This window comes from Gammaproteobacteria bacterium (assembly GCA_013817245.1).
Taxonomy (GTDB): domain Bacteria; phylum Pseudomonadota; class Gammaproteobacteria; order HTCC5015; family HTCC5015; genus JACDDA01.
The window spans coordinates 57,672-150,199 of sequence record JACDDA010000006.1 but is presented as its reverse complement, the minus strand read 5'-3'; the positions used below and the strand labels follow the sequence as shown (position 1 = coordinate 150,199).

The 92,528-nt window shown below is 44.3% G+C and carries 84 protein-coding genes (1 of these 84 only partly in view); 55 read left to right on the top strand and 29 right to left on the bottom strand.

The window, feature by feature from the left end; translation table 11 throughout:
- The 4 genes from H0W44_08945 to H0W44_08930 all read left to right on the top strand — a co-directional run.
- A partial coding sequence (locus tag H0W44_08945; GenBank protein ID MBA3582561.1) for a hypothetical protein occupies positions 1–1,451 on the top strand: 1,451 nt, incomplete at its 5' end.
- A gap of 215 nt (positions 1,452–1,666) precedes the next feature.
- Positions 1,667–4,087 (top strand): hypothetical protein, encoded by a 2,421-nt coding sequence (locus H0W44_08940; GenBank protein ID MBA3582560.1) that lies wholly within the window; start codon positions 1,667–1,669, stop codon positions 4,085–4,087.
- Between the two features lie 167 nt (positions 4,088–4,254).
- Positions 4,255–5,532, top strand: coding sequence for an NAD(P)-binding domain-containing protein (locus H0W44_08935; protein MBA3582559.1), 1,278 nt, complete (start codon positions 4,255–4,257; stop codon positions 5,530–5,532).
- Entirely contained in the window at positions 5,532–7,532 is a 2,001-nt protein-coding gene (locus H0W44_08930) for an ankyrin repeat domain-containing protein (GenBank protein ID MBA3582558.1), read from the top strand. Before H0W44_08935 ends, H0W44_08930 begins: the two co-directional genes overlap by 1 nt.
- 147 nt (positions 7,533–7,679) lie before the next feature.
- Here H0W44_08930 and H0W44_08925 read toward each other — a convergent pair whose 3' ends face one another.
- Positions 7,680–8,180, bottom strand: a complete 501-nt coding sequence (locus tag H0W44_08925) for a hypothetical protein (GenBank protein ID MBA3582557.1) — start codon at positions 8,178–8,180, stop codon at positions 7,680–7,682.
- A gap of 353 nt (positions 8,181–8,533) precedes the next feature.
- On the opposite strand from H0W44_08925, the gene H0W44_08920 reads away from it, so the two are divergent.
- The gene (locus tag H0W44_08920; GenBank protein ID MBA3582556.1) at positions 8,534–8,944 is read left to right on the top strand and encodes an acyl-CoA thioesterase; all 411 of its coding nucleotides are present in this window, start codon (positions 8,534–8,536) and stop codon (positions 8,942–8,944) included.
- Between the two features lie 9 nt (positions 8,945–8,953).
- Entirely contained in the window at positions 8,954–9,478 is a 525-nt protein-coding gene (locus H0W44_08915) for an alpha/beta fold hydrolase (GenBank protein MBA3582555.1), read from the top strand.
- A gap of 8 nt (positions 9,479–9,486) precedes the next feature.
- Here the strand turns inward: H0W44_08915 and H0W44_08910 are convergent, their stop codons facing one another.
- Entirely contained in the window at positions 9,487–10,623 is a 1,137-nt protein-coding gene (locus H0W44_08910; protein ID MBA3582554.1) for a trypsin-like peptidase domain-containing protein, read from the bottom strand.
- Positions 10,624–10,631: 8 nt separating this feature from the next.
- Here H0W44_08910 and H0W44_08905 point away from each other — a divergent pair, with 8 nt between their 5' ends.
- The 6 genes from H0W44_08905 to H0W44_08880 all read left to right on the top strand — a co-directional run bounded on the left by H0W44_08905 (position 10,632) and on the right by H0W44_08880 (position 15,242).
- Positions 10,632–11,390, top strand: a complete 759-nt coding sequence (locus tag H0W44_08905; protein ID MBA3582553.1) for a Nif3-like dinuclear metal center hexameric protein — start codon at positions 10,632–10,634, stop codon at positions 11,388–11,390.
- 159 nt (positions 11,391–11,549) lie between these two features.
- On the top strand, positions 11,550–12,152 hold the full coding sequence (petA, locus tag H0W44_08900; GenBank protein MBA3582552.1) for a ubiquinol-cytochrome c reductase iron-sulfur subunit: 603 nt from the start codon (positions 11,550–11,552) through the stop codon (positions 12,150–12,152).
- Positions 12,152–13,378, top strand: a complete 1,227-nt coding sequence (locus H0W44_08895) for a cytochrome b N-terminal domain-containing protein (protein MBA3582551.1) — start codon at positions 12,152–12,154, stop codon at positions 13,376–13,378. The genes petA and H0W44_08895 overlap by 1 nt, the downstream gene beginning before the upstream one ends.
- Positions 13,375–14,127: a cytochrome c1 gene (locus H0W44_08890; protein ID MBA3582550.1), complete on the top strand. Its 753-nt coding sequence runs from the start codon at positions 13,375–13,377 to the stop codon at positions 14,125–14,127. Before H0W44_08895 ends, H0W44_08890 begins: the two co-directional genes overlap by 4 nt.
- Before the next feature lie 31 nt (positions 14,128–14,158).
- Complete coding sequence (locus H0W44_08885; GenBank protein ID MBA3582549.1) at positions 14,159–14,788, top strand: glutathione S-transferase N-terminal domain-containing protein; 630 nt, start codon at positions 14,159–14,161, stop codon at positions 14,786–14,788.
- Between the two features lie 40 nt (positions 14,789–14,828).
- Positions 14,829–15,242, top strand: coding sequence for a ClpXP protease specificity-enhancing factor (locus H0W44_08880; protein MBA3582548.1), 414 nt, complete (start codon positions 14,829–14,831; stop codon positions 15,240–15,242).
- Here H0W44_08880 and H0W44_08875 read toward each other — a convergent pair.
- Both H0W44_08875 and H0W44_08870 read right to left on the bottom strand, forming a co-directional pair.
- Entirely contained in the window at positions 15,235–15,636 is a 402-nt protein-coding gene (locus tag H0W44_08875) for a YraN family protein (GenBank protein MBA3582547.1), read from the bottom strand. The two genes, H0W44_08880 and H0W44_08875, sit on opposite strands and share 8 nt — an antisense overlap.
- Complete coding sequence (locus tag H0W44_08870) at positions 15,605–17,410, bottom strand: penicillin-binding protein activator (protein ID MBA3582546.1); 1,806 nt, start codon at positions 17,408–17,410, stop codon at positions 15,605–15,607. The genes H0W44_08875 and H0W44_08870 overlap by 32 nt, the downstream gene beginning before the upstream one ends.
- A 322-nt stretch (positions 17,411–17,732) precedes the next feature.
- On the opposite strand from H0W44_08870, the gene rsmI reads away from it, so the two are divergent.
- Entirely contained in the window at positions 17,733–18,602 is an 870-nt protein-coding gene (gene rsmI, locus H0W44_08865; GenBank protein MBA3582545.1) for a 16S rRNA (cytidine(1402)-2'-O)-methyltransferase, read from the top strand.
- Positions 18,603–18,708: 106 nt separating this feature from the next.
- On the opposite strand, the gene H0W44_08860 is transcribed toward rsmI, so the two are convergent.
- Positions 18,709–20,640, bottom strand: coding sequence for a hypothetical protein (locus tag H0W44_08860; GenBank protein ID MBA3582544.1), 1,932 nt, complete (start codon positions 20,638–20,640; stop codon positions 18,709–18,711).
- Between the two features lie 237 nt (positions 20,641–20,877).
- On the opposite strand from H0W44_08860, the gene H0W44_08855 reads away from it, so the two are divergent.
- On the top strand, positions 20,878–22,446 hold the full coding sequence (locus tag H0W44_08855) for a protein kinase (GenBank protein MBA3582543.1): 1,569 nt from the start codon (positions 20,878–20,880) through the stop codon (positions 22,444–22,446).
- A 12-nt stretch (positions 22,447–22,458) separates the two neighbouring features.
- A complete protein-coding gene (locus H0W44_08850; protein ID MBA3582542.1) occupies positions 22,459–23,697 on the top strand; it encodes a protein kinase in 1,239 nt (412 codons plus the stop codon).
- Here H0W44_08850 and H0W44_08845 read toward each other — a convergent pair.
- On the bottom strand, positions 23,651–24,073 hold the full coding sequence (locus H0W44_08845; protein MBA3582541.1) for a hypothetical protein: 423 nt from the start codon (positions 24,071–24,073) through the stop codon (positions 23,651–23,653). The two genes, H0W44_08850 and H0W44_08845, sit on opposite strands and share 47 nt — an antisense overlap.
- 242 nt (positions 24,074–24,315) lie before the next feature.
- On the opposite strand from H0W44_08845, the gene carA reads away from it, so the two are divergent.
- The 18 genes from carA (at position 24,316) to H0W44_08755 (ending at position 46,677) form a co-directional block, all read left to right on the top strand.
- Positions 24,316–25,482, top strand: a complete 1,167-nt coding sequence (carA, locus tag H0W44_08840) for a glutamine-hydrolyzing carbamoyl-phosphate synthase small subunit (protein ID MBA3582540.1) — start codon at positions 24,316–24,318, stop codon at positions 25,480–25,482.
- Between the two features lie 2 nt (positions 25,483–25,484).
- On the top strand, positions 25,485–28,739 hold the full coding sequence (gene carB, locus H0W44_08835) for a carbamoyl-phosphate synthase large subunit (protein MBA3582539.1): 3,255 nt from the start codon (positions 25,485–25,487) through the stop codon (positions 28,737–28,739).
- A gap of 3 nt (positions 28,740–28,742) precedes the next feature.
- Complete coding sequence (gene greA / locus H0W44_08830) at positions 28,743–29,219, top strand: transcription elongation factor GreA (GenBank protein ID MBA3582538.1); 477 nt, start codon at positions 28,743–28,745, stop codon at positions 29,217–29,219.
- A gap of 160 nt (positions 29,220–29,379) precedes the next feature.
- Complete coding sequence (locus H0W44_08825; protein MBA3582537.1) at positions 29,380–30,516, top strand: DNA polymerase III subunit delta; 1,137 nt, start codon at positions 29,380–29,382, stop codon at positions 30,514–30,516.
- A 31-nt stretch (positions 30,517–30,547) separates the two neighbouring features.
- Positions 30,548–31,837 carry a glutamate-5-semialdehyde dehydrogenase gene (locus H0W44_08820; GenBank protein MBA3582536.1) on the top strand — a complete coding sequence of 430 codons (1,290 nt, stop codon included), beginning with the start codon at positions 30,548–30,550 and terminating at the stop codon, positions 31,835–31,837.
- 16 nt (positions 31,838–31,853) lie between these two features.
- Positions 31,854–32,528 (top strand): nicotinate-nucleotide adenylyltransferase, encoded by a 675-nt coding sequence (gene nadD / locus H0W44_08815; protein MBA3582535.1) that lies wholly within the window; start codon positions 31,854–31,856, stop codon positions 32,526–32,528.
- 20 nt (positions 32,529–32,548) lie between these two features.
- On the top strand, positions 32,549–32,935 hold the full coding sequence (gene rsfS, locus H0W44_08810; protein MBA3582534.1) for a ribosome silencing factor: 387 nt from the start codon (positions 32,549–32,551) through the stop codon (positions 32,933–32,935).
- A 36-nt stretch (positions 32,936–32,971) separates the two neighbouring features.
- Positions 32,972–33,445 (top strand): 23S rRNA (pseudouridine(1915)-N(3))-methyltransferase RlmH, encoded by a 474-nt coding sequence (rlmH, locus tag H0W44_08805; protein MBA3582533.1) that lies wholly within the window; start codon positions 32,972–32,974, stop codon positions 33,443–33,445.
- Positions 33,446–33,454: 9 nt separating this feature from the next.
- Positions 33,455–34,033, top strand: coding sequence for a septum formation inhibitor Maf (gene maf, locus H0W44_08800; protein ID MBA3582532.1), 579 nt, complete (start codon positions 33,455–33,457; stop codon positions 34,031–34,033).
- Positions 34,034–34,061: 28 nt separating this feature from the next.
- Complete coding sequence (gene rng, locus H0W44_08795; GenBank protein MBA3582531.1) at positions 34,062–35,534, top strand: ribonuclease G; 1,473 nt, start codon at positions 34,062–34,064, stop codon at positions 35,532–35,534.
- A 2-nt stretch (positions 35,535–35,536) separates the two neighbouring features.
- On the top strand, positions 35,537–39,484 hold the full coding sequence (locus H0W44_08790; protein MBA3582530.1) for a TIGR02099 family protein: 3,948 nt from the start codon (positions 35,537–35,539) through the stop codon (positions 39,482–39,484).
- 20 nt (positions 39,485–39,504) lie between these two features.
- Positions 39,505–39,840, top strand: a complete 336-nt coding sequence (locus H0W44_08785) for a hypothetical protein (GenBank protein MBA3582529.1) — start codon at positions 39,505–39,507, stop codon at positions 39,838–39,840.
- Between the two features lie 28 nt (positions 39,841–39,868).
- The gene (locus H0W44_08780) at positions 39,869–40,702 is read left to right on the top strand and encodes a carbon-nitrogen hydrolase family protein (protein ID MBA3582528.1); all 834 of its coding nucleotides are present in this window, start codon (positions 39,869–39,871) and stop codon (positions 40,700–40,702) included.
- Positions 40,699–42,162, top strand: coding sequence for a metalloprotease TldD (gene tldD / locus H0W44_08775; GenBank protein MBA3582527.1), 1,464 nt, complete (start codon positions 40,699–40,701; stop codon positions 42,160–42,162). The genes H0W44_08780 and tldD overlap by 4 nt, the downstream gene beginning before the upstream one ends.
- Before the next feature lie 3 nt (positions 42,163–42,165).
- On the top strand, positions 42,166–43,518 hold the full coding sequence (gene pmbA, locus H0W44_08770) for a metalloprotease PmbA (protein MBA3582526.1): 1,353 nt from the start codon (positions 42,166–42,168) through the stop codon (positions 43,516–43,518).
- A 59-nt stretch (positions 43,519–43,577) separates the two neighbouring features.
- Complete coding sequence (locus H0W44_08765; GenBank protein ID MBA3582525.1) at positions 43,578–44,480, top strand: autotransporter domain-containing protein; 903 nt, start codon at positions 43,578–43,580, stop codon at positions 44,478–44,480.
- A gap of 62 nt (positions 44,481–44,542) precedes the next feature.
- A complete protein-coding gene (gene nhaD / locus H0W44_08760; GenBank protein ID MBA3582524.1) occupies positions 44,543–45,964 on the top strand; it encodes a sodium:proton antiporter NhaD in 1,422 nt (473 codons plus the stop codon).
- Positions 45,965–45,990: 26 nt separating this feature from the next.
- Complete coding sequence (locus H0W44_08755; protein ID MBA3582523.1) at positions 45,991–46,677, top strand: hypothetical protein; 687 nt, start codon at positions 45,991–45,993, stop codon at positions 46,675–46,677.
- Between the two features lie 15 nt (positions 46,678–46,692).
- Here H0W44_08755 and H0W44_08750 read toward each other — a convergent pair whose 3' ends face one another.
- On the bottom strand, positions 46,693–48,183 hold the full coding sequence (locus H0W44_08750; GenBank protein MBA3582522.1) for a Ppx/GppA family phosphatase: 1,491 nt from the start codon (positions 48,181–48,183) through the stop codon (positions 46,693–46,695).
- A 45-nt stretch (positions 48,184–48,228) separates the two neighbouring features.
- Here H0W44_08750 and H0W44_08745 point away from each other — a divergent pair, with 45 nt between their 5' ends.
- Positions 48,229–48,708, top strand: a complete 480-nt coding sequence (locus tag H0W44_08745; protein ID MBA3582521.1) for a histidine phosphatase family protein — start codon at positions 48,229–48,231, stop codon at positions 48,706–48,708.
- Here H0W44_08745 and ppk1 read toward each other — a convergent pair.
- From ppk1 to H0W44_08725, 4 genes are all read right to left on the bottom strand, one after another.
- Positions 48,696–50,876, bottom strand: a complete 2,181-nt coding sequence (ppk1, locus tag H0W44_08740; protein MBA3582520.1) for a polyphosphate kinase 1 — start codon at positions 50,874–50,876, stop codon at positions 48,696–48,698. The two genes, H0W44_08745 and ppk1, sit on opposite strands and share 13 nt — an antisense overlap.
- Before the next feature lie 81 nt (positions 50,877–50,957).
- A complete protein-coding gene (nadC, locus tag H0W44_08735) occupies positions 50,958–51,812 on the bottom strand; it encodes a carboxylating nicotinate-nucleotide diphosphorylase (protein ID MBA3582519.1) in 855 nt (284 codons plus the stop codon).
- A gap of 105 nt (positions 51,813–51,917) precedes the next feature.
- A complete protein-coding gene (locus H0W44_08730) occupies positions 51,918–52,331 on the bottom strand; it encodes an arsenate reductase ArsC (protein MBA3582518.1) in 414 nt (137 codons plus the stop codon).
- Positions 52,328–53,011: an aquaporin gene (locus tag H0W44_08725; protein ID MBA3582517.1), complete on the bottom strand. Its 684-nt coding sequence runs from the start codon at positions 53,009–53,011 to the stop codon at positions 52,328–52,330. Before H0W44_08725 ends, H0W44_08730 begins: the two co-directional genes overlap by 4 nt.
- Positions 53,012–53,250: 239 nt before the next feature.
- On the opposite strand from H0W44_08725, the gene phoB reads away from it, so the two are divergent.
- The 7 genes from phoB (at position 53,251) to phoU (ending at position 61,065) form a co-directional block, all read left to right on the top strand.
- Positions 53,251–53,940, top strand: coding sequence for a phosphate regulon transcriptional regulator PhoB (gene phoB, locus H0W44_08720; GenBank protein ID MBA3582516.1), 690 nt, complete (start codon positions 53,251–53,253; stop codon positions 53,938–53,940).
- Between the two features lie 57 nt (positions 53,941–53,997).
- On the top strand, positions 53,998–55,302 hold the full coding sequence (gene phoR / locus H0W44_08715; protein ID MBA3582515.1) for a phosphate regulon sensor histidine kinase PhoR: 1,305 nt from the start codon (positions 53,998–54,000) through the stop codon (positions 55,300–55,302).
- A 225-nt stretch (positions 55,303–55,527) separates the two neighbouring features.
- A complete protein-coding gene (locus H0W44_08710; GenBank protein MBA3582514.1) occupies positions 55,528–56,580 on the top strand; it encodes a substrate-binding domain-containing protein in 1,053 nt (350 codons plus the stop codon).
- A gap of 154 nt (positions 56,581–56,734) precedes the next feature.
- Entirely contained in the window at positions 56,735–58,123 is a 1,389-nt protein-coding gene (gene pstC, locus H0W44_08705) for a phosphate ABC transporter permease subunit PstC (protein ID MBA3582513.1), read from the top strand.
- Positions 58,116–59,405 carry a phosphate ABC transporter permease PstA gene (gene pstA, locus H0W44_08700; protein MBA3582512.1) on the top strand — a complete coding sequence of 430 codons (1,290 nt, stop codon included), beginning with the start codon at positions 58,116–58,118 and terminating at the stop codon, positions 59,403–59,405. Before pstC ends, pstA begins: the two co-directional genes overlap by 8 nt.
- A 79-nt stretch (positions 59,406–59,484) precedes the next feature.
- A complete protein-coding gene (locus H0W44_08695) occupies positions 59,485–60,306 on the top strand; it encodes a phosphate ABC transporter ATP-binding protein (protein MBA3582511.1) in 822 nt (273 codons plus the stop codon).
- A 45-nt stretch (positions 60,307–60,351) separates the two neighbouring features.
- A complete protein-coding gene (gene phoU / locus H0W44_08690; protein MBA3582510.1) occupies positions 60,352–61,065 on the top strand; it encodes a phosphate signaling complex protein PhoU in 714 nt (237 codons plus the stop codon).
- Between the two features lie 70 nt (positions 61,066–61,135).
- Here phoU and argF read toward each other — a convergent pair whose 3' ends face one another.
- From argF to H0W44_08675, 3 genes are all read right to left on the bottom strand, one after another.
- Entirely contained in the window at positions 61,136–62,050 is a 915-nt protein-coding gene (gene argF, locus H0W44_08685) for an ornithine carbamoyltransferase (protein ID MBA3582509.1), read from the bottom strand.
- 10 nt (positions 62,051–62,060) lie between these two features.
- A complete protein-coding gene (locus H0W44_08680) occupies positions 62,061–63,242 on the bottom strand; it encodes an aspartate aminotransferase family protein (protein MBA3582508.1) in 1,182 nt (393 codons plus the stop codon).
- A 205-nt stretch (positions 63,243–63,447) separates the two neighbouring features.
- Complete coding sequence (locus H0W44_08675) at positions 63,448–64,059, bottom strand: urate hydroxylase PuuD (protein ID MBA3582507.1); 612 nt, start codon at positions 64,057–64,059, stop codon at positions 63,448–63,450.
- A gap of 260 nt (positions 64,060–64,319) precedes the next feature.
- Here H0W44_08675 and grxD point away from each other — a divergent pair, with 260 nt between their 5' ends.
- Positions 64,320–64,640: a Grx4 family monothiol glutaredoxin gene (gene grxD / locus H0W44_08670; protein MBA3582506.1), complete on the top strand. Its 321-nt coding sequence runs from the start codon at positions 64,320–64,322 to the stop codon at positions 64,638–64,640.
- Between the two features lie 4 nt (positions 64,641–64,644).
- Here the strand turns inward: grxD and rnt are convergent, their stop codons facing one another.
- Entirely contained in the window at positions 64,645–65,337 is a 693-nt protein-coding gene (gene rnt, locus H0W44_08665) for a ribonuclease T (GenBank protein MBA3582505.1), read from the bottom strand.
- Between the two features lie 98 nt (positions 65,338–65,435).
- Positions 65,436–66,176, bottom strand: coding sequence for a hypothetical protein (locus tag H0W44_08660; GenBank protein ID MBA3582504.1), 741 nt, complete (start codon positions 66,174–66,176; stop codon positions 65,436–65,438).
- Positions 66,177–66,377: 201 nt separating this feature from the next.
- Between H0W44_08660 and H0W44_08655 the strand changes: the two genes are divergently transcribed.
- The 8 genes from H0W44_08655 (at position 66,378) to H0W44_08620 (ending at position 73,355) form a co-directional block, all read left to right on the top strand.
- Positions 66,378–67,337, top strand: coding sequence for a hypothetical protein (locus tag H0W44_08655; protein MBA3582503.1), 960 nt, complete (start codon positions 66,378–66,380; stop codon positions 67,335–67,337).
- A gap of 78 nt (positions 67,338–67,415) precedes the next feature.
- A complete protein-coding gene (locus tag H0W44_08650) occupies positions 67,416–68,015 on the top strand; it encodes a glutathione S-transferase N-terminal domain-containing protein (protein ID MBA3582502.1) in 600 nt (199 codons plus the stop codon).
- Positions 68,016–68,341: 326 nt separating this feature from the next.
- The gene (gene mpl, locus H0W44_08645; protein ID MBA3582501.1) at positions 68,342–69,688 is read left to right on the top strand and encodes a UDP-N-acetylmuramate:L-alanyl-gamma-D-glutamyl-meso-diaminopimelate ligase; all 1,347 of its coding nucleotides are present in this window, start codon (positions 68,342–68,344) and stop codon (positions 69,686–69,688) included.
- Between the two features lie 42 nt (positions 69,689–69,730).
- Complete coding sequence (locus H0W44_08640; protein ID MBA3582500.1) at positions 69,731–71,122, top strand: protein kinase; 1,392 nt, start codon at positions 69,731–69,733, stop codon at positions 71,120–71,122.
- 22 nt (positions 71,123–71,144) lie between these two features.
- Positions 71,145–71,786: a UbiX family flavin prenyltransferase gene (locus tag H0W44_08635; protein ID MBA3582499.1), complete on the top strand. Its 642-nt coding sequence runs from the start codon at positions 71,145–71,147 to the stop codon at positions 71,784–71,786.
- Between the two features lie 2 nt (positions 71,787–71,788).
- Positions 71,789–72,187, top strand: coding sequence for a peptide-methionine (R)-S-oxide reductase MsrB (msrB, locus tag H0W44_08630; protein ID MBA3582498.1), 399 nt, complete (start codon positions 71,789–71,791; stop codon positions 72,185–72,187).
- Positions 72,188–72,201: 14 nt separating this feature from the next.
- A complete protein-coding gene (locus tag H0W44_08625) occupies positions 72,202–72,681 on the top strand; it encodes a hypothetical protein (GenBank protein ID MBA3582497.1) in 480 nt (159 codons plus the stop codon).
- A complete protein-coding gene (locus tag H0W44_08620) occupies positions 72,678–73,355 on the top strand; it encodes an LON peptidase substrate-binding domain-containing protein (protein ID MBA3582496.1) in 678 nt (225 codons plus the stop codon). The genes H0W44_08625 and H0W44_08620 overlap by 4 nt, the downstream gene beginning before the upstream one ends.
- A 9-nt stretch (positions 73,356–73,364) precedes the next feature.
- Here the strand turns inward: H0W44_08620 and H0W44_08615 are convergent, their stop codons facing one another.
- The 5 genes from H0W44_08615 to argE are packed head-to-tail and all read right to left on the bottom strand — an operon-like array spanning position 73,365 to position 77,177.
- Positions 73,365–73,862, bottom strand: coding sequence for a LemA family protein (locus H0W44_08615; protein ID MBA3582495.1), 498 nt, complete (start codon positions 73,860–73,862; stop codon positions 73,365–73,367).
- 2 nt (positions 73,863–73,864) lie between these two features.
- The gene (locus H0W44_08610) at positions 73,865–74,197 is read right to left on the bottom strand and encodes a multidrug efflux SMR transporter (GenBank protein MBA3582494.1); all 333 of its coding nucleotides are present in this window, start codon (positions 74,195–74,197) and stop codon (positions 73,865–73,867) included.
- Positions 74,198–74,207: 10 nt separating this feature from the next.
- Positions 74,208–74,627 carry an RDD family protein gene (locus H0W44_08605; GenBank protein ID MBA3582493.1) on the bottom strand — a complete coding sequence of 140 codons (420 nt, stop codon included), beginning with the start codon at positions 74,625–74,627 and terminating at the stop codon, positions 74,208–74,210.
- Between the two features lie 11 nt (positions 74,628–74,638).
- Positions 74,639–75,955 carry an amino-acid N-acetyltransferase gene (gene argA, locus H0W44_08600; GenBank protein MBA3582492.1) on the bottom strand — a complete coding sequence of 439 codons (1,317 nt, stop codon included), beginning with the start codon at positions 75,953–75,955 and terminating at the stop codon, positions 74,639–74,641.
- A 52-nt stretch (positions 75,956–76,007) separates the two neighbouring features.
- Positions 76,008–77,177 (bottom strand): acetylornithine deacetylase, encoded by a 1,170-nt coding sequence (gene argE / locus H0W44_08595; protein MBA3582491.1) that lies wholly within the window; start codon positions 77,175–77,177, stop codon positions 76,008–76,010.
- A 161-nt stretch (positions 77,178–77,338) separates the two neighbouring features.
- Here argE and H0W44_08590 point away from each other — a divergent pair, with 161 nt between their 5' ends.
- Both H0W44_08590 and H0W44_08585 read left to right on the top strand, forming a co-directional pair.
- A complete protein-coding gene (locus H0W44_08590) occupies positions 77,339–77,935 on the top strand; it encodes a VTT domain-containing protein (protein ID MBA3582490.1) in 597 nt (198 codons plus the stop codon).
- Between the two features lie 28 nt (positions 77,936–77,963).
- Entirely contained in the window at positions 77,964–79,745 is a 1,782-nt protein-coding gene (locus H0W44_08585) for a DUF4153 domain-containing protein (GenBank protein MBA3582489.1), read from the top strand.
- Positions 79,746–79,797: 52 nt separating this feature from the next.
- On the opposite strand, the gene H0W44_08580 is transcribed toward H0W44_08585, so the two are convergent.
- From H0W44_08580 to H0W44_08560, 5 genes are all read right to left on the bottom strand, one after another.
- Entirely contained in the window at positions 79,798–81,162 is a 1,365-nt protein-coding gene (locus tag H0W44_08580; GenBank protein ID MBA3582488.1) for a Fic family protein, read from the bottom strand.
- 115 nt (positions 81,163–81,277) lie between these two features.
- On the bottom strand, positions 81,278–82,990 hold the full coding sequence (gene ilvD / locus H0W44_08575; GenBank protein ID MBA3582487.1) for a dihydroxy-acid dehydratase: 1,713 nt from the start codon (positions 82,988–82,990) through the stop codon (positions 81,278–81,280).
- Positions 82,991–83,151: 161 nt separating this feature from the next.
- Positions 83,152–83,811 carry a carboxylesterase gene (locus H0W44_08570; protein MBA3582486.1) on the bottom strand — a complete coding sequence of 220 codons (660 nt, stop codon included), beginning with the start codon at positions 83,809–83,811 and terminating at the stop codon, positions 83,152–83,154.
- A gap of 866 nt (positions 83,812–84,677) precedes the next feature.
- Entirely contained in the window at positions 84,678–85,817 is a 1,140-nt protein-coding gene (gene rnd, locus H0W44_08565) for a ribonuclease D (GenBank protein MBA3582485.1), read from the bottom strand.
- A gap of 38 nt (positions 85,818–85,855) precedes the next feature.
- Positions 85,856–87,880 carry an exodeoxyribonuclease V subunit gamma gene (locus H0W44_08560; GenBank protein ID MBA3582484.1) on the bottom strand — a complete coding sequence of 675 codons (2,025 nt, stop codon included), beginning with the start codon at positions 87,878–87,880 and terminating at the stop codon, positions 85,856–85,858.
- 84 nt (positions 87,881–87,964) lie between these two features.
- On the opposite strand from H0W44_08560, the gene ampD reads away from it, so the two are divergent.
- Both ampD and ampE read left to right on the top strand, forming a co-directional pair.
- Positions 87,965–88,546 carry a 1,6-anhydro-N-acetylmuramyl-L-alanine amidase AmpD gene (gene ampD / locus H0W44_08555; GenBank protein ID MBA3582483.1) on the top strand — a complete coding sequence of 194 codons (582 nt, stop codon included), beginning with the start codon at positions 87,965–87,967 and terminating at the stop codon, positions 88,544–88,546.
- 65 nt (positions 88,547–88,611) lie between these two features.
- Entirely contained in the window at positions 88,612–89,523 is a 912-nt protein-coding gene (gene ampE / locus H0W44_08550; GenBank protein ID MBA3582482.1) for a regulatory signaling modulator protein AmpE, read from the top strand.
- A gap of 70 nt (positions 89,524–89,593) precedes the next feature.
- Here ampE and H0W44_08545 read toward each other — a convergent pair whose 3' ends face one another.
- Positions 89,594–90,307: an epoxyqueuosine reductase QueH gene (locus H0W44_08545; GenBank protein MBA3582481.1), complete on the bottom strand. Its 714-nt coding sequence runs from the start codon at positions 90,305–90,307 to the stop codon at positions 89,594–89,596.
- A gap of 142 nt (positions 90,308–90,449) precedes the next feature.
- Between H0W44_08545 and H0W44_08540 the strand changes: the two genes are divergently transcribed.
- The gene (locus H0W44_08540; GenBank protein MBA3582480.1) at positions 90,450–91,226 is read left to right on the top strand and encodes an inositol-phosphate phosphatase; all 777 of its coding nucleotides are present in this window, start codon (positions 90,450–90,452) and stop codon (positions 91,224–91,226) included.
- A gap of 82 nt (positions 91,227–91,308) precedes the next feature.
- Here H0W44_08540 and H0W44_08535 read toward each other — a convergent pair whose 3' ends face one another.
- On the bottom strand, positions 91,309–91,842 hold the full coding sequence (locus H0W44_08535) for a hypothetical protein (protein MBA3582479.1): 534 nt from the start codon (positions 91,840–91,842) through the stop codon (positions 91,309–91,311).
- Between the two features lie 249 nt (positions 91,843–92,091).
- Positions 92,092–92,528, bottom strand: partial view of a TatD family hydrolase gene (locus H0W44_08530; GenBank protein ID MBA3582478.1) — the 3' portion only. It continues 349 nt past the right edge of the window; the window shows 437 of its 786 coding nt (coding positions 350–786); the start codon falls outside the window, past its right edge; the stop codon is at positions 92,092–92,094.

Sequence of the window (92,528 nt, the reverse complement as noted above, 5' to 3'; positions counted from 1 at the left end):
ACAAACCGACGGCGGCGGCAAGCCATCCGGGCAGCACCAATACCTGCGAGCGTTGCCACGTTGAGAACGACACCATTGGCCTTGCGCAATGGAGCACCAATTGCGGCTCAACCGGCGACACGGATGCGGGCAAAGACTGCATGGATCACGGCCAAGCCAGCGGCAGCGTGACCGGCAACTGCGAAAGCTGCCATAACGGCACGCATGCCTTGGCTAAAACCAAGGCGGATAAGACCGGCCACGTTACTACTTCTGCTCAATGTGATACTTGCCATGTCGTGAAATATACTGATTGGACCGGTGCCACCGGTTTTGATCACTCAGGTGTCACCAGCGGTTGCAGCGCCAGCAATTGCCATAACGACGCTGACACTCATACTCGTAAACGTCCGACCGATCACGTGGGTGGCACCAGTCAAACGGATATGACGACGGCTACTTGTGAAAACTGCCATGGTTATTCGGCAACCGCACCTAAGTGGTTAACGGTTTGTCGCGATACCGATAATTCCGATTGCATGAGTCATGCGGATACTACGGTTGCGAGCAAAACTTGTGTGACATGCCATACATCAAGCAAGTCACCAACGTATGTGCAACGTTATAAAAATGCTACGACGACAGTGCATCCGAATACCACGAATAATTGTCAGAACTGCCATAACAAAAATTCGAGTTCGAAAGGTGTGAATGGCTGGAAGACGAATTGTAATGAAGCCGATGGCAATGCGGATTGTATGCAGCACACTGAAGCTATGAATCCTGCAAATGATTATTGCACCGATTGTCATTACAGCAGTAATCCATGGGGCGCGGATATTTTACCCAGCAGTCTATGTAGTGGTGGTTTAGGTGAGTGTGCTGCTACGGGTGAGCATCCTAATGTAGGTGGGGGCGGCCAAGGCGGAACGGTGGATTTCTGTGGTGATTGTCATACTAGTCGTACTGGTTGGGCTGCTTATACACCCTTTAAACATGCCCGCGTGATTGGTAGTGGTACGGCATCCCTTTGTCATGATTGTCATTACGATAATAGTCATAGCAATAACTGGAGCAACCGCTTATGGGATACACCAGAAGGACATATTGCGCTTAGAGCTTCAGGCGCGACCAATTGCCATAGTTGCCATAAATCTACCGATACAGCCAATGGCTGGAAACCTAATTGTGTAGGTGGTACGTCGACTGGTTACGATACTAATAACAGCACAAAAACCTGTGAAGGCGCACATGCACAAATAGATACAGCAGTCGATAAATGTCAGAACTGCCATTTGGCGGATGCACGTTGGCAAGTGCCAACACGGGATAATGTACGCCTGACAACTAGTAATTTTAATACAACTCATGCGCGTGATATTACTTGTCCACAACACTGCGGTACTTGCCATAAAGTGACGGAAAATTATTGGGGTAATGCACGCGGTACTTGCACTAGTCCTGGGCAGTAGTCCTGGTAATTGATATTTATAAAACTGAGATTGTTTAGTTTTAGTTAATCAGGTAATGACATGATAAGTTGTTAGTTAATTAACTCGTTCGGTAACTTAATTAAGTGATGACCTAAGACCTAGGTTTTTGTACATTACCCTCCATGATGAAATTGGCGATTGATTTGAAAACAGCCTGTACTTTACTTTGTGGATTATTATTGACGACGTCAGTAATGGCTGCGAAGAAACCCCGCGCACCAAAAGCCATACCATTAGTTCAAGGTGTTGATGTGGGTAATCAAATTGACGGCATCTATCGCCAATATAATATTCAATTACATCCACAAACCGCCTATCAAACACACAGCCCGCCGGGTATTACTAAGCAGTTAGATATTTTTATTCGTGCCGAACCGGGTATAGATGAATCGATTCCGGTAGTTGCTGCAGAACCTTCTGTCGCAGTGGCGGAGGTTGTGGCGGTAACTGAAACGTCCGCAGAAAAAGTTGAAACGCCCTCGACCACCGTTGCAACTGATACCGCTACGACGACTGTGCCACTGGTAGCACCGGCGCCTGCTATTAATGTTACGCCGCCACTGACGTATGAAAAACAATCTCTGATTTGGAAAGATCCTGAACAATATCCCATTAAGTCTATTACGGTCGCAAAAGAAGCCGGTCAATATTACAAGCTGACGATAGTGTTTTTCCGTGAAGAGGGTTATCAGCTATTGCCGGATCCTGAGACTCATAAATTAGTGCTTTATATACAAACAAATGCTGAATCAGCAGATGCGGCAGCTAAAGCTGCGGGACGTTTAGCGCCCGATGTAGCACTGGTGGCGAGTGTGCCAGGAGCGGGTGTTGTCGCCACATCAAATAGAGCTGTTGATTCAGCGGCTTTAGGTGCGGAAGCGATCAAAACTTTGCAAGATCAACAAACGCAGTTGCCGATTACGTCCGAAACATTGAGCCGTGCTGATAAATTAATGGATGATGCGCGCCGTGCGATGGCAGAAGAGCGTTATAACGAAGCTACTAGTATTTATGCTGAAGTATTGCGCGAGCCCAGCGGCCCGCATCATCAATACGCGCAAGAATATTTAGCGTTAGCGCATTTTCGAATGGGACGTTATGCTCCTGCGCAAACAGAATATCAGCATTATCTAGATTTATATCCTGATGGCGAAGGCGCTGAACGCGTGCGACAGTTAATGGCGGTGATTTTAACTGCGCGTGCGGAATTGCAAGAACGCCGTGCGAAAGATTTGTTAGAAGAAAAACGTCGAGCCGTTGCTTGGCAGTGGAATGGTAGTGTGTCGCAAAATTTACGCCGCAGTGTGCTAGATGTGAATGTTGATGAATCCAATACGCAAGGCGATACTCGCGATAATGGTGGTTATGCTTTAAGTAGTAATGCTTATATTCGCAGCGGTAAATCAATTGGCCCGACTATGTTTAATTTAGAATTATCGGGCAATCATCAAGATGATCTTTTGGAGCATAGTGGCGCAGATGAAACAGTTGATCGTTTTGTTGCGCGTTTAGAAGGGCAAACTCGCAAATGGGGTGTGCATTTAGGTCGGCAATCACAATCAAGTTTAGGTGCTGCTGGTCGTTTTGATGGTGTGTATGGGGAATATCGTTTAACGCAAGATACGTTATTTGGTTTTGCAACCGGTTCAGAACCTTCACGTGATGAGTTGTTAGAGTCAGATGAGAATCGTCGTTTCAAAAGTGTGATTGGGCAAATTGATAATATTTTTAGCTCAGCAAGCGCGCGTTTTTATCTTGCAGAAGAAGAAAGTGACGGATTTATTAATCGCCAAGGTTTAGGTGTGCGATTGAATTATTTTGATCGGCCGACGCGCAGTAGTTTTTTTGTTATGACCGATTACGATTTGTTGTTTGGAGAAATTAATTTCGTATCGTTACAGCCGACGGTTACGTTGTTTGAGAACTTAAATATTGGTGTGTCGATAGAGGAGCGGAATTCGCCGCAATATCGTATGGACAGCGTTATTACAGGCCAAGGCGTGAGTACGCTACGACAATTTTATGATTTAACGGGTTATACCGAAGCACAAACAATGGAATTGGTTCGTGCGGCGAGTAAGCACGATAAGCAGCGTGCGGTTAATGTTAGTTGGCGTACTCAAGAAGGTTTCTCTTTATCGTTTAATGCTTCGCGCGATATTCAAGCAGCGCAGCCCGCCGTTGCGCCCGTGCCTATTTTAGTTGTGTTAAATAATGCTACCGGCATTCAAGCAACCGGACAGTCCGTGTTTGATAGTTATAATTTTAGCGTGTCACGTAGCGATGAAAAGCAAAACGGTTCTTTGGGTGTTGGTTATAGTACTGGCGCGAATCGCAGCTCTTATTCGATATCGTCTCAAACACAGGTTCGTGTAACTGAAACCGTGCGTTTAGATCCTGGTTTGTCATGGAGCAAATCAGTGGATGATTTGCGCAATGAGAGCAGCAATAGTCTTTACCCCTATCTTCGTATGGAATATGCGCAACAAAACAACCTAAGATTCCAACTCGATTTGGGCGCGAATTTATCTTGGATTAACTCAAATGATCCCGCTCAAGCCCAGCGAGTTACTAAGAACTTTGCTATGGGCATGTCGTACCGTTACAGTTTTTAATGAGAAAACTTCAGGATTGGTGCCAACCGTCCGCTAAACGGCATAACCTCGCAGCTAAACCTAGGCAACGATTGCAGGCATAATGCCTCCAAATTTATTCCATAACCTGTGGTGTTTTTTCGATGTTGGAACAAATATATGCTTTAGCCGTTTTTTATGGGCCAGTGATGGCGATAATTATCGGTTTTTATATGTTCAAGACACGGCGCACAAGTAAAAAAAATGTCGCTTTAAAAAAAGAAATGATTAAAGCCGGTTTAACAGAGCCCGCGTCATTGCATCCAGTGATTGATCCGGGTCTTTGTTTGGGTTGTGGCGCCTGCGTGGACGCTTGTCCTGAAGGCGATGTATTAGGTTTGGTTGCAGGCCGCGCTGAATTAATTAATGCAACACATTGTATTGGTCATGGCGCTTGCAAAGTTGCATGTCCGTTTGATGCGATCACTCTAGTATTTGGCACTGAAAAACGCGGCGTTGATATTCCTACTGTGCAACCTAATTTTGAAACCAATGTACCGGGTATTTTTATTGCTGGTGAATTGGGCGGCATGGGATTAATTCGTAATGCCGTTAATCAAGGTATGCAGGCAATTGATAATGTATGCAAACTTGATGGTGTGGGCAAAAATAATAAATTACCACTGGATGTGGTTGTTGTCGGCGCGGGTCCTGCCGGGTTAGCCGCCACACTTGCTGCGATGGAAAAAAAATTAAAATCACTTACGATCGAACAAGACACTGTTGGCGGCACCGTGGCGCATTATCCGCGCGGTAAAATTGTTATGACTAAACCGGGCAAGCTGCCCATTATCGGCGCATTTAAATTTCGTGAAACTACCAAAGAAGCTTTGGTTGAATTTTGGGCAGACGTGCAGCAAAAAACGGGTTTTCAAGTTAACACCAATGAGCGCGTAGAAAAAATAGAAGCATTAACCGGTAAGCCCGGTTTTCGAGTGACAACTTCTAAAAATAATTATGAAACACGCGCGGTGGTATTAGCGATTGGTCGTCGTGGTACACCGCGTAAAGCCGGTTGCGAAGGCGAAGATTTATCTAAAGTAGTTTATCGTCTTACTGATCCCGAGCAATATCGTGGCCAGCACGTGTTAGTGATTGGTGGTGGTGATAGTGCGTTAGAAGCCGCGCATTCAACGGCTGAACAGCCTAATACTAAAGTGACATTATCTTATCGTAGCGGATCTTTTTCTCGCGCTAAACCAAAAAATCGCGACAAGGTTATGCAGTATGCGCGCGAAGGTAAGTTGGATTTATATTTAGAGTCAGAAGTAGTGAAAATTACTGACAAGATGGTTGCTCTTAAAACCAAAGAAGGTAATTTAGAAATTGAAAATGATGCAGTGGTAGTTTGTATTGGTGGTGATCTGCCAACACCTTTCTTAAAAGCCATTGGTGTCGAAGTCCAAACTAAATTTGGAACGGAGTGATGAATATCGTGAGACAACGTTTACTGCTGTTTTTGGCGCTGGTGCTTGTAACACTGCAAGGTTTTGCGGAAACGATTGATGACGCAAGAGCTGCTACGCGAGTGCGGGATTACGAAAAAGCAGTACAAATTCTGCAAGTGTTATCGGATCAAGGTGATGCTGAGGCGCAATTATTATTGGCATCTATGTATCGTACCGGCCAAGGCGTTAAAAAAAATCTAGAACAAGCGCGTGTGTGGTACGGAAAATCTGCGGAGCAAGGCAATGTCAAAGCGCAATATAATTTAGCGCAAATGCATGAAAATGGGTGGGGCACTGGCGTTAATATTACGGAAGCGCAACGTTTATATAAATTGGCCGCAAAAGCTGGCCATCCACTCGCACAACAAAAAATAGATCACCTAAAAACCATTCAATCAGGCGAGCTGAGCGAATTATCTTCAGAACGTTTAGAAACAGAAAATATGCCTGCAGCCATGCGTCGTGCGGCGCGACGCGGACGTTTAGATTATGTGCGTTATTACGTCAGCAAAGGCGTAGATGTTAATGCAATAGATGATGTTGGTCGTGCAGCGATTCATGAAGCCGTCGAAGCGGGTAATGTCGACATGGTGGAATATCTTATTAGTCAGAACGCGAATATTAATTTAGCCGATCAATTTTCAGAAACGCCGCTAATTTTAGCGGCGCGTCATCGTTATCCTGCGGTAGCACGTTTATTGTTAGCACATGAGGCAAATATTAATGCACATGATCGTTCTGGAGATACTTCATTAATTATTGCAGCAGGCAAAGATGACGAAGAGATGGTGGCTGTTTTAATTGAAAACGAAGCCGCATTGGACATTCGTAATGGTGGTGATTGGACGGCTGCGGAAATAGCGCAATTACGCGGTTATAAAAAAATGGTAGCGCGCTTGATAAAAGCGGGCGCTAAGCCGCCGGCTAGCGATAAAGTAAAATCCGATAACGTCGCGCAGTGGATAGAAAAGCAGCGCCAAGCAGGCGCGGAGCTCGCGGGTAATTACAAAGATTGGCCGCCTATATCGGTAGCGGTGTGGCGCAATAATGCGGAGATGGTTGATTCTTTATTAGCATTGCCTCAAACCAATGTTAACGCCAAAGATCCAGAAGGGTACACGCCGTTATTGCGCGCCGTGCGCCAGGGTTATCTTGATTACGCAAGTAAATTACTGGCTAAAGGCGCGAACATTGAAGCGACTGTTGGTGGCATGACACCTTTATTAATGGCCATTAAATACGGTTATCCTGAAGTGGTGACTTTGTTAATCGCTAAAGGTGCAAATTTAAAAGCAGTGACCAGCGATGGCGCAGATGCATTAGTGTTAGCGCTACAGTGGGAGCGCGGCAAAATTTTAGATCAGCTGATTAATAAAGGTCTTACTACCGATAAAACGATCGGCGAATTTAAACGTACGCCTCTTATGGTGGCAGCGCGTTCGCGAATGGGGGCAGGTTTAACAAAAGTGATGTCGTTTTCAAAAGATGTTAATGCGGTGGATGTTGATAGCCGTACAGCGCTGTGGTTTTCAGCGGAACAAGGAGACGCGATTGGTGCTGATTTGTTAATTAAGCGCGGCGCAAAAGTAGACATGCAAGATCGTGATAAAACTACCGCGTTAATGTTGGCTGCGCAAGGCGGACATTATGATGTTGCTAAAGCATTGATGAAAGCGGGAGCTAATGTAAATTTAACTTCCAGTACCGGTAATACGGCTTTATCGTTTGCTGCGATCAAGGGCCGGGAAAATATTGCGCAATTGTTAATTGATAATGGTGCGGAAATAGAAGTACGGAATAGTTTGGATAATACGCCGCTAATGTTGGCTGTTGAAGGCAACCATTTACCGGTTGTAAAACGTTTAGTGAAAGCGGGTGCTAATATAAAGCGTAGGAATCGACGCGGCATGGATTCTATTGCGATTGCGGAACAAATGAGCCGTAAGGAAATTGTTAAGTATCTGCGCGAAGCTAAATAAAATTTAAAACGTTAGTTATTATTTCGCATTTCGCATTTCGCATTTCGCATTTCGCATTTCGCATTTCGTATAACGTTTAATGCAAGATAATAAAAAAACGCGCCACTCATTGCTCACGATGGCGCGTTTTTTATTGCTGGTAAAATGTTATTTTATTTTATCGAGTGTTTTTACCATGTAAAGATTTTTGAATTCACGGCCGTCTAGTCTAGAGCTAGTAAAGCTTTCGACAAAAACCGCACTGGACGCATCAAATTTAGCTTTGTCACCAATTTTTACAGCAGGATTTTGTGCGGCAATCCATACTGGCCCGCCCTTAGTGTGTAATTGCACATAGGTGATACCGCCGTCGCTGGTAGGAATAATTTCTTTCACCATGCCGACATCTTGTTCGCTGGCGGTGGCAGTGGCTTTGTCGACTAAACTGCCTTTAGGAGCTTTGTCGGCAAAAGCGTCAACGGCTGCTTGGCCTTCAGCTTGTTCAGGGGCAACAGCAGGCGCGCCCCATGGATCATGTTGAGCAATAGAAGGGTCAGTATTAGCCGGTGCAACAGCATTGTCTGCTGCTTTATTATCATCAGTCGATTCGCCGCAAGCGGTTAAAAAGCTCAAAAGCGTCAAAATACAAAGGGCGCGTGTCAAAGACATGGAAGGTTCTCCGCGAGAGGTTGCTAATAAAAAATAATAACGTGGCCAGCAGCTTAGCATGGGCGACTTTATCTGCCTACTCTACTGCCTGCGATTAAAATGCATGAGTGCGCCACGTTAATTAAACGTTTATTTTTTAGCTTAACTGAATGAACGTTAGGTAAGATTTCTCGGTAATATTTACGCGGTTGGTTTTAATCCGGGCTGAGGTTGAAGCGTTTGAGGTTGCGGTGGGTTATGACGATAGCCGTGCCAAGGTATTTCTGATGTACTTTGCTGTAATTGAATTTTGTATTGCATAGACGTAATAGAATGATTGGTTGGACGAGCTTAGTTAAACAAGGAACAAAGATATGAATCAACATAAAAATGCTCCTGATCGTAAACCGCGTGGGACTTTGGTTATGCGTACGATGGCGATGCCCGCAGATACTAATTCTAATGGCGACATTTTTGGTGGCTGGGTGATGTCGCAAATGGATTTGGGCGCAGGCGTGTTAGCGAAACAAACTGCGCAACGTCGAGTCACCACAGTCGCCGTCGATGCGATGTCGTTTTTATTTCCGGTGCATGTAGGTGATTTAGTCAGTGTGTATGCTGAATTAGGTGATTTAGGTACTACCTCGATGCGTATTAATGTTGAGGTTTGGGTAGAGCGGAATATGATTGGTCGACCGGTATGTGTTACGCAAGGGCGTTTTTCGTTTGTGGCAATTGATGAAACCGGTAGACCGATACCCATTCGAATTCGCGAACCGCGTTAATTTTTATTTATGTCCGCATCACGCGCGTTGGTTTATTTTGCACATGGTAAAGAAAGCGGTCCGTGGGGTACCAAAATTATTGAATTAGCAAAAGTTGCCCGCGATTTTAATTGCGAGGTGGTGAGCGGCGACTTTCGTGGTATTGATGATCCTGAGCAACGGGTGGATTATTTGTTAAAGAATTTTCCTGCTATGTCTAATACGCACACACCTCTTGTACTAGTAGGTTCGAGTATGGGTGCATATGTAGTGGCAAGTGCCGCTGAACAATTAAAACCGCAAGGTTTATATTTGTTAGCGCCTGCAATTGGGCTACCTGGTTTTGGCCGGCAAAATATACATGCGGTTACGCAGGTGATGGAAGTTGTGCATGGTTGGAATGACGAGATTGTACCGGTGCAATACGCAATTCAATTTTCTCAACAACATAAAAGCAGTTTGCATTTAGTTAATGATGAGCATCGCTTGATCGCAAGTTTGCCTCAGATAACGCAATGGTTCGCTTATTTTCTACGCCGCACCTTGAGCTTATAAATAAACTCTTAACGCACCGCCGGACGTTGCATTAATACGGCAGTAGTATTAATAGAACGTTGAATTTGATTGCGCCACAATCGAATTTTCATTTTGTCGCCAGGTTTGTGTTGAGTAATGCGCGTTAACATTGCATGGGAGTTGTTAATTGGGTCATTGTCAATGTGCGTGATGATGTCGCCAATTTGTAAACCGGCTTTATCCGCAGGACCGTTTGGATAAATATCAGTAACCCAAACACCATCGGGCACTTTTTGTTTTACAGCTTTTGGTAAATCATGCGCGCCTACGCCTAACCAACCGCGAATGACTTTGCCGTGATGAAATAATTCTTTAAAAATTTCGCCCGCCATATTGCTGGGAATGGCGAAACCAATACCTTCATAACCACCGGATTGGCTTACGATGGCGCTGTTAATACCGACTAATTCACCATGAGTGTTTACTAATGCACCACCTGAATTGCCAGGATTAATCGCGGCATCGGTTTGTAAAAAATTTTCAAACGTAGATAAACCTAATTGTTGTCGCCCGGTCGCTGAAATGATCCCCATCGTTACTGTTTGGCCAATACCTAATGGGTTGCCGATCGCTAAGACGACATCGCCAACATGTAATACATCTGAATTGCCAATTGCGATGGCTTGTAAATTAGTCGCGTCGATTTTTAAAATGGCTAAATCCGTTTCTATATCTGCGCCGACGAGAGCGGCGGCAAAGTCACGACCATCGCGTAATGAAACGCGAATATCGTCGGCTCCTTTAATCACGTGATAATTAGTGGCGATATAACCTTGAGCATTAATAATGACGCCCGAACCTAAACCGGTTTCAACGCGATAACGTGGCCGCGCATAAAGCAAAGTATCAAAAGGTGATTGCGAGACGGCGACTTTTTTTGCGGTGTAGATATTAACTACCGCAGGTGCCGCACGTTCTACGGCGCTTGCGTAAGAAACAGGACCGGTACCTAAATTGAGCGGTGTAACAATCGCGGCGTCATTGGATTCTGCAGTGTCATTGTTTATGACGGGCGTAGTGTCAGTCGGTGTTGATGGATTCGGTTGCGGGATTAACCATAACAAAAGTAGCGCTGCTACAATGCCTAATAAAGCCGTTTTGGCGATAAATGATGCGTGTTTCATAAGGACCTATGACCAACATTAATGAAATCGTGGCTTATACACACAGCTTGTTGCGTGTTGATGATTTTCGTGATTATTGCCCGAATGGCTTGCAAGTGGAAGGCCGCTCAGAAGTGCAGCGCATTGTTGCGGGTGTGACGGCTTCACAACAATTAGTGGATGCTGCCATTGCTGCGCGCGCGGATATGTTATTAGTACATCACGGTTATTTTTGGCGCGATGAAAATCCGGCGATTGTTGGCATCAAGCGTCAACGTATTGCTGCCTTGTTGCAACACGGTATTAATTTGGTTGCCTATCACCTACCGTTAGATGCGCATCTTTTGTACGGCAATAATGCTGGCTTAGCAGCACAGATGGGTTGGCAAATAGAAGGTGTAAGCGGTCACGGCGCGGCGAAACAATTGCTGTTCTACGGTCGATTACCTAAAGCGTTGACTGTGAGCGAAGTCAGCGCCTCGATTCAACAGGGATTACAGCGGGAGCCGCTCTGTTTATCTGGCGGCGATAAACTAATTGAACGTATCGCGTGGTGTACCGGCGGCGCTCAAGGTTTTTTTGAACAAGCGATTGCTTTAGGTGTGGATGCTTATATAACGGGTGAAGCCTCGGAACAGCAAACCCATTTAGCGGCTGAAAGCGGTGTGCATTTTATTGCAGCAGGACATCACGCTACTGAATGTTATGGCCCCCGCAATTTAGCGGCGCATTTAGGGCAGCATTTTCAACTCGAGCATCGTTTTATTGAAATTTCTAATCCGGTTTAAAGCCTTTCGTAAGCCGTGCTGGTGATTCCCTTACAAAATTTGTTACAATCCGCACGCTTTCACTAGCAGCAAACCTGTCTTTAGTTATGCCTTGATAGGTCTTTTTGAAAATACTGAATTCAACCTGAATTCAACCGGGATTTCCGTCGGGAGAAATGAATGTCATCGGGTAGTTTTGATACCAGCGGCGTTGACAAAGAGCGTCGTCTCTTTGTAATTGCCGGAACCAGTGCCGTCGGCGCAGTGGGCGCTTTAGGCGCGACCGTAGCCGGCATTCAATATATGTTGCCTAGCGAAAAAGCCAAATCATTGGGTGCGCCTGTTGAAGTTGATATTAGTCAGCTTGAAGCCGGCATGAAAATGACCGTTAAATGGCAAGGCAAGCCTGTTTGGATCGTGCGTCGTACCGACAGCATGCTGCAAACCCTAGGTTCCTTGACCGATAATTTAGCGGATCCTGCGTCAGAAAATACAGATCAACAACCCGAATATGCGCGTAATGAGCATCGCTCATTAAAAGCCGAATATTTAGTGATGGTGGGTATTTGTACGCACTTAGGTTGTTCACCTATGTATAAGCCTGAACCCGGCGCAGCAGGTCTGCCCGCCGATTGGAAAGGCGGATTTTTCTGTCCTTGCCACGGCTCGCGTTTTGATTTAGCAGGTCGCGTATTCAAAGGCGTACCCGCGCCCGACAATATGCCGGTGCCGCCACATCATTACATCAATGACAACATCATCTTAGTAGGTGAGGACGCCTAATGAATAAATGGCTGACGGATACATTGGGTTGGGTTGACGCACGTTATCCCTTGTCCAAATTGTGGAAAGAACATTTAAGTGAATACTATGCTCCGAAGAATTTTAATTTCTGGTACTACTTCGGCTCCTTAGCGTTGTTAGTGCTGGTTATTCAAATTGTGACCGGCATTTTCTTAACCATGAATTATAAACCGGATGCAAATTTAGCGTTTGCTTCGGTTGAATACATCATGCGTGAAGTCGCTTGGGGCGATGTCATCCGCAATATGCATGCAACGGGCGCTTCCGCGTTTTTTGTCGTGGTTTATTTGCATATGTTCCGTGGTTTAATTTACGGTTCTTATCAAAAACCCCGGGAATTAATTTGGATTTTCGGCATGTTAATTTTCCTAACCTTGATGGGCGAAGCCTTTTTTGGTTATTTGCTGCCGTGGGGACAAATGTCGTTTTGGGGCGCACAAGTGATTATTTCACTCTTTAGTGCGATTCCTTTTATTGGTGATGGCTTGTCATTGTGGTTACGTGGTGATTATGTGGTTGCAGACGCAACGCTCAATCGCTTTTTTGCATTACACGTTATTGCTTTGCCATTAGTGTTAGTAGGTTTAGTTGCGGCTCATCTTATTGCTTTACATGAAGTCGGCTCTAACAATCCAGATGGCGTGGAAATCAAGAAAAAGAAAAACGAATTAGGTGTTCCGTTAGATGGTATTCCTTTTCATCCGTATTACACCGTAAAAGATATTTTTGGGGTCGGTGTATTCTTGATTGTGTTCACCATTATTGTGTTTTATATCCCCGAATTTTTCGGTTATTTCCAAGAGCACGATAATTTTATTCCTGCTGATCCTTTGAAAACGCCTGAACATATCAAACCTGTATGGTATTTCACGCCGTTTTACGCCATTTTGCGTGCCATCCCCTCTAAATTAGGCGGCGTGATGGCGATGGGCGCAGCAGTCATGGTGTTGTTTTTCTTGCCGTGGTTAGATCGATGCAAAGTGCGTTCAATTCGTTATCGTTCATTGGCGTACAAAATAAATCTGACCGCATTTATTATTGCCTTTGTGGTGTTGGGTTACTTGGGTATGCAGCCTGTTGAACCGTTATTCACGCTTATTTCGCAGTTGTGTACTTTGATTTATTTTGGATTTTTTGGTGTGTTGTTCTTTATTAGTCGTAATGAAAACACAAAGCCTGAGCCAGAAAGAGTGACGTACAAATGAAAAAAATCTTGGTAGCAATATTGTTGGTGTTGGCGCCTTGTGTCGTTATGGCAAGCGGCAGTAAATTTAAGTTAGAAGATGCCAATATTGATTTGAGTGATAAAGCCTCTTTACAACGTGGCGCAAAATATTTTGTTAATTATTGTATGGGTTGTCATTCGTTATCTTATCAACGTTACAACATCATGGGCCGTGATTTAGATTTAACGAAAGAAGAGCTACAAAACAATCTGATCTTTACGCGTAGTGCAGAAGGTGAATCTACAAAAGTAGGTGCATTAATGGAAACTGCCATGACACCTGCTTATGCTGAGAAAGTATTTGGTATTGTGCCGATGAATTTATCAGTAGTGGCACGTTCGCGCAGTCCAGATTGGTTGTATACCTATCTAAAAAGTTTTTACGTGAATGATGCTGGCAAAGTTGATAACCCTTTATTGCCAGGCGTAAGTATGCCGCATGTATTGTGGGAATTGCAGGGTTGGCAAAAAGCCATCACGCATACGCAAAAAGATGCAGAAGGCAATGAGCATATTACGATTAGCAGTTTAGAAATGGTTACGCCCGGTCAATTAAGCGCCACCGAATATGATGCGGTAGTGAGAGACTTAACCAACTTTTTGACTTATACCGCAGATCCTCGTCGTGCTGAACGACATGCTACTGGTATCTGGGTGTTATTATTTTTAGTGGTCTTTACGGCTATGGCATACGCTTTAAAGAAAGAGTATTGGCGCGACATTTCTTAATGTCGGCTTGACTTAGGTTTTAGGAGCGTTAATGGTTACTGTTGCGACCCGTCGATCGATTATGACGCTATATTCTGCTGCAGATTGTGCACGCAGCCACCGTGTCCGCATGGTACTGAAAGAAAAAGATATAACTGTTGATGTGGTAGATGTTGATCTCAATAACAAACCCGCTGATTTGTACGATGTTAATCAAACGGGTAATTTGCCAACATTGGTGGATCGAGATTTAGTTTTACCTGAATCACGTCTTATCATGGAATACCTGGATGAGCGTTATCCGCATCCGCCTTTGTTGCCAGTAGACCCTGTCAGTCGCGCAAAATGTCGCCTTGTCATTCATCACATTGAAGAACAATGGTACACACGTTTAGATGAATTGATTGATGGCACGCCTAGTCAAGTTGAAAAGGCGCGCAAATACTTAGCTGAAAATATTACTCAAATGGCTCGATTGTTTGATGATCATCGTTCGTATTTTTTAGGTGAAGAAATGACGTTGGTGGATTGTTTTGCGTTACCGATTTTGTGGCGTTTAGATTATTACCGTGTTGAATTACCTAAGGATGCAAAAACTATTATGCAATACGCTACCCGCGTATTTGAAAGACCCTCATTTCGTGCAAGTCTTACTGAAACCGAGCGTAATTTACGGTCTTAGTCACTAGTATCTGTTGCAGCGCTTGCGGTAAGCTAGCGCTATGACATCCAGCCGCCCTTATTTAATTCGCGCCATTTACCAGTGGATTGTAGATAACAATTCTACGCCGCATTTATTGGTTGACGTTGCTGTTGACGGCGTCGAAGTACCTAATGAACATATCGATAATGGCAAAATTATTTTGAATGTTGGCCCTATGGCCGTACAGAATTTAATTTTAGGTAACGACTCCATTGAATTTAGCGCGCGCTTTAGTGGCCAGTCACGCCTTATATCTGTACCCAGTCACGCGGTCTTAGCAATATACGCGCGTGAAAATGGTCAAGGCATGGTGTTTAATGATGAACCGCGTGGTGACACTCCTATCGGCGCAGGTAAAACCACGGATATAAATAGTGGTGCGAAGAAGGCAGATAATAAATCTAAAAAACCTAATTTGCGGATCGTTAAGTAAGTTCGTTAATAAACGCGTTTTTAATCCACTCAATGTTTATGTTACCGCTGAATGCTTCGCCCTCGATGCTAATCACATCAAAGCGCGCTTCACTATCGGCTAATTTTTTGTGGCTGTTTAAATAGGTTTGTGCGGCTAAAATTAAACGTTGTTGTTTATTACGAGTAACACTGGCTAAAGCGCCGCCGAAGTTTTGATTTTTGCGGTAACGAACCTCGGTAAATACCAGCACGTGGGCGTCTTGCATAATCAGATCAATCTCGCCACGAGCCGTATTAAAATTTCGTTCTATTAAAAGCAAATTTTGTTTTTTTAAATACGCTAACGCCGTATCTTCGGCCCATACGCCTAATTGTTTTTTATCATTCATCCGGTTGTAATGCAAAAATATCATCAGATGATAATGCTTGTTGCAGATGACTAAGATTCAGCGTTTCGGGTGTTCCTTGTTTATTAAATTTAGCCCATTGTGATTCGCGACTGATACGATTTTGCGAATCTACAGAAAGGCTGCCGGTCAAGCCGGGAAAACGATTTAAAGGATTCTGAATCAAATCATTTAAGTGCGGAATTAAATGATAAGCATCCATCCCAAAAGCAAACAAACGTGGATAACGTTGCATATGCTGCGGCCAGGTTTCACGTGTGCTTTGTTGATTGTTTTGTAACAACCAGGGAATATCGGTAAACTTTATACCGACTAGTTCGCGATTATAGATAGAGTTGGTATTGCCATCGTAAATGTACGACGTAGAGTAAATGGGTAAATCGCCTGCATAGAAAAATGCCAGCTGCGCTTTTAAGCTGCGTGCTTTGTCAGGTGATGCGACTAAGAAAATCATGTCTACATCTTGACGGCGGCGTGGTTCAAATTCGGTTTTTATATTTAAAGTGCTCGTTAAACTTGCATGACGTGCGTGGCTAGATTGTAAGCGTAAGGCGTTTTCAATAATGTCGCTTTGATTATGTGAATCCGCTGCATAACTCTCGTTAGCGACCACTTGGCCACCCAGACGCGCGTATTCTATTTTGAATGCGTCGCTTAAACGTTCACCAAGATTATTACGCGGCGCAAGAATAATGGCGCGCGTTTGGCCCGTCATGATCGCAATGCGCGCGATTTGTTTGGCTTCGTCTTCAGGGCGTAACGCGTATTGCACTACCCATTTGGACGATAAGCTGTTTTCGTCAACCGCATTTAACGTCAAGATAGGTTTACGAGTTTTGTTAGGTTGCGCTTCGGCTTGTTTAATTAATTCGGTTACCGCAACTTTATCTAAGGGGCCGACGACTAATTCGGCGCCTTCTTGAACGGCTTGTTGATACAGCGCAGTAATATTATTACTTTGTTCGCCGCTATCGTAAATTTTAATAATCGGGCGTTCAGTGCTGTCTTGATCAAAATATGCACTTAAAAAACCATCGCGAATAGTTTCGGCCATTGCAGAAAAACGACCCGTTAACGGTAATAACAGCGCGACTTGTGGTGGATAACGTTTAGCGCCGCCGAGCATCGCTTGTTGCGGCACATTTAATGTTTGATTAACGGGGTGACTGGCAAAACGTTGTTGCCAATTGCGTAAGGCATCGCTGCGAGCAGGTGTTTCTTCTGGTGTTGTTTGTAATACTTCGCCTAAGGCCAACCATCCGCGTAGGATTGAATCGCGGCTGCTGGTATCGCGTAGATTATTAATTGGCACTTGTTTGAGTAAATCTAACATAAGCAGATGATTAGTATGACGTGCTTGCGGATCGGTTAATAATTTATCAAGTTCCATGCGTGCTAATAAACTATCGTAAGCATACGCTAAATGAGCGAGAGCCAGCGCGCGGGTTTCCCACGCCGTGGCGCGTAGATGTACCGATTGTTGCGCATTTAATGTTGGTAATAGTTGAATGGCTTTAGCGTATTGATTTTGTGCTAACGCTAAACGCGCGCGAATCAATGCAAGCCGTGGTTTGTAAATCACTTCTAAGCGTTGCACATCCACTTGATTAAGTTGTTGTTCAGCGGCGGGAATTTGATTTTGGTCTAATAGCAATTCGCTGATGAGGAGTTGGTAATAAGCGCGTTGGTTAGGATTGCTAGCCGTGCTTATTTTATTTTTATACGTTTGCATTTGATTAGCATCGGCTGCGGCATCGCGGGTGCTGCTGGCGAGACTCATGTCATCGCCCGATGGTTTAGATTGGCTGGATTTTTTAGCGGTGCCTGCGCACGCTGTAAGGAATAATATCGCGCAAGCGCATATTAAGATTGATAATCCAGAAAAACGTGCGTGAGAGTGGCGCATAAAATGATACTCAATAGTCAGTTTACTGATTGCGCTACCTTGTATGATAGGTGGCGCAATGAATGACGAGGTGACGAATGCCGGGCAGTATCTGGTCTGTTTCTCGTAGTGTCAATGCCAGTCTTGGGTAAGACGTATTTGTGGAAAGCCAATATTATGATGAACATTGCGTGGCAATGGCTATGAGGACTTAAGTATGTCGGTGGGTACGTTATACGTTGTGGCAACCCCGATAGGTCATTTAGATGATCTGACGCCGCGTGCGCAAAGTACCTTGGCGATGGTTGATGTGATTGCTGCTGAAGACACGCGGCACACGGCGAGTTTGCTGCGACATTTTGCAATTAACACACCCTTAGTAGCCTTACATGAGCATAACGAGCGGGATCGTATTGCCTTGTTGTTACAACGTTTGCAACAGGGTGACAATATTGCGTTGGTCTCTGATGCGGGCACGCCTTTAATTAGTGATCCTGGTTATCCATTAGTCCATGCCGTGCGTGCTGCGGGTATTCGGGTGGTGCCGATTCCGGGCGCGTGTGCGGCGATTGCGGCTTTGTCGGTTGCGGGTTTACCCACCGATCATTTTAGTTTTATTGGTTTTTTACCGGCACGTGCAGCTGCGCGACGTGAAGTCCTCCGTAATGTGTCACAACATCCATGGACGTTGATTGTTTATGAATCGAGTCATCGTATTGAAGACTGTTTGCAAGATTGTATTACCGTATTAGGTGAGCAGCGTGTTGCGGTATTGGCGCGTGAATTAACTAAACAGTTTGAAACCATTTTATCCGGTAGCTTGGCGAGTATTGCGCAACAGGTAAGTGCGGATCCTAATCAACGCAAAGGTGAATTTGTTTTATTAATTGCGGGTGCGCCTGCAGTAGCAACGGACACCTTGGCTTTAGATCAAGTGTTAGATGTTTTATTAGCCGAATTACCATTAAAACAAGCAGTGGCATTAGCCGTGAAGTTAACCGGCGTAAAACGTAATGAAGTTTATCAGCGCGCCTTGACGCGGGTTGTCTCTGTCGATGTTATGTCAGACATTGCATTAGACGATTAAAAAAACTTTCGATCACGGTTGTGTCGTGATCGAAAGTAAGTCGTGTTGTTACCCACAGAAATTTGTTATCACTTTAAATATAACCAAATGATTGATAAAAGTATTTTCATGAACCTTGCCAATTAATACTGGTCATTAATTGTGGTTCTGCCATCCCCGTATTTAGCCACGCATTAAATAAATTTTTACCCGTATCACGCAGCTGTGGATTATTGCCATCATTGGCGAGATATAAAAATTGGATATATTCCCAGCTAGTGGGTTGATACCATAATTTAATCTCTGCGCGGGTCGCGCCAGCAGGAGGATTAAGCGTAACTTCATCCCAATGACGATAAATGCCGCCGGCGTTAGGATTACCGTATTGAGTAGCAGGAACGGGCAAGGCATTACGTTTTGCGGCTTCATCGCGACGCATTTGATAAGGCGGAATGCGCGTGTCTTTAGCGAGCTTATTGTCTAGCACAAAATGAAAACTTTCTGCATAAGCCCCGCTGGATAATGCCGCCACGTCAGCTAGGTTCATTATTAATGCACTGCTTACGCGATTAAATTGCACGGGAATATTTGGATCAGTGCCCAGTTGTAATAAACGTTGCGCCCACTCTTGGGTAATTGATCCGTGCGCTTCATACACGCGCGTGTTGGGATCATTAAGATTTTTAAGTGTGCGTACCGTGTAGCTTTGGCCTGCTAAGGTAATGGCTAAATCGCCATATCCACCATCTTCGCGCAATAGTGTGCCGCTGCTGTTATACCAACGCATGTTGAGCCACATACGTCGACCTTCGGGATAACCAGTGATAAGTTTATGGCCGGTTAAGTTAACGACCTTTAACGTGTTGCCATTTAATTGCAAACTCGCCGCTTGTTGTAAATTTAAACGCGCACGGGCTGCGCCATCATTCATTTGTTTGCGTTCTGCACTGCCGATGCCATTCCCAATACGTAATAAACCGCGATCGTCTAACCATTGAATCGCCATGGGCACCCAATAATTACCCCCGGTTAAATCATGTTTCGGTAAATCATTGCGCGTTAAACCACCAATCCAACTGCCTTTACCGCGCACGGGTGGTAAATGACAACTTTGGCAAGTGAAGTAACGAGTAGTGCCATCCGCATAATTACCGCTGCTGATATAACGTGTAGCGGCTTCATAGGTTTTTTTGATAGAGCCATTTTTTAATTCCGCAGGCAGATTGTTGTAATCCGCCATGCGCAAGTTTGGAAAAGCGCTTGCCATGTGTTCGCTAAAGGTGCGTTCTACAATTCCGAAGCCATAAGGCGGATTTTTAAAGGCGGCTTTATTAGTAATAGCGTCACCTAATACGCCGCTGAATTTTCCGAGCGGTAATGCTTGTTGCGCGCCGTTGTTGGGTGCTAAATCCCCTACCAAGGGATTCGAGACGTCATGACAAGTACCGCAAAGTGCTGAGGAGCGTTGAAATTGTGAGGCGCGTGTTTGATGGGGTGGTGCGGCATCTTTATAAGGGCCATAACGAGTGGTATCAAAACCTAAAACATATTGACCACTGCCGTAATTACCTTCCGTTCCGGTTTTGGCAATAAAAGGTGCATTTTGTACGCCTTGCCATTCGCTTTTATCGGGATTAGTCAGTCGATGACAGACATCACATTGCACGCCATCATTACCATCGCCTGCGATGAGACCGCTGCCATCAGTAGGAGTTGAACGACCTGCTAACCACGCTTTGGGCGTATGGCAGCGTAAACAAAAATCGCCGGCGCCATCAAACCCCCGTTCGGCTACAGCCAGCGTTGCCCAGAACAGAGGATCGCGGCCGGCCTGTGACATCATACTGCCGCGCCAATTATGATAAGGTTCGACCGCGCTGTCATAGCTGCCGTGACATTGTGGGCATTGGCTCATGTCGAGGTTCAGCACTTCATGGGGCTGAGTACCTGGCATTTGAATTTCGCTGGGAACAGTGTTGGCGGCGAGCGTGTTTAGACTAAAACAGGTGATGACTAATATAAGTAAGGCTTGGGCAAGTGATTGAATCATGGGATGCATGAGATCAGTCCTTTGTATGCAATGATAAAAATGTTAATAAGCATTCAGCCGGAAGTATAAGGCAAATTGCGCATTAAAAATAAACATTTATTCAGGTATTGTTCGGTGGGCTTGCTTAGTGGATAAGTTGTCGACATTATGCGCGGCTGCAGTGAATAAGATACTGATTTGGCCGCTATTAAAAGAATGGCTAGTATTTGCCGCCTATATAATTAAGTAACACAATCGTGATGTAGCATGGCAATTCGTTTATTGATCATTGATGAAAATGCCGCCTTCCGCACTAAGCTGAAGCGCTTAATTGTGCAAGATTGGCCTGCGATTGAAGTGCATGAACGTGATCCTAAAGATCTCGAACAAACCAGTGGCTGGACGTGGAATGACTACGATTTATTATTTTTAGATCGTTTGTTTGAAAAAGATGAAAACCTCGAATGGCTACGTGTATTACTAAATCAAGCTAACTTTCCCCCTACTGTGGTGTTGTCAGCTCATGCTGATCCCGATGTTGCGGTACGTGCGATTAAAGTAGGTGCTGAAAATTATTTGACTAAAACTGGTTTAACGCGCAGCAAACTGAACGCCACTATTGATGATTTGCTCAAAAATATATTGCCTAAACGTGCCGCTGCGAATGGAAAAATAGTGGGTGCGAACGCCACAAATACACAACTAAGTCCGGCCGACATTGTTAACGCGCCGCTAACATCCTCTGTTACCCAGCCGCCAGCCGCACCGGCCGATTTTATTTCGAATACTGTTAGGTCACAGCTGAATAATTCCTTGAATAACTTAGTGGCTTCCGCTAATCCCTATACGTCATCGGATCTTACGATTGGTGTAATCGAATGGGAACAACCCGCGTTGGAATATATAGGTGGTGATACTTCGCATGTCGACAGGGGCAATGTTTCCAAAGGTGGCACGGTACGACCTACAGTTAATAAAAAATTAGAAGAAGATCCAAGTTTGTGGCCAAAAATTCCCGGGCATCGCGTGTTGAATAAAGAAGGCCAAGGCGGAATGTCGCGGATTTATTTGGCGGAACGCGAAGCTGACGGTAAACAAGTGGTCATTAAAACCTTGTCAGCACATTTAATGGATCATCACAAAACGGTTGAGCGCGCGCGCCAAGAATTTCGCTTAATTAGTCGTATTACTAATCGCCATATTGTGCGTTTGTATGAACAAGGCATGACCGGCAATGAAATGTATACCACCATGGAATATTTTCCGGGTAACGATTTAAAGTATCGTTTACGCGAAGGTATTACTGCGCGTGACGGTTTATCTTACATGATGCAAATGGCGAAAGGTTTAGTGGCAATTCATGGCTGTGGTGTGATTCATCGTGATTTAAAACCCGCCAATATCATGTTTCGTACAGACCAAACCTTAGCGATTATTGATTTCGGAATTTCCCGTGATATTAATTCGCGCTTAGATTTAACGATGCCCGGTCAAATCATGGGTACGCCTAATTATATGGCCCCTGAACAAGGCAATGCGACCTATCGACCTGATGCGCGCAGTGATATTTATGCTTTGGGTGTCATGTTATACGAAATGTTAACCGGCAAAAAACCGTATGCCGCGCCGAACAGCGCCGCTATTATTTATAAACACTTGCATGATCCTATTCCAAAATTACCTAATCAATTCTGGGAAATGCAGGTGTTAATTGATCGTTGCATGGCAAAATTCCCACATCAACGTTTTCAATCTGCCTACGATTTGTTGCAATTCATACACAAAGAATTCCGTTGGGATTTAACCTTGGACTTCGATGAAAACAGTCTTCTTTAAAAAAGCATCCTGATGTCCAAGCGTTTACTCGTTATTGATGATAACGAAAAATTTCGTTCTACCATTAAGCGGCTGCTGCAAAACAGTCCGACGCCGTTTATTGTCTATGAGCACGATATTAAAACCCGTGGTTTTCCTACGCGCATGTTTAATTGGCTGACGTATGATTTAGTGCTAATTGATTATCGGTTGGTGCGCGACGGGAAAATTGATTGGTTTAATCAACTTAAAAAAGATGATTCGCATTTTCCTGTTATCGTGATGTTAACCGCTAAACCGGATCATGAACCCAAAGCAAAAGTGTTGGGTGCTGACGAAGTATTAAATAAACAAGGTTTAACCCAAAACATGCTGATCTCAGCAGTTGATCATGCCTTGAAATTTGCCGAGACTCATCGCGTCAATCGTGAAAAACAAATGCGCGATACCTTAGGGCCGCAAATTCCCAATTATCGCATTGTGCAAAAAATTGGCGAAGGTGGCATGTCGATGGTCTATCTCGCGCTGCGCGAGAAAGAGCGCGATAACGTGGTGATAAAAATTTTATATTCTGAGTCTATTGAAGACGAAACATTTGTTGATCGCTTTTTGCAAGAATTCGAATTGATTTCACGTCTTGATAGTCGCAACGTAGTGAAAATTTTTGCGCAAAGTTATACCGAATCATTTATGTATATGATTATGGAATATTTGCCGGGCGGTGATTTACATCAGCGCATTGCTAACGCGGGCCATTTGTCTGCCAGCGAAGCAGTAACGTGTTTATATGAAATTGCACGCGGTTTAGATGCAATACATAGCTGCGGCATTGTGCATAGAGATTTAAAACCCTCGAATATTATGTTTCGTGGCGATGGTTCTTTAGCGATTATTGATTTTGGTATTTCTAAAGAAGTAGCGACAGCCGCTGAACGTGAAGTCACACGTGAGAATCGGGTGTTAGGCACCTTAAGTTATATGAGTCCGGAATGTGGACAAGGTAAAGGCGTGGATGCCCGCAGTGATATTTATAGTTTGGGTATTATGTTTTACGAAATGATGGTGGGTAAAAAACCTTACAGTGGCAAAACGCCGGCTGATGTCGTGTTGCAGCATGTACGCGCGCCGATACCGCCGTTACCTGCGGAGCACAGAAATTTACAAATTTTATTATCGTCGATGGTGGCGAAATTACCGGAAGAACGTTTTCAATCAGCGCGCGATATTATTGAATATATCCAGGCCAATCACGCGGATCTTTTGCCAAACTAAGCGCCGCATGCCCGCTGCCTAATAACCATTGCAGCAAGGCGCTGTAATCGGTGAAAACTTTTAGATACACCCCGCGATTATTGGCCACTTTTTCCCCAAAGCGGCTGGGCAGTACTTGATGATGCAGACCCAATACGGCTGTTTGTAAGCGGCTATCCCAAAAATGTGGCAATTCGCTGGAGAGCCAGTAGCGTTGTGCGATGGTCAGATGCCCTTCGAGGCCGCGCATATCAAATAACATTTTGTAAATTTGATGGTCTTGGCACGGTGTCACGGCGTGTTGTGCGCGTTCAAGCATCAGCGGCATCGGAAATTCGCCGGCGACCGTGTATTCCACCCAATCGGTAATGCGATGCTGGTAAGAGAAAGTGCCCATTAGAAGTATCCCTTTGCCCGGTATTTTGTTCCTGAATCGAGTATAGAAGACTCTCGCTAACGTGGACAGCTGCGGCAGGTCTCGTTAAAATGCGCGCCCAGCACAGTGTGGTTTGAGTGTTATTTTCACCACGCGTCAACGCATTCCTGAAACGGGATGAGCCTCTGAGACCTTCATTTATTGGGGTCGCACCTGGCTCGTCCCGTTTTTCACATCTAGACTCGGCACGATTCGGAGGCAGTTTGAGTAAGCTGGCGGTACTGGTACTCGAAGATGGTAGTGTCTTTCGAGGTATTTCAATCGGCGCAGACGGCACTAGCGTTGGCGAAGTGGTATTTAATACGGCCATGACGGGCTATCAAGAAATTCTCACTGACCCTTCTTATGCTCGCCAAATTATCACACTGACGTATCCGCATATTGGCAATGTCGGCATGAATGCCGAGGACGAAGAAGCCAGTGATTTATATGCCGCCGGTTTAGTGATTCGTGATCTGCCCTTGGTGGCCAGCAATTTTCGTTCTACGGAAACCTTATCCGCGTATTTGCAGCGCCGTGGCGTGCTCGCGATTGCGGATATCGACACGCGCCGCTTAACACGGATCTTGCGTGAAAAAGGCGCTCAAGCAGGCGCTATTTTTGCGGGTGCCGATGCGCAAGCTTTGTTAAAACAAAATCAAACTCAGCTACAACTACAGCCTGCTTTGCAAACCATTAAAACTTTCCCTGGTTTAAAAGGTTTAGACCTGGCTAAAGAAGTGTCCACCAAAAAATCTTATCAATGGCAAGAAAGTGTGTGGCAATTAGGCGTGGGTCATCCTATTCCTGCGAATAGTCAATTTCATGTGGTCGCCTATGACTATGGCATCAAGCGCAATATTTTGCGTATGTTAGTTGAGCGCGGTTGTCGCGTAACGGTAGTACCCGCACAGACCACTGCAGTTGAAGTCTTAGCATTAAAACCGGATGGTGTATTTTTATCGAATGGTCCGGGTGATCCAGAGCCTTGTGATTACGCCATTGAAGCTATTCGCAGTTTGTTAGAAACTGAAATACCTATTTTTGGTATTTGTTTAGGACATCAATTATTAGGTTTAGCCTGCGGTGCAAACACGATCAAAATGAAATTTAGTCATCACGGCGGCAATCATCCGGTGCAAGATTTAAGTACGGGTCAAGTGATGATTAGCAGTCAGAATCATGGTTTTGCAGTAGATGAAAAAACCTTGCCGGCAAATTTGATTGCGACGCATCGCTCGTTGTTTGATCAATCGTTACAAGGTATTCGTCATATAGATAAACCCGCATTTAGTTTTCAAGGTCATCCTGAAGCAAGTCCAGGGCCGCATGATGTTGCGCCTTTGTTTGATCAGTTTATTGAATTTATGCAACAACGGGCTACAGCGTAATCATGGCAAAACGGACTGATATAAAAAGTATCTTGATTATCGGCGCAGGTCCTATTGTGATTGGTCAAGCGTGCGAGTTTGATTATTCCGGCGCGCAAGCGTGTAAAGCACTGCGTGAAGAAGGTTATCGCGTTATTTTAGTGAACTCGAATCCTGCCACCATCATGACGGATCCTGATATGGCGGATGCGGTTTATATTGAACCGATTAATTGGCGCACTGTTGCGGAAATTATTAAAAAAGAAAAACCCGATGCATTGTTACCCACAATGGGCGGGCAAACTGCGTTGAACTGCGCTTTAGATTTACATCATAACGGTGTGTTAGCCGAGTATGGCGTAGAAATGATCGGCGCCAATGAAGACGCGATTGATATGGCCGAAGATCGCGAGCGCTTTAAACAAGCTATGACAGAAATTGGTTTGGCGACACCGCGTGCCATCATCGCGCATAACATTGAAGAAGCGCGCGTTGCGATTACGGAAATTGGTTTTCCGTTAATTATTCGTCCGTCATTTACGATGGGTGGCACAGGCGGCGGAATTGCTTATAACCGCGAAGAGTTTGAAGAAATCGTGGTGCGTGGTTTAGATTTGTCGCCGACGCATGAATTATTATTAGAAGAATCAGTGCTCGGTTGGAAAGAATATGAAATGGAAGTGGTGCGTGATCGTAAAGATAACTGCATCATTGTTTGCTCGATTGAAAATCTTGATGCGATGGGCGTGCATACCGGTGACTCAATAACCGTTGCGCCTGCGCAAACGTTGACGGATAAAGAATATCAAATCATGCGCAATGCTTCGATTGCGGTGTTACGTAAAATCGGCGTGGACACGGGCGGCTCTAACGTACAGTTTGCGGTGAATCCTGCAAATGGTGAAATGATTGTTATTGAAATGAATCCGCGTGTATCGCGTTCTTCTGCCTTAGCTTCTAAAGCCACGGGTTTTCCGATTGCTAGAGTGGCCGCTAAATTAGCGGTAGGTTATACCTTAGATGAGTTGCAAAATGAAATTACCGGCGGCGCAACGCCAGCATCATTTGAACCCAGCATTGATTACGTTGTTACGAAAGTGCCGCGTTTTGCTTTTGAAAAATTCCCTGCTGCGGACAGTCGCTTAACCACACAAATGAAATCGGTCGGTGAAGTGATGGCGATAGGCCGCACTTTTCAAGAATCATTGCAAAAAGCGTTGCGCGGATTAGAAATTGGTGTGGATGGTTTTACACCTTTGTTAGACGCGAGCATTGCCGATGAAAATTGGCGTGATACGTTAATTCGCGAATTGCGCGAACCACGTGCTGAACGTTTATGGTATGTCGCCGATGCGTTTCGTAATGGCTTTAGTCTTGCGGAAGTGCAGCAGTTAACCTGGATTGATCCTTGGTTTTTAGTGCAAATCGAAGAAATAGTGCGCATCGAACAAGCCTTAGTGGGTCGTAGTTTAAAAAGCATTGACGCAGATGAATTACGTAAATTAAAACGCAAAGGTTTTTCTGATAGTCGTTTAGCGACAGTGTTGAATATTGACGAACACTCGGTGCGCGAATATCGCTGGTCGTGCAATATTCGACCAGTCTATAAACGTGTGGATAGTTGTGCTGCAGAATTTACTGCGACGACCGCGTATATGTATTCGACTTATGAAGAAGAATGCGAAGCGCAGCCTACGCAGCGTAAAAAAATTATGGTGTTAGGCGGTGGGCCTAATCGAATTGGTCAAGGCATTGAATTTGATTATTGTTGTGTGCATGCGGCATTGGCTTTGCGTGAAGATGGTTATGAAACCATCATGGTAAATTGTAATCCCGAAACTGTTTCAACGGATTACGATACTTCTGATCGTTTGTATTTTGAACCCCTGACATTAGAAGATGTATTAGAAATTTTGCACGTTGAAAAACCTTTTGGTGTGATTGTGCAATACGGCGGTCAAACGCCATTGAAATTAGCGCGCGCTTTAGAAAAAGCCGGCGCGCCTATTATTGGCACCAGTCCTGATTCAATTGATCTGGCAGAAGACCGTGAACGTTTTCAAAAGCTCATTAACGATTTGGGTTTAAAACAACCGCCGAATCGTACTGCAAAAACTGCTGAAGCAGCTTTAAAACTCGCTGATGAAATTGGTTATCCGTTAGTAGTAAGGCCTTCTTATGTATTAGGTGGCCGTGGTATGGAAATTGTTTCTGGTCCGGATGAATTGCAGCGTTATATGCGTGCAGCCGTTAAAGTATCTAATGATTCGCCCGTGTTGTTAGATCGTTTTTTAAATGATGCGATTGAAGTTGATATCGATGCGATTTGTGACGGCACTGATGTCATCATTGGCGGCATCATGGAGCACATTGAAGAAGCCGGCATTCATTCAGGTGATTCCGCTTGTTCAATTCCGCCTTATACATTAAGCAAACAAGTGCAAGATGTATTGCGTACGCAAGTAGCGCAAATGGCAAAGGGTTTAAAAGTTATTGGCTTAATGAACACGCAGTTTGCGATTCAAGGCGAGACGGTTTATGTTTTAGAAGTAAATCCGCGTGCGTCACGCACGGTGCCTTTTGTTTCAAAAGCGACCGGTCGACCTTTAGCAAAAATTGCGGCGCGTTGTATGGCGGGACAAAGTCTGCGCCAGCAAGGCATTACGCATGAAGTGATACCTGGATTTTATTCTGTGAAAGAATCTGTGTTTCCATTTACTAAATTTCCTGGCGTAGATGCCTTGCTTGGCCCCGAAATGAAATCGACGGGCGAAGTCATGGGCATTGGCAGTACTTTTGGTGAAGCATTTTGTAAAAGTATGTTTGGCGCGGGTGTGAATTTGCCGAAAAGCGGTGTGGCGTTTATTAGTGTACGCGAAGCCGACAAGCCAGCTGCTATTGACGTGGCGCGCGAATTAATTAAACGCGGCTTTAAAATTTTAGCCACTGATGGAACTTCAGAAGTATTGACACGTGCGGGCGTGGCTTGTGAACGTGTTAATAAAGTTACACAAGGTCGACCGCATATTGTGGATATGATTAAGAATGATGAGATAGCGATGATTGTGAATACCACTGAAGGTAAACAAGCGATTCGTGACTCATTTGCGATTCGTCGAGAAGCGATGAATCATAAAGTGACATTAACCACGACCATTTCAGGTGCACGTGCAAGCTGTATGGCGTTAGACTATGTTGATAATTATCAGGTAAATCGATTGCAGGATTTGCATCAGACGTTGACTCAAGATTCTCACCAGGATGCTAATAAGGGGTGATTTATGGGAAAGGTACCCATTACAGTACAAGGCGCAGAAAAAATGCGCAGCGAATTAGAAAAACTTAAAAATGTTGATCGGCCGCGAATTATTCAAGCGATTGCGGATGCGCGTGCGCACGGCGATTTAAAAGAAAACGCTGAATATCATGCGGCGCGTGAACAACAAAGTTTTGCAGAAGGCCGTATTAAAGAATTAGAAGCAAAATTATCGAATGCTGAAATTATTGATGTTACTAAAATTAATGCCAATGGCCGCATCGTGTTTGGCGCTACGGTAGAGTTGGTAGAAGTTGCTAGTGGTGTTGAAGTTACGTATAAAATTGTAGGCGATGACGAAGCTGATATTAAGCAAGGTTTTATTTCGATTAGCTCGCCGATTGCGCGCGCGTTGATTGGTAAAGAAGTGGATGATGTCGCGCAAGTAAAAGCACCCAGTGGCATTAAAGAATACGAAGTGGTTGATGTAAAGTATATTTAAAAGGTTAGGGTCGCAGGTTTTTATAAAGCGGCCATTGGCCGCTTTTTTATTCGGCAATTAAATCTAGTGGCTGCGTTAGAAGTGGTCTTGATGTAAGGCTTATTTGCGGCAATCAATTGATTAGCGAATAATGACGATTAAATAATTTGAGCTGTTATATATGCAATTAGCGCCCGCACAACTTGAAAAATCGGTACAGCAACGGCTCGCGCCCGTGTATTTATTGACGGGTGATGAACCATTGCAAATGATGGAAGCGGCGGATGCGGTGCGTAAAGCGGCGCGTGCGCAAGCTTATCTAGATCGAGAAGTATTTGAAGCGGGCCGCGATTTTGATTGGCAACATTTGTTATTAGCCGCGAATAGTTTGTCCTTGTTTGCGGATCGTCGCGTATTGGATTTGCGCATTCAGGGTTCGCCCGGTAAAGCGGGCAGTGAAGCTTTGCAGGAATACACCGAACGTTTGCCGAATGACACCGTGTTATTGGTGCAATGTCCTAAATTGGATAAACGTTCGCAAGGTGCTGCCTGGTATAAAGCCTTAGATAAAGTCGGTGTGATCGTGACGATTTGGCCAGTGGCCAGTAATCGCATGCCGCAGTGGATTAATGAACGTTTGCAAGCCCGTGGTTTACAAGCGGATCGCGAAGCAGTGGAGTTATTGGCATTGCGAGTAGAAGGCAATCTGCTGGCGGCTGCGCAAGAAATTGATAAATTGGTTTTGTTAAAGTCCGCGAGTGCCGCGCAACCGGTAAAGGTGAATGTCCGCGAGGTAGCGGAAGCCGTCGCCGATAGCGCCCGCTTTAGTGTTTACGATCTGGTCGATGCGGCGTTGGAAGGTAAAACCGCCAAAACCCTGCGCATATTAAATGGTCTGCGCGCGGAAGGTGAGACGCCGGCTTTAGTGGCCTGGGCCTTGGCCAACGAAATTCGCGGTTTAACCACCATGGCCATGGCGCTAGCGCAAGGTCGGCCGGCGGCGAGTGTCTTTGCGGCGGTGTGGGAAAAACGTAAACCCTTAGTCCAAGCCGCATTAAAACGTATCCGGCCTGAGGCTACGGGTTTAAAGACATGGGGTATACTCATGCGCTTAGCAGCGCGCGCGGATCAAGTAAGTAAAGGCGCGGGTTGGGCCAGTAGCATGGCCAATGGCAACTCCGCTTTGGGTTTAGGTAGCCAGCAACCTTGGGTAGTATTAACCGGCCTTTGTTTGGAATTATGCGGCCCGTTTGGCTTAGAACCTGCGTTGAGTTCGGTGGTCGCCCGCCAGAATAGATCGCCTACTACCTATAGATAGAGTGTCTTAATAAATTAGAACCACCATTGGAATGACGATGAATGCAGTAGCCAGCAAAACCGCCCAAGACCAAGTTGACTATATGTTAGCGGTAGGCGCGCGGGCGCGAGCCGCATCTCGGCTGTTGGCCTATGCGGACACGCACATTAAAAACCAAGCGTTATTGGCAACTGCGCAATTATTGCGTGAGCATGAAGCTTTAATTTTGGCGGCGAATGAAAAAGACCTCAGTGCGGCACAAGCCAAAAATTTAGATGCGGCGTCTTTAGATCGCTTAGCGTTAAATCCGGCGCGTATTGCTGCGATGGCGGAAGGTTTACAACAAGTAGCAAATTTAGCGGATCCGATTGGTGAAATAACGAATTTGAGTTATCGGCCTTCCGGTATTCAAGTCGGCAAAATGCGTGTGCCTTTAGGCGTGATCGGTATTATTTATGAATCCCGTCCCAACGTTACGATTGAAGCCGCCGCTTTATGTTTGAAATCCGGCAACGCCACTATTTTGCGCGGTGGTTCAGAAGCTTTGTATTCGAATTTAGCGTTAGCGGATTGTTTTCACGCGGGTTTGCAAGCGGCAGGTTTAACGACGGATGCGGTGCAAGTTTTAAAAAGCGCGGATCGTGTTTTGGTCGGTCAATTATTAAAAATGAAAGAATATGTCGACGTTATTATTCCGCGCGGTGGTAAATCGTTAATTGAGCGCGTGACCGCAGAAGCAGAAATTCCGGTGATTAAACATTTGGATGGCGTTTGTCATGTTTATATTGATGATAAAGCAGATTTAGAAAAAGCCCTGAAGATCGCCGTGAATGCCAAAACGCATCGTTATGGTGTTTGTAATGCGATGGAGAACTTATTAATCGCGGCACCGCTGGCCGATAAATTATTACCCATCTTAGCAAAAGATTATTTGGCGAAAGGCGTAGAGCTGCGCGGCTGTGCAACAACGCGGACGATTTTGCCAAACATCAATGCCGCTACAGAAGATGATTGGTATACAGAATATCTAGCGCCGATTTTAGCAATCAAGATAGTTGCAGATATAGATGCAGCGATTATGTTTATTAATCATTATGGATCACATCATACCGACGCAATTGTCACGGAAGATTATGCGCGCGCGCGACGTTTCTTACGTGAAGTTGATTCAAGTTCAGTGATGGTTAATGCTTCGACACGTTTTGCAGATGGTTTTGAATATGGCTTGGGCGGGGAAATTGGTATTAGTACCGACAAACTCCATGCGCGTGGACCGGTAGGTTTAGAAGGTTTAACGACGCAGAAATATATTGTGTTAGGCGAGGGGCATATCCGCCAATAAGCGGACGTGAATATCGTTGACGCTGAGCAACACTTTATTCGCTAATCAATTCATCGGCATTCTCGGCGGTACTTTTGATCCTGTGCATTACGGTCATTTGCGCTCCGCGCAAGCGGTAATTCAAACTTTAAATTTACATAGGTTGTTATTAATGCCTTGTGGCGAGCCTGCGCATCGTGCGCCGCCAATTGCAAATGCTGCGCAACGTTTGCACATGTTGCAACTCGCTTGTCTTGAATTTCCGCAGATGCAGATTGATGAGCGCGAATTAACACGAGTAGGTGCTAGTTATACGTTTGATAGCTTGCAAGAATTAACGCATGACTATCCTGGCGCGCAATTGTGTTTGGTAATGGGACAAGATGCATTTGCACATTTTCCAACATGGCATCGTGCTGTTGATATTTTACAACTCACGTATATCATCGTCATGGCGCGACCGAACTATCGTTTAGATCCGCAAAGCTTAGCAGACGAGTGGTATCAGCAACACGGTTTATCGATACAACAGTTTAAGGAATTACGTACGCGCAAAGCTGGTGCTATTATTTTTTTGGAAACGCCGGAATATGCAATTTCATCTACCGCAATCAGAGCTTATTTAAACGCCGGCGAATCATTACCGGATCATTGGCTGCCGCCGACGGTGGGTCAATGGTTGGCTACTAATAATATTTATCAATCATTTTAAAATACGAGATTAGCAACATTATGAAAACTGATGAATTAAAAGCGCTCGCAGTAGCGGCATTGGAAGATGTGAAAGGTAATGAAATTACTGTGTTAGATGTAAAAAAATTAACCAGTGTGATGGATTGGATGATTGTGGTGAGCGGTACTTCTTCGCGCCATGTAAAAGCGTTGGCGGACAGCGTGGCAGAAAAAAGTAAAGCTGCGGGTGTGCGTCCTTTAGGTGTTGAAGGTGAACGCGAAGCAGAATGGATCTTGGTAGATTTGGGCGATGTAGTGATACACGTGATGCAACCCACGGTTCGCGCTTTTTATAATTTAGAAAAATTATGGGATCCGCAATTAGAAACAACCGAAGAAGTTTTAAAAGCACGTATGGTTAAACCGGCACGCTTACAAAAACGTTAACATGTTTAACGGCGTCATTAGTTACGGACGGCTATCATGAAAATTCATCTGTTGGCCGTCGGCACTAAAATGCCCGCCTGGGTGAACAGTGGTTTTGATGAATACGCACGACGTTTTCCACCTGAATGTCGTTTACAACTTAACGAAATCCCTGCGTCCAAACGCAGCAAATCACAAGATCTACAACGCATCGTGCAACAAGAAGGTGAGGTCATGTTGGCGCGAATTCCCGAACGCGCTTTTGTCGTTGCATTAGAAGTCCACGGTAAACCGTGGTCGACGGAACAATTGGCGCAACAATTAGCGCAGTGGTTAATGCAAGGTCGCGATGTTGCTTTATTAGTCGGCGGTCCAGAAGGTTTAGCCGAAAGTTGTCGACAACGTGCTGAACAAACCTGGTCTTTATCGCCATTAACGTTACCGCATCCCTTAGTGCGGGTGGTATTAGCTGAAACCTTATATCGAGCATGGACCTTGCATAGTGGCCATCCTTATCATCGTGAAGGTTGAGTGCGTCATATGAAATATCCTTTTATTTATTTAGCCTCACAATCACCTCGTCGTCGTGAATTATTAAGTCAGATAGCGGTCTCATTTACCGTCATCAATGCCGCGATTGATGAAGCTCAATATAAAGATGAATTACCTAAGGATTATGTAACACGCTTGGCGCAGCAAAAAGCCCAAGCAGGTGCTGCGCAATGCGCAGATGGAAACCCCGTCTTAGGCGCGGATACGATTGTGGTTTTAGATCAACAGATTTTAGGTAAGCCCCGTGATGCAGCGCATGCCCGTGACATGTTATTGCAATTATCGGGTAACACGCATCAAGTGATGACAGCTGTTAGCGTGGCGCATGGTCAGCAACAAAAAACCTTAGTCTCCATTAGCGACGTGCGTTTTCGCGTGATGACAGATAATGAAATTAAAGATTATTGTGCGACTGAAGAACCCTTAGATAAAGCGGGTGCTTATGCGATTCAAGGACAAGCAGCGGTTTTTATTGAACATCTAAGCGGCAGTTATTCCGGTGTTATGGGTTTACCTTTATTTGAAACCGCGCAATTATTCCGATCTTATGGGTTTTCGTTTGTTTGAAACGACGAAGTTATTACAGGTGTAATGTATGCCGCATGAAATTCTAGTAAATATTACACCACAAGAAACACGCGTAGCGATTTTAGAAAATGGTGTGTTACAAGAATTATTTGTCGAGCGTGCTAATCGGCGCGGTTTGGTCGGCAATATTTATAAGAGCAAAGTCATTCGTGTGATGCCGGGTATGGATGCTGCATTTGTTGATATTGGTTTAGATAAAGCCGCGTTTTTACATGTGTCTGACATTGAGATGCCGACCATGGGCGATGTTGTTCCTGATCAACAAGCTAAGCGTTTGCCGATCACGCAGATTTTGCGTGAAGGCCAAGAGCTGCTGGTGCAAGTGGTGAAAGATCCTTTGGGCAGTAAAGGCCCGCGTGTTACTACTCAATTAACGATTCCTTCGCGTTATTTAGTGTTGTTGCCCAGTGCTACTGCGATTGGTGTGTCAACTAAAATAGAAAATGATGAACAGCGTCAAACGTTACGCGCCATCATGGAAAATGCGCGTCCACCGAATAGCACGGGTGGTTATATCGTACGCACGGTTGCCGAAAACGCCAGCACAGAAGAATTGCAACGCGACGCATTGTTTTTACAAAAAATCGGCTTAGCTATTCACGAGCGTAGCAAAATCGTAAAACCGCCAGGTTTAGTGCATGAAGATTTACCGTTGGCGTTACGCACTTTACGTGACATTGTCGATGGTAGTGTCGACAGCATCATAGTCGACTCCAAAGAATCATTTGTCGCTATGCGCGAATTTTCTGCGCAATATATGCCCGATATGCAAGCACGCATCAGTCATTATTCAGCGGATCGCCCTTTGTTTGATATGCACAGCGTAGAAGATGAAATTCAAAAAGCCATGGAACGCAAAGTAGTTTTAAAATCGGGCGGATATTTAATTATTGATCAAACCGAAGCAATGACCACGGTTGATGTCAACACGGGTGGATTTGTAGGTAGTCGAAATTTAGAAGAAACCATTTACAAAACTAATTTAGAGGCTGCGCAAGCCATCGCGCGACAATTAAGACTACGCAATCTCGGCGGCATTATTATTATAGATTTTATCGATATGTTAGATGAAGAGCATAAGCGTCAAGTACTGCGTGCGCTGGGTAAAGCATTAGAAAAAGATCATGCTCGTACTCACGTGTCCGAAGTTTCAGAGTTAGGCTTAGTAGAAATGACGCGTAAACGTACGCGCGAAAGTTTGGAGCATGTGTTATGTGAGCCGTGCCCTGCTTGTGAAGGACGTGGTTTTGTTAAAACCACTGAAACTGCATGTTATGAAATTTTTCGGGAAATTCTGCGCGTAGTGCGGCAATACGATCCGCATAATTTAACGGTCTTGGCATCGCAAGCGGTGGTGGATTTGTTATTAGACGAACAGTCACATGGTTTGGCTGAGCTGGAAGCATTTGTGGAGGTGCCCATTCGTTTGCAAGTGGAGCATCTTTATAACCAAGCGCAATATGATGTGGTCATGATGTAAATATGCGCTGGCTTCCTGCTTTTAAATTTAATCTCACGCCACATCAGCGCAATGTATTGCGTAATGCTTGGCATCGTTTATTTTTATTGTCGGGCTTGTCGTTAGTTTTAATTGCGTTGATATTTAGTGGCTTGCGTTTGATATTGCCTTTTGCAGAACAATATCGTTTAACGATAGAACAAAAAGCGACCCAAAAAACAGGCTATCCCGTTCATATAGAGAGCATTGATGTCGCGTGGACAGGTTTACAGCCTTATATATTGCTGCATGATGTAACTATTGGCGATATAAAAAAACCGATTATACAAACCAAAGAACTAGCGGTTGCTATCGATATTTTTGCTTCTGTCTGGCGTTGGGGTTCGGTGTTTGGTGATATTGTGGTGCATCAAGTAGACGTAAAAATACAACGCAACAAAGCCGGTGAATTTTTTATTCAAGGTATTCCGTTGAACCAATCGGCGGATAAAGAAATAGTTATTCCGACTTTCTTGCGAGGCCGCACCCTGCGCGTGCATTCTGCGCATGTGCAGTATCAAGATGATAAATTAAATAAAAATTATAATTTTCCTGATGTTAGCGGTAGTTTTAAAACGGATGGCAAACAGCATGATGCTTATATGAGCATGGTGTTGCCGCAGCATTTGGGTGAACGGATTGACGTGGGTGTGGAATTACAAGGCATCCCTAAAAATCTAAAAAACCTTCATGGTCGATTTTATATAAATACACAGCAAGTAAATGTAGCGAAAATTATTCAAGATTTAAAGATTTTTCCTGCATTGCAGACGGGGCGCTTGAATGCCCAGTTATGGGGCGAATGGAATGGTGAGTTACGTTCTTTGTCAGGGCATGTTAAGGTTGAAAATGTTTGGTTAGTTCATAAAATTAAAAAAATAGAAAAGAGTTGGCGGGTTAATAAAATAGAAAGTGATATTCGTTGGCAAGCAACTGCTGAGATTATGGATTTAAATTTGGAAAATTTATTCCTAAATCAAGGCGATAGTATTTGGCCGCAAAATGGCTTGCAGTTACGCCTGCATAGAAATACCTTGGGATTGCATAAAGTGGAGCTAGCGTTTGATTTTTTGCGTGCTGAGAATCTATTGAATTTAATGTATTGGTGGCAAGCTACATTGCCTCCTGGATTTGAGGTCGTGCAAAGTTTGCAGCCACGTTTAGATTTAGAAAAAGTACAATTGCAATGGGATAAAGAAGCGGGTTTTCAAGGCAGCGCTGCATTTCATCACTTCGGCATACAAGCGGGTCGTTGGGTGCCGCATTTAGATAATGTAGCGGGTCAATTGTATTTTTATAAAGACAAAGGCTTGGTGAAATTTAGCAGTACGCCGCAGGCATTTAATTATCCAGATTTATTTCGTAGTGCTTGGCCCGTAGAAAAAATAACGGGCGAAATTTATTTGTTGGCTAAAGATACGCAGTTAGAAATTCGCAGTCGTGATTTAGTGTTTAATACGACGGATGCTAAAACCAGGCATTGGCTCGATTTGATTTTAAAAGTAAATCAAACACCTACTATTGATATGTTCTCTTTGATTGAAAAAGGCGATGGCCGTCAAATTGCACGGTATTTGCCCACCACGATTATGGGGCCGAATTTAGTAAAATGGTTGGAGTATGGTGTGCGCCGTGCCGATGTGCGGCAGGCGTGGATGCGTTTAAAAGGTGATCTTGAAAAATTCCCGTTTAAAAAAGGTGAAGGCATTTTCCGAATTGATGCCTGGATTGAAAATATGGAGTTAGCGTATTTGCGCGATTGGCCTGCCGCTAGCGATATGCGTTTGCACCTACGTTTTGAGAATGATGGTTTAGCCGCTGATATTTATGAAGCTAATATTAATAAATTATTGCTGACGGATGTGCGCATGGTGATACCACATTATCATGAGCATAAAGTATTGTTACAGACGCAGGTTAGCAGTGAGCTAGGTGATGCGGTGCGTTATTTACAAGCCACTTCTTTAAAAAATAAATTATGGACCGGCTTTAATCAATTAGAGGCGAAGGGTTGGCAAACTAGTTTATTGTCGATGGAAATTCCGTACGATCCTCAAGTGCTATTTTGGGCGCAAGCATCGACTGATTTACAGGCGGCTGAATTTGATTTTCGTGATGTGGGTGTAAAGTTCAGCGAGCTTACGACTTCGTTTGCTTGGAATCTAGATGGCATTGTAATGCCGCTGACGCAGGTCTTGTTAAATAAGCAAAAAGCGCAGTTGAATATTAGTACCGCACATAAAGACGCTGCGCATCGTGTAAGCGTTAAAGTCGATAGTACGTTGGGCTTGCAAGAGATAGCATTCAAGAAAGCGAATTGGTTGGGATTTGATCGTATTGCTGGACGCACGCCGATGCAATTAGCATTTGGATTTAATATGCAAAAGGGGCCATTGCCGCCATTATTGGAAATGCGTAGCGATTTATTAGGCATTACGAGTGAATTGCCCGCACCCTTTAATAAGTCAGCGGAACAAGCGTGGCCTAGTGAAGTGCAGTTACGTATTGAATCGGGGGGTCGCCTGGTTTTACAAACTAAAATTGCACAACGCATTAACACGTGGATCGGATTTGAATCACGTGATCATATGTTACGGCTTGAGCGCGCTAATATTGTGTTAGGGGATGATGACGTGGTGCAGGCTCCTCCCGTAAATGGTTTACATATTAACGGACAGGTTAGTTATTTGAATGTAGATCAATGGTTGCCCTTATTAATAGAAGCAAAAACGACGACATTGCCTGCGATAAAAACTACCTCTTCGCCCGTATCTTCATCGGCATCTTTAAAATTACCGGTATTGCGCACCGCTAATTTGTCAGTAAATGAATTGGTTTATTTAGGACGCAGGGCTGAGCGCGTGAATGCTAAGCTACAACAAAAGCAGGATCATTGGACAATTGAGCTTGATGCTTTACAAGGTCAAGGTGCGATTGGTTTACCGTTTGATAATTTGCAGCAACGCGGTATTGATTTGGATTTTAAAAACTTTAATGTAGATACGTGGCTGCCTATTGCATCTGTTAAAAATAGTAAAGCGTCTATTGATCCGCGAAATATTCCACCGCTGCGCGTGCGAGTCGGCAAATTAATTTTTAATCGTTGGCAGTTAAATAATGTGTTGATTAATGCGACGCCGCAATTAAATGTCGCAACGAGTAAAACAAATGCGCCAAATACATCAGTGGCGGCTAAACCGGAAGGTTATGTTTTTAATGTTTTACAGGCGAAAGATCCGGCGCTGAATGTAACTGGCAAAGGGCTGTGGTCGATTAATGCACAAGGCCAACATCGTTCTGAATTTGAGTTGCAAATAAACAGTAATAATTTAGGTGTAGGATTAGCGCAATTGGGTTATCAACGCGTGATTGCGGCAGGACACGGGAAAATTGATGCCTCGATTAATTGGCAATCATCACCGCAAAATTACAGCGCGAATCAATTAAATGGTTTTGTCAGTATGCATATAGAAGATGGCGAATTATTGGAACTTGATGCGGGGAATGCGGGCCGAGTATTTGGTTTATTAAGTGTGCAAGCCTTGCCGCGGCGTTTGGCGTTTGATTTCCGCGATGTGTTTGCCGAAGGTTTTAGTTTTGATCGTATTAAAGGTGACTTTAATATTGCTCAAGGCCAAGCGCAGACGACAAACTTTGAACTTAAAGCGCCGGCTGCAAAAATTCAGTTGAAAGGTCGTGTCGGGATTGCGACGCGAGATTATGATCAGCGCGTGACCGTTTTGCCCGACGTATCTAATACCTTGCCGGTGATTGGCACATTAGTCGCTGGGCCTGTGGGTGGCGCCGGCGTTTTGTTGGTAGATCAGGTTGCGAAATTATTAGGTCAAGACAGTGACGAATTAGGACGGCGCACCTATCAATTAAGGGGAAGCTGGGATAATCCTGAGTTAAAACCAGTAGATAATAAATAACGTACACAAACAGGCGCATGATGAAAAAAATAATATATTGGAGCGGTCTATTTTGCTTGCTGATGCAGCAAGCTGTTTTAGCAAGCGAAGAATATACAGTCGCGTGGGATGATTGGGCGCGCCCGCGCAGTGCTGCTTATATTATTGAACTACCCGCCGTAAAAGCCGCGGTGCAGGCATGGACCCTGAATCCACAACAGTTTTTGCAAATCCAATATCCTGGAGGCGAGACTGGCGTATTGTGGTCAGATGAATTAGCGGATTGGTTAACGAGTTTGGGTGTGCCACAAACACAGATTCGACTTTTACCGGGCAGCGCGCGCGCAGATCAGATAATATTGTCTGTGCAGCCCTAACAATAACTCACTTGATGATGGATGTGTTGTGACAAAAATCGCCTGTATTCAAATGGCCTCTGGCCCTAAAGTAGATCCTAATTTACAAACTTGTCGACGGCTTATCGCCGATGCGGTAGCGAAAGGCGCACGCATGGCCGTGTTGCCAGAACATTTTGCGCATATGGGTGTTAATCAAGCAGACAAATTAGATGTCATGGAAAGTTTAGGTCAAGGACCTATTCAAAAATTTTTAGCCGACACGGCGCGCAGTGAAGGTATTTGGTTAGTGGGTGGTGCAATTCCCTTAAAAACCAAAGATCCTAAACATTGTCGTTCATCAGTTTTAGTGTATGACGAGAAAGGTGAGTTGCGCGGCCGCTACGACAAAATGCATATGTTCGACGTGTCATTGCCCAACGGTGAAGAGCGTTATCAAGAATCCGACTTTATCGAAGCGGGTGATGATGTCGTGGTGGTTGACACGCCGATGGGTAAACTTGGTTTAAGCGTTTGTTACGATATTCGTTTTCCGGAAATTTTTCGGCGGCAGATTGAGCAAGGCATGGAAATTTTAGCAGTACCTAGCGCGTTTACTGCGATTACCGGACGTGCGCATTGGTTGCCGCTGTTGCAAGCGCGGGCGATTGAGAATCAATGTTATGTTTTAGCATCAGGCCAAGGTGGTTATCACATGAATGGTCGCGAAACCTATGGCCATAGTATGATTATTGATCCGTGGGGCGCGGTTTTAGGATGTTTGCCAACAGGTTCTGGTCATGTGATGGCGGATGTTGATTTAGCAAAACTGCGCGCCACTCGTGAACGTTTTCCCGCTTTAAAACATCGGCGCTTTGGATTAGCTGGAAAACTGCAGAAATGAGTGAGCAACCGCGCAGTGCTGGTTCTGCTAATACAATAGCACTCGCGCGTGCGCAATTATTAGCGCCGTATGATTTAGACGATCAAGCGTTACAAAAAATCTTAAACGAATTAGCGCATGCGCGAATTGATTTTGGTGATGTTTATTTTCAGCTGAGTCAATCCGAAGGCTGGATGTTAGAAGATGGCATTGTCCGCGAAGGTAGTTATAGCCGTGAACAAGGTGCAGGTTTACGCGCAGTATATGGCGAACAAACTGGTTTTGCATATTCTGAAGATTTACAACTACCCGCTTTACTTGAAGCGGCGCGTACTGCGCGTAACATTGGCAGCGTCGGTCGTTGTGTAACTAAAAAATTACACGCGACTACACCGCATGTTTTATATGATGCGCTCGATCCACTGCAAAGTATTCCTACCCAAGAAAAAATTGCTTTATTAGAACGTGCTGATCGCTTAGCGCGTGCGCAAGATCCGCGTGTCAAACAAGTATTTGTTAGTTTGGCTGCGGTGCACGATATTATGTTAGTGATTAATACAGATGGCACCTTAGCGGCAGATGTTCGCCCACTCGTGCGTTTTAATATTAGCGTGATTGTTGAACAAGGTAAGCGTCGTGAACAAGGCAGCGCGGGCGGCGGCGCACGTACTGGCTTGCAATTATTTGATGCGACGCAAGTGGATGTTTATGTTCAAGACGCAGTGCGCCAAGCATTATTAAACTTAGAAGCCATTGATGCACCTGCCGGTGTGATGCCGGTGGTATTAGGGTCGGGTTGGCCCGGTGTTTTATTACATGAAGCGGTGGGTCATGGTTTAGAAGGTGATTTTAATCGTAAAGGTAGTTCCGCATTTTCCGGTCGTATCGGCGAACAAGTTGCTTCACCTTTATGCACGGTAGTCGATGATGGCACTTTAACGGGTCGACGTGGTTCTTTAAATGTTGATGATGAAGGCACACCGACCCAGCATAATATTTTAATCGAGAACGGTATTTTAAAAGGTTACTTACTCGATAAACACAATGCACGATTGATGGGTAAAAATTCTACCGGTAGTGGACGGCGTGAATCGTATGCGCATTTACCTATGCCGCGTATGACCAATACTTATATGTTAGCCGGACAAGATGATCCACACGATATTATTCGTTCCGTAAAACGGGGTTTATATGCAGTTAATTTTGGTGGTGGCCAAGTCGATATCACCAGTGGCAAATTTGTATTTTCTGCGGCTGAAGCTTATTTAATCGAAGACGGTAAAATTACTGCACCCGTTAAAGGCGCGACGTTAATTGGTAACGGGCCTGAAGTCATGCAAAGTATTTCACGCGTCGGTCATGATTTAAAATTTGATAGCGGTGTGGGCACCTGTGGTAAAGAAGGCCAAAGCGTACCCGTCGGTGTAGGTCAGCCGACCTTAAAAATAGATTCACTTACTGTAGGTGGCACTGCTGCATAATTTATGGCTTCACGATTACTGCAAATACCAGAACGTTTTTCTCCTACGCAACTCGCCGATCATGTTGAATTTGCTTTGCATGAAGCCACACGCTTAGGCGCGACCGCTGCAGAAGCGAGTTTAAGTTTAGGTCAAGGTTTAGGCATTACGGTACGCAAAGGTGAAATTGAAACCTTAGAGCATCATCGTGATCGCGGTTTATCTATCACCGTGTATCAAGGTCAGCGTAAAGGTTCTGCTAGCACATCGGAATTAACGCCTGCAGGTTTACGTGCTACCGTTAACGCAGCATTAGGTATTGCGCGTTATACCGCAGAAGATCCTTATGCGGGTTTAGCACCGGCTGAATTATTAGCGAACAGTATTCTTGATTTGCAATTAGATCATCCTTGGGATTTATCAACGGCGGCCGCCATTCAATTAGCCAAAGAATGTGAAGCAGCTGCGTTGCGTGATCCGCTGATAACGAATTCAGAAGGCGCGTCAGTTAGCATTGGTGAAGCCTTAAGTTTGTACGGCAACACGCATGGATTTTTAGGCGGTTACGCCGGTACGCGCCATAGCATTTCTTGTTCGGTTATTGCGAGTGATGCACAAGGTTTAATGGAACGAGATTATTGGTTTAGTACCGCGCGTTATCCTGCTGCGCTAGAAACTGCAGAAGCCATTGGTTTACAAGCAGCAGCGCGTGCTAAAGCACGTTTAGGTGGACAACGCATTCCCACCGGACAAGTACCGGTGTTATTTGCACCGGAAGCGGCGCGGAGTTTGATTGGTAATTTTCTTGGCGCAATTCGCGGTAGCGCCTTGTATCGACAATCTAGTTTTTTAGTGGATAGCCTCGGCAAAAATATTTTTCCGACGTTTGTTAAAATTCATGAGCAACCGCATTTATTAAAAGCGTTAGGCAGTGCGCCGTTTGATTCTGAAGGTGTTGCTACCCAAGCACGGACTTTTGTTGAGCAAGGTATTTTGCAATCCTATGTATTAAACAGTTATAGCGCACGACGTTTAGGCTTGATAACGACCGCCAATGCCGGCGGCGTGCGCAATTTACAGGTTGAATCTACCGGACATTCATTCACGGATTTGTTACGTGTGATGAACACCGGTTTGTTGGTCACAGAATTAATGGGACAAGGTGTAAATTTAGTCACGGGTGATTATTCGCGTGGCGCCGCAGGGTTTTGGATTGAAAACGGCGAGATCGCATATCCCGTACAAGAAATTACGATTGCTGGACAGTTACCGCTAATGTTTCAAAATATTGAAGCTATTGGTAACGACATTGATCGGCGTAGTAATGTGTGCACCGGTTCTATTTTGTTAAAAAGCATGATGATAGCCGGTGAATAGTTTTATTTTTAAAAATTGACTGATCCGATCAGCCCGAGAAATACTAAGGAGAAATACTAATGGTACGTTTTAAATTAACTATCACTGCAATAATTTTAGCTAGTTTGTCGTTATTCGCCATCCAAGCACAAGCCGCAGTTAACGTTGGCTTGCAAGTAGGTGCGCGTGAAGATAACTTTGATTGGAATATCGCCGCGCCTTATGGTTATGAGCCGAATGTCTTATCAGAATTAACGTGGAGTAATTTAGAAATTACCGAATTACGGCTTGATACACAATTTGTTGCGCCTATTGGTGTGGCAGTTTATGGCACGCTCGGTTATGGCACGATCACTAGTGGCCAAAATCAAGATTCGGATTATGACTTCGATGATCGTCGTGGTGAATATTCTCGGTCCAATAATAATGCGAGCGATGGCGATACCTTAGATATGCGAATCGGTGCGGGTTATCAATTTAAAATAGGTCGGCATGTGAGCTTGATACCTTTAGCGGGTGTTGAATATCGCGAATTAAATTTAGTCATGACCGATGGTTTCCAAACTATTCCTGCGTATGGTCCTTTTGATGGCCTTAATTCCACCTATAATTCTGAGTGGAAGGGCTTGTGGGTAGGCGCGCGCGCGAATGTCGATTTGCGGCGTGTACGTTTTAATGCCGAATTTTTGTTACGCACGGGTGATTATTATGGCTACGCAAACTGGAATTTACGTAGCGACTTTAGTCATCCTAAAAGTTTTGATCATGATTCCGCTTATCTTGGATATGAATTAAATGGCGGCGCTGAAGTAATGTTAGTGGAGCATTTATATTTGACGACCAATCTTATGTGGGCTAGCAGTGAAATTCTCGAAGGCACCGACACGATTTATGCAGCGGATGGTAATGAATATTCTACTGATTTAAATGGTGGACAGTGGGATCAATTAGCATTTCGTTTAGGCTTACGTGCAGCTTTTTAAGTATGACGACGTATAGGTAAGTTAATTAATCATAATTTATTACCCTGCATAAAGGTGTATCTATGGCTTGGTCAAAAAAAGGTCTTTTATTAACGCTGCTAACATTGTTGTCTGGCGTTGCAAATGCGGCTGCAGAATTACCTGCATTAAATTTAACCACGCATTGGGTTGGTTATCTTTGTTTGGCTATTTTTGTGTTTGCGTATGCTTTGGTTATCATGGAAGAGCATTTGCATTTGCGCAAATCAAAACCTGTAGTAGTGGCAGCCGGTATTATTTGGGCGTTGGTTGCCGGGGTGTTAGTGCAGTCAGGTGACACGCACAGTGCAGGGCAATTTGTTAGACATAATTTATTAGAATATGGTGAATTGTTTTTATTTTTGTTGGCAGCGATGACTTATATTAACACCATGGATGAACGTGGTGTATTTAGAGCATTACGTGTGTGGTTGGTATCCCGCGGATTTTCTTTGCGTCAATTATTTTGGATTACCGGTATTTTGGCGTTTTTCATTTCAGGCGTTGCAGATAATTTAACGACGGCCTTATTAATGTCGGCCGTAGTACTAACGCTGGCGGCTGATAATAAAAAGTTTATTGTAGTGGCTTGTATCAATGTCGTGGTAGCCGCAAATGCAGGTGGAGCCTTTAGTCCCTTTGGTGATATTACGACCTTAATGGTATGGCAAAAAGGCGTGCTTAAATTCCATGAATTTTTTGTTTTGTTTTTGCCTTCTTTAGTCAACTGGTTTGTACCCGCAATTATTATGAGTTTCACTGTAGGCAAAGAAAAACCGCCTGCACAAAATATGAACGCCGATGTGCGTAAAGGCGCTTGGACGGTGGTTGCTTTATTTGTTTTAACCATTATTTTGGCAGTATGTGGACATAACTTCTTACATCTGCCACCAGTGCTAGGCATGATGACCGGTTTAGGGTTGTTAAAATTTTATGGCTATTATCTAAAACGTTGTGATATGCGAATTGCCAACGATCATTATTTAGGTGAAAAAGCCTTATCAGTACCCGGTCAACCGGCTTCTCAATTTAATATTTTTCAATCCATGGAACGTGTTGAGTGGGACACGCTGATGTTTTTTTACGGCATCATTTTGTGTGTGGGCGGCTTGGGTGCATTAGGTTATCTGGGAGTCATGTCGCATATGATGTACGGTCAATTAGGCGCAACTCAGGCAAATATATTGGTCGGTATTATTTCAGCCGTGGTTGATAATATTCCTGTGATGTTCGCGGTGTTAACGATGTTGCCTGATATGAGTCATGGTCAATGGTTGTTGGTAACACTGACTGCGGGTGTTGGCGGTTCTTTATTATCAATTGGTTCAGCTGCGGGTGTTGCCGTGATGGGGCAAGCTCGTGGCACTTATACATTTTTTGCACACCTTAAATGGACATGGGCAATTGCGTTAGGGTATGCCGCGAGTATTGCTTGTCATTTTTGGCTGAATGCAAAATATTTTTAATCAATGATGCGCTTATAGATATTCATATGAAAAAAATAATACGTACCGTTTTTGGGTCGGCACTCTTGTTGATTTTAACCGCGTGCGGCAGTCAAAGTGTTTTGTACGAAGGTCAACGCGCATGGAGCGCAGAGACTTTACGCGCAGGTGGCATGGTTATCGTTGGCGTAGTAGCTAACAGTGGCATGAATATTAAGGAAGATCGCGAAGGGCATGCCACTATGTTGTATAAGGCGTATCAAACGCAGCGACCAGAATATCGCTATGTTGCGTATCGCGACGCTCGCTTAGCGATCGGTAGTAGTGTGCACACACAGATGTTGGATAGCTTTGCTTTTCAAGGCACTGCTAGCAGCGGTATGTTGCGCATGGCTAAAGAAAAGTTACCCATTCGCTATTGGCTATTTGCAAATATTGAGGGTCAATGGATAACTCAAGATGTTGCTGAAAAAAACAAAAAAACGACGTTTACGACCACGCGCCAAATAGCGGTAAAAATTGTGGTTTATGATGCGCAGTTAAGTGGTCGTGTTGCTAGCGGTTGGTCTTTGGCTGATGCAGCAAGCGCCTCGCAGGTAACTGATCAACCTGCAGCTAACTTGAAACAAAATGATCAATATCCAGAAAATTTATTTCCATCACCGCCCAGTGAAACCATTCTGTTGCAAAACATATTTGCTAAATTAGCGCAGCGTTTGCCCTTGTCTAAATAAATTGTGTTGCAGAATTTAGAGCTGAGTTTTAAGCAATAACTCAAAACCATTATTACTCCAGTGTTTTTGTTCTTCTTGGATATCCGCCAAGGTCAACGGATGTTCTTGCAACCATTTTTCTGCAATCGACAATGTTATCCCTTGTAAATGCGCGCTGATTTTTAAGTCAGGTAAAAAATTATCTAATCGATTGCGATGTAGTAGCACGGATATACGCAGTATTAATAATAATTTTAATAAAATAGGCCGCTCTACGCTGGAGATTTCTTTGAAGTACTCAGCACGAATTTTTCGACGATGCGCATTGACGAGTAGCGCTAAATATTTTTGTTCGCGTATCGAAAATCCCGGCATATCAGAATGGCGTAATAAATAAGCGCCATGGCGATGATAACCGCTGTGCGCCACGGCCAAACCGATTTCATGTAACTGCGCCGCCCAATCTAGGTAATCCGCTAGTTCTTTATTATCGTTACTCAATAACCAATTGATTTGAGCTTGTTGATAAAAAGATCGCGCGGTTTTTTGCACACGTTGCGCATGGGTTTTATCAATTGCATAACGTTGTACAAAATGTTGAATGGTAGTATTGCGCACATCATTTTGGCGTTGCCGACCGAGCAATTCATGTAATACGCCTTCGCGTAATGCGCTGTTAGAATATTCCATGTGTTCAATATTTAAAGCATCAAATGCAGCAGTTAAAATAGCTAAACCACCAAAAAACACCGGCCGGCGATCAGCGCTTAAGTTCGGCAATCTGTCGTCTTTGGCTAGCAGTTGATGCAATTTTTTAAGTCCACTGGCAGTAATACCGTGCTCGCTGAGTTTAAGTTGCAACAAGGTATCTTCAATGCTGCGAATGCTGCCTGAAGAACCTAATACATGTTGCCAGCCTAATGCACGAAAAGAAATTTCAATGGGTTCTAGTTCTTGACGTGCAGCGGTAATCGCTTGTTGCATACGTTTATGCGAATAACCGGCGTCAAAAAACCGGCGCGTAAAATTAACGCAGCCCATGTATAAACTTTCAAGCGTACGCGGGGTTGGACCTTCACCAATAATAAATTCGGTACTGCCGCCACCGATATCAATGACTAAGTTGCGGCGTTCAGGTAAGGGATGATCTTGATAAACACCGGCATAAATTAACCGTGCTTCTTCAATACCAGAAATAATGTCAATTCGATGGCCTAACGTTTTTTCTGCTAATGCCACAAAGTCTTCGGCTTGATGAGCTTGGCGCAGTGCATTAGTACCGACGACGCGTATACCATCATGTTTAATATTTTGTAAGCGTTGCGCGAAACGCGCTAAACATTCTAAGGCACGTTTTTGTGTGACGGTATCGAGCGTGTGTTCAGCAGTCACGCCGGCGGCGAGCCGAACACTTTCCTTTAAGCTATCGATTACGGTAAGCTGGCCATCATGAGACCGTGTGACGGTCATGTGAAAGCTATTGGAACCTAGATCCACTACTACGATTAATTTGGTTTTATCAAACATTTAGTATCCAATGCATTACTTATATTAAAGAGTTATTGTTTTATTATGCCAGAGCGAGCACAAAAAACCCTTTGTCTTATTAGGCATGCCGAAGCGGTAGAGGCCAGTGTTGATATTCAGCGTAATTTGAGTGCGACCGGACAAGAGAGCATGGCGGCGCTAAACACATGGTTCGCCGCACGTAGTCAAGCGATAGATTATGTTTTGTGTTCGTCATCGATACGCACTCGCCAAACGTGCGCAGCGTTGTTGGCTGGATTTAGCGATATTAACGTGGATTATCGTGCAGACTTGTATTTAGCTAATACAGATCATTTGATAAAAAGCTTACAAGGTTTACCCGCCGCCGCGCATCATGTGATTTTAATTGGTCATAATCCCGGCTTGAGCGATCTTGCCAATGTGTTAGTAAATAAGAGCATGCCTGCATTACCAACGGCGGGTGCAGTTATTTTTCAATTTCAAGGCGCGTGGCCAAATTTATCCGCAGGCGCCGCGTATTTAATCGAGCGCTATACGCCTTGACGTTTGCGACGTTTTTTTGAGAGACCTTTGTTGCTTTTAGCCAAACGAGTTTTTCCGCGTTTTTGGGCAAGCTCGATAAATAATTCCTGACAACCTTTTGTTTCAGCGTCTTTAGGTTGGCGTTGCAGATAATGCCCATCTGCTTGCATCTCCCAGACATTACGCTGATCCGCTAAATTAATATCTAAGATCGTTCGTAAATGTTGAGACAAATGTTCAGGTTCTACCGGCGTTACTACTTCAACGCGTCGTTCTAAATTGCGCATCATTAGATCGGCAGAACCAATATAGTATTCTTCTTGACCATTATTATAAAAATAATAAATCCGCGCGTGTTCTAAAAATCTTCCAACAATACTGATGACATGAATATTATCTGAAATGTCTTTAATCCCAGGACGCAGACGACACGTATCACGCACGATTAACTGCACTGTCACGCCAGCTTGTGAGGCTTGATACAAGGCCTTACAAATATCAATATCTTCCAGCGCATTCATTTTGAATTGAATGGCGGTTTTTTTGCCTTCTTTGGCATGCGCGATTTCGCGATTAATCTTTTTTATTAAATTTTGTTTTAATAAAGTAGGCGCGGGTAATAATTTTCGGTAATCGCGTTTTGGCGTATAACCCGTGGTTAAAAAATTAAATAATTCGCTGACATCATGCGCAATATCCGTATCGCATGTTAATAAACCCACGTCCGTATATAAACGTGCGGTGCCCGCATGGTAATTACCCGTGCCGATGTGCATGTAACGGCGCAAACCTTCTTCCTCTTGGCGTACAACTAAAATAACTTTTGCATGAGTTTTGAGTCCGACCACGCCATAGGTTACGTGGATGCCGGCTTCTTCTAAACTGTTCGCCCAATGAATATTGGCGGCTTCATCAAAGCGCGCTTTTAATTCCATCACTACCGCAACTTGTTTGCCGTTACGCGCGGCGTCAATTAGATATTCAATAATTTTAGTGTCTTTTGACGTGCGATAAATCGTCATCTTAATCGCGCGTACGGCCGGGTCATGGCGCGCTTCTTTCACTAAGCGTTCTACTGATGTGGCAAAACTATCGTAAGGATGATGTAAAAAAATGCCATTGTTTTCGCGAATAGCAGTAAAAATAGATTGATGCGCGCTGAGCAAGGGATGATCTAAAGGATGATGCGGCGTGTCATGTAAATCAGGGCGTTCAATCCCAACCAGCTCCCATAAATCGCGCAAGGCCATCATGTGTTCAGTGTCATAAACATCTTGTTGCTGCAAACCTAATTCGTTAATCAGGAATTGACGTCGTTGTGTGTCCATATTGTGCTCTACAACAATACGTACAATCGGTGCAAATTTGCGATCACGTAATTCGGATTCGATCAATTCTAATAAATCATCGGCATTGGATTCATCACGTTCCGTGTTGGAATTTCGAGTGACGTGAAAACACTCGTAAGCCAGCACTTCCATGCCTGGAAATAAAATATCTAAATTGTTGCCAATAATGTCTTCAAGACGCACGTATTCAACGTAGTTTTGTTGTCTATCTTCTTTTTCTAAAGCGATGAAACGATGAATGCCATTTCCAATCGGTACTTTAACGCGAGCTAATAAAGCTTGTTGGTTTTTTGGATGACGCAGAGTCACCAATAAATTTAACGATAAATTTGAAATAAAAGGGAACGGATGTGCAGGATCAATTGATTGCGGCGTTACTAAGGGGAAAATATTATGAATGTAATAGTCTCGTAATAATGCGCATTTCGATTTTTTTAAATCTTGATAATTCAAAATGCGAATACCCGCATTATGCAAGTCATTAAGAATTTTGGGTAATAATTGAGATTTGCGGGCTTCCAGTGCGCGTACATGTTCAGCGCATTCATCAATTTGTTGTTGCGGATTACGACCGTCAAGGGTGAGCTCTTGTACGCCGGCGCCGACTTGTTCTTTTAAGCCGCCAATGCGTTTCATAAAAAATTCGTCTAGATTAGAACTTACGATGGCGATAAATTTTAATTTTTCCAACAACGGATTGCTGGCAATTTCTGCTTCATGCAAAACACGTTCGTTAAAGCGTAACCACGTCAGTTCGCGATTAAGATATAAAGACGGATCATCTAAGTGAACAGGATCTAAGCTTGCATTGGGCATAAAAGAATCCGCTGGCATTGCCATAAAAACAACTCGGGGTAATAGGGATAGAGGCTACTTTGTAAACACATTATGTTGCAGATTTGTTACAACTCTCTACTAAATTTAGAATCGTGCGTTAGTCAGGCGTAAAGATAAATCGATGGCTTTGATATCTTTGGTCAACGTTCCCATCGAAAGGTAGTTGACGCCGGTTTCAGCAAATAAACGAATATTGTCGCGACGAATATTGCCGGATGCTTCTAAGGGAATTCTGCCGGCGGTGAGTGTCACTGCTTCGCGTAAAGCAGTGGGGGTGAAGTTGTCCAGCAAAATACGATCAGGCTTAGCGCTTAAAGCTGCTTTTAATTCCTCAAACGTTTCAACTTCGACAATTAAGAAAATAGTCGGTGATTGCGCGCGCGCTAAATGAATAGCGGCAGTAATGCTGCCCGCTGCCGTGATATGGTTTTCTTTAATCAGAATGGCATCGTATAAACCATGCCGATGATTTTCGCAGCCACCGCAAGTAACGGCGTATTTTTGTGCAGCCCGTAAACCTGGAATTGTTTTGCGTGTGTCTAACAGCGTGACGTGGGTGCCGGCGATTAAATCAACAAGTTGTCGCGCTTGTGTTGCAGTACCGCTTAATGTTTGTAAAAAATTTAACGCGGTACGTTCAGCCGTTAACAAGCTCGCGGCGGGTCCGCGTAAGCGGGCGACTTGCGTGTTGGCGGATAAGCGATCACTGTCATGAATCAACCATTGCGTTTCAATGCGTGGATCAACTTGCGTAAAGGTTTCGCGTGCCCATTCAATGCCGCTGATAACCGCTTCTTGACGGCAAATAATAGTGGCTTCTGACCACTCGGCGCTGGTTAATAAGCGTGCGGTAACATCGCCACTGCCAATATCTTCAGCTAAAGCGGCGCGGACGTTTTCGCGAATAATATCTAAGTTAGGTAAACGCAAGGCATTCATAGGGACACCGGCAGATGCAAAGTCAGTGTGTGGATTTTATGCCATGGTGAGCGCAATTGTCGCCCTATTAGATACGTCGTTATGACCTAAAGCCGTATAAGTTTTTTAGATTTGCTGGAACAGTGCGGCAACACGCGTTTGAATAGTGTCACGAATGGCGCGAAATTCATCGTCGCTTAAATGTTTAGGATCGGCCAAACCCCAATCTTCGCGGAATTTGCCACGCAAAAACGGACACGCATCGCCGCAGCCCATGGTGATGACTGCGTCATAAACGATATCGGGAATCTCGTCTAATGATTTAGAGCCTTGCCTCGTCAGATCACTGCCCACTTCTTGCATAAATTGAATGGCGCGCGGATTAATAACGCCAGAAGGCTTCGAACCCGCGCTATAAATAATCACGTCAGCGCGTTGGTGTAAACGCGCAAAACCTTCGGCTATTTGACTGCGGCAACTGTTTTCAACACAAACGAACACGACGTTTTTAGATGTATTCAGTGGCAGCGTGGTTTTCATGCGGGGACCTCATTACAGCAAGCGCCACTGGCGCAGAGGGTTTTACGGGTAATTTTTTGGCAGGCGGGCACCGCCAACAACATGCCTAATATCGGCGCGGTTAAATAAATCCATAAATGTTGAAAATGACCGCTGATTAAAGCGGGACCTAACGATCGTGCAGGATTCATCGATGCGCCCGTTAGCGGGCCTACCAAAAAAGCCGCTAAACCTACTACGCTACCAATTAAGGCCGCACTTTTGATACGTGAAAAATGTTGCTGTATTACATAAAAAATACTCAGCATCAAAATACTGCTAATGACGATTTCTAAGCCAAAGGCTAAGAGTGCTGGATATTTAGGCGTAGGCACCGTAGCGCCTAAAGTGGCATGTTGAAACAGTAAGTGTAATAAGCCGCTGGCAAGTAAAGCGCCGCAACATTGCGCCAACCAATAGTTACCTAGCTTGCGCCACGCCAAATGGCCCGTTAGCGCGAAGACCATGCTAACCGCCGGATTAATATGTGCGCCGGAGAGATGGGCAAAGCTACATATCATAAGGAATACGATTACCGCAAAGGCCAGTGCAATGCCCGCATTGCCCAGTAGACCACCACTGACATCATTAACGATAATGGCGCCCGTGCCGACCAGCACCAGACCAAAGGTTCCGAGTAATTCCGCAAGATAAGCACGCATGTGAGTAATCTATAATCTGAATGTGATAGTTTTATGACATAACCATGAAAGGCTTAGGACAGACTAGGTGAATACGTCTGGAGATACTTAATAGATATGACAAAACTTCTTAACTGTCACGGAATTGTCATTTTCGCTTCATAGAATCAGCCCTGCTAAAAAGGTTCGATGCTGTTGCATCGGGTCTAGCTAGGGTTAACATTAGGGAACGATATCGTATGAATGCTATGAACAATGCAATGAGCGGCAAACGCGTATTGATCGTTGAAGACGAACAAGCGATTCGGGAAATGATTAGTTTTGCCTTGCGCCGTGCAGGTTTGGAGTGTTTAGAAGCTGCCGATGGGCAGCGGGCGCAAGTGCAGCTTGCGGATAAATTGCCCGATGTGATTTTGATGGATTGGATGTTACCCGACGTCAGTGGCATCGAATTAATCCGCCGTTTTAAACGCGATGAATTGACCCGCCAAATTCCGATCATTATGTTGACCGCCCGTGGCGATGAAGACGATAAAGTCCACGGGCTAGATTCAGGTGCCGACGATTATTTAACCAAACCTTTTTCACCCAAAGAACTCGTCGCCCGTATTCGCGCTTTATTACGGCGCATAGAACCTACGGAACAAGGGATTTCCTTGGCGTTTGGCGATTTAGTTTTAGATCCTAGTGCGCATCGAGTCTTAGCGAAAAATAAAGAAATTAACATGGGTCCGACCGAATTTCGTTTACTGCAATTTTTTATGAATCACCCTGATCGTGTTTATAATCGCGCGCAATTGTTAGATCACGTCTGGGGGCGCAATGCCTATGTCGAAGATCGTACCGTCGACGTGCATGTTTTACGCCTACGCAAGCTCTTAAAGCCGTATAATTTCGATGCTTTAATTCAAACGGTACGCGGGTCGGGTTATCGCTTTTCTTTTAAGTGAAAGCAAGATTCAGCTTTACGACGTTAACAACATACTCAACAGCAACGGCTATTACTTATGATCGAATATTGGATTGTCGAACGCTGGCGCATTGTAGTTGCGCTTTTTTTCGCATTGTTATTCGGTTTATTGACAGGATTGTGGAGTTTAGGCTTAGGAGTGGCATCGGCCTTATTGTTGGCCTGGCATTTTTATCAAGCGAAACGCTTATCCCGTTGGTTAGAAAGTGGTGCAGATATTGATCGAGTACCGGATTTTTCAGGCGTATGGGAACAACTGGCGCGTTATGTGTTTCGCATTCAACGTCGACATCAACAACGCAAACAACATCTACGCCAAGTGTTACAACGTTTTCAAGCCACTGCCGCCGCATTACCCGATGCCACGGTTTTATTGCGCAATAATTTAGAAATCGAATGGGCTAATAATACCGCTGAGCAATTACTCGGCATTCGCACGCCGCAAGATTTTGGTCAACGCATTGATAACTTGATTCGTGATCCTGCGTTTCATGAATATATTACCGGTCCTGATACGGAAGAAACCTTGAATTTATTGGCGCCTGTTGATGAACGCATGACCTTAAACATCCGCGTGATTCGGTTTGCTGATGATTCGCGTTTGTTTACTGCGCGTGATGTCAGCACCTTAATGCGCGCGCAAACCATGCGCAAAGATTTTGTGGCCAATGTGTCGCATGAACTACGCACACCGCTGACCGTGATGACAGGCTATCTTGAAACCTTGGCCGATGACGAAAGTTTTGATGAAGAACAACGTCATATTTTGCGTTCGGTGCGTCAACAAGGTTTGCGTTTGCAACACATCGTGCATGATTTATTAGAATTATCTCGCCTTGAAAACGATGGCCGCGCGGCCCCCGAACAACGTGTCCATGTGCCTTCTATATTGGCGAGTTTGCGCGAAGAAGCCCTGCATCTGACAGCCAATACGGGGCATAAACTGACCTGGGACGTGGATGAAAGCCTGTGTCTATTGGGCGCCGACACGGAATTGCGCAGTTTATTATCAAATCTGGTTTACAACGCTATTCGACACACGCCTGCCGATACGGCGGTGCAAGTGCATTGGCATTTGCACGGTGAACAGGGTGCGATTTTTGAAGTGATTGACCAAGGTCCCGGCATTCCGATAGAGCATATACCGCGGTTAACCGAACGTTTTTATCGCGTTGATGCCGGTCGGGCGCGGGATAAAGGCGGTAGTGGCTTGGGTTTATCAATTGTTAAACACGTCGTTGCCCGTCACCAAGCGACTTTTGATATTCACAGCACGGCCGGCGTGGGCAGCCAATTCCGGGTCGTTTTTCCAGCGCATCGGGTCGTGGTGCAACCGCGCTAGGCAGACCTAAAAACCGGTTTTTGTAACAAATCTGTCACATTTAATACATACACTTGTTACGCGGTAAATGGACACTGCCAGCCAGTACGGGAACCTCTAAGTGAGAGACTTTCGCTGCTGTGTAAATGGATGTAAATACTGTTCCCCCGCAGTTTCTTTTGATGCAGTGAAAGTCGCTCTACTTAGTGGTTCTTGTTCTTTCTAATGTCTTTTTTGGAGGTTCTTGTGAAAAAACTATTAACAGCAGTGACAGCGCTTTCGTTGTTGGCCGTTATGTCAACCAGCGCGTTGGCAGCAGCTCGTGATTATGTATTTATTGTTAGCTCTTCAACTGTTTATCCTTTTTCAACAGTCGTTGCTGAAAAATTTGGTAAAAGCAGTGGCTTTAAAACCCCTAAAGTGGAATCACACGGTACCGGTGGTAGTTTGAAATTGTTTTGCGAAGGTGTAGGCGTTGAGTATGCTGATATAGCGAATGCGTCACGTCGTATTAAATTAAGCGAATTCGAAAAATGCCGTGAAAATGGCGTGAAAGATATTATTGAAGTTCCAATTGGTTATGACGGCATTGTAATTGCAAATTCAAAAACCGCTAAACAATGGAACATTAGCTTGAAGGATCTTTATTTGGCATTAGCACGTGAAGTGCCCGATGCAGCCGGCAAAAAAATGATTCCTAATCCCAATAAGTTGTGGAGCGATGTAAACCCAAGCTTGCCTAAAGAAAAAATTGAAGTTATCGGACCGCCGCCTACTTCAGGTACCCGTGATTCTTTCAATGAATTGGCAATCGAAGGCGGCTGCAAAAAAGTTCCTGCAGTGAAAACCCTCATTATCGATAAAAAAGCCTGGGAAAAATCTTGCCGCACGTTGCGTGAAGATGGTCATTACATCGAAGCCGGTGAAAACGATAACTTAATCGTACAAAAATTAGGCGCGAACCCGCATGCTTTAGGCGTGTTTGGTTTTAGTTTCTTAGATCAAAATGCTGACAAGGTTCAGGGTTCTATTATTGATGGTAATGCACCTACTTTTGAAAGTATCGCTTCTGGCAAATATCCTATTGCGCGTCCTATGTTCTTCTATGTGAAGAAAGACCATATCGGTCGTGTACGAGGTTTGTTTGAATACGTTGAAGAGTTCATCAGCGAAAAAGCGATGGGCGAAGAAGGCTACTTAACCGAACGTGGTTTAGTACCGTTGCCAGCTGATAAATACAAAGCTGTAGTGTCTAGTGTTAAAGCTAAAACCAAGCTCTATAGTAAAGAATTGAAATAATTATTTGAAAAATTACGGTGTGAATAACACAGTGCACAAGGATGAGCGATCTAAAAATGACTGGGCGGTGATGAATCGCCCAGTTTTTTAAGTGTTAAAAAGCGATGCAATTTTATAATTCGTTTAGCAATTGTAGATTTGGATAGAAAAACATATGAATACATCAACATTGGTTTTGCTGATTCTCGGCTGCACACTGTTAGCTTATTATTTTGGATTAAAGCGTTCGCTCGCGGTCGTTGGCCCTGGTAAAACGCGCGACTTAGCAGCGTTACCGGGCTATTACGGCCATCTAACCGCATTATGGTGCGCCGTACCTGCGGTGTTGTTTTTGTTGGTTTGGATGGTATTTCAAGATCAAATTATTACTCAATTAGTAGTCCGTGAATTACCTGCGGAACAAGCGCATTTAGACGACGCAAGAATGAGTTTGGTAATTAATGATATTAAAAATGCTGCACAAAGCAGTGTTGAAAATTTATCCAGTTACGAAGAATTTATCCAAGCGGCTGCACAACGTTATAAATCCTTAGTGCAGACGGCTGACGCAGCTAAAGCTGTGTTGGTTTTATTAATTGCAGCGTTGGGCGCCGGTTTAACGTTTAGTCGGATTCGACCGACCTTACGCGCACGCACCCATGTTGAAACCTTTATTAAACTTTTTTTAATTTTAAGTTCAACTATTGCGGTTTTAACGACGTTAGGTATTTTGTTATCGGTTTTATTTGAATCGATTCGCTTTTTCCAAATAGTGCCACTGACTGAATTCTTATTTGGTTTGCAATGGTCACCACAAATGGCGATTCGTGCCGATCAAGAGGGTTCGTCAGGTGCTTTTGGTACCGTGCCGTTGGTGGCAGGTACTTTATTAATTTCATTTATCGCGATGGTGGTTGCAGTCCCTGTTGGATTAATGTCGGCAATTTATTTGGCAGAGTATGCCGATAAGCGTGTGCGTACTTATGTAAAACCATTAATCGAAGTGTTGGCCGGTATTCCTACCGTGGTGTACGGTTTTTTTGCAGTGTTAGTTGTTGCTCCGCTGTTTCGTAGTTGGGGTACATCGATGGGATTAGATGTGTCATCGGAAAGTGCGCTAGCCGCAGGCGTGGTCATGGGGATTATGATTATTCCGTTTGTTTCATCATTATCAGATGACGTGATAAATGCAGTGCCGCAATCATTACGCGATGGCGCGTATGCGTTGGGTTCTACTCGTTCAGAAACGATACGCCAAGTGGTATTGCCCGCGGCCTTACCCGGTGTGATGGGCGGTATTTTGTTAGCGGCTTCGCGAGCGATTGGTGAAACCATGATTGTAGTAATGGCCGCTGGTCTATCGGCAAAACTAACCGCGAATCCATTGGAATCGGTAACCACGGTGACAGTGCAGATTGTGACGTTGTTAGTAGGTGATCAAGAATTTGATAGTCCGAAAACCTTAGCGGCATTTGCCTTAGGTTTGTTGTTGTTCTTTATTACTTTGTGTTTGAATATATTTGCATTACATATAGTGAAGAAATATCGGGAGCAGTATGAGTAATAAAATTAAAAATACCGCAGAACGCGTCGAAGCGAGTTTGAAAAAACGCTATCGTTCTGAACGACGCTTCCGTTTTTTAGGTTTATTGTCGATTATTTTAGCTTTAGGTTTTTTAGCGACTTTATTGACGTCTATAGTCAGTAGCGGTTTGCCTGCGTTTTATCAAACCTACATTAAGCTAGATATCGTTTTTGATGCGGCTACCTTAGGTATTAATGATGTCAATGATAAAGCAGCTGTTCAACAAGCTGATTTTCAAGGCGTGATTAGAGAAGCGTTACGGAATAAATTTCCGGAGGCTACTGATAGAGCAGCAAAAAGACAGCTTAATAGCATGGTCAGTACAGGTGCTTCTTATAAATTAAGCGATCAATTTCTAGATAATCCACAATGGTTAAACACGCAAAAAAGTATTTGGATATTGGCTGATGATGACGTCGACACCTATCATAAAGGTTTGATGGACACGACGGGCGCTGAAGCTGATCGTCGTTTAAATGATAATCAATTAACGTGGTTAAAACAGTTAGAACAAGAAAATGCTATTGAAGCCCGCTTTAACTGGACCTTATTTACTGCCGGTGATTCGCGCGATCCAGAATTAGCAGGCATTAAAGGCGCGTTAATTGGTTCTTTGTATACGATTTTAGTGACCTTGTTGTTGGCATTCCCCATTGGTATTGCGGCCGCAATTTATTTGGAAGAATTTGCGCCTAAAAATATTTGGACTGACATGATTGAAGTCAATATCAATAATCTTGCTGCAGTGCCTTCTGTCGTATTCGGTTTATTGGGTCTAGCGGTATTTTTAAATTTCTTTGGCATGCCGCGCTCGGTGCCGTTAGTGGGCGGTATTGTGTTGGCGTTGGTGACATTGCCGACGATTATTATCGCCGGTCGTGCTGCAATTAAATCCGTACCACCTTCTATTCGAGAAGCAGCACTCGGTATTGGTGCATCAAAGATGCAAGTTGTTACGCATCACGTATTACCGTTAGCAATGCCAGGCATGTTAACTGGCGCCATTATTGGTGTTGCCCATGCGTTAGGTGAAACAGCACCGTTGTTAATGATTGGTATGGTCGCTTTTATTGTTGATATTCCTACTGATCCATTGTCAGCAGCAACCGTGTTGCCGGTACAAATTTATTTGTGGTCTGATAGTCCAGAACGAGGTTTTGTGGCATTGACCTCGGCGGCGATTATGGTTTTGTTGGCTTTTTTAGTAACGATGAATTTATTCGCGGTCTTATTACGTAAAAGATTTGAGCGCCGTTGGTAAGCCTTTTGATACGATGTTAGATGAGGAATAAAATATGAGCACAGTAGCATCAAGTGCCTTTGATATAGGTGAGAGCAAAATGAGTGATTTTTCTGGTGGTCAAGATATTGCGTTTGAGGGCACAGTCGGTGACATTACCGCCGCTAATCCGCGTATGGTGATCCGTGATGTCAATGTGTATTACGGCGAAAAACAAGCTATTCAAAATGTCAGTTTGGATATTGGCGCGAATCAAGTGATTGCGATGATTGGCCCATCAGGTTGCGGCAAATCAACTTTTTTACGTTGCTTAAATCGCATGAATGATACGATTGATAGCTGTCGTGTGACCGGTAAAATTGAATTAGATGGCCAAGATATTCATGATAAAAAATTAGATGTAGTACCGTTGCGCGCCCGCATCGGTATGGTCTTCCAAAAACCGAATCCTTTTCCTAAATCAATTTATGACAATGTTGCTTATGGTCCCCGCATTCATGGTTTAGCAGAACACAAAGCAGAACTAGATGAAATTGTGACGACGTCGTTGGAAAGAGCGGGTTTATGGAATGAAGTTAAAGATCGTTTAGATCAAGCCGGCACGGGTTTGTCAGGTGGTCAACAACAACGTTTATGTATTGCGCGCACCATTGCAGTTAGTCCTGATGTGATTTTAATGGATGAACCTTGTTCGGCATTAGATCCTATTGCCACTGCTAAAATTGAAGAGTTGATGACCGAGTTACGGCAGAACTACACCATTGCGATTGTGACGCATTCTATGCAACAAGCCGCACGTGTATCGCAACGCACAGCCTACTTTCATATGGGACGTTTAATTGAAGTAGGTACAACGTCTGATATTTTCACGAATCCATCGCATAAATTAACAGAAGATTATATTACGGGCCGTTTTGGTTAAAACCATTTCGATTGTAACCGTCACTACAGTTTAAGGGATACGTTTATGAATAAATTAGGCGGACATACTTCGCATCAGTTCGAACAAGACATGGAAATGGTACGCAATAAAGTACTCGCGATGGGTGGCTTGGTAGAAAAACAAGTGGCCGATGGTTTAAAGGCATTAATTGATAGTGATGGCGCTTTAGGCGGTATCGTGGCGGCGTCTGATTTTAAAGTAAATGCTATGGAAGTAGAGATTGATGAACTGTGCACAAAAGTTATTGCACTGCGTCAGCCTGCGGCGAGTGATTTGCGTGCAATCGTTGCGATATTAAAAACGATTACTGATTTAGAACGTATTGGTGATGAAGCTGAAAAAATTGGACGTTTTTCAGTAGAGTTAGCCACTACAGATCGTGCACCTGGTTATTTTACGCAGCTTAAACATCTGGGTCATCACGTGCGTAAAGAATTGCACGATGCGTTAGATGCCTTTGCGCGTATGGACGATGTACAAGCGGTACGTGTGGCCGCAGAAGACGAGGCTGTGAATACTGAGTTTGAAGGCTTAATGCGTCAGTTAATTACTTATATGATGGAAGATCCGCGTTCGATTCGTCATGTGTTACAAGTGATGTGGTGCGCTCGCGCTTTAGAGCGTATTGGCGATCACGCCAAGAACATTTGTGAATATGTAATTTTTATGGTGAAAGGTAAAGACGTGCGTCACGTTAGCTTGGAACAAATTGAAGCAGTTGTACACGGCCGTTCTTAATTTTTATAAATATTATAATTATTAATTTTTAGATAAATTTTAATATTACGCCCGCAGCTTGCGGGCGTTTTTATTTCTTGGCGGTCATTAATAAATATTCTAATAAAGCTTTTTGTGCATGTAGACGATTTTCGGCTTCATCCCACACCACGCTTTGTTTTCCATCAATCACGTCAGCCGCTACTTCTTCGCCGCGATGCGCCGGTAAACAATGCATGAATAAAGCATCGGGGTGAGCGGTGGCCATTACGTCGCTAGTGACTTGATACTGTTTAAAAGCTTGTTCGCGGATTGCTTTTTCATTTTCACTGCCCATACTGGCCCAGACATCGGTTACCACTAAGTCTGCATTATGCGCAGCAATAAATGGATCGTGACTCAGGTTAATACGATTTTTTGCAATCGCTTGTATCGCCGATGAGGGTTCATAACCCGCGGGGCAAGCAATGTTGAGCGTAAAACCAAATTGATGCGCAGCGTTAATATAAGAGTTGCACATATTATTGCCGTCACCAATCCATGCCACAGTTTTGTCTTTAATGCTGCCGCGGTGTTCGCGATAGGTTTGTAAATCTGCGAGCAATTGGCAGGGATGAAATAAATCCGTTAAACCATTAATCACAGGTACGGTTGAATGCGCGGCCAGTTGCTCTGCAGTTTTATGTGCAAAGGTGCGAATCATGATGATATCCACCATGCGTGATAACACGCGTGCAGTATCAGCGATCGGTTCGCCACGACCGAGTTGAGTATGTTCGGGTGCTAAAAATATGGCTTGGCCGCCCAGTTGAATCATGCCGGCTTCAAAAGAAATCCGCGTGCGCGTAGAGGCTTTTTCGAAAATCATGCCTAATACTTTTTGCGGTAACGGTGTATGACTTTTACCTTGATGTTGCCACTGTTTTAATTCGATTGCGCGATTCAGTAAGTCATCTAATGTTTGAGGACTTAAATCTAATAAACTTAAAAAATGTTGTACCGGCATGCTGAATTCCTTACGCAGGATGCTGAGTTAAATAATCATTGACCAGTGCAACTACTTGTTCTGCGATCTCATCAGCTGCTTGATCAGTCAAAATATAAGGTGGTAATAAACGAATCACACGACCCGCCGTTACATTAATTAATAATTTGCGAGCTAACGCGAGCGTAACTAATTCAGGACAATCGCGATCCAGTTCAATGCCGAGCATTAAACCTTTACCTTGAATTCGGGTGACGCGCGGTTGTTGTGCAAAAGCCTTTTGAAAATAACGGAGCATGCGTTCGCCTAAACTTTTAGTACGAACAATCAAACTTTCGTTTTCAATAGTTTCAATCACTGCTAACGCCGCGCGTGCAGCTAAAGGGTTGCCGCCAAACGTCGTGCCATGACTACCGGCTTGTAATTGTTCAGCCGCAACACCGCGCGCTAAACATGCGCCGATCGGCACACCATTACCTAACGCTTTAGCGATAGTCATGACATCGGGTAAAATATTATCGTGTTGAAACGCAAACCATTGTCCGGTGCGTCCTATACCGCTTTGAATTTCATCTAACATTAGCAACCACTGACGTTGATCGCATAATTCACGCAAACGTTTTAAATAATGTGTTTGGGGAACACGAATGCCACCTTCGCCTTGAATGGGTTCTACTAAAACGGCGACGATGTTGGAATCTTGTAAGGCTTCTAACGCCGCTATATCGTCATACGCAACGCGTAAAAACCCTGGGACTAAAGGTCCAAAACCTTCTTGCGCTTTTGGATTGGCCGTCGCGGTGAGTGTCGCTAAGGTACGACCATGAAACGCACCCTCCATGACAACAATCACGGGCGCCGTAATATTGCGTTGATGCGCGTAACGACGTGCGATTTTAATCGCCGTTTCATTCGCTTCTGCGCCTGAGTTACAAAAAAATACTTTATCTAAACCACTTAACTGACAGAGTTTGTTGGCTAATGCGCTTTGCAAAGGAATTTCATACAAGTTTGATGAATGTAATAAACGACCCGCTTGTTCGCAGATAGCGTGACTAATAGCAGGATGCGCATGACCTAAAGCACATACTGCGATGCCGCCGAGCGCATCTAAATAACGCTGACCTTCGGTATCGTACAGCCAGACATTTTCACCATGACTGAACGCCACGGGGAGCCGTTTATAAGTAGGCATTACACTGTCATCCTGCATTAACTTAACCTAGAAAATAAAAACGGCAGCGGAAGGCTGCCGAGAACGTCCATTATAACAACTCGATGCTAAAAAACATCAGCCAGCATTGTTTCGTAGTTTTTATGTATTAAGGCGTATTCAGGCAAATAACGCGGATTTTTAGCTAGAAAAAATGAAGCCCGCAGTGCGGGCTTCAGAGTAGTACCAATTAAATTTACAGCGTTTAGAAAGGTAAGCCGTGGAATTGGCTGGTCATGCACAATAACATCGGGATCGATAATAAAACGTTGGTGCGTGAAGCCATTGCCGCGACTTTGCGAGCGGTCGCTTTTTGCGCATCGGTTGCAGGCACGATACCGAGAATTTTCTTTTGGTTTGGCCAAATTAAAACCCATACGTTAAATAACATGATGGTGCCTAACCAAGCGCCCAAACCAATAATGCGCCAGCCTTCAACAAAAGTGAACGCTGCGGTTACACCGCTACCAGGACCCGCATGCATAGCTTCTAATGCCATTGCGCCGGTTAACCAGGTCACAACAGCTGACCAACGGAACCATAATAAAGCGCGGGGTGCGACGTATTTGCTAATAGCAGCAGGGCCAGGTGTACCGTCAGCCGTGGCTTGTGCCATGGCGGGGGTTTGCACGAAATTGAAGTAATACAATAAACCGATCCAGGTAATGCCGGCTAAGACATGGAACCATACGGCTAAAGACCACAGATTGAATTTGACGAGTGTATCGCCCGCGGGGGTGTGCAATACCAGCCAAGCCAATGCGGCAGCGATAAAGCCTGAAACGATGGTACCTAGAATCGAATTTAATGGATTCATGATGTCCTCTTATAAGTGAAGTGTCGGTGTGAAGTGTGGGGGTTAAGTGCGGCTAAGTGTATTGGCTTGGCTGTAGGCTTGCAATAAAACTTGCGGGTAAAAAGTCGTGGTTAGGGCTGGCTATTTTGTCCTTGTATTAGCTATGGGTATTCTTTGTCTGGATGAAATGAAATTTTTATTGTGTGTAGAACAGGTGAATTTATTGCGCAGAACCCGCTAAAATGCCGGTCTCGATAGTATTGATGAATGAGGTGAGTGCGATGGATGATGTCATGGCGCGTATTAAAGAACAGGTCGAAACGAATTCGATCATTCTTTATATGAAAGGAACGCCGCAATTTCCTATGTGTGGTTTTTCTAGTCGCACAGTGGATGCATTAAAACAATGCGGCAAAGAATTTGCGTATGTGAATATTTTGCTCGATCAAGACATTCGTGCGAATTTGCCGAAGTATTCGGATTGGCCTACATTTCCGCAGTTATATGTTAACGGTGAATTAGTGGGCGGCTGCGATATTGTGACGGATATGTTTCAAACCGGCGAATTGCAAAAATTATTAGCGACTGTTAACAAATCGTAAATCGTTAATTGTCAGGTTCATTAGTGAGTTCCGCACCTAGTTCCGAAATGGGATCTTCAGCCAATTGGCTGAGTAACGGCGGATAAACATGATTCCAACGATTAATAATATTACAAAATAACGCCGCTGTTTGTGTTGCATCATAAACAGCGGAATGTGCTTCTTTGTTATCCCACGTTAAGCCTGCTGCTTCCACCGCGCGTGCTAATACCGTTTGACCGTATGCCATACCTGCTAACGAAACCGTATCAAACTGACTAAACAAATGAAACGGATTACGTTTTATCGCGTTGCGTTCTACCGCTTTATTTAAAAAGCCTAAATCAAAAAAAGCATTGTGTCCGACCAAAATTGCGCGATTACAACGTTGGTCGCGTAACGCACGACGAATCGGTTGAAAAATATGTTGCAGCGCATCTTTTTCGGGCATCGCCATGCGCAAAGGACTAAACGGTTTAATGCCGGTAATTTCTAAAGCTTTGGGTTCAATGTTTGCGTTAGGAAAAGGTTCTACATGAGCGGAAATCGTTTCTGCGGGAAACAATTGGCCTTGTTCATTAATGTCGAGAATAATGGCTGCGATTTCGAGCAAGGCATCGGTTTCTTTATTAAAGCCACCGGTTTCAACATCGACGACCACCGGCAAAAAGCCGCGAAAGCGTTGTGCAATACGATAAGGTCGCGCAATATCATTCATGAGAAATAATCAGTAAGCAAAGCGCGATTGTAGAGAATTGCGGGCACACCGACCAGTTATTTGCGCATAACTAAGTCGGTGTGTAACAAAAATATAATTTAATAACTACGACGCGGCGCACCGTAGTTCATATCTTTAACATCAAACGGCGGCGTGCGACCGACCAGCTCTTCTATTAAACCGAGTTCTAGATCCGTGTGATTAATCATTGGTGCGGGTTTAATGCGTTCGCCTTTTGCACCTTTCGCTAAAATATAACGGGGTGAGTCATGACGTTGAGCGTTGATTATAATTTCACTGCTAGGGTCTTGAATTGAACTCAGCATTGTTTTCCCATAACAAGTACATAAATAGGTTTGTTCGGGATCCGCTTCCATATATACGCCCGTGCCACGAATACCAATAGTGGCGATGGTAGACGATAATGCTAAACGTTCTTTTGGATCGCGTTTACCAAACACCGATAAAATTTTGCCGGAGACTAAACGCATTTGATTTAAAATAAACTCAGTGCCGTTTAAATGTAATTCACTGTCAGCGCGCATAATAAAAGCATCTTTACCGACTACAAAAACGATACCGCTTTTGGGTCCGGTTTTAATAACATCATTGGCTTTAATTAAAGTGTCATAACCAACCGTTGAACCGTTAACGTGCACAGTGCCTTGTAGATTAAAAATAGATTTGTTATTCGGCATGCGATAAGGTTTTTTACCGAAGAGATCCGCCGCGGCTAAATTGCTCCAGCTAAGTGGCATACTGGCAAATGCGCCGATGGTTAACATGCGTACTAAAAAAGCGCGACGCATTTCAAATTCAAGATCATCATGCGTATTCATGGGTTAGTCCTTTAGGGAGATGTGCTTCAAGTATAGGCTTAGCAAATGCGCAAAAGCCATCGTAAAAAGTGGCTTCTATTGCACTTGGTTCACAGTTTTGAATGATTTTTCAGTTAGAATGCACGCAAGCGAGAGTCCCGATCAAGTCCCGTTAAATTTCTTGCAAGCAGGAAGCAACGCAGGCCCATTTTAGGTGTCGTTATGTTGTCGAGTCAGCGAATCATTTTTTGTCGTCAGTTTGTAATCAGCAGCGCACTCATTTTCTTGAGCGGTATTGCAAGCTTGGGAAATAGCCAGGCAGGTGATATTAATTTTAATAGCGCGCTTAATTATCAGTATGATAATAATTTAGGTAATACTGCAGAAGATAGTTGGCGGATTAAAGATCAATTTACTACTGTAGATGTAGGCGTGGCGCAGGCTTGGTCATTTTCACCTGCGAATGCATTAATAATGAAGCTTGATTATCAGCAACGCTGGTTTAATGAATATACAGGCTTAGATAAACAAGAACTTACTTTTGGTTTAGAGCAACGTTTTCAATTAGCACGCGGTTTTACGCAACCCATTTATTCAATAAAATTCAGTGGTGGTAAACGCGATGTGGCTACTGACAATCGCGATGCCGATTTTGCGCGTTTAGGTTTTGTTATGAATCAGCGTTTTACCGATCGTATTAATGCCGTGTTTGGCTTAGATGGCGAGACTGTTAATGCGCAAGGTGATACGGCTCCCGATGCGGTGATTGCACAATTTGTACAAGAATTAGGCGCGGGTGTGGATTCGGCTAATGCCATTATTAAAAAACAAAAAGTTATTTATGACACCAATCAAGCGCGTTTTTTTGCGCACGCTGATTACAATCTGCAAGCGAATTGGGTTGTGTATGCAGATTATAGTTATAACAAAGGCCACATCGTATCTTCTCGTAAACCACCGGAAAGTTGTGAAGCGGCCTGTCATGATGCAGCGTACGCTGGCACGGGGTTGCGTTCTTATAAAGTGCGTGGCTACGCTAATAAATTAGGTATTGGCACTAATTACGCATTAGGAAAACATCATTCTGTTGATGTGTTTGTTGATTATATGCAAACGGCTACTGTTCAAAATAAAGAATATTCGCGTGGCAGTGTTGGCGTGTCGTATTTTTGGGGCTTCTAATATTTCCCTAATGTTTCCCTAATGTTTCCCTAATGTTTTCCTAATGTTTTCCTAATATTTTGTGGATGAGTTAATACTATGCAATTACGTTATAGCGCCGTATCACCGTATGCGCGCAAAGTTTGTTGTTTAGCGATGGCGACGGGTTTGTGGTCACGCATCACCCCGTTATTAACGAATCCTTGGGATGAAAGCACAGATTTGTCGCGTGATAATCCTTTAGGAAAAATCCCCGTATTAATTTTGGAAGACCGTAGCAGTTTATATGACTCTCGCGTGATTTGTGAATATCTAGATAGTCTGCATCAAGAACACAAATGGTTTCCGCAAGATGCAACCGCGCGGTGGTCGGCCTTACGTTACCAAGCGTTGGGCGATGGGATTGCCGATGCGGCGGTGCAATGCGTTATAGAAAATCGTCGACCATTAAGCCAGCAATCACCGCAGTGGCGGGATCGACAATTAGCGGCAATGCAGCGCGCCATTCAAACCATAGAATTGCAGTGTGAGGAATTGCAAAATGCACAACATATCGGCGCATTAGCCATCGTCTGCGCGTTGGGTTATTGGGATTTTCGTTTACCCGAAATTGATTGGCGTGGGCAGGCGCCTCAATTAGCGCAGTATTATGCGAGTTGGTCGCAACACGCTTGGTGGCTGGCAACGATGCCAGAGTGATGCCAAAGTGATCCCAAAGTAATTCGGCATGAAGCATTTTTTAAGCGCCTTTAGCTAACCAATTTATACATATTTTCTTTCCTTCCTGAACGGCAATAGCGCGATCTTCTGCGCGCTGACACTATATATATGTAGCCTGATAACTCCTTCCCGTTACCCTAATGTTTTTTATACACGGCGGTACCAGTCGGCGCTGCGTTAGCGCATTGTTTGCCATCTATATGCTTTATTAATGTTATATTCTTGCGTATGTTCACATCGATGTTATAAGCGAAATAAATTAAATCCTGCTGGCGCTGTTAGTGCGCCATATTCATGAGGCCAGCATGCACGTTCATATTTTGGGTATTTGTGGCACGTTCATGGGTGGTATCGCTCAGCTCGCGCGTGCGCAAGGTCATACGGTTACCGGTTGTGATCAAAATGTTTATCCGCCGATGAGCACACAATTAGCCGCGGCCGGTATTGACGTTATCGAAGGTTATGATCCGCAGCAATTAACGCAGTGGGGACGACCAGATTGCATCGTGATTGGTAATGCTATGTCACGCGGCAATGTTTTAGTAGAAGCAATATTGAATAGCGACATACCGTATACCTCTGGCCCGCAATGGTTAGCCGAAAATGTTTTGCAAGGTCGTTGGGTTTTAGCGGTGGCCGGCACGCACGGCAAAACCACGACCAGTAGTATTTTGGCGTGGATCCTAGAATACGCAGGTATGCAACCGGGTTTTTTAATTGGCGGCGTTGCGGAAAATTTTGGTATTTCGGCGCGGTTAGGCAGCACGCCTTTTTTTGTAATCGAAGCCGATGAATACGACACTGCGTTTTTTGATAAACGTTCCAAGTTTGTGCATTACCATCCGCGCACTTTGATTTTGAATAACCTCGAATTTGATCACGCCGATATTTTTGAAAATCTCGCGGCCATCCAACAGCAATTTAATCATCTGATTCGCACCGTACCCAGTAACGGTCAAATTATTGTTAATGCGCAGGATCAAGCATTAGCAGATACCTTAGCAAAAGGTTGTTGGAGTCAGCGTGTGAGTTTTGGTGCAAGTGCGACGGCTGATTGGCAGATGCAAGTAAATGAAAATAATGATTTTACAGTGCAAGCGATAAATCAACCGGCGCAGCCAATATATCCAGTACAGTGGTCATTATTAGGTGAACACAATCGTTTAAATACCCTGGCAGCGATTGCCGCGGCACAACATGTTGGCGTGCCGGTAAATGTATCCGTAGCGGCATTAGCAGAATTTATTGGCATTAAACGGCGCATGGAAATTCGTGGGACTGTTAATGAAATTACCGTGTACGATGATTTCGCGCATCATCCCACTGCGATTCGCACAACATTACAAGGCTTGCGCGACAAAGTCGGAAACGCGCGCATTATTGCCGTGTTAGAGCCGCGTTCAAACACCATGCGCATGGGCATACATAAAGACACGTTAATTGCATCGTTGGCAATAGCGGATGATGTTTGGTTATATTTGCCACCGAATACAGACTGGGCGTTGAGTGGTGCGGAACGCGTCAATATTCGTAATAATATTGATGATATTGTTAAAGAGTTGCCGAATAAATTAAAAGCGGGCGATCATGTGTTAGTCATGAGCAATGGTGGTTTTGGTAATATCCATGCGCGTTTATTAGATGCTTTATAAATTTATTTTGCGCAATAATGTTTATAAGCAAAAGTGAAAAATATGGACGATAAAAAAATCGGCAAATCTGCACAGACCGCTAGCGCAGAAATTGCGACTTTAGCGCACGGTGATGCGAAAGTATTAGAATTAACTCAACAACGTTTGCAAGTCTTTAAAGCGCCTAAAAAAGTCGGCAAATACGACATTAAAGAAAAGCTCGGTCAGGGCACTTGCGGCATTGTGTATAAAGGTTACGATCCTTTTGTGCAGCGCGAAGTCGCGATAAAAATCGCCCTCAGCGAGCCTTCATTAAAACCTGACACTACGCGTAAAATCCAACGTGATTTTTTTGTTGAAGCGCATGCCGCAGGTAAGTTGCAACATCCGCATATCGTGGCTTTGTATGACGCAGGTATTGAAGCAGATATCAGCTACATTGTTATGGAATATATTGAAGGCGAAAGTTTATTAGAGTATTGCCGCAGTGCGCGTAAACGCCTGACACCGGAACAAGTTATTGAATGCATGTACAAATGCTGCAAAGCCTTAGATTTTTCGCATAAACAAGGCGTCATTCATCGCGACATTAAACCCAGCAATATCATGTTGCGCAAAGATGGCGATACTAAATTAATGGATTTTAGTATTGCCGAAGTAACGCAATCATTAGTATTTAAACCGGATTCCGTAATAGGCTCACCGAGCTACATGGCACCCGAGCAAATCCGCAAACAAGATATTGGCCCCGCGAGTGATTTGTATTCTCTGGGCGCAGTGATGTTTCAACTGTTAACCGGTGAACGACCTTTTAAATCAGAAGATTTAACCGGCGTGTTCCGCGAAATTTTGTATCAAGAGGCACCCAAAGTAAAAGATTTATGCCCCGAGTTGCCGCCCATTATTTCTGACATCGTTGAAAAAGCGTTACGTAAAAATCCGCAAGAACGTTTTCAAACAGGTAATGAGTTTGCTGCACAATTAATGGCGGCGCATGATCGGCTGCGATTTACTGAACGCAAAATATCTAAACGCGAAAATCGTGATGCTTTGAAAAATTTACAATTTTTTGATGGTTTCTCCGACAGTGAAATTGATGAAATCATGACGGCCAGCACCATGCTGCGTTTTGATGCCGATAGTGTCATTATTCAAGAAGGGGATATTGATGCTTCTTTCTATATACTCGTGCGCGGTGATGCCGAAGTGCGCAAAGCTAAAACGTTGATTGATACTTTGCATCAAGGTGACTGTTTTGGTGAAATCGGGTTTTTAATGGCGAGCAAACGAACTGCTTCGATTGTTGCTAAAAATGAAGTGCTCGTATTAAAAGTGAATGCAGCGGCTATGGATACGGTTTCTAAAGATTGTCAGTTGCATTACTACAAAGTATTTACTGAAACGCTTATTTATCGACTCGCGTTAACCAGCGCGCGACTTTCCGCAAAAAATTAAAGCGATCCTCATGAATAATATAATACAACAAATACCAAAAACGATTGCCTTAGCGATGACAGGCGCATCGGGTGCGCAATATGGTTTGCGTTTATTAGAATGTTTATTGCGCGATGGTCATCAAGTTTATTTGATGTTATCGCAACCCGCGCAAGTCGTGATTGGTATGGAGACGGATTTAAAATTACCCAGTCGTCCGCGTGAAATAGAACGTTTTTTCACAGAGCATTATTCAGCTGCGCAGGGACAGCTTGCAGTTTTTGATCGTAACCAATGGACGGCGCCAGTTGCAAGTGGTTCAGGTGCAGCGGATGCGATGGTGGTGTGTCCTTGTACAACCGGCACGATGGCCGCTATTGCAAACGGTTATAGCGATAATTTAATTCATCGCGCAGGTGATGTGATGTTAAAGGAACGAAAACCGTTAATCTTGGTCGTACGAGAAACGCCGCTGTCATTAATTCATATCGATAATATGCACAAACTAACATTAGCAGGTGCGGTGATTATGCCGCCCGCACCGGGTTTTTATAATCGGCCCACGACGATAGATGAATTAATTGATTTTATGGTCGCGAAAATTTTGGATCAGTTACACATAACGCAACATATAGCCCCACGTTGGGGACATGCTGATATAGAAGAGAGTGCTGAGGAGCAATAAGTATGACGGATAAAATTGAAAAAACTGACGCAGAATGGCAGGCCGAATTAAATCCAGAACAATATCAAGTCGCACGCTGTCATGGTACCGAGCGCGCCTTCACAGGCGAGTATTGGGATAATAAAAAAGACGGTCAATATCGCTGCGTGTGTTGCGATGCTATTTTGTTTTCGTCGGATACAAAGTTTGATTCTGGCACTGGCTGGCCAAGTTTTTTTGCGCCCGCCGATAACAAGGCGTTAATTGTTAAAGTTGATAGTAGTCATGGCATGCGCCGTGAAGAAGTGTTGTGCGCACGTTGTGATGCGCATTTAGGTCATGTGTTTTCTGATGGCCCGCAACCCACCGGTTTGCGATATTGCATTAACTCTGCATCATTAGATTTTAAAGCCGACTCTTAAAAGGCATAAATGCAATGAATGATTTTGTAACAGTCTATGACATAAGCCAAGCGGGTTATGTTGACCAATATCAAGCGCTGCTAGTGTTCGTTTCATTATTATTGGTCAGTATTATTTTGTTGTATAAAACAGCAAAAGATGTAGAAGATCGGTTGTTCCGGTATGTGGGCGTTAGCGTATTTTTGCTCATTGCTGTGTCGTACGGAGCATATCAATATCCTTTTTATAAATCTTACCAGCATTTAAAAATCGAATTAGAAGCAGGCCGCGCTAATCAATTTGCTGGCATTGTTTGGCGTTTAGGTGAAACGCAGAGCTTTAGTTTTTTTGATACCGCAGAGGAACGTTTTCGTTACTCGCCGTTAGTGATGCCGCATCGTTTAGGTTTTCAGGCAAAGTATTTTAATATTCAAAAAGGTTATCTTGTGCAAGTGGCTACTGTGGATGAAGTTATTGTGCGTTTAGCCGTGCACAAAAACCATTTTGAAAAATGACCCAATCTTTTATTGATTTACCTTTGTTTCCTTTGCACGCGCTGATTTTCCCCGGCGGTTTATTGCCCTTGCGTATTTTTGAGCCGCGCTATGTGGATATGATGAGTCGCTGCATGCGTGAGAATCAACCCTTCGGTATTTGCGCTATTGCTGCCGGTAAAGAAATAGTTGATGAATCGGGGCAAGTGGCCACGCCTCATCGTGTGGGGACCTTGGTTAATATTATTGACTTTAAATCTTTGCCCGATGGTTTGTTAGGAATCTTAGTGCAAGGTCAGCAAAAATTTGAAATTAACAGTACGCGTATTAATCATGATAATTTGTTGCTCGGCAATATCACATTATTAGCGACGGAGTCAGCGCAAACGATTCATCCGCAACACCAACATTTGGTGGAGTTATTGCAACGTGCTTGGCCAGATTGGATGCAGCACTACGGTGAAACGATGATGCAATATATTAAACCCGATTTTCAAGATGCAGGTTGGGTGAGTGCACGCTTAGCAGAAATGTTGCCGCTGCGTTTAGATGTGAAACAAGCCTTGTTATTAACCGATGATTCGCAAGAACGCATGGCAGTATTAGATGCGGCGATGGCACAACTGACGGTTGAATTAGGCGAAACAATGAGCGAAGAACTGGATGAAGTGGCTGCTAGAGTAAAAATTCATTAGTCGTAACGATTAAGCATCCAATTCAAAATAGGGCGCTTGAGTCCAACCCATGGGTTTTGCAATTAAGCTAATGGGAAATAAAGTAGTCATGCTATTTAATTTGCTGGCCGCCAAATTATAAGCCCACTGTGCATTTCGAAATTCATTATCAATTTTCCACCATTGTTCATAAAATACGGCGTGCGCTGACGCAGTGCGTAGGTCTTCATTATGAATAATAGGTGAAGATAATTCGTAAAGACGAGTTTCTAAAGCGGCGCGTTTGCGAATTTGAGAAAGTTCGAGCGTGCGCACGTTCTGTAGTAATGTTAATTCTTTTTCCAATAATTCCGTGTTGATGGCATATTGTTTGGCAATCAAGTTTAATTGTTCTAATAAGGGCAAACGTTTTTTGAGGCTTTCATCTAAGGCCTGCCAGTGCGATAAGGTGCGAACCCGGGTTTGATGCAGCACGCGAGATTGAAATGCAAATAAAGCCAATAATAAAGCTGTAATAAAAAACCACATAATCAGCCTGTTTGTTGTGCGCTAAGTTTTAGGCCGACAATGCCTGCAACAATAAATAGAATGCTCAGCACTCTTAAAAAAGTAGCGGCTTCTTGGAATAAAATGATACCTACCGCTGCACTACCTACTGCGCCAATCGCCGTCCACACCGCGTAAGCAGTACCGATGGGGATATGTTTAATGGCCATGGCTAATAAATAAAAACTCAACAGTGATGAGACTGCAAATAAAATCGAGGGCCACAACCGCGTGAAGCCCTCGCTATATTTAAGCGCTAACAACCAGACGATTTCTAAAGCGCCTGCGGTCAATAATAACCACCATGATTTTTGCATGAAAATTATTTTATTCTTTGGTTTTGTGAATAACTAAAGTGCCGGCTAATTTGTCATGCCAGCCTTGTTTGCGTGTGTCCCAACCTACCCAGAAAAATCCCAAAAACAACACGACGGTTGAAAGTAGGTAGCTGAAATAACGACCAACGTTTTGCGCGGTAGAAGGTTTTCCTAGCGTTTTCGCATCAACAATTTTTAAACCTAATACCATCTTGCCGGGTGTGGCTTGTTTGAGTTCCCAAAATATCAGCACGAGTACCACAAAGCCTAAATTTAACATCAGGTCATAGGAAGAAAACATGACGGCCGGACGTTCGATGCTCATGCCTACGATAGATAATATTATCACGAAGATAAAGGTATCAATTAATGAAGCTAATGCGCGTATCCAAAATCCTGCATAGCGAGGTGTTTCTATTTGATCAGTCATGACATTGTCTCTTATAGTGTTTTTAGTAAAACTTTCGAATTACGCTGATAGTTATACAGCGCGCGTTTTTTCATGGGTAATGCTTGAATGTCGGTCGGCACAAAACCATGTTCGCGGAACCAATGTGCGGTATGCGTGGTGAGCGCAAATAATTGTTTTAAACCTAATTGTTGCGCATGTGATTCCAGCGCCATAAACAATGCTTTGCCGCGTTCGGCACCTGCATAATCGGCATGCACAACGATACAGGCGAGTTCACCCATTTTTTCTTCTATATAAGGATACAGTGCCGCGCAACCAATGATCATCCCATCGCGTTCAATGACGGTGAAACGATTAATTTCTAGTTCTAATTGTTCGCGCGAACGCCGCACCAAAATACCGTCGGCTTCTAATGGTTGAATCAATTCTAGAATACCGCCGACATCTTGAATGCTGGCATTCCGTAATTCTTCGTATTTTTCATTAGTGACTAAAGTGCCGACGCCATCGCGCGTAAAAAATTCTTGCAGCATCACGCCATCTTGTTTGCGATTCAGCAAATGCACGCGCGCGACACCTGCTTGACACGCTTGACTGGCCAGTTGTAAATAATACTGAGTGCGCACATCTTGTTTGGCTTGGCTTACTAACTGTTGCACTTCTTTCAAGGTTAATTGCCGTAATGGCTGACGATTCTTATGCAGTGCGTGATCTTCAAGCAATAAAACTAATTTGTCGGCACACAAACTTGCTGCGGTTGCTTGCGCGATGTCCTCATAACGCAGATTAAACACTTCGCCCGTCGATGAATAACCCAGCGGTGATAATAAAACGATGTAACCGTTATCTAATAAATTGCTGATCGCTTCGTGATCAATGCGGCGAATTTCACCGGTGTGACAAAAGTCTATACCGTTACGTACGCCATACGGTTTAGCGATGACATAATTGCCGGAAGCGGTGCGCAACTGACTGCCAGCCATGGGCGTGTTGATTAAACCCATTGATAAACGCGCTTCAATTTCTAAACGTGTCTCACCAATCGCTTGTTTTATTAAGGGTAATGCAGCGTCATCGGTAATGCGTAAATCATCGGCGTATTGTGGCACCAGACCGTGTTCGTTTAAGCGTTGATCAATTTGTGGACGTGCGCCATGCACCAACACTAAACGAATGCCTAAGCTGTGCAGCAATGCAATGTCATTCACCATGGCGCTGAATTCGGTTGATTGCACCGCTTCGCCAGTAAAACAAATTACAAAAGTTTTGCCGCGATGCGCATTGATATAGGGCGCAGCGCTGCGGAACCAGTGAATATGCGGCAAGCTGTTTTGGCTTTTGCTCATGATGTGCTCAATAATTCGTACGGTAAGAGGGTGATTCTAACGAAGCTGGCTTTTATGTGCCAATACAAAACCGTTGAATCAACTGACGCAATTGATCAATGCAGGGATTTAGGTTTTGCAAACGAAGATATTCATTCGGTTGATGCGCAACCGCAATATCACCGGGGCCGAGAATCACCACATCCATACCCATTTGTTGGAAATAGGGCGCTTCAGTGCCAAAGGCTACCGACATCGCGTCGTGTCCGGTTAATTGCTCAACCGCTTTGACTAACGCGGAATCCGCCGATGTTTCCATCGCCGGTAAACCTTCGAATAAAGGTTCGCAATGAATAGTGAATGGCGTGTTCTCTAATGCGAGCGTCGCATGTTGATAAATCAAAGCGCGTGTTTCATCAATCGCCATGCCGGGCAATAAACGCACATCAATATCCAATGCGCAATGACCGCAAATGCGATTCGGATTATCGCCGCCGTGAATGTGGCCAAAGTTTAGCGTCGGCGTCGTTACTTCAAACCCCGGATGTTGATACTGTTTGGCGAGTTGTTCGCGTAATTGCTGTAAGGCTTGTAATACCTTTAACACGCCATCAATTGCGTTATGACCTAACGCAGGATCACTGGCATGCCCCGTTTTTCCGATCACGGCAATCCGTTCCATCAACACACCTTTGTGCATGCGAATCGGTTTTAATCCGGTAGGTTCACCAATCACCGCATAACGTGCGCGTGGTTTACCACTGTCGAGCAACGCACGTGCGCCACACATACTGCTTTCTTCATCTGCCGTCGCTAACACAATCAATGGCGCTTTTAGTTGCTGTGTATCCATCTCGCGCAGCGCTTCTAAAATCAGCGCAAAAAAACTTTTCATATCGGACGTACCCAAACCATACCAACGTTGATCACGTTCCGTTAGTTGAAAAGGATTTTGTTGCCACAGCTGCTCATCAAACGGCACCGTATCCGTATGACCGGCTAACACCAAACCATTATCACCTTGGCCTTTCACCGCAATTAAATTGTATTTACCCGGATAACCCGCAATCGCTTGAATCTCGGTTTTAAAACCTGCGGTACGAAACCACATATCCAGCAACTCAACCACACTTTGGTTACTGCTGTCATATTCCGGCAACACACTGCTCACCGACGGTTTTGCGATCAGTTGTTGCACCAAGGTTTTTAAATCTGGCAAATCAAACGCTATCGAATTGCTCATAAAATATCCATGTAGAGGGTAAGCATGCTGTCAAGTTAAAAGTATAACGGGTTCAGCAAAATAACGAACAGCATTGTTGCTTTTTAAGGGTGGCCACGTGTATGTTCAGCGCTGTTGTCGTGCGACAAATGCAAACTCACCTTAATTATTGAGATTATCAGATGTTTGAAATTGATTGGCAAAACTGGATTAACCAATATGGATATTGGGCGATTTTCCTCGGCGTTATGTTTGAAGGCGAAATAGTTTTATTCATCGCCGCTTTTATGGCAGCGCAAGGTTATTTCAACATACAGTACGTGGGCGCTATTGCTTTTATAGCCACGATTATTGCGATTCAAGCACTTTATCACGTCGGAGATTATCAAGGCCGCACGTGGATTAACCAACACATAATTCAGCAAAGTCGTTGGCAAAAACCCATTAGCATAGTGTCTGGTTGGCTGCACAAACATCAATATATATTAATGCTAGGTTTTCGTTTCATGATTGGTTGCCGTGCTATCACCCCCTTAATGATTGGCGCCGCCGGTATTCCCGCACTGCGCTTTACGCTCTTTAATGTTATCGGTGGTTTGATATGGAGCATTGCCGTCACCGCGTTAGGGTTTTGGGCGGGTGAATTTATGCGCGAAATGTTACAGCGGTTTCATATTAATCCTTGGTTGATGGCAGCAGGTCTATTAATAATTATTTTAATGGCAGGATGGATTGTGTATCGGAAAATTGCTTCTCTAAATAAAGACGATACTCCCTAGATTTTTTATAAAAAACAGAGGCTATAAAATGAACATCATTAAAGAAACCCAAGCTTGGTTAAGTCGCGAAAATCATGGTTTCATAATTATCGTTAGCTTATTACAAGCTTTAGGTTTGTTATGGGTGAAATATGCAGATGATTCTGAAGGATTAAAAAATCTTCCTGAATACGTCATTACTTTTTTGTATGCATGGCTCAGCATAGTCCCGACGGTGGTGATGCTGAGTTTGTTGCGTTTAGAAAAAAATAAGGCTGCAATCGCCGCGTTAGTGTACGGATTAATTTTTGCTGGCATGATGTTTATCGACGCTAGTCGATATATTGATGGCGTTAATGATTTTTACGGAAATAGTTTTATTTTTTCTTGCCTTTCCGTATTAAGTATTGCTGCTTTTGTTTTAATTGGTCTGTTGTGGGCTAATCCTACATTTTCGCGACGAATGCCGCAGTGGCCGGATTTGTGTGAACAAAGCGTAGGAGTCGCCAGCTTATTAGCGTCCGTATTGTTTTTGGAGTTAATTAGTTGGGGTGTGTTGTGGTTATGGGCTTCATTGTTTGAAATTGTAAAAATAAGCTTTTTTAAAGATCTATTTTTTGATTATAACTTCGCGATTGTATTTTGTTGTGTATTTGGTGCTGTCCTGCTGATTGTTCTGCGTCAAGTAAAACTACACGAAGAGTTGATTGATAAAGTGTTTGCTTTTTCGGGTCGCGTATTGAGTCCTGTTTTGGCATTGCTTAGCTTAACGTTTGTTGTCGTTTTACCTTTTACTGGTTTAGAGCCTTTATGGGAAACCAAAACGGCGGCCGCAACTATGTTATGGCTGATAGTTTTATCCATTACATTTTTTAACTTAGCCGAACGCAATCAGTTAGCTGCAACAGGGTGGCGCAAATTAGTTCGTAATCTTTCATGGTTAGGTTTGTTGGCATTGCCGATTTATTGCGGGCTTGCTGCTTATGCCGTGTATCTGCGCATTAACCAATATGGTTGGACGCTTGATCGTTTATGGGGTGTTTGGGTTTGTATTGCAGCCAGTTTATTTGCTTTAAGTTATGCAATATTGGCTGCGCGATATGGCGTGCACTGGAATCGTTTCTTAAAACCCGCCAATTATATGTTGAGTTTAGTATTGTTGGTGTTGCTAATAGCGCCTTATACGCCCGCAGTAAATTTTTATGCCATTTCAGCGCATAGTCAGGCGCAGCGTATTTTGAAGAATCCCGTGGAACCTACCATTGAAGAATTGCGTTATCTGCGTTTTAATTTAGGTAGAGCGGGCGTTAAACAATTAGAGAAATTAAAAATATTTTACGAAAAAAAAGGTTCTGCATCGTTGGTAATTGATATTGATCGCTTATTAAAGCAAAAAAAGCGAGAAGTGGAAGATGCGGCGAAGGACAGTGAAATAGAAGATTATATTACGCTGATTCCTGTTAACCAGGCGATCCCTGAAGATTTTCGACAATATCTTGAAACAAAAGAAATAGACTTAATGAATAGGTGTTTGGAAGCGGGTAATAAGTGTTATTTGTTTAATATTAATATGGACAACTATCCTGATAGTGAATGGGTGCTGTTAAAAGATTATTACTATAATACCAACGGTTATGTTTTTTCTTTTAACACCAAAAATTCTGAGTGGTCTCAGATTGCGAGCCTAACAAAGAGCAGCGGTTGTGCGAAAAATTTACGAGACTCTTTAATGAAAGGGGAATATCAAGCCGTGCCAGCGATGTTTAAAACTCTCAAGATAGGTAATCTTGAGTACCAAGCTAGCTTTGCAACAAAAGATTGTAATGATTAGGTTTTGTTGAAATTAAACATACAGCCACTGGGATTTTCGCAGTGGCTGTTTTTTATTTACGAATTCTCTGCGCGATATCGTCGGGAGCTATAAATAAATAACGTTTTCCGTCTTTTGTTTTGGTGAGTAATTTCAATTCTTCGGCCATGAATAACAAATCTTTTCTAGCAATGTCATATGAAATGCCGTGTGAGCGTTGATGTTCTTCTATGACATAAGCAAAGCGTGGATGCTTTAATGCATGTCGTAATAAAGCAAGCTGTCGAAAATTAAGCCGGTTTTTTAGTCGTATATTTTGTGTCAGTATTTGCTCAGCGGCGTTAATGTCTTGCATTTTAGTGCGTAAGAATTCATGTAGCGCGGCAATAGCTTGATGAATAACATCTAATTGATGGATTAAAAAATAGGTGAGGTCGTTATCGTCAGTTTCTGTATGTAAATAGGCTTTGCCATATTGTGCGGGACTTTGTTTGATAATGCCGGATATGGAAATGAACTCAGCTAACCAATAACCTTGCCGCACCATTGCCCAATAAAATATTGCACGTGCGGTTCTGCCATTACCATCACAAAAAGGATGGTCGTATCCCAGCATAAAATGCAGTGTAATTGCTTTTATTACGGGATGTAAAAAAATATCTGGCGTCGCCGATTGTAAAACATCGGTATTGGCAAAATCGCATAGGGCTTGCAGGCGCTTAGGTAATTCGTCGGCGTGTGGTGGTTGATGCAGTATTATCTGACTAGCGTTATCAACGACATTAATATCTTCATTTGCTAAACGAAAACGGCCGCTTTGATCTTCTGTGTCCAGCGTGTTTTTTGTCAGGATTCGGTGTAATTCAAAAATCATTGATGGCGTTAAAAGATCGTTTTTAGATTCGCGAATAAAATGCATCGCTTGATAGTTATTAAAAATCATGTGCTCGCTTTTATTAGTCGGCGTGCGCGCTTGCCGAATCATTTCTTTGGCAACATTTTGTGTGGTCGATGCGCCTTCTAGTTGGCTGGAGTTAATCGCCTCTTCAATCAAACCGCGAATCAGATACGTTGTACGCGTTTCTGAATCTGTAATGGCTTTTTCTGCTTGGATGGAACCTGCTGCGTGTCGATCTAAGTAATGGAGTTCTTGTTGGATAACCGCGGGTAGACAATAGCGAAACTTATGTCCGTGTTTGTTGTGCAGAGACAAGGATTTATAGTTGTTACGCCTAGCTATTTTAATGCCTAGCCAGCATTGTTCCGCCGTCAAATCCGCGGGTACTGGTAAGTGTCGAAATTTATCCCAATGCAGATAACGGCCTTGCGCATCTACTTCGCTGAATTCATTGAGCAAGCGGCTGATGAGTGCAGGGTCTTGGCTCATAACCTCCTGCAATAAATGTTCAAAAGGGGGCGGATCTACCGGCAGTTGCATGGTCAATACTCTAGGAAAAACAATGAATTATAAGCGATCATGAGTCTCTCATACTTGTTTTTTAAAAACAAGTATGAGAGTTGTGGTACGTGGAGAGGACTTAAGGAGGGTAAAACTAAAGCTCTAAATCTTTATCGGTCACCGCACCTTCCGATGCTGAGCCTACTAATGCTGCGTATTTCGCTAATACGCCGTGGGTATAACGAGGTTTCGGTTGTTTCCACGCTTTTTTGCGCGCTTTGAGTTCTTTTTCCGATACGTTTAACAGCAGGCTACGCTTAGTCGAGTCGATGGTGATCTCGTCATCGTTTTGCACCAGCGCTAATGGCCCACCGGTATACGCTTCGGGTGTGATGTGTCCAACAACGAAACCATGGCTACCGCCAGAAAAACGGCCGTCGGTAATTAAAGCAACGTCGCCACCCAATCCCCGACCCATGATCGCGGCGGTGGGCGATAACATTTCGCGCATACCAGGGCCACCTTTGGGGCCTTCGTAACGCACGACCACGACATGACCTTTTTTAATTTTGCCGGCCAGAATCGCTTGCAGAGCTTTTTCTTCAGAATCGAAAACTTTGGCTTTGCCGGTGAAGGCCAGGCCTTCTTTGCCAGAGATTTTGGCAACGGCACCTTCGGGCGCCAAATTACCGCGCAAAATGACCAAGTGACTGTTGGGTTTGATGGGATTGTCCAAACTGCGCACCACGTCTTGACCGGCCGGATAAGGCTGTACGTCTTTGAGATTTTCTCGCAAGGTTTTGCCGGTGACAGTCATGCAGTCGCCGTGTAACAAACCGGCATCCAGCAGCATTTTCATCAAGGGCTGAATGCCGCCAATTTTGATCAGCTCGGACATCATGTATTTACCGCTGGGGCGCAGATCCGCCAGTACCGGGACTTTTTTACCGATGCGGGTGAAATCATCAAGCTGTAATTTAACGCCGCAAGCATGCGCCATCGCCAATAAATGCAACACGGCATTGGTAGAACCACCCAAGCTGATGATGACGGTGATGGCATTTTCAAAGGCCTTCTTGGTCATGATGTCGCGGGGTTTGAGGTCGAGCTTCAGTAAATTCACGACCGCAACGCCTGCGGCGCGACTATCGTTGAGTTTGTCTTGAGACACCGCATTTTGCGCCGAGCTATTCGGCAAACTCATGCCCAAGGCTTCAATGCCAGAGGCCATCGTGTTCGCGGTGTACATGCCGCCGCAAGAACCCGCGCCTGGAATCGCTTCGTGTTCGATTTCTTTTACTTCTTTGATTTCGATAGTTTTGTTGGCGAATGCGCCGACCACTTCAAACGTGGAAACCACGTCGATATTTTTACCATTATGTACGCCGGGCAAAATCGTACCGCCGTAAACAAAAACCGCCGGGCGATTTAAACGCGCCAGCGCGATCAAGCAACCGGGCATATTTTTATCGCAGCCACCAAACGCGACGACGCCATCAAAACCTTGGCCGGCCACAACCGTTTCAATTGAATCCGCGATCACTTCACGCGATACCAGCGAATACTTCATGCCTTCAGTGCCCATCGAAATGCCGTCTGACACCGTGATGGTATTAAAAATAACGCCTTTGCCACCGGCCGTATCCGCACCCGCGCACGCTGCATCAGCAAGTTTATTAATGTGCATATTGCACGGCGTCACCATACTCCACGTTGACGCAATACCCACCTGCGGTTTTTCAAAATCCGCATCGGTGAAACCCACCGGATGCAACATCGCGCGACTCGGCAGACGCTCAATACCATCCACCACTTGTGAAGAAAATTTGCGAATATCAGATTTAGATTTACCGGATTTTTTGCTCATGAGAATACCTACGTGTTGCAGATCAAGAGCGCGCATTAAACCAAGCTAACATGAGCAACACAAGACGTTTTGAATTAAAGCAGCGCGATTCTGCCCGTCATCTGTGCAATAAAACTGTCACATCAGCGGCAGCAAAATGACCGCGCAGACAAGCAGCTTATTTATGCCAATACTTTTTGTATCCAGATAGAAATATCTACCACTTCTTCCGCGCACACCGAATGCGGCATCGGATACGTTTTATATTGCGGCCTATAACCCATCGCGCTTAAAGACTTCACACTTTTTTGTCCCAACAACTCCGGCACCACTGGATCTTGCGTACCATGACAAATCAAAATATCCAACGCGAGATCCGCATTTTTTCGCACTACCGAATCCGCAGTAGGAAAATAAGTTGAAAGGGCTAACAAACCACCTAACTTATGCGGATACGTTAACGCCGCGTGATAATTCACCGCACCGCCTTGCGAAAAACCCGCAAGAATAATTCGCTGACTCGCAACACCGCGTTTAATCTCACGATCAATCAAACCATGCACCGCATCAGCAGATGCGATTAATTGTTTTTCATTGAGCTTGCGCTCCACGTTCATTTCTAAAATGTCATACCACGCCGGCATTACATAACCATTATTAATCGTCACCGGAATCGACGGCGCATTTGGAAACACAAAACGAATCGGCAGCGTTTTCGGCAAACGCAACTCTGGCACAATCGCTTCGAAGTCATGACCATCTGCGCCGAGACCATGCAACCAAATAATAGATGCAGTTGCGGTGGTTGCGGGTTCTAATGTAATACAAGGTAAATCGGGCATGGATTGTTGGCCTGTGTGATAAATTTAACTAACTATTTTTTGATTATATCTTTTAATGTATTAAGTGCAGCGTGTTTTCTGTAAAAGCATTCTATTAGCCGGTTGCGCACCGGCGGGCGGTTACTTTCTTGTCGCGACAAGAAAGTAACCAAAGAAGCGCTCCCCGATGTCTCGCTGCGCGTAAACAACACGCGCAGTTCCTTCGTATTGCAGCGCTTGTAACGGGTCGTTCCGACGCGACGTCCTTGTCGCGGCGGAACTAAAACAAACATCCTGTTTGTTTTCCCCTACAAGCACCGCAATACTCAGCGAGCCATAAGGGGGATGTTACTTTGTTTAAACTCACGAAATTGATAAGCATTTGAGATGTTGAAAATATCATTGTATTAAAACAAAGGAACGATACCCCGTTATGACACGTCGAGGCATGTTTAAAGGCTAGCGACACATGAACAGGGATGTTCATGTGAGCCGATCGCAACACGATGTTACGTTGAGGCGACGCGTGAGCCTTTAAAGATGACGAGGGAATACGAGAATGAAGTTTTGTTTCATTCTCGTACGTGGCATCGGGGGAGTATTTTTTGGTGACTTTTTGTTACGACAAAAAGTTACTCGCTGTAGTCGCGTAGCGACGAGCGAAACGCTTCTGCTTTTATAAGAATATTCAAATTGTTGTTACGACCGCAGATTTTTGCTCCTGCAAAATCTGCATTCATGCCATCCCTGGCAGTCAAAGTTGCTCGCCTAAGACTTTGATTTACGCCTCCATACTTCCGGCGGACGAGCGAAACGCTTATGTTTTTAAAAGATGCGGCGCAATGTACCCTACGGGTATTTCACGCTGCGCTTATTGCGCCCTACAACTACAAAAGCTTCAAAGTATTATTTTCTATTTTTAAATCACTATCACCATTCAAAAATTTTAATGCCGCATCGCCCGCGACGTGGCGTGGCCAGCCAGTGAGTAATGCGACATCACGTGCGCCCATCGCGAGTTGTAATAAATCATTGCGGCTGGCTAATGCGCCGGGTGCGATGTCGTGTTCTGCTGCGAGCATGCGCACGATGGCCATGAGTGCATCGGCGATCGCTTCTTGTGCAACGCTGGCTTGTGGTGATTTTTCTAATTGCGGCCAAACTTCTTTTGGTTCTGCGAGTGCTTGCGTAACTAAATTTAAAAGCGTGTCGCCATAACGTTGTAATTTGCTGGGTTCTAAACCACGTAAACGTGCGAAGTCGGCGACGGTGCGGGGTTTGATACGCGCAATGTCTAATAAGACTTCATCACTAATTAACCATTTGCGCGGTTTATTTTCTTGTTGTGCAATATTTTCACGCCATGCGGCTAAATATTTTAACGCATTAATTTCTACGCCGCGCAGGCGATTAACTTGTTTGATGCGCTGCCATAAATTTTCTGGATGAACTTCGTAACGTTGAATGTCGCTTAAAGCCGCGAAGTCTTCGTGTAGCCACGCATGTCGGCCACGTTTTTCAAGATCGGCGATCAACATCGGATAAATTTGCGCAAGATAACGTACGTCATCAGCGGCGTATTCGATTTGTGCTTCGCTTAACGGCCGCTTTGACCAATCAGTACGTGTTTGTGATTTGTCGACGATCACGCCGAGCAATTTTTCAACTAAGTTGGCATAGCCAATTTGTTCACCAAAACCTAATAGTGCTGCCGCTTGTTGTGTATCAAACATGGGTGCAGGCATGCGTTTGAAACGATAATAAAATATTTCCATGTCTTGGCTGGCGGCGTGCACCACTTTAATAATGTTAGGATTAAATAATAAATTTTCTAATCCGCTTAAATCGTCAAACGCTTGCGTATCAATGACGGCGCTGTGTTCGGCGTTGCCAATTTGAATTAAACACAATTCGGGATAATAGGTTTTTTCACGGACAAATTCGGTGTCGATAGTGATCCACGATGAAGTGTTGAGCAGTTGCGCGAAGGTGGTTAATTCGGCGGCGGAGGTGATGAGTTGCGTCATGAGCGTTCGCTTATGGTGAAGTGGGTGGTGAAGTGTGATTAACTGTTTAATAGTTCGCGCAATGAATCTAAACGCGAATTACCGCGCGCGATTTTTTCTTCAGGCGCGATGTCGGCGGTTTTACCTAACCATTCAATTTCGTCTAGTGGTAATTCTTCAAGAAAGCGGCTGGGTTCGCAGCTCATCAGTTCGCCTTGGCGTTTGCGATTGCCAGCGTAAGTGATGGTGAGCGTGCGTTGTGCGCGCGTAATGCCTACGTATAACAAACGGCGTTCTTCTTCTAAGCCTTGGGTGTTTTCGCTATCTGCTTGCGTGTGACTATGATGCGGTAACACGCCATCTTCCATGCCGACTAAAAACACGTGTGGAAATTCTAAGCCTTTAGCCGCATGCAGCGTCATGAGTTGTACGGAATCTTCATCTTGGGTTTGTTCGTTACGTTCGATGATGTCCATCAACGATAATTTATTCACCAAGGCTTCTAGTGTTAAAGGTTCGTCTGCGCGTTTGCAAAGATTGTGGATCCAGTCTAATAAGTCTTGCACGTTTTTCATGCGCGCTTCGGCGGTGGGTTTGTCTTTCGATACGCTCAATAACCAATCGCTGTATTCAATGTCTTCCACTAGTCGACAAATTAATTTATGCGCATCTTGGTGTTCAGTGGCTAAACGAAATTCACGAATGCTATCGGTGAAGCCCGCCAGGCGCCCATACGCGGCGCTGCCTAATACATGACGCGCACCGTTGTGTTCTGCCGCAACGCCGAGTGAGCTGTGTAACTCACGAGAAAAATGGCCGAGTTTTTCTAAAGTACCCGCGCCGATTTCGCGACGCGGTGTGTTGATGACGCGCAAAAATGCAGCATCGTCATCGGGGTTAGTAATGATGCGCAAATACGCGATGATGTCTTTGATTTCTGCGCGTTCAAAAAAGGCCGTGCCGCCGCTGACTTTGTAAGGTAAATCATGCAAGCGTAAGCAAGCTTCAAACGGCCGTGATTGATGATTGCCGCGATACAAAATGGCGATGTCGCGATTGCGGCAGCGTGTTTGAAATTTTAAATGCAAAATTTCGCTGATGACACGTTCGGCTTCTTCATCTGCTGTGGCGTTGGGTAACACGCGAATGGGATCACCGTAACCTAATTCACTCCAGAGTTTTTTCTCAAAGGTGTGTGGATTGTTGGCGATGACGTGATTGGCGCATTTTAAAATGCGTCCCATCGAACGATAGTTTTGTTCGAGTTTGATAATTTTTAAATCGGGATAATCTTCCGTTAAACGTTGGAGATTTTCCGGGCGCGCACCACGCCATGCGTAGATGGATTGATCGTCATCACCGACGGCGGTGAGTTTTGCGTAGGGGCCGATCAGTAATTGCACTAATGCGTATTGCACGGCGTTGGTATCTTGGTATTCATCAACTAATAAATGCCGAATGCTGCCTTGCCAGCGATCCAATACTTCGCCTTGTTCGCGCAACACGCGCACCGGTTGCAATAATAAGTCATCAAAATCCACCGCGTTATACGCGACTAATTGACGTTGATAACGGGCATAGAGTTTTGCCAGCGACATGGCTTGTGCATCGGCGGCGTCGACCAGTGCGGCTTCGGGAAAAATCAGATCATTTTTTAAACGTGAAATCGCCCAGCAGGCATTTTGTGCATCGCCGATATAACCTTCGTGACTTTCTTTGATGAGTTCTTGCAAAATGGTTTGTGCGTCGGTCGCGTCAAAAATACTGAAGCGCGCTTTATAACCCGCAGGTTTGTATTCGCGTTGTAGAATAGTCAGACCCAAGGTATGGAACGTCGAAATGCTGAGGCCTTTGGGCGTTTTACCGCTAAGACGTTTACTAATTCGCTGGCGCATTTCATGCGCGGCTTTGTTGGTGAAGGTCACAGCGACAATGCGCGCCGGATCAATCTGCCTATCATTAATAAGGTGGGCGATTTTTTCGGTGATGACGCGGGTTTTACCGCTGCCCGCACCCGCAAGCACCAATAAATGCTGGTCGGTGGTTTGTACTGCGGCGTGTTGTTGGGGATTGAGGCTGCTCATCGCGTGGGCATTGTACTGATGGTGGTGAAAATCACACGCTTGATTTTTAGAGTGACTTAAAATGACAGGTGGAGATAGGGCTTGATGTTTTCCATAACAGATGATCATTGGTTGCAAGGTGCACGGCGAGTCGAATCGCCGAATGCCGATCTGCGGCCGCGGCCGCACACGGGCTTGGCGTGTGAGATGGATTTGATTGTTTTACACAACATCAGCCTGCCGGCAGGGGTATTTGGTAGTCCTTATATTGATCAATTATTTACCAATCAATTGGATTTTAACGCGCATCCGAGTTTTGCCGAGCTGCGGGGTTTAGAAGTGTCGTCGCATTTATTGATTCGGCGTAGCGGCGAAATCGTCCAATACGTGGCGTTTGATCGGCGTGCTTGGCATGCCGGCAAGTCGAATTATCAAGGTCGTGAGCGCTGCAATGATTTTTCGATCGGCATTGAGTTGGAAGGTACCGATACGCTGCCGTATGAAGACGTTCAATATACGCAACTCGTCGCTGTCGTCGACAGCTTGATAAAACGCTATCCCAGTTTAAGTTTTACCGGCATTACCGGCCATTCAGATATTGCGCCGGGTCGCAAAACCGATCCGGGTGAGGCCTTTGATTGGACCAGATTTCAGCTAGGACTTGCAGGCCGTCGCCAAGCTGTTTAAGGTAGCGCCCTATTGCAAATCCCGGTCTTCGTGCCGGTTGTCTTAGCGTTTTTTTAGGACTTATCATGAATCTGATCGTGATCGTGCTTAGCCTCCTGTTGGAGCGAGGTTTAGGGCATTACCAACATTTACGTCGCTTAGCTTGGCTGGGTGGGTATCGTCGTTTTGTGTTCAGTTTTATTCCCCGTAAAAAACGCAATGGTATTGGCGCCGTGCTCGCACTCTTATTGCCTATATTTATTACTATGTTGGTGATCCAAATTACGCTGTGGGCGTGGTTTGGTTTATTAGCGTATGGTTTGTTTGCCTTAGTGTTGGGCGTGGTCGTGGTGACCTACTGTTTAGGGCCGGAAATTTTTAATGAATTAGTCGATGACTATTTATATGCGCGTGAACGTGTTGATGTTAATCGTACGCGCAGCGTGGGCGAAATATTATTAGGCAAAAGTGTGCCTGATTCTTTGTTGGAACAAGATCGTGCGATTGCATTAGCCGTATTTAGAGAATGCAACACGCGCATTTTTGGCGTGTTGTTTTGGTATTTGGTATTAGGGCCAGCCGGTGCTTTGTTGTTCCGCGTGAGCGCGGCCATCATGCATGAAGCGCGTCGTGAACAAAGTAATTTACAAGCAGCGGCGCAAAAGATTTTTGGCTTATTGGGTTGGATTCCTGCGCGCATCACGGCCATGGGCTTTTTCTTGGCCGGTAGTTTTGAAGATGCTGTTGATGGCTGGCGGCGTGCGCGTGTCGGTGATCAAGATTGGCATCAACAAAATGAGCGCTTGTTAGCCAAAACTGGCGCTGCTGCTATGCAACATGAAGTTGAAGACATTGTGTTAGATGATGAAACCACCGATGAAGAAACTTTGTACTGGGTGCGTGCTGCACGTGGCTTAGTATTACGCACCTTAGTTGTATGGTTGGTGGGTATTGCCTTGATGACCTTGGGTGGTTGGACGGGTTGGGGCTTTAAATAAATAATCTCGAATAGCGCTGTGGTGATGGATGACAGCGCTGTTCTGTTATCACAACGCTGTTATCGCAATACTAGGATGACTGTTCTGCTGGTTCAACTGCGCTAATTAATTCTTCTTTGCCATAAAACTTCACGCCCCGCGCAATAATGTCACGATCATTTTCTTTGCGCCATTTGTTGGTGTCGCGCAAAGAATAAATGCAGCCGCAATATTCTTGTTGATAAAACTGCTCACGTTTCGACAACTCAATCATGCGTTGCGCGCCGCCGTCTTTGCGCCAGTTATAAGTCCAATAATCCAGCAATGGATAACGCACGGCAGCACGTTCACCGCTGCCATTAATTTGATTCATATCTTTCCAACGTGAAATTCCTAAACTGCTGGTGAATACTTTGAAACCATGTTCATGCGCATATAAAGCGGTACGTTCAAAACGCATATCAAAACAAGCCGTGCAGCGCTCGCCGCGTTCGGGTTCCCATTCCAAACCTTTGACGCGTTCGAACCAATTATCGGTGTCGTAATCGGCATCAATAAACGGAATATCAAAACGTTCGGCGTAACGAATATTTTCTTGTTTGCGCAATTCATATTCTGCGCTGGGGTGAATGTTTGGATTGTAGAAAAAAATGGTTAATTGCAAGCCCGCCGCACGCATGGCATCCATGACTTCACCAGCACACGGAGCGCAACAAGAATGCAGTAACACATTGGTTTCGCCATTCGGCGGAATCAAGTGAGGGCGTTCGTAGTTGTCCAGTGAATAAGGATTGTTATTGCTCATGGGATTATCGTTTGGGTTGCAAGACAAGAACGGCAAGTTTAGTCAGGCCCAAGCTTAGATGCCAGTCCGATGAGGTCTTTTTATAGGCTTTTTTGAGGCATAATGCGCCCCATCCGATTATTTCGTGTCCGAGGACCGTTTCATGGCCAGTCTTTTTTTGAGCACCGCAATTGCCGCCGCGCGCGCGGCACAGCAAGTGATCAATCATTATTATCAATCGAATTTACAAGTGACGATCAAATCCGATCAAAGCCCCGTGACGATTGCCGATGTTGAATCGGAAAAAGTCATCAAGTCCATCATTCATGCGGCGTTCCCCGATCATGGTTTTTACGGTGAAGAAACCGGCCAAGAAAATATGCAGGCGGATTATTTATGGTTGATTGATCCCATTGATGGCACTAAAAGTTTTGTGCGTCGTTATCCGATGTTTTCTACGCAGATTGCATTGATGCACAAAGGTGAATTAATTTTAGGCGTGTCAAATGCGCCTGCCTTTGGCGAAATGGCGTGGGCCGAAAAGGGCACAGGCGCTTATTTAAATGGTGCGCCGATTCGCGTCAGTGACGTACGCGCGATTAAGAACGCAACACTATCAACCGGCAACATCGCAACCTTAGCGCGATCGCCCAGTTGGGGACGTTTAGGTCAATTAATTAATCAAGTGCATCGCATTCGCGGTTATGGCGATTTTTTGCATTACCATTTATTAGCAGCGGGCAAAATTGATTTAGTCGTTGAATCAGATGTGAATATTTTAGACATTGCCGCGCTCAGCGTAATTATAAAAGAAGCCGGTGGCGTGTTTACCGATCTTGAAGGTCAAGCGTTGAATTTAGCTACGCGCAGTGTATTAAGTAGTAATAGCGTCGCGTTACATCGTGAAGTGTTGGCGCGGTTAAATTTTAAACCGGTTTGAATTAGCGGATTCAAACGATAACTACTGTTGTTAAAGTTTAAAAGCGAAAGCGTTCTCTTATTTTAGCGTTCAGCGCAAAGGCTTACTGTTCATTCGCCCAGTCGACATTACGTACAAATATCGTATTTGCAGACTCAAGGTTTTGGGTAACATCTTTACTGCACTGGAGGTTGATGCGCTTGCCAGCACTTGTAAATACACCAACGCCACTTGATATCTCTACTTCTTCTCGTGGAACCCCGTCAATTTTGCTCACCTCTGTCCAATAAACTTCGTACTTATTGCTTCCAACGTAAAATGTAAGATTGTATTCAAGATAGCCCGCTTCTTTGCCGTATTGTCTGTCGAAGGAAAACTGACTGTTCTTGATATGGTTCTTTTTTGGGAAGACTAATTCGGCTTTGCCAATGTTGCCGAAGGTGTATTGAAGGTATTGTTCTTGCTCATCTGAGTTTTCTGTTCCGATTTTGCAAACGGAAACGACTTTATTGGAATTTTCGAGGTGACAGTTGAAGATGACCAGTGCCTCATCTTTGCAATGAGTGTCGAACGAGAATGCCCAACTACAGTAAGCAACGAGACATAAGATGGTGCAACGTAAAAATTGTTTCGTCATGTGAAAGCTCCCTTGTAAGTGAGCGACAGTAATCTCATCTGGCGTAGTGCAACATATTAAAGGCAGAATCACTTCCTTTCAAAAATAAGGAAACGTTTTGATTTTGCTTTTCATTATGCCGCAAGCCTACGGTATTGGGGTTTTCTAATTCAATCTCTAAACACAAAACCCCACATAGAGGGCTTTGTTGTTTTTATTTTAACTAAATGTAAAACCTTTTTGAAGTTACCACACCATGACTGATGTTGTTTAAGGTAATCTAAAAAAATGTTGCGCCGTAGCGGTGGTTTCATTCGCCACTTGCAACGGTGTTTTGTTGACTAACCGGGCTACCGTATTGCAAATGTGTAATAAATGCATGGGTTCATTGCGTCGTGATTTGGGTTTTGGTTTTAAATCACGCGGTAATAAATACGGTGCGTCGGTTTCTATCATTAAACGATCAGCCGGTACTTGCTGAATAAACTCATGTAAATGATGACCGCGTCGATCATCACAAATCCAACCCGTAATGCCAATGTACGCTTCTAACTCTAAATACGTTTGCAGCTGTGATTCTACGCCGGTAAAACAATGCACTACGTAATCGACTAAATCTTTTTTATAACGCTCGAGGATTTTTGCAAAATCATCGTGTGCATCGCGTTCGTGTAAAAAAACCGGTTTCGCTAATTTGCAGGCTAATT

Excerpts from the sequence above, each read along its gene's own strand:
- rsmI (MBA3582545.1), top strand. The coding sequence starts at position 17,733 with ATGTCGGTGGGTACGTTATACGTTGTGGCAACCCCGATAGGTCATTTA.
- ampD (MBA3582483.1), top strand. The coding sequence starts at position 87,965 with ATGTTTTCCATAACAGATGATCATTGGTTGCAAGGTGCACGGCGAGTC.
- H0W44_08890 (MBA3582550.1), top strand. The coding sequence starts at position 13,375 with ATGAAAAAAATCTTGGTAGCAATATTGTTGGTGTTGGCGCCTTGTGTC.
- H0W44_08885 (MBA3582549.1), top strand. The coding sequence starts at position 14,159 with ATGGTTACTGTTGCGACCCGTCGATCGATTATGACGCTATATTCTGCT.
- H0W44_08540 (MBA3582480.1), top strand. The coding sequence starts at position 90,450 with ATGGCCAGTCTTTTTTTGAGCACCGCAATTGCCGCCGCGCGCGCGGCA.
- argF (MBA3582509.1), bottom strand. The coding sequence starts at position 62,050 with ATGCCGGTACAACATTTTTTAAGTTTATTAGATTTAAGTCCTCAAACA.
- nadC (MBA3582519.1), bottom strand. The coding sequence starts at position 51,812 with ATGAATGCCTTGCGTTTACCTAACTTAGATATTATTCGCGAAAACGTC.
- H0W44_08675 (MBA3582507.1), bottom strand. The coding sequence starts at position 64,059 with ATGAATCCATTAAATTCGATTCTAGGTACCATCGTTTCAGGCTTTATC.
- H0W44_08650 (MBA3582502.1), top strand. The coding sequence starts at position 67,416 with ATGCAATTACGTTATAGCGCCGTATCACCGTATGCGCGCAAAGTTTGT.
- H0W44_08880 (MBA3582548.1), top strand. The coding sequence starts at position 14,829 with ATGACATCCAGCCGCCCTTATTTAATTCGCGCCATTTACCAGTGGATT.
- rnd (MBA3582485.1), bottom strand. The coding sequence starts at position 85,817 with ATGACGCAACTCATCACCTCCGCCGCCGAATTAACCACCTTCGCGCAA.
- H0W44_08680 (MBA3582508.1), bottom strand. The coding sequence starts at position 63,242 with ATGCAGGATGACAGTGTAATGCCTACTTATAAACGGCTCCCCGTGGCG.
- H0W44_08925 (MBA3582557.1), bottom strand. The coding sequence starts at position 8,180 with ATGTCTTTGACACGCGCCCTTTGTATTTTGACGCTTTTGAGCTTTTTA.
- phoR (MBA3582515.1), top strand. The coding sequence starts at position 53,998 with ATGATCGAATATTGGATTGTCGAACGCTGGCGCATTGTAGTTGCGCTT.
- H0W44_08750 (MBA3582522.1), bottom strand. The coding sequence starts at position 48,183 with ATGTTTGATAAAACCAAATTAATCGTAGTAGTGGATCTAGGTTCCAAT.
- H0W44_08625 (MBA3582497.1), top strand. The coding sequence starts at position 72,202 with ATGAATGATTTTGTAACAGTCTATGACATAAGCCAAGCGGGTTATGTT.
- H0W44_08695 (MBA3582511.1), top strand. The coding sequence starts at position 59,485 with ATGAGTGATTTTTCTGGTGGTCAAGATATTGCGTTTGAGGGCACAGTC.
- phoU (MBA3582510.1), top strand. The coding sequence starts at position 60,352 with ATGAATAAATTAGGCGGACATACTTCGCATCAGTTCGAACAAGACATG.
- rnt (MBA3582505.1), bottom strand. The coding sequence starts at position 65,337 with ATGAATGATATTGCGCGACCTTATCGTATTGCACAACGCTTTCGCGGC.
- H0W44_08905 (MBA3582553.1), top strand. The coding sequence starts at position 10,632 with ATGACCAACATTAATGAAATCGTGGCTTATACACACAGCTTGTTGCGT.
- petA (MBA3582552.1), top strand. The coding sequence starts at position 11,550 with ATGTCATCGGGTAGTTTTGATACCAGCGGCGTTGACAAAGAGCGTCGT.
- H0W44_08895 (MBA3582551.1), top strand. The coding sequence starts at position 12,152 with ATGAATAAATGGCTGACGGATACATTGGGTTGGGTTGACGCACGTTAT.
- pstA (MBA3582512.1), top strand. The coding sequence starts at position 58,116 with ATGAGTAATAAAATTAAAAATACCGCAGAACGCGTCGAAGCGAGTTTG.
- nhaD (MBA3582524.1), top strand. The coding sequence starts at position 44,543 with ATGGCTTGGTCAAAAAAAGGTCTTTTATTAACGCTGCTAACATTGTTG.
- H0W44_08620 (MBA3582496.1), top strand. The coding sequence starts at position 72,678 with ATGACCCAATCTTTTATTGATTTACCTTTGTTTCCTTTGCACGCGCTG.
- ilvD (MBA3582487.1), bottom strand. The coding sequence starts at position 82,990 with ATGAGCAAAAAATCCGGTAAATCTAAATCTGATATTCGCAAATTTTCT.
- H0W44_08640 (MBA3582500.1), top strand. The coding sequence starts at position 69,731 with ATGGACGATAAAAAAATCGGCAAATCTGCACAGACCGCTAGCGCAGAA.
- H0W44_08660 (MBA3582504.1), bottom strand. The coding sequence starts at position 66,176 with ATGAATACGCATGATGATCTTGAATTTGAAATGCGTCGCGCTTTTTTA.
- H0W44_08920 (MBA3582556.1), top strand. The coding sequence starts at position 8,534 with ATGAATCAACATAAAAATGCTCCTGATCGTAAACCGCGTGGGACTTTG.
- pmbA (MBA3582526.1), top strand. The coding sequence starts at position 42,166 with ATGGCTTCACGATTACTGCAAATACCAGAACGTTTTTCTCCTACGCAA.
- H0W44_08580 (MBA3582488.1), bottom strand. The coding sequence starts at position 81,162 with ATGCAACTGCCGGTAGATCCGCCCCCTTTTGAACATTTATTGCAGGAG.
- H0W44_08930 (MBA3582558.1), top strand. The coding sequence starts at position 5,532 with ATGAATATCGTGAGACAACGTTTACTGCTGTTTTTGGCGCTGGTGCTT.
- argA (MBA3582492.1), bottom strand. The coding sequence starts at position 75,955 with ATGAGCAAAAGCCAAAACAGCTTGCCGCATATTCACTGGTTCCGCAGC.
- H0W44_08820 (MBA3582536.1), top strand. The coding sequence starts at position 30,548 with ATGACGATGAATGCAGTAGCCAGCAAAACCGCCCAAGACCAAGTTGAC.
- H0W44_08875 (MBA3582547.1), bottom strand. The coding sequence starts at position 15,636 with ATGATATTTTTGCATTACAACCGGATGAATGATAAAAAACAATTAGGC.
- H0W44_08860 (MBA3582544.1), bottom strand. The coding sequence starts at position 20,640 with ATGCATCCCATGATTCAATCACTTGCCCAAGCCTTACTTATATTAGTC.
- H0W44_08730 (MBA3582518.1), bottom strand. The coding sequence starts at position 52,331 with ATGAAAACCACGCTGCCACTGAATACATCTAAAAACGTCGTGTTCGTT.
- maf (MBA3582532.1), top strand. The coding sequence starts at position 33,455 with ATGAAATATCCTTTTATTTATTTAGCCTCACAATCACCTCGTCGTCGT.
- H0W44_08615 (MBA3582495.1), bottom strand. The coding sequence starts at position 73,862 with ATGTGGTTTTTTATTACAGCTTTATTATTGGCTTTATTTGCATTTCAA.
- H0W44_08935 (MBA3582559.1), top strand. The coding sequence starts at position 4,255 with ATGGCGATAATTATCGGTTTTTATATGTTCAAGACACGGCGCACAAGT.
- H0W44_08870 (MBA3582546.1), bottom strand. The coding sequence starts at position 17,410 with ATGAGTCTCGCCAGCAGCACCCGCGATGCCGCAGCCGATGCTAATCAA.
- grxD (MBA3582506.1), top strand. The coding sequence starts at position 64,320 with ATGGATGATGTCATGGCGCGTATTAAAGAACAGGTCGAAACGAATTCG.
- H0W44_08755 (MBA3582523.1), top strand. The coding sequence starts at position 45,991 with ATGAAAAAAATAATACGTACCGTTTTTGGGTCGGCACTCTTGTTGATT.
- H0W44_08590 (MBA3582490.1), top strand. The coding sequence starts at position 77,339 with ATGTTTGAAATTGATTGGCAAAACTGGATTAACCAATATGGATATTGG.
- H0W44_08605 (MBA3582493.1), bottom strand. The coding sequence starts at position 74,627 with ATGACTGATCAAATAGAAACACCTCGCTATGCAGGATTTTGGATACGC.
- ampE (MBA3582482.1), top strand. The coding sequence starts at position 88,612 with ATGAATCTGATCGTGATCGTGCTTAGCCTCCTGTTGGAGCGAGGTTTA.
- H0W44_08790 (MBA3582530.1), top strand. The coding sequence starts at position 35,537 with ATGCGCTGGCTTCCTGCTTTTAAATTTAATCTCACGCCACATCAGCGC.
- H0W44_08745 (MBA3582521.1), top strand. The coding sequence starts at position 48,229 with ATGCCAGAGCGAGCACAAAAAACCCTTTGTCTTATTAGGCATGCCGAA.
- H0W44_08765 (MBA3582525.1), top strand. The coding sequence starts at position 43,578 with ATGGTACGTTTTAAATTAACTATCACTGCAATAATTTTAGCTAGTTTG.
- H0W44_08940 (MBA3582560.1), top strand. The coding sequence starts at position 1,667 with ATGGCTGCGAAGAAACCCCGCGCACCAAAAGCCATACCATTAGTTCAA.
- H0W44_08570 (MBA3582486.1), bottom strand. The coding sequence starts at position 83,811 with ATGCCCGATTTACCTTGTATTACATTAGAACCCGCAACCACCGCAACT.
- H0W44_08610 (MBA3582494.1), bottom strand. The coding sequence starts at position 74,197 with ATGCAAAAATCATGGTGGTTATTATTGACCGCAGGCGCTTTAGAAATC.
- msrB (MBA3582498.1), top strand. The coding sequence starts at position 71,789 with ATGACGGATAAAATTGAAAAAACTGACGCAGAATGGCAGGCCGAATTA.
- greA (MBA3582538.1), top strand. The coding sequence starts at position 28,743 with ATGGGAAAGGTACCCATTACAGTACAAGGCGCAGAAAAAATGCGCAGC.
- H0W44_08850 (MBA3582542.1), top strand. The coding sequence starts at position 22,459 with ATGTCCAAGCGTTTACTCGTTATTGATGATAACGAAAAATTTCGTTCT.
- tldD (MBA3582527.1), top strand. The coding sequence starts at position 40,699 with ATGAGTGAGCAACCGCGCAGTGCTGGTTCTGCTAATACAATAGCACTC.
- mpl (MBA3582501.1), top strand. The coding sequence starts at position 68,342 with ATGCACGTTCATATTTTGGGTATTTGTGGCACGTTCATGGGTGGTATC.
- ppk1 (MBA3582520.1), bottom strand. The coding sequence starts at position 50,876 with ATGGCAATGCCAGCGGATTCTTTTATGCCCAATGCAAGCTTAGATCCT.
- H0W44_08535 (MBA3582479.1), bottom strand. The coding sequence starts at position 91,842 with ATGACGAAACAATTTTTACGTTGCACCATCTTATGTCTCGTTGCTTAC.
- H0W44_08845 (MBA3582541.1), bottom strand. The coding sequence starts at position 24,073 with ATGGGCACTTTCTCTTACCAGCATCGCATTACCGATTGGGTGGAATAC.
- rsfS (MBA3582534.1), top strand. The coding sequence starts at position 32,549 with ATGAAAACTGATGAATTAAAAGCGCTCGCAGTAGCGGCATTGGAAGAT.
- rng (MBA3582531.1), top strand. The coding sequence starts at position 34,062 with ATGCCGCATGAAATTCTAGTAAATATTACACCACAAGAAACACGCGTA.
- H0W44_08655 (MBA3582503.1), top strand. The coding sequence starts at position 66,378 with ATGTTGTCGAGTCAGCGAATCATTTTTTGTCGTCAGTTTGTAATCAGC.
- H0W44_08585 (MBA3582489.1), top strand. The coding sequence starts at position 77,964 with ATGAACATCATTAAAGAAACCCAAGCTTGGTTAAGTCGCGAAAATCAT.
- argE (MBA3582491.1), bottom strand. The coding sequence starts at position 77,177 with ATGAGCAATTCGATAGCGTTTGATTTGCCAGATTTAAAAACCTTGGTG.
- H0W44_08560 (MBA3582484.1), bottom strand. The coding sequence starts at position 87,880 with ATGAGCAGCCTCAATCCCCAACAACACGCCGCAGTACAAACCACCGAC.
- H0W44_08915 (MBA3582555.1), top strand. The coding sequence starts at position 8,954 with ATGTCCGCATCACGCGCGTTGGTTTATTTTGCACATGGTAAAGAAAGC.
- H0W44_08855 (MBA3582543.1), top strand. The coding sequence starts at position 20,878 with ATGGCAATTCGTTTATTGATCATTGATGAAAATGCCGCCTTCCGCACT.
- H0W44_08725 (MBA3582517.1), bottom strand. The coding sequence starts at position 53,011 with ATGCGTGCTTATCTTGCGGAATTACTCGGAACCTTTGGTCTGGTGCTG.
- H0W44_08545 (MBA3582481.1), bottom strand. The coding sequence starts at position 90,307 with ATGAGCAATAACAATCCTTATTCACTGGACAACTACGAACGCCCTCAC.
- carB (MBA3582539.1), top strand. The coding sequence starts at position 25,485 with ATGGCAAAACGGACTGATATAAAAAGTATCTTGATTATCGGCGCAGGT.
- phoB (MBA3582516.1), top strand. The coding sequence starts at position 53,251 with ATGAGCGGCAAACGCGTATTGATCGTTGAAGACGAACAAGCGATTCGG.
- H0W44_08910 (MBA3582554.1), bottom strand. The coding sequence starts at position 10,623 with ATGAAACACGCATCATTTATCGCCAAAACGGCTTTATTAGGCATTGTA.
- H0W44_08825 (MBA3582537.1), top strand. The coding sequence starts at position 29,380 with ATGCAATTAGCGCCCGCACAACTTGAAAAATCGGTACAGCAACGGCTC.
- rlmH (MBA3582533.1), top strand. The coding sequence starts at position 32,972 with ATGAAAATTCATCTGTTGGCCGTCGGCACTAAAATGCCCGCCTGGGTG.
- pstC (MBA3582513.1), top strand. The coding sequence starts at position 56,735 with ATGAATACATCAACATTGGTTTTGCTGATTCTCGGCTGCACACTGTTA.
- H0W44_08785 (MBA3582529.1), top strand. The coding sequence starts at position 39,505 with ATGAAAAAAATAATATATTGGAGCGGTCTATTTTGCTTGCTGATGCAG.